This is a genomic window from Nodularia sp. LEGE 04288 (genome assembly GCF_963896525.1).
Lineage (GTDB): Bacteria > Cyanobacteriota > Cyanobacteriia > Cyanobacteriales > Nostocaceae > Nodularia.
Genome location: NZ_CAWQOY010000088.1, coordinates 1 through 88,654, shown reverse-complemented (window position 1 = coordinate 88,654; position 88,654 = coordinate 1). Strand labels below are relative to the sequence as shown.

Here is an 88,654-nt window from a genome sequence, read left to right as displayed (position 1 = left end):
GTAAGAATATCACCATCCACATCACTGAAACCTGCTAATAAATCCGCCTGATTAATAATAATGGCAGTATCTTCGGGGGTGTTGCTGAGAGTTGCTGTGGGTGAACCTACAGGAGCATCATTAACAGAAGTGACAGCAAAGGTGTTGCTTTGTCCAGTCAAACTGGTTGTACCATCAGTGACATCGTAGGTGAGGGTGACAGAACCATTAAAGTCGGCGTTGGGAGTGAAGGTATAAGTCCCATTATTGTTGTTAACCAATGTGCCATTATTAGCAGTTAAGTTAGTCACAGCTAGGGGATCTCCATCCACATCACTGAAACCTGCTAATAAATCAGTCTGATTAATAATGATGGCAGTATCTTCGGCGATGTTGCTGAGAGTTGCTGTGGGTGAACCTACAGGGGGTTGGTTGGAGAAATCATCATTAGTGATGGTTCCAGTAACTGCGGTGGCGGTACCAACTGTGTAACCTGTGCCAGAAGTTAAGGTTAAAGCAACAGTTTCATCACTTTCAATGATGGCATCTGCTGTGGGGTCAATGGTAAGAGTTGCCGTAGCAGAATTAGCAGCAAAGGTAATAGTTCCAGTCGTATCTGTGAAAGTGGCTGCACCAATTTGGCTGTAGTCGTTATTGAAGGTGGCTGTACCAGCAACGCTATAATTCACAGTTAAAGCATTGGTGGTGCTTTCTGTACGAGTGAAGGTATAAACTAGGTTGGTTGTGCCATCTTCGTTGACGCTACCTGGAGATAGTGTTAGGGTAATTACAGGAGTAATATTAGCGACAATGTTACCACTGATAGTGTACTGCCCCAAACTGCCGTAATCTGTATAACCATTAACCAGAGGATCTCCTTTACCTACACCATCAATTTCGAGGTAATAGGTTCCAGCTGCTACATTTGTGTCGATATTTGCGAATAGGAAGTCTGTGGGATTGGAGGATACAATGAATGTCCCAAGGGAATCGAATAGCCTCGCTTGAATGTCTAGGTTTGGTCCGCGAGTGAAGGGATTCACGGTTAAGCTAATTGCACCAGCACCGGTGAAAAAACTATAGTAATCGATATCTGTACGACGTTCGATGATGCCATGACCACTCAATGTTGTACCAGAAACATCTAATGCCTTGGCTGTAGCAATTGTATTACCAGTATCATCTGTGCGGTAGCCGAACCCATTTTGGGTCGTAATAACGTTCAATTCATCTTCTTTAATCAATACTGGTTCTGGATTGCCACCTTCATAATAAGCATAATTAGCATACTCGCTGTTGCTCCACTGGCTTAAGTTCTTGGCTTCTCCTCCCCCCATAATTGGTGCCCAGCCAGTATCACCGCTACCTTGTCCTTCGTAATAATTATTCCCTGGTTGTTGGCTTGTTCCATCATGCTCTAGTCCTAGAGTGTGACCTACTTCATGGGAGATAGTCTCAGTCGTAAGTATCTCTTCGCCATCTGTACTCTCACTAAAAATAAAGGCGGGAGTATCACGATAGTCATTGAAAGAGCTAGAGTAGGCGACTCCTATCGTCCCTGCTGATCCGTACCAGTCCAAGCTGCTACCACCAATAACAGCACGTACACCCCAGCGAGTATCGTTAGCATCACTCTTAATCAGATCGTTAATATCTGTTGGGGCTTGGGTTGTGACATTCACATTAAAGGGGCTAAAATCTTCGGCGACACGCTGCCAAATATACTGGATTCTTTCCAGTTCAGCTGGGCTGAATAATGGATCGTTGTCTAGGCTGAAGGAAGGGGTAATAATATCAGCCCCATTATGAAACTGCTCATTCCACTGAGTCCCAGAGGTGGTATGCCCGTTGAAATCTAAATAAATTGTGTGGTTGGCTCCTGCTAGGCTGTTGAGGAGGAAAGTTTGGGATAAATCTAAAGCTCCTGAGACAGGTGCTATTGACTGTTGGGGTGGATTATTGATTCGATTTAGATCAACATCTACACCTTCGTTGATATTCGGCTGCACAGATGTGATTTCTGGTTCAGTTACGTTATTCCCTAGTGCCAACTTAGAACTAGGTGTATCTGTCTGATTCACTTCTGGGAATGCAGCACTTTCGGCTTCTGGTGTGGCAGTTGTCACAAAACGATCTGATAAATTAATTTTATTAGTGCTGGTGGGGTTGCCGATTAGACCGACATAAGCGATGCGATCGCTTGTGCTATCTCTGGTATTCAGACTGCTGTTGCTGTTATGCAGAAGAATCGACTCAACGTTCCAAGTTCTGGTTAGTGATTGATAATTCTGTAAATTATCCAAACTCAGTTGCGTATTACCTAAGTACAAATATTCTGGGGAACCGTGAGAAACGATATGTAACCTGGTAATTTGGGAATTTTGTTGTAAAACTTCCGTAATTTCCTCAATGCCATCTCGATTTGGCGAAAGAACAAATGTTTTTACTCCCTCAAGAACTCCGTTTTGTAGGCTTTTGTAGTTGGGAACGGAGGAATCAATAAAAACAACCGTATCTGTTTTAGAGAACAAAGAGTCATTTAACATTTTTATGATTTTTTCACCTGGTAATAGAATCGAATGTCTTGTTGCATTGAGGCTAGTTTTTACTAGTTCTGATGCAGACAAGTTTAAGCACGACTAACATAGTGACATATTTTACATATAGTTACTACAGTGTTTTCTCGGTTATGAGATTGATGAGCTTCTGAAGCAAGTTTGGTTTCGGGAATTCGGTTGGGTGCGATCGCAATTAGCCCCAACTCTCCTCCCAACTAGCTCAAACACAAATCTTCAATTTCTCAACTAACTGTTCCTGATGCTTTTTCCTCTTCTTCTCAAATGCGCTAAATCAATAAACCAATAAGTTTTCTCCCTAAGAGCCATTTACTGACACTCCGTAAAGCCGACAACATAGCTGCGCTGATCGCGTAGCATTGTACACGAAAGTATTAGTAAATGACTATTAGTTTCCATGAGGAAATAAGATGCCTTTGCCTTGGGCATTCTGCCTGCCTTTTTAGGTAGGTTTAAGTAAAATTTAAAAAGCAGGTTTATTCGCGATCGCTATAATTGTCTGTAGAGGAACTTCGGCAAAATAATTTTGCTGGAATTGTTCTTCGCTGATGGCGGCTAAAAATTTCTCTCCAGCTGTATCAGTAATGCCTTCTGAGTTGGTGCTGGGATTCCAACTAATGTGAAAATCACGGTCTTGTCTTGTGACTGTGAACCCCAAATCTTTTAAAGCTTCAAATCCCCAAAGTAAAGTTTGGTCACGGATGCCGAGTTTTGCTAAAAGTTGCCCGCGGGTAACTGATTGATTTGTCCGACTTAGATATTTAGCAATACCGACCAAAGTCAGCCAAATTTGCTGGGGTGGTTGATGCTGGGGTTTAGACCAGGCGATCGCTAATTGTTGATTATTATAGAGACATCGCCTTAACCATGCACGTAAATCATCCCAGTTGGTAGGACAATCAGCCATTAAAACAGCCGAATGCTGATTAATCAGTTCTGAATATTCTTGATTTCGCCAATCTAATATAATCTGAGTAGAGACGTGATTCATCGCGTCCGAATTACCCACAGCACGAACAGCAATTAATCTAATTTCATAGCGTTTTTTGAAAGTATTGTAATCTAGTTCGGCAATGCAATCACACCTACCTAGAGGCAATTCATCTTTATAGTGTCCCCACCAAATTCCAGGAAACGCGCTTTTAGTAGAATCATCCCGAATATCAAAATCGGTTTTAATGTACTGCACCTTTTTGCCTTTCCAATCCTGCTGATTCCGATGCCAAGAATTTTCAAACCAGCAGTTTTGAATTAACAGTTTTGGCACAGGGTTTCCCATTCCACAAGGTTCCAGCAGTTTGAGTTCCAAAAATAACTCTTTGCCTAAATCTGCAACAGTTACTGTTAAGTCAGCTTGTACAGTGGGCATGAGATTTGTTCCACCCAAAGATTGCCGCAACTGTTGATTAATTGCATCTGTAAATAAAGGGATATTTTCTACTAATAAGCTCAACCCGGCGGCAAAGGGATGTCCACCAAAGCTATGTAACAAATGTGCTTGCTGTTTTACTAATTGGTATAAATCGACAGAATTGACAGAACGGGCAGAACCACGGGCTAAGGAGGGAGTAGGGGTAGTATCTTGTGTTCGTTCTTCTGTACTCAATAAAATAGTGGGACGGCCTGTTTCTTGGGCTATTTGTCCAGCGACTAAACCCAATACTCCAGCTGGCCATTGGGTATCTTCTAAGACGATAACGCTGGTGGTTGATAAGTCTAGCTGAGAAAGTTTTTGTGTAACTTGTGCTTGGACATCTTTTTGTAAAGACTTGCGGCGGGTGTTAGCTAGTTCTGTCACTTCGGCTAGTTGATGACAATGTTTCAGATCCCGGCTAGTTAATAACTCGACGCAGAAACTAGCATCGCCTTGAATGCGACTCACAGCGTTAATCCGTGGCCCTAGACCGAAGGAAATATCTGTGGGGCGATCGCCATTTTTCTGACATAATTCTAATAATCGCCCTACCCCTGGCCGTCGTCTGGTTGTGACTGGCTGCTGAAAGTCGGCTTGCAATCTTTGAATACCTAATTGCGCTAAATACCGACAGTCTCCACTTAACTGCACCAAATCGGCTATTAATCCCACTGCGACTAAATCTAATAAATCGGCTAAGGGATTTTGGGGGACATTCGGTAGGGTTTGATAAAGAGCTTCAATTAATTTAAAAGCTACCGCTACCCCAGAAAGATGAAATAACTGATGTTCCTTTGGTAAATAGCGGGGGTTGATAATGGCTGTAACTGGTGGGCGTTGTTCAGGTAAGGTATGGTGGTCTGTAACTATGACATCTATACCTAACTGTTGGGCATAAACAATTTCATTAATATTTGTACTGCCTGTGTCGCAAGTTACTATTAATTTACAACCTTGTTTTTGTAAATTATCAATTCCTGGATAATTGAGTCCGTGGGATTCTTTGAGGCGATTGGGGATGTAGTAAGTTAACTGGGAATCTTGGTTGAAAAACTGTCCTAAACCATCCCATAAAACAGCCGTGGAGGTAATTCCATCAGCGTCGAAGTCTCCCCAAATGGCGATTTTATCATTGTTATTTCGTGCTTGTTGCAATCTTTCCATCGCTAGCTGCATTTCTTCGCCAAATTCAAAGGGGCTGGCTGGTTGATATGTTTTATAGTCGGTAAAGGCTGCTAATTGTTGTTCGTTTTTAATTCCTCTTTGCCATAATAATTGGGCTGCATACAATCCGCTTGATGCTGGTGTATGCTGTTTGACTATTTGGATGAACCAGTCTGGTGGTTTTTCGGGTGTTGCTATAATCCATTTCATGGAGTTTTTTAAAGCTTAGAAAGGAGGTTGGTTTTGGATTATCGAACCGCCAAGTCGCCAAGTGCGCCAAGAGAGGAGGACGTTTACTATATTTTTTTTATTAGTATTTATTGATCATTTATCTGAATTTCATTTACTAGGGGATTGAGAATTATTTCATTAGCCATTCCTTCAGGTTTACGGGTGCGAATTGCTGGACGGGTTCGCCTGTAACCGGCTCTTTCGGCTTTTTGATGTTCGTAATCAATCAGTCTGCCATAATGTTCATGTTTGCTTAAATTCATTGACAGGAAAATATGCTGGCGGATATTACCAAATCCTTTCCGGTTAAAGAATTTGACGGCTGGATTGTTGGTAGGATCTGTGTCTACTAGCATGAATCGCGCCCCGTCTTCAATCATCCGCGCGATCGCTTTATCAACTAATTTATCTGCTACTCCTCGACGCTGAAATTTCGGATTCACAGCTAGCCATAATATATAACCGTAAGTCCAGGATGCTTTGGTAATAATGGTTCCTAAAATAAACCCTGCTAATTCTCCGTCTGTTTCTGCAACCAGACAATATTCTGGATCTGTATTGTACAGTCCAATTACTTCCCATTCGTCCCAGGTGCGATATAAATAAGGATATAAATCGCTAGTAAATAGCTGTTCACCTAAGTGGTAAACTGGTGAAATATCGTCTATCCCTAATTCACGAACATAAATCAAATCAGTTTCATCAAAGCTTTTCATATAATTCTCTAGAATTCAGAGAGCTACTTCTTGAATATTGGCAAGATTTGGTAAATAATTCTGCTGATTTTCTGTGCTGGATTGCGTGCGATTGCAACGTGTGGCAAAATGACAATAATTACAATCTTGACTATTTTCCGGAACTTGAGGAAATCGTTGATCTATTTGGTAGTCTTCCAACCAGTTCGTTAATTTATTCAACAGTTGATTAAGTTTCTTAGCTGTTTGCTGATGCTGGGTAGAATTGTAATTAAATGTAATATTTTGCGGTTGACCTTCAGACTGGACAAACCAGTAAGTCATAGAAATATTTTTGGGCAAATAGTCGCTAGTTTCAGCTAATACATACAAATAAAGACGTGTTTGCCAATTCTGTTCTAACTTGCGTTTATTTTGGGGTTTAGGATAAGTTTTCCAGTCGAGAATTTGGGCTTTTTGACTATCTCCTATGAATAAATCATAAACAACTGTCAGCAAATAGTCTTGAACTTGCAGGATGCGGTAATGTTCGCTTTCACGGAAAGTTTGGGAGTCGATTGGCGTTAAAATCTCTGGTGCTGCATTGGTAAAACCTGACATCCAGCTTTGCAGTTGAGTATCCACTTCCAGAAAACTACCAATTGGTAAACCCATTTCTCGCTGTTGCATTAGCAAGTGAAACTGACTACCCAAAGTCTGGTGTTCTTCGTGTTCGGGATTTAAAGGCGTGTTGAGTTGCTCTAAGTAGGTGTGTTGGAATTTACGCGGACAAGCTTCTAGTAAGTTGAGATGTCCCTGAGATAGGCGTAATAGTGGAGTTGTTTCTGACAGCATTCTTTTATTTTAGAAGCGATCGCTCACGGAAGAAGCAGGGGAGCAGGGAGCAGGGAGCATGGGGGATTTGGAACTCCCCAGATCAAAGGGTTTCAAGGCTCTAAATTTATTTATGCGTCTGCTGTTCGCCTGACTACCTAAAGGTAAAAAATAAAAGGCGGAAGGATGAATTTTGCCTTTTCCTTCATCCCTCTACCTTTTTATATACCTGATGCTTATTTAATGTTAGCCCGTGCATCCCTGACTGCGGCAAAGAAAAATAATCCTGTGAGGGGAATGCTCAATCCGAGGATAATTGCAGTCACCTGAACGCCCAAATCTGGTTGTCCAGAAGTAAGTTCAAATACTGAACCGACGGCGGCGATCGCTGTTACGCAAGAACCACCCAGAAATAAACCGCTTTTTGGAGTTAAATACACTATTAGTTCCCTATGCTACTGGTTTCACGGCTTGATACGAGAAGCCATTTTTAGATAACTCCTGAGCCAAGGTCAAGGAATTATCCACACGATCTACAAATACCACGCCTTTGAGGTGATCCATTTCGTGCTGAATGCAGCGCGCGAGTAAGTCGTTAGCTTTGAGGGATTTGGGACGGCCGTATTCATCTTTATAGGCAATTTCTACGCCTTCGGGACGCTTTACGTCTAAATAAACGTTGGGAATGCTCAAACACCCTTCTTGGGCAACGCAGACTTCCTTACTCACCTGTTTAATGGTGGGGTTAATCAATACCAGTGGCGGATGATCTGGGTTATCTGGTTCGCAATCGATCACAATCAGTTGTTTATGAATTCCCACTTGAGGCGCAGCCAAACCAATGCCATCGCTACTGTACATAGTTTGCAGCATTTCCCGTGCCAATTGACGGATTTCATCGTCTATTTTAGTAATCCGCTTGGCATCTTGACGCAACACGCGATCGCCTAGATAGTGAAGTGTCAAGGGCGGATTTTTTAACTTTTTTTTCTCGACAGCAATTTCAGAGGGCATGATGATCAATGACTAAGTTGTGAAAATTCCTACTATTTCAATTCTATCAATCTCCCATAGACCCCTGTTGAGATGCAAAAATTCACCTGAGATATATTTTTTCATGGAGAAATAGATCACGATTATTAGGAAAATTTAGATTTTGGGGTGGTGTGTGTTTAAATTTCTGACAAAACTTGACTATCTGCTCAAAGAAACTTTCCTCGGTTTGCTGCGAGGCGGTTGGATGAATTGGGCGGCTATCAGTACCGTCACAGTGTTACTATTTCTATTTGGCTTGAGTCTGCAAACTTCTTGGCAAGTAGAAAAACTGCTGAATCAGTTCGGTAGCCAGTTAGAAGTTTCAGTTTATCTCGATCCAGATACACCAGCCCGCAGTATTGAGACATTTATAGCGCAAATGCCCGATGTAGTAGGGTTGCAAACTATTACTAAAGAACAAGCTTGGAAGAAGTTAGTCCAGGAATTAGGCATTTCCAATATTGATGGTGCTACCCAAGAGTTAGGGGATAATCCTCTGGTGGATGAGATTAAGGTCAAAGCTCGGAATTCGGAAGCTGTCCCCAATTTAGCTACCGAACTGGTTAAAATACAGGGTGTGGAAACTGTGCAGTATATAGATGAAGCAGTTAAACGCATTGCCCAGTTGCACCGGGGTTTAAACTGGATTACTTTAACAATTACTATTATTCTGACTTTAACGGCGATCGCAGTCACTACTACCACCATTCGCCTGATTGTCATGGCGCGACGGCGAGAAATTGAAATTATGCAACTGGTAGGTGCGACATCTGCTTGGATTTATCTGCCGTTTATTTTACAGGGAATTACCTTCGGTTTAGTTGGTGGTGCGATCGCTTGGAGTTTCATTTCTTTAATCCAACAGTTTATCAGCCGGACTTTAGCGAATCAACCAGATTTTATCCAATTTATTACCAACGGTTTACAACTTAGTACCGCACAGCTTTTACTATTGCCTTTAATTCTGTTAAGTTTTGGTGCAGTGGTAGGATTAATGGGCAGCTTGTTTGCTGTGCGGCGGTTTGCGAAGAATTAAAATTACAGCAATCAGGACTGGATTTATGGCAACTCAGTGGGAATCTTTACTACAAAATCTCGGTGAATGGCAAGGTTCATTTACCCGATTCTCACCCCAAGGCGCACTTTTAGAAGATATCAAAAGTGTGGTGTCTTTGTCAGGGTTAAATAATAATCAGACTATCCGCCAAATTGTCAGCCGCCAAGGGCAAGAAGATTTAGTCTTAGAATACAGTTCTCTGGCGAAGACTACGCTGTTTTTTGCCAATGGTGCTTTTTCCCAAGGTTCAATTCAGTTAGCACCGTTTACAGAATTTGGGGCGGAACTCGGTTTGATTCATGAAAATCGCCGCTTACGTCTGGTGCAACTATTTGATAAAACTGGTCAGTTAGATAAAATAACTCTGATTCGGGAATATTTAGCTGGGACTGAACCAGTAGAACGCCCATCGTTACAGATAGATGAATTATTGGGAGAATGGCAAGGTGAAGCTGTAACGATATATCCAGATTGGCGATCGCCAGATCATTACTCTACCAATTTAAAATTACAATTAGATAATACTGGGCGATTAATTCAAAGTTTAACTTTTGGCGATCGCACAATTACGTCAACTGGTACTATCCAAGGTTCTACTATTAACTTTGATCAAAATCCTCAAAAACAGGTACAAGTATTACTCCTCCCTGATGGCGCTTCTGTCACATCTCCGTTACAGGTGCAGTTGCGTCAACCTTTATTTTTAGAAGTCGGTTGGTTAATTCAGCCTAACCTGCGCCAACGCATGATTCGCAGCTACAACGATAAAGGCGAATGGGTGAGTTTGACATTAGTTACAGAAGAAAAAGTGGGCGTTGCTGATTGAAAATATGAATTAGGCTCACGCAAAGGCGCAAAGGCGCAAAGGTAGGAATAAAAATTAAGGTAATTTTGGCATTTCATACTTTAGTTCAGCAACGCCAAAAAGTGTAACTTATAGCTTCTCTAAGTCGTCTAAAGTTAGTGGTGCTTGGGCGCTATGGCGCACGTACAAAATATAAACTGTCGTATCTCGAATCGTAAACAACAATCGGTAGATGTTTTTGGATTTTCCGTACAGAAGCTGGCGGACTTCCTCTGGAAAAATCTCGTTTTCAACTGCTAAGTTACAGCGTCGCGGTTTCTCTTGTAGGGTAGCAATAGCATTCATCAATGCTCGAAACCAATGATCAGCAAATTCAGGATTACGCTCTCGATACCAGCCATAGGCTTGCTCAATCTGAGCTTCTGCAATGAAAGTAATCTCAACCTGAAATGTCATACTTTTGCTGCATTTCTTGAACAAAATCTCCAATGGGGCGAGTTTGACCAGCGTTGAGTTCCTCAAAACCTTGCTGAATACCCGCAATTGTCTCCAACTGATCAATCAATTGACGTAGTTTGCTAGAATCAATTTTACTAGGATCAAGAAAGGTAACGAGAACTTGAGTGCGATCGCTCAAGTCTTGGGGTAACTCAGTAAGTTGAATTTGCCCATTTTGATAAATGCCTTCGATGGTTTTTAGCATGAGTTGTTATGGGGTTGCTAATTCTCTCCATTCTAGTTGCTGCAAGAATTTATTCACCAGCGCTGCTAATCGCCACGGATTTCAACTAATGGTTCGCTTGTTTGCAAAATTTCTAGTGCTGCTTTGAGATCATCTGCCTCAAGATCAGGCATTTCTTCCAGTATCTGTTCGGCACTCAGTCCAGCCGCAAACAAGTCGATTACATCTGACACCCGAATTCTCATCCCCCGGATACAGGGACGACCACCACATTGATTGGGACTAACTGTAATTCTTTCAAGTAAGTTTGACATCCGGTTTTGCTGTTAATAGACTTCATCGTGTGTTCCAATGTCAAGCAGAACAATCACTTCACTATTTGTTTCCGTATCTTGTTCAATAGAGAAGACAATACGACAATCATAGCCGCAAGAGCAGGACTGAAAAGCATCAAGCTTCCCGCTCAATTTATGAGTGCCTAGTTTTGGAGCAAATACATCTGCCTCCATTTGTTGAAGAGTTTCTTCAATGCGTTGCTGGAGGTCAGCATTTCGCTTCACAAACTTGCGGAATGCCCTTTTGAATTTTGGGGTCAAAACCAACGCTCTCATGCGTCTGGCTCTTGCAAAGAATGGCGTAATGCAGTAACCACATCCTCTGCTGACTGGGGTTGAAATTTGTCTGCATGGAAATCAGCCAAGGTTTGTTGAGCATCAGCAGCAATTTCTGCCCGACGACTTTCATGGTGGCGGTTTTGCAGAATTTTGATCAGCATTTCCTGCTGTTCGTAGGGTAATTGTAAAGCGGTTTCTAGCACTTGGTCGAGGGTATTCATCTGATTTGCCTATGACCTCTGAAATAGAAAAAGATTAAGAATTTAAGTAAATTGTATCGCTATCATTAAGTTCAAGGAAAATCTCAATCTTTACATTAAATTACAACTACGTTGCAACGCTTTTTGAAGTAAAGCTTGATACTCTTCATCCCTAATACCATAAGCGCCAAATCTTTCTAAATGGGGATTCATCATTTGAGCATCAAACAGTACAAATTGCTTTTGGCGTAATCTTTCCACCAACTTAACCATAGCTACCTTTGAGCCTTCAGTAATGCGGTAAAACATCGACTCACCAATGAACGCACCGCCAATTACCAGCCCTAAAATCCCCCCAGCCAGTTCATCACCCTGCCAAGTTTCAAAACTATAAGCGTAACCATTCTGGTAAAGTAACCAGTAAATCTCTTGTAATTCTCGTGAAATCCAAGTAGTTTCGCGATTAGCACATCCAGCCACCACACCCTGAAAGTCACGATTAATCGCCACAGTAAAACGCTCTTGATTGAGAACACGCTGTAACGACTTCGGGTAGTGAAATCGCTCATCCAAAGGAATTAAAGTGCGATCGCGACTTCCGTACCATCCCAGGCCTGTATGATCATCAGCCATGAGAAAATAACCTTGAGCATAACCCCGAATAATAGCAGCGACATCATATTGCATAATTCAGCAAAATCCCAAAACCCTGAGAAAAACATCCTCAGCGTACCTTTGCGTTTCCCTCAGCGTACCTTTGCGTTTAAAAAAAGATGACCGAAGCAATTCCACCCATCACCTTACCACCCTCCAACAACCCTGATCTAGAAGGACAATGGTTGCAAGACCGATTATTACGGTGGCTAGACACAGAATTTTTACCCGAAATAGTCAATCAAAAAATCGCCCAACGTGCGGCGCAAATATTTGTCCGACAACGCATGGAAGGAGAAAACGACCTGGGATCTCTAGTTATAGCCATTGTCACAGAGATGCAGGCATTTGATTTTTCTAAAAGTTTTTATGGAGAGTTTGCGATCGCCAACGCCGTCAGCGATCTACTCTTAGACAGTCTAGGCATAGACCGTTGCTGTGGAGAATAGCTTTGCTGTGGTCATTAGTTCTTTGTCCAAACTAATGACCAACGACTACCAGCTAGACTTAACCACGCCAGGTAAAAGACCTTGATGCGCCCATTCCCGTAGCACGTTCCGAGATAGCCCAAAGTCACTGTAGACACCTCTAGGACGACCAGTTACCCAGCAGCGATTGCGGTGACGAGTCGGCGCACTATTGCGGGGTAGCTGTTGAATTTTCCGGTGAACTTCCAACTTATCCAAGGGAGATACAGCGTTTTTGAATTCTTCCAACAGCGCTTCTCGCTTGTCAGCATACTTTTCTACTAACTTGGCGCGTTTTTTTTCGCGCTCAATCATACTCTTTTTTGCCATAAACTCTCTAACAGATTTAAAGACAGCATTTTCTATCTTACCGTGTCGCCATCAATTATAGGGATATTTTATTTCCCTTGTCCTGCTCACAATGTTTTCCCAGCCGTGGGGCATAAATCACTCAGATCACAAGCCTCACAGACAGGAGAACGAGCCTTACAAACAGCACGGCCGTGATAAATCAACCGAATTGACCAATTTTCCCAATCTGGTTGGGGTAACAACTTGATTAAATCTTTCTCAATCCGAATTGGATCAGGAAATTTAGTTAAACCCAAGCGTTGGCTCAAACGCTTAACGTGAGTATCTACCGTCACCCCAGCATTAATACCATAAGCATGAGCTAGAACGACATTGCCAGTTTTGCGCGCCACACCTGGAAGCAGCAACAATTGCTCCATTTGGTTGGGAACTACAGAGTCAAAATCGCTGACAATCATCCGACAAGCCCCTTGAATATTCTTCGCCTTATTGCGATAAAAACCCGTAGAACGCACCAAATTTTCTAACTCTTCTAAGTCAGCATTAGCTAAACTAGCCGCATCAGGAAACCGCTCAAATAAAGCTGGTGTGACTTTATTGACTCGCTCATCTGTACACTGGGCGGAGAGAATAGTTGCTACGAGCAATTGGACTGGCGTTGAGTAATTCAAAGAGCAAGTTGCATCTGGATAAAGACTCTGCAAACGGGCGAGAATTTCTAAAGCCCGTTGCTTCTGAGAGGACGATTTTCGGATCACACTCACTGGAATAATTTTTGCACCCAATCTAACTGAGAAGTTAACTGACTCGTTTCTTTGACAATCAGAAAAATGCCTAGTCCTAAAAGTAGCACTAAGCCAGTTTGCATCACACCTTCTTGAATCCGGTTAGGTAATGGTTTACCACGGACAGCTTCAATCAACAGAAATGCCAGTTGTCCGCCGTCTAAAGCTGGTAAAGGCAAGATATTGATAATTGCCAAGTTAATGCTAATTAAAGCGGCAAAGAAGAACAGACCACCTGTATCATTTTGGGCAATATTGGAACCAATTTGCACAATTTTAATCGGTCCGGCTACCTGACTCGCAGTTTCGCCGAAATTAGTGATTAATTGCCCAAACCCTTTAAATGTTAGGGTGACAAGTCGCTGAAATTCGGTAGCCCCAATATTAAAGGCTGTTCCCAGATTATTCACAGGACGGCGGACAACTTCACCATTGGGAGCAAGTCCGATACCAATACTACCTCCACCTGCTTTCTCTTCAGGAATTACATTGACTGACAGCCTTTGGTCGCCACGGGCAATTTCTAGTTGCACAGACTGACCTGGACTATTTTTAATGATGTCTCTGAAAGCTTCAATTTCTTGCAGTGCTGTACCAAATTCTCTTTGATCAGCTGATAAGATGACATCTCCTGGTTTTATTCCTGCTTCGGTAGCTACAGAACTAACTTCTGGTGCTAGCTGTTGAATTAAAACTCCTGGTGCGCTGGCTTGTCCTATACCGATGAGACTCACCTGAGTTACCAAGAGGAAATAGGCAAAGATTAAGTTTGCAATGACTCCGGCGCTGATCACGATCGCCCGGTCGAAAATGGGACGGTTACGCAGCAAATTTGGGTCATTGGGGGGAATATCGCTATCTGGGTCATCATCGGGAAAGCCGACAAAACCGCCCAACGGAAAGGCGCGGATAGCATATTCGGTTTGTGGTCCTTGGTATTTCCAAAGAACTGGGCCGAATCCTAAAGAAAAGCGGTTAACGAGAATACCTTGTGAACGAGCTGCGGTGAAGTGTCCCAACTCGTGTACCAAGATCAGAACAGCCAAGACTGCGATCGCTGCTAAAATTGACATAGAGCAAATTAGTCAAAAAATTCGGATATTATTCTTATTGTAATAGTTAAGGAATGGCTAAAGAGTCTTAACCTATGCGCCGGGTTCAGGCAATAGCTGGATTGAGTCAAGCGATCGCTACGACGAGCAACACCTAAGCACTATCCGTTTCCTGTTTGCAATTCAGCTATTTTTCAGCAACAAACTCATCTACTGTCAATCCAGCAGTACGAATTAGACTACGCAAAGTTCCTTTTGCCACTTCATGATGGTCTGGAACCGAAAGTGTTACAGCCTCTCCATCTTTAACCATAATGATATGACTGCCAGTTTGACGAACAACCTGCCAACCAAAGGATTCAAAGACACGCACAACCTCACGCCCACTTAAAACTGGAATAGCAGATCCCATAACTATGCCACTACTTCAATTTGATGAGTCTCTATGGTGAGTGGCATACCTCGTTCTGCACGAACTTGAAGACAAGCGGCGATCGCATCCTCAATGTTGTTCAAGGCTTCTTCCCGCGTTTGACCTTGACTGACACACCCAGGAATACTTGGACATTCTACAATCCAAATACCGTCTTCATCTCGATCAAGTGTGACATTAAACTTCATGGTTAGGCTGGAGGGATATGATATTTAATCATACTTTACTTCAGACATTCCCACTCTTCTTCGTTAACAATAGGACTGATAATATCGCCCAAGGTTTTGCCCTTACCAGCAATAGAGGCTGGGGGAGTTCGTCGTTTTGTCGATGGGAAAGTTTCTTCTAGAATAGTGACAATCACACGAGCAGCATTAACTTGGGGCTGTTCCGATACCCATGTTACTTGACCGTTTTCATAAATAGCTTCATAACTTTTTAGCATGGTAATCCAGGTGTCATTTACCTTTGCGCTCTCTCATTATAATTTAGGAGAACTGACAAATTAGCATTTGTGCAATGTCTACGACGAGCAACACCTAAGCACTAACCCACTACTCGAATTTCTATTCCCACACTCAGGCTACCCCATAAGCGATCAGTGGTGAGAACAGGTTGGTTAAGAAAAATACCTAATGCCAGACAAGCGCGATCGCCAAATGAAAGTCCGATTGATTTAGTAGCTGGACGCATCATTCCAGCCTTCAATGCTTGTTCTTCATTAAAAGGAATAACTTCAAGATTTAGATTGCCAAGAATTTGCCTAATATCTTCTGCCGGGATTCCTGCTTCTGCTAACTTGGCTATAACCTCGGATAAGTGGACAGCACTAATAGCTGCATTGCCAATGAACTGCGAAATTTCTTCGCTACCAGTTTCTTGATTGAGCAAAGCTAAAACAGCAGATGCATCCATGACAACCTCACTCACTCAAAGCCTCCAATCTTCGCTCCTGAATCAACTCTTCAGAAAGTTTTTTATTAGCAGGAATATATTGCCTGAAAAGATTTTGAGCATTTTTGACAGATATTTGAACTCGCTCATCGATTGGTTTTTCCTCTAGCACAAGCACAGCATTATATTCACCCACTGGCATATCTACTGGAGAATTGACTAACAATTTGCCATCGCTGGTTATGGTGACAATTATTTCTAATGTTTTCATAGTGAACTTATCTAGTTAGTCAGCCTAATAATTATATAAAAAATACCATGCCGCCTCAAGTTCTGTGCTTTAGCGATCGCACTATCCCAGAGAAAATCCCAACTCACCACTCTAACACTGGATCACACTCCTCAATCGGCGTTCCTTGTTAAGGAATGGCTAAAGAGTCTTAACCCATGCGCCGCTAGTTTCACTTGAAGGGAATATACTCAACGGCATTGATCCATTCCTCAATATCTGAAGCCTTTGCTATCAATTCTAAATCTTTAACGAATTGACCAATTGTGCCACCCAGTTGATGTCCAAAAATTAATCCTGAAAACTGTTTTCCTGCTATTTGCCAAGTTTCAGCTAAGACCCGAAAACGGATGTCTTGGGTAAATAGGACTAGTTTAAGTTCAGTCACTCTCTCTAATAATTTATCATCAGGGAGTTCTTGCGTATCATCGTCCAAAGCGGTTAAAACATCTATACCCCGACGACGCAATTGTGATGTGATAGCTTCAGGGACATGAACATCCATATATAGAGAAATAGGCACTTACAGCAGTCCTTTTGCTTTCATTCTGCTGTAAAAAGGGGATTGTACTGATGGGTTCTTGGTTTCTTGAACTTGTTCCCATTCTTCCCTAATTTCTTGGTCAACCTCTTCTTGGTGGTCAAAATAATAACCCATAGCCGCATGAGCTTCAGCGTGGCTTAAATAAGGATGTTGGCGACACATTTCTTCTACTGACCAACCATAGGCAAGATAGTCCATAACGATTTGCGCTACTCTAATCCGAGGAAAACGCTGTAATCTTGCCGGCTGATGCTCATTTTTTTCGATATGTGGATAACTCAGAGCTAACATATTATTTCATCTAGCTAAGTTGCCATATTTTTATAGTATAGGCTTGACTGCCTAAATCTCGTAATTTTTTAGCATGGTAATCCAGGTGTCATTTACCTTTGCGTTCTCTCATTATAGTTTGGCAGGACTAACAAGTTAGCACTGGTGCGATCGCTACGACTGGCTACGCACTGCTCCATCTACTCTATATAGTCCAATTTTCTGTTACTAAACCTGGAATTTTGCCGAAGTCACCAATATTTCGGGTCAATAATACTAAATTACGAGATATAGCGATCGCGGCAATTCTTAAATCCATCGTAGCAATTCTAACTTTTTGTTCTCGCAATTCCTCAAATACTGCGATCGCCCCAGCATCAAATGGTAAGATGGGAGCAGTTGCAAAACTTTCTAGAATCTCTAATAAAAGTGTATATCCGCGAGTAATATCCCGATTTGTCTGGGAACGATTGATGAAATTATGAGCACCAAGGACTTGCTCATGAAAACTAACCACCGATAAAGCAAAATCAGTGATTGGGTGTTGAGCCATCCTCAAGGTTAATCGACTAAACTCTGAACTAGAACGACGCTGTAAAAAACTGATGTGATCGGTATCAAGCAGATATTTCACCCTTAATCGTCATCCTCATTAACAGGTTTATCAGACTGACGAAAAGCACGTCCATATTCTAAAGCTTCCAGAAAAGCCTCCTCATCAGATACAGAACCAATGAGTTTTTCTAGCCAGTTCTCAGATATAGGCTTACTTTCAAGTTTATGCTGGAGGTCAAAAACCGCTTGTTCAAGAGTATTTAAACGTCGTTCAAGAGTTGCTTCGTCTAACATGGCTTCTCCTTTAATACATTGGTAATCCAGGTGTCATTTACCTTTACGCTCTCTCATTATAGTTTTGCAGGAGTAACAAGTTAGCACTGGTGCGATCGCTACGACTGTCTACACCTACGCACTTTCAATGTCTGGTAGTTTGTGACCGTATTTCTCGGCTGTTTCCAACCATAATTTTCTCGCAATTATCAATTTTTGTAACGTTTCTTCTAAAGTTTCACCTTGTGTTAAACATCCGCGTAAAGCTGGAATTTCAGCCACAAAACCACCTTCATCACAATTAAATATTCAGATGCTTTCATTATTTTAGCAATGTCATTTTTGGGATTATTTAATCCGAGATGAACAAGATTTTATGGTACAGTGTGATTACATCCATTATCATCCTTTCAAACATTGATTATCTGTAAATCCGCAAGATTGGCAGTTTTCAAGTATTCATAGATTTATTGAATAGGGAGTTTATCCTCCGAATTATGGAGTTGATGTAATTCTCGATATACAATCAAGCGATTTGTACGATTTCTAAATTCGTAGGGTGTGTTAGCGATAGCGTAACGCACCGATTAAATATCAATAAAAGATGGTGCGTTACATTTCATTAACGCACCCTACAAGATGAGCTTCATGAATTTTTTGTTTTTCTTCTAGATACATACCATATCCGAAACCTATACTCAGCATGATATAACTCAACTGCAAACAAGAACCAAATTAAAAACATAGCACTTATAATATCTGATGCTTCATAACCTTTTTTCATCAAAGTGCCTATAATTAATTCACTCTTGGGAATTAGTGCAAGAAATGGTACATACGTTATTGCAGCAGGTAAAGTAGCGAATACAGAAATAACAAAACCTAAAATAATTGTTTGCCAATTTCTAAACTTAAGCCATTGAGGAGGATTACTCCAAAATATTTTCAGCAATAGTAAATATAATCCTATCAAACTTAGATATATAACTAAAGATAATAATAAAAATAATAAAACAGGAAATAGAAGAAAGTAAGAGTCTGGAACTTGATTAACTAAAAGTTTTAAATATAAAAATAGAAAGTGATATATTTCAACAATTCCTACAATGGCTCCCATAAATGTTGGGATAGAAAGACCTAAAGCTCTCCAAATACATATTCCAATAATTTTAAGCTCACGACCAAAAAATATCCAGTAACTAATATAAAATACTGCAATTACAATCAGGTTTATAATAGACATTTAGTTACTCCTGTATATACTTTTTTAAAAATTAAGTATTGATAAAAGTAGCTATGTCAGTCAATTACAGCTTCATCAATAATTAATTTATCATACATACTATAAATTCAGTATGCTTTAAGTAAATTTACTGTAGAGACGCACCCTAAACGCCTCTACAAAAATCTAAACTACAAAACCTCCCTATCCAAATAAGGTTGCAACACCTCCGGTATTTTAACCGTCCCATCTGGTTGCTGATAATTCTCCAAAATCGCCGCCATAGTTCTGCCCACAGCTAAACCAGAACCGTTTAAAGTATGGACAAACTGCGTCCCCTTCTTACCAGCTTCCTTAAAGCGAATATCCGCCCGACGTGCTTGGAAATCAACACAATTAGAACAACTGGAAATTTCTCGATACTTCCCAGAAGAAGGCAACCATACTTCTAAATCATAAGTTTTCGTTGCCCCAAAACCTAAATCAGCAGTACATAAATTAATTACCCGATAAGGTAACTTTAAAGCTTGTAAAATTGCTTCGGCATTGACTACCAATTTTTCTAATTCATCAAAAGAAGAACTGGGATGAACAACTTTCACCAACTCAACTTTATTGAATTGATGCAGACGAATTAAACCCCGCATATCTCGCCCATAACTTCCCGCTTCTCGACGAAAACAGGGAGTATAAGCACAGTGATAAATTGGTAACTCTTCCGCAGCTAAAATTTCTCCCCGGTAAAGGTTAGTTACGGGAACTTCTGCTGTGGGTATCAACCACAATTCATCATCAGCACATTTAAAACTTTCTTCCGCAAACTTCGGTAACTGACCGGTTCCGGTTAAAGCATCAGTATTGACTAACAAAGGCGGACTAACTTCTACATAGCCGGCTTCGGTTTGCGTCTTCAGCATAAACTGAATTAATGCCCTTTCTAAAGCCGCACCCGCACCAACGAGAGTCACAAATCGACTTTGGGCAACTTTCACAGCTCGCTCAAAGTTGAGAATCCCCATTTTTTCGCCGATTTCCCAATGGGGAATAATCTTCGGGTTTTGCGGGAGATATTCATCACCCCAGCGTCGCACCTCTTGATTATCATTTTCACTTGTGCCTAGAGGTGTGAACTCACTGGGTAAATTAGGAAGTGCTAACACCAGGTGCTCAATTTCGGCTTTGATGATTTTTTCTTGGGGTTCCAGTTCACTTAATTCAGCTTTAACAGAGTTACCTTCGTCCCGCAAGGCTTGAATTTCTGGAGATTGAGAATCAGTACCAGATTTAATCTTTTGTCCTACAAGCTTACCAATTTCGTTACTGCGGGCTTGAAGTTTACTGCGTGTCCCTTCTAGTTCTCGTTGCTGCTTGTCTAACTGTAAAATCGGTTCAATGTCGTATTTACCACTACGACTGTTCAAGCGTTCTTGGATTAATTGGGGATTTTCCCGTATTTGCTTAATATCCAGCACAGATTTTTCTCGGTTTTTTGCCTAGGGTCTTCTTGCCAAAACATCAGCATATCCTGATTTTGGCTTGCTATAACAGGTATTGCCAATACAAAAATTTCGCTCTGCCAATCTTGTCAAAGCTACAAAATTCCATATTAATTCTACTTCTGACGAAACCTTTCAAGTCCGGGTAATGCGATTAAGCAGCCAAATGGACACTACAAGCCCTGCAAAGTGGGCTGAGACAGTATTGATATTTGCCTGTACGACAAGCATATCTAGACCGCTAATAATCCGCGTGGGGTCAAATAATTGAGTAGTTGCTGCTTGGGGAGATATAGACCTGGCTACCAATGTCCCCACGATCGCTTGTGAACCCAATAAGGTCACGAGCATTCCGACTAAATTAATCCACAGTCCCAGGCGTAGTACTTGCAAGCTCTCACTTTTTCGAGGGCGGTTACTGGGATTTGAGGATTGCAATTGGTTACCAATTCTGGTATATCGAAAAGCTATATAAATGCCGCCACCTAAAATCAGAATTCCGCAAACTGCTAAAAATACGCCAAACCCACTCCCAGGATTATTGCCTGTGCTATTTCGTTGCTGACTAAAGATGGCAAATAGCAGCACAATAATGGCAGAAACAACACCGAGGACTAATTGAATCCAAAAGCTAATCCAACCTGTCATCCGAAAGGTTTGGGCGATCGCGCGGAGAGTAGATGAAGACGATGGGCTGTCGGGGTTTTGTGACATACTGATCACCAATGTGCTAAGGACTTGTTAAATTTAATATCACACTTACAGATGGGATATGAGGATCTCAAGTCCAGATAGTCAGTGTTCAATGCTGATTTGATTGTGTCTACAAGCATATAGGTTTTCATCCCGACTTTTCACATGGCTGAATTTCTCAGGTTTTTTACTGGGATAATCACCGTAAAACAAAGTGTTTATTAACTTTTGCAGACAAAACGGCATTTTGCTTGTAGAATTTCTTCGATGGCATTTTATGCTTAGGCAGTTCTAAGCAGTTTGGCATCACTTGACACCTGGAAGGTGTCCAGGCGATCGCGCTTCGCGCAGTGCCGGGCAATCGCGTTAATTGCTCCTCTCCACAATACCTATAACTTGGGTAGGAGCGTAATTTTTGGCGCTCCACTGGCACATTAGTCCTGCGACTTTAGCCGTGTGGGTAATTTTTGTCATGTTTACCCTGGAAAAACCCTGCCAAAGTAGCCAGAGATAACTGCTTATTTTCTAGTAGCACTATATACTGTCTACCAGGATTGTAGATACCACTATTATCAGGCATTTTTTAGCCATTCACTAAACCATGAAACTTGAGGATATATATCAATTCTTTGAGAATCCTCCGCCAACTTATCTCTGTCAGGAACTAGCAGTTTGCTACATTTTGGATATTTTATTACAAGGTGAATCCTACGGAACTGAGTTGATCCAGCGATTGGAAACTGAATACCCTACCTATCGGCTTTCGGATACTGTACTTTATAGTGCGATCAAATTTCTCGAAGACGAAAGGGCGATTACTGGGTATTGGAAGAAACTCGAAGGGCGAGGTCGCCCCAGGCGGATGTACCAAGTTTCTCCAGAATGGCAAGAACGATCACAAAGTTTGGCCCATCTTTGGCATGATTACAGCAAGGGGAGAACAAATTAATGAATAATTGATCATAAATAAGTCTACTCCCATGAAAACAATAATAATTTAGTTATGGATACTGCAATTGTGCCATCTACATTGCTGCTCACCTTGTTGTTATCAGTTGGGCTGTTTTTCTTTATTCGGGCTTCCACCAAAGACCGCACAACAAAAGCACAACTTGTCTCTGAACAAGACGAAAATGCTTTAATGTCGAAGGTTAAGGAGTATTTTCGCTCACGTTCTTACCAAGTAGCAGCAATTGACCGAGAAAAAAATCAAGTCATTTTTGAAGGTTTTGTGCAACCTAGCTGGTTTTTAGCTGTGTTTTTAACACTGCTGGCATCTGCGGGTATGGCCTGTCTGGCATTGGTTTTATCGCTGCTGTTTCCTAATTTCGGTACTTGGTTTCTCGCATTGGTACTACTTTCACCTTTGAGCGGTCTGTTTTATTGGCAAAAAGCTGGAAGATTTGAGAAGGTATCGTTCCAGATAGAAAAAGCAACCCAAGGTGAACTTAGTTCTCCTAGTAAAATTACTATAATTGCCCATCGAGATGAACTGATGGAGTTACAGAGGGCTTTACAATTAAAATCTGCTGATTGACCAATAGTTCTTTAATGGTACAAACCCCCAGAATTATCTGTGGGTCGAACCAAGATCCAAAATCCAAAATCTAAAATCTAAAATCTAAAATTGTTTGACATGAGGGAGGAGGACAAGGTTTGCAGCTACATAAGTTTTCCCTACGACATGGCATCGCAGGGAAAAGATTATATATGCTTACAGAGCCTCTTGGGCAATCCATTGGAGGAGAGCGCAACTCAACTCTCACTTGCGGATGCATTTTGCTCTATCTGACTCCCCTCTGCATCATTTGACTAGAGATCAATTCACACAAACCAACGTGGTTTGAAAAGAAGTTGATTTTCCCATTAAGTCCCATTAATTGGACTGTATATGTTGGCAAATCAGTCACAAACTTAAAAAAAACCAAAACTTTGCATAAACTGAGCAACTTTACTAGTTAAATGATTGTCAGAAGCCACATTCACTCACTTTAAGATCACCATTTATGCTTTAGCGGCTAGCCATAGCTACTGGTTCCATACCTGCTGGAGATTCTAATGTCCGCAGGCTGGGAAACAAGAAATGGTTTTCTTCTACGTATTGAGCGCCAAACAGTCCCTTTTCTGCCCAGAAATAACGGTCTGTAGTGTGTTCATTTCGCTTTACAAGTAGCAATGCTGGTGGCGCGATCCCTTCAGCTTGAATGAATTTTCTCGCTGCTGTTACCGGTTTTTCTTCGCCACTTTCGATGCTATATTGAGGCACGTGTTCTAGAATGCGTCGCCCTTCTTGGCGACGACGACTTTTCCGCTTACGTCTTCTTGCCAACCTATTTTCCTCCTCTTTCAAGCTATAGATTGTAGTTATAGCTACAAAATCCGTCGCAATTATATAAGTTCTAGTTCAAAATATCAAGTGTTCTTAAACTTTTGATACAGAAAAATAACATTTGAAATTGGTAAAGCATATAATCCCCCGGTGCAAACCATTACTGCAAAGATTTAGTTAAGCTTTATTCAAAGAGTGAGAAAAAATAAAGCAACTTTCTTCTATCTTCCCTCAAATTCTGTGATCCTGAGCAAAAGCTAAAAAATGTTAATGTCTGCCAGTTCAGATTTTGTTGCTCTATGCCGAGAGCAAATAGCACTGCTAACCCAAGGGCTGGGCGCATCTTTAAGTGTTGTTTACTTAACACAAGAATTGGTAGATGCTCCTGCTAGTGAGGCCAAACTAATTCCTGTGGTGGTTTTCCCGGAGACAGCAGTATTACGATTAGGGGAAGAAATAGCTGAGTCCACTGTTGCGGATGTTTTGGTACTACCTCAGCAACAGAGTAAGTTATTGACAGCTGGGACGGGATCACCTATTTCATCACAGGAGACAACGAAACCAGATGCTGAACAACCGGATTTAAAAGCGGAATCTCGGCTGAGTGAACACCAAATTGTGTTGCCTCTAATTCATGAGGGTGTGATGATGGGGCTATTGGTGACGGGTAGAGAAGATAGGGATTGGAATGAAAAAGAGCAAAGCGAAATTCAGAAAATAGTCCAGACGCTAGCGATCGCCTGTATTCTAGATCAACGTCGCGCCTGGTTACAGCATCAGCTACATCAACAACAAATTCTCCAAGAACAGCAGCGAGATTTACTCGATAACCTCCTGCACCAGTTTCGTAACCCTTTAACGGCATTACGTACCTTTGGCAAACTGCTATTAAAACGGCTGCGACCAGGTGATCCCAACCATGATGTCGGAGCGAATATCGTCCGGGAAAGCGATCGCCTGGAAGAATTGCTGCGACAATTTGATCAAGTAATTGACTGGACAGAGGCAGATTTCGCGCCGTTGTCATTGCCTGAACAGGAAGTATTTGTAGAAGCAACTGTGGAAAGAGAACCTAAACCAGCACTATTATTGCCGGGAACGGGAGAAAAAGAAACTGATTGCTTTGTAGTGGATTTATTAACACCATTATTAGTGTCAGCGAAAGCCATAGCACAGGATCGCCATCTACAACTGAAAACAGAAATCCCGCGGAATTTGCCCCTGGTACAGGCTAATGTCAAAGCCTTACAAGAAGTATTGAGCAATATCATTGATAATGCTCTAAAATACACTCCACCGGGCGGTAAGATTGTCATTCAGGTAGGGCAAGAAAAAGCTCATTTTCAAGGAATTGCTATTAGTAATACTGGGTCTGGGATTCCACTAGAAGATTTAGCACATTTGGGAGAACGCCATTATCGGGGAGTACAAGCGCAAACTGAAATTCCTGGTAGTGGTTTGGGGCTAGCGATCGCCAAGCAATTAATCACACAAATGCAGGGCGAAATTGAAATTTTCAGCCCTGCAATTAATTCAACTATGTCTTCAACCGATGCACCCGGAACTACTTTTATAATTTGGTTACCTATGAGGAAGCAGGGGAGCAGGGCGCAGGGGAGCAGGGAGCAGGGAGCAGGGGGGAAAGATTATGAATTCCCAATGACCAATGACCAATGACCAATACCCAATACCCAATACCCAACACCCAATGACTATTTAACTGAAACTAGGAACTGTTGATTGATTGTCATTTGTAAATCGGTATTTGGTGCGATGGTGATTAAGTCAACGCTGTTTCTACCAAAGAACAGACCAATCAAACCACCGATAGCCGCACCACCCAGGACTTCTTCTGTAGCGACTGCGCGATCGCCTGTGACAGCAGACACCGCAGCCGCAGCACCAGCACCTAATACAGTATTCTTGATAATTCCACTGGTGCTAGTACCCTTTCTAATGGTTTCAGTTTTAGTAATTACTTCTGAAGAAGCGTTAATCGGATACTCTTCACCTGTGGTCAAAATGAGTTTTTCCGCCACGAATTGAGAACCGCCTTGAGCTGGTTGGAGTTTACCAACAACTCGACTACCAGCCGGAATAACTACAGTTCCTTCTTGGGTCACTACACTTTGGTCTACTGTCAAAGTCAAAGGTGCTGTTTCATCTTTGGTCACCAGAATTTTTTCTGCCTGATCATACTTCACAGGAATAGCAGTTCCTTGGGGAATGGTCACAGATACAGGTGTGGGTGTGGTAGGTTGCAGAGCGACGATATAGGGAGAATTAATTGCTGAGGCTTGACCAGAACGGACTAAAGCCTGATAGATAAAAGCTGCTACCTGTGCGCGTGTGGCTGTTGCAGTGGGATTCAGGAACTGAACGTTAGGATAGTTCACTACCATTCCCTGTTCAGTGGCGGCGGCGACGGGACTACGCGCCCAGTCAGCAATATTAAAGTTATCACTGAAAGTTTGCAGCGTGGTTTGGGTATTAGCAGTGGGCGAATAATCGAGACCGTTGGCTAAAGCCACCAAAACCTGTTGGCGGGGAATAGCTTGATTAGGCTCAAAGCGATTACCGGGATATCCTGATAAGAAGCCGATGGTATAGGATTGTCGAATCGCATTAGATGCCCAAAAATTACTGGGGACATCCACAAAATTAATTGCTTGCCGTTCTGCTGCTTTTGAGAAAGCGTTGTTAATCATTGCCGCAAATTGAGCGCGGGTTACTGCTTGTTCGGGACGGAAACTACCATCAGGAAAACCAGCAATTACTCCTCTTTGTGACAATTGTGCAATGAACGGTGCTGCCCAATAGTTAGACTGAACATCAGAAAAGCTGGTTTGAGCGGTTTGAGCTAAAGATGGTGCAGCTGTGATCAAGGGTGCTACAGTGCCTGCTGTGACGCTCAAAGCCATAAGTGCAGCAGTTCCAGATTTCCAACCATTTAAATGTAACATTGTGTTTTACTCCAGTAAATTTAAGTTTTTTTTCTCTTACCTATTTTGACAAGTTACGTGATTAAAAGTTCCGCATTTTTTCTTTTTAATCTGTAACCTAGCAACCTTTAATAATTTGTAAATTTCGTATTTCTACTATTAATAATTAATAGCTATACCATTCCTGGATGACAATTATCCTAATTAACCTAAGTTGGCATAATTTGGTTGTCAGCTTGTGGCACTTCATCTTGTGGTCTAATCAAAAGCAGGCTGGGAGAACTCGATTGAGCGCTTAGTCCACAGTGATCACAGAGAATTGGTATTGATATTAATGTTTTACAAATTGCAATTGGATTGCCCGCTCAAGTGCGTTTTAACTTGGGTTTGATAGTTGGTTAATCATTCAATGAGTGATTACGAACAACAGCAAGCTCAAACGAACTTATATATTTACTGAGACGCGACAGCAATAAAAATAGTTGCAATTGCTATGAAATATTTTTGACTCTTTCTCTATGAGGATTCAACTAGCTCTGATGTCTGTCTTTTGGTATAGACAGGGACAAACATTCTAAAACCCCGGCTTTCTAGATAAACTGGGGTTCGGAAGTATGGACAGGCTCACAAATGACGAGAAAAACGTTGCTGAATTAATGTATGAATCGTTAAGCAATAGCACTCCTCTCAGCCCCCTAAATCCCCCAAAATTGGGGGACTTTGAAGGTTTGGTTCCCCCCAGAATTGGCGGGCTAGGGGGGCAAATCATACTCCTATTCAGCAACGCCGCAAAAATGAAGCGATCGCCTACTCGATTTACAGTAGCGATCGCTTATGGGAGATAATTAAAATCACGGCGGTAATAGAGTCAAGCTTAATAACGCTCTATGACTAAATTAGAATTAAGTGCCAGTCGCAAATCTTGTTCTGGTCTTAAGACGAATACCTCAGCTTGTTCTTTCCGTAGCAGGACACTGGCTAAAGCACCAGCCGCCGCACCACCCACAGGTTCTAAAATTTCAATTCTGCGGTTACCTGTAATTAATGAAATTGCCGTAGCAGCACCAGCACCAATAGCCGCATCTGTCAATATTTTGCCGCTATTATTGCGGCTAACTTTTTCGGTTCTGGTCACTATCCCAGAAGAAGCATTAATTGGCTGGCGACGGCCAGAGGGAAAGACTAATTCCCGTGCTACGAATTGCACACCTCTGATATTGTCATTATTTCTGTTTGTACCATTGAAATAGACAGGTTCTAGCCGTCCTACAACTTCAGTCTCTCTAGGAATTAAGACATTTCTCTGACTATCGGTGATGTCGCTGGAAATTTTCAATGTCAGGTCTAATGATTCCCCACGAGTCACAACCACTTGCTCTTTGTCGGATCTCACAGGAAAACTGACGTTGGCGTTAGCAGGAATTGTGACTGTTCTCGATTGTTGCCCAATTGATCTCGGTTGCCCAATATTATACTGAGCATGAGCAGGAGCAAAGGCCATCATGGGAGCAACGGCAGTGGTAGTAATTGCCATTGTCATGAGTGCGGCGGTTTTAGATTTCCATTGATGCAGGGTAGTCATAATGATACTTGCACTTTATGTCTGTAATGTATGATCTGACGAGGATTTACGGTAATTGTTTCTAATTTTGTTGAACCGTGACTATAGTCATAGGTCAATGAAAATTTTTTCCGAGATCAGCAAAATCATTTGCCTAATATGAAAAAGGTAGTGATCATATTGTTAATTTTCGTAAAATTACTGACTTCAAGACTAGAATAGTGATAATCACATAGCTAAACTATCAAAGAGTGCATCTGTACTGCTAGTTTGTAAAACATTAGATGTGGCGCTATAGCCTCAATGATTCCAGTACAACTTATCCTCAAAAATTTCCTCAGTTACCGTGATGCAACTTTAGATTTTCGCGGTTTGCATACGGCTTGTATTTGTGGTTCTAATGGTGCTGGTAAATCTTCTCTTTTAGAAGCAATCACCTGGGCAATTTGGGGTGAAAGCCGTGCCGGTGTTGAAGATGATGTGATTCATTCAGGTGCGAAAGAAGTTCGAGTTGATTATATTTTCCAATGTAATCAGCAAAAATATCGGGTAATTCGTACACGAGTTCGCGGGGCTAGTGGTGTCCTAGAATTTCAAATAGAAACTGCTTCTGGGTTTCGCGCCTTGACTGGGAAAGGAGTCAGAGCTACACAGGATGTGATTTTAGAACACATCAAACTTGATTACGATACTTTTATTAATTCTGCTTACTTGCGTCAAGGTCGTGCTGATGAGTTCATGATCAAGCGTCCCAGTGAACGCAAGGAAATTTTAGCAGAGTTATTAAAACTCAATCAATATGATCAACTGGAAGAACGGGCAAAAGAGACATACCGCCAGTTTAAAGCCAGGGCGGAAGAATTAGAGCGTTCTTTGGAGTCGAGCCAAGTTCAACTGCAACAACGGGAAACAACACAAGCCCAAAAAGCCGAGTTAGAAACTGAACTCAACCAACTGCAACAAGTCCAAGCCTTTGAGAATATTCAATTACAAAGTTTGCAAGTTGTCCAGCACCAGCGCCAAAATTGGCAACAACAACTGGATTTTGTCAGGCAACAACATCAAAATTTAACTCAAGATGGCGATCGCTTGCAACAAGAACAGTCAGCAGTTCAAAGTCAGTTATCAGATTTAGAAGCCATCTTAAATCAGGAAACGGAAATTAAAACTGGCTTTACAGACTATCAAACTCTGCAAGCTCAAGAAGAAGCTTTTGCCACTAAATTTCAAGAATACACCCGTGCAACGGCATTACTGCAACAAAAGCAACAGCAACTAACTAGCCAAATTCACGAACTAGAAAGGCAACTGCAACAAGTTCAAGGACAATTAGTTGCATTAGAACAACAAGAGCCAGAAATTCAGCACACTCTCAATAAATCGGCGGATGTCGAAGCGGCTTTAACCCAACTTACCGCAGCTCGTCGCCGGGTGACTGATTTAGATGAACTGCAAATGCAAGTTTCTCCTTTGTTGCAGCAACGGCAAAACCTCCAAAGTCAACTGGATAGAGTTCATGCAGGTTTAGTAGCACGTCTAGAACAGTTACAAGCTACAGAAAACCAACTGCAACGCTCTTCACAACGTCAACCGCAACTGCAACAAGCGGCGAGAGACTTGGGAATCCAAATTGAGCAAATGGAGAAAGACAAAGTTTATCTGCAACGAGTCCAGGAAAAAGGGCAGGAAAGACGGCATTTTATGGAACGTCTGCAAGCTCAACAACGGGAATATGAAAGATTATTGGGTGAATTGGAGCAAAAACTGCAAATGCTTCGCACCCCGGATGCAATTTGTCCTCTGTGTGAGCGTCCTTTAGATGAACATCATTGGAATCGCGTTGTAGATAAAACTAAAGATGAGTACAAGGATACTGAGGGGCAATTGTGGGTATTCCGGGAACAATTAGCAGTTTCAGACCGAGAAATTCAGGTACTGAGGCAGGAATATCGGGAAATCTTCCAAAAGTTATCACCTTATGACTCTTTACGAGAACAAAGAGGTCAATTAGCTGCACAACTGCAATCTACCAGTGATGCTGACCAACAATTACAACAACTAGCTGCGGAAAAAGAACATTTAGAGCGATCGCTGCAAGTGGGTGATTACGCCCCTGACAAACAAGCAGAATTGCGACAATTAGAAGCATATTTACAACAACTGAATTATAATGAGCAAGACCATGCTTTGGCTAGAAGTGAAGTAGAGCGCTGGCGATGGGCAGAAATTAAACAAGGGCAAATTAAAGACGCAGCCAAGCGACAAGCTCAAATAGCCGCCCGCAAACCAGAATTACAAGCAACGATTTCCCAATTACAGACTCAAATCCAGCAGGATCAGACTGATTCTGACTGCGCTCAAGAAATTACTCAACTTCAGCGTCAGATTGTCGAAATCGGTTACAGTTCAGAGCAACACAACAGCCTGCGCGTAGCTGTACGCCAAGCCCAATCTTGGCAATTACGTTATCAACAACTTTTATCAGCGCAGCAGCAGTTTCCCCAACTCCAGAAACGATGGCAGGATTTAGAGGCTTCGAGAAGCGAGAGATTACAAGAGCGGCAAAAACTGGTTACTCAAATTGAAAGTATTACTCAAGAGTTAGCCCAATCAGCTAATCCCACTGAGCAAATCAACGCTTTAGAGCAGCAAATTCAAAGCCGCCGACGGCAACTTGATGAGAAAATCGCGAGTTTGGGGCGTTTAGAACAGTTGATGCTGCAATTATCAACGCTGCAAAATCAGTATGAACAACAGCAGCAGCAATTACAATCTTGTAAGCAGGAACAACGAGTTTATCAGGAATTGGCGCAGGCGTTTGGTAAAAATGGCATCCAAGCACTGATGATTGAAAATGTGTTGCCTCAACTGGAAGCTGAGACGAATCAACTGTTATCGCGGTTGAGTGCTAATCAATTGCACGTACAATTTATTACTCAAAAATCTGGGCGCAGTAGTAAGGCGAAGAAGAAAAATGCTAAGTTGATTGATACTTTAGATATTTTAATCGCTGATTCTAGGGGGACGCGAGCTTATGAGACTTATTCTGGTGGGGAAGCATTTAGAATTAACTTTGCCATCCGTTTAGCCCTGGCGAAATTATTGGCTCAAAGGGCGGGTGCGGCGTTGCAATTACTAATTATAGATGAAGGCTTTGGGACACAGGATGCCGAAGGATGCGATCGCTTGATTGCTTCCATAAATGCGATCGCTTGTGACTTCGCTTGTATACTGACTGTAACCCATATGCCCCACCTCAAAGAAGCCTTTCAAGCCCGCATCGAAGTTCATAAAACCCAAGAAGGTTCCCAGGTAAGTTTATCAATATAGGAATCCGGTTTGATTTATGAAAAAATAAGTCCTGTAGTAGCGTGGCAAGCTTAAAATGAAGCAAAAAATTGTAGGAAACCTAACATCATGATGATCTGAAGTCTTCCCATACAAAAGCGGAAAAAACAGTTTTGGGGGGATTGACAACTGATTTTATATTTGTCATAACAAAATCGATAAGGAAGAACTATCTTAAAATAAAAAATAATTTGTAGAAATCTGAGAACTGCGGTCATATGAAAATGCCGCAGTTAACTTAAATCACTGCTTGTGCAACCCGATAGCTTACGAGTTTTTTGCCAGTGAATGGTATAAAACAGCCGACCGGATCAAGCACCGAAGAGAAAACCAAAACTATTTAATCACTCTGAGAACCATCAGGAATTATTCTTCAACCCGTTGAATATTACCTATTTTTATCCAACCTTCTTGTTCCCCTTGTGTGCGAATCTTTTGCCAACTTTTATCCTGACTTTCTTCCAGTACAATCAGTTCTTCATTAATAGCAACTCCAGCAATCCGTTCAGCATCCATGCTTGGTTGAGATCGCACACTCAATCCTTCCGGCCATGTCACAAGTCCTCGGTAAGCTCCCGGTGGTAATGTGTCCGTGGGAGTTGGGGTAGGTGTCGGTGCTGGGGTAGGTGTCGGTTTAGGTGTCGGTGTCGATGTAGTTTTTACCTCAGTCCCTTCAGGCGCTTGGGCTTGCAACGAAGGACTATCATTTGCAAACAAAGGTTTAGCTGGGGGGATGAAAGTTCGATTAATGAAATAGAGGGCAACTGCAACACCGCTACCCGTTAAAATGGCGATCGCTAAAACAAAGCCGAGTATAAATTTTAGGACATTAAAAAACATCTTTAAAACCTCATCACCAATGGTCAATAGTCAATAGTAATGCTTATATATTAACTATTGACATATCAATGATTAATTACCTAATTATTGCAGCTGTTGTGGAATGCGTTAACGTAACTTACCGAAGGTATCACTCAAAGGAGTGTGTTTCGAGGCTAAACGCGCTCTTCCAGATGCAGCCCATTCTTGTAGTTGTTGAATTTGTTCCACAGCCGTGCGCGCTAGGGGTATGATCTGGCTGGCAGCTTCGAGAATATCGTCATTAGTAAAATCGCGATTTTGACTAAATCCAATGTGCATCGCTTCAATCAAGGTTTGCTCAATCTCAGCCCCAGAAAAATCGGGCGTTTCATAAGCTAGTCTTTCAATATCATAACCTTTCAAGTTATGGGGGCGCAGTCGGGATAAATGAACGTTAAAAATTGCTTTTCTCTCGTCTTGGGTAGGTAAACCCACAAAGAAAATTTCATCAAATCGCCCTTTGCGGAGCATTTCCGGTGGTAGGGCTTGGATATCGTTAGCGGTGGCAACCACAAACACCGGGGAGGTTTTTTCGGCTAACCAAGTAATAAAAGTCCCAAATACCCGGCTAGCAGTACCTGCATCACCTTTACTACCAAGTCCCGAAAAGCCTTTATCTATTTCATCAATCCACAATACACAGGGCGCGAGGGCTTCGGCGACTTGAATCATTTGGCGAGTGCGGGATTCTGATTCACCGACTAAACCACCAAATAAGCGTCCGACATCGAGGCGTAGTAGGGGTAAATGCCAATGATGTGCGATCGCTTTTGCTGTTAAAGATTTCCCAGTGCCTTGAATACCTAATAACATTAAACCACGGGGGTGTGGTAATCCGTACTGGCGGGCTTTATCACTAAATGAGCCTCCCCGACGCAGTAACCAATCTTTGAGGTTATCCAGTCCCCCTATATCGGAAATTTGCTCAGTGGCGGGGTAAAAGTCGAGGATTTGGGTTTGGCGGATGGTTTGGCGCTTTTCCTCCAAAACCAAGTCTACATCCTCTGGTTGCAGTTCTCCGTGGGATGCGATCGCTCTGGCTAAAACCCGCCGAATCCGTTCCATCGACAGCCCTTGACAAGAGCGCACCAAGTCATCCAAAATTTTGCCAGAAAGTGAGTTGCTACCAGTGCTTTGTAGTAAGCGTTCCACCTCAGTTTTAATTTCTGGGGCGGCGGGTAAAGGGAACTCAACCACTGTGAGAACTTCGGTTAAATCGTCAGGAATGGCGATACGTGGTGACAACAAGACCAGATTTTTGGGTTGGGATTTGAGGAGTCTGGCTAAATTGCGAAGTTTGCGTGCGATCGCTACATCATCCAAAAACCGATGATAATCGCGTAAAATCAAGACAGCAGGTGCAGAGGCTGGTAACTTTTCCACAAATTCCAAAGCTTGCAACGGGTTACGCTTGCCAAAACCCGCATCATTGGGGTTTCCCTGGTAGCCATCCACAAAATCCCAAGTATATACAGGGCGATTACCTTGGTTTGCGGCTTCTTCCCGAATCGCCGTTTCTACCCGTTCCTCCTCATAAGTGGGAATATAAATCAAAGGGTAGCGGGCGCGTAGCAGCAATTTAAATTCTTCACGAAAATTCATCTACTAACTCCTATGGATAATTCATAATTTATAATTAAGAATCAGATATTAAATTTAATTATCCTGCCTGACTTGAATATGATAATTTAATTATTCTAAAATATATGGACATGGAAGAAAAAGTTTTGTTAGAAAAGTTTCGCCAAGCATATAGATCATTAGACCTATTTCCCCTGATCAATTACCAACAAGTTGAAAAGTTTCGAGTTGATTTTGCTAATCATACAATCGCTCGTTTAGAGCAAGCAGTAGAAGACGCACCTGCTAATGGCAAACTTATATTTGCTGGACATCGAGGTTGTGGTAAGTCTACGCTATTAGCCAAGTTTTCTACACAAATGATGGAACAGGGATATGTAGTTACCTTATTCTCTGTAGCTGACATGATTGAAATGTCAGATATTAATCATGTGAATATTTTGTATGCTATTACCCTAACTCTGTTAAACAAACTTCAAGAACTAAAAATTAATATTTCTCCTGACACCGAAAAGTCTTTAAGAGAATGGTTTACTACCACACAAACAGAAACAGTTACCAAAGACTTAAAATCTGAAGTAGGTCTAGGTGGCGATTTTTTCAAATTAATCACCGCGAAACTTAAAAATGAAGCGACATTTCGAGAAGAAATTAAAAAAACCTATGAACGAAAAGTTTCGGAACTAGCGAAAAAAGCTGATGAAATTGCTGCCCTGATTCAAGCACATACTCAAAAACAAGTTTTAGTAATAATTGATGATTTAGATAAACTCGATTTAAGTTTAGTAGAAGAAATTTATAAAAATAATATCAATTCTTTATTTCTACCCAAATTTAGAATCATTTACACAATTCCCATTGCGGTAATTCGTAATAATGATTTACTGGCGACATTACAATCAGTTACACCACGCGTATATTTGATGGCAGTTTGTAAGTTCTTTAAGCAAGGAGATAGCCATAAACCTGACGGAGTACCAAAGGAAGAATTAATAAACTTGTTTCTGCAAATCCTCAAAAAGCGGATTCCTGAAGAATTAATGGAACCAGATACTGCAAGGCAAATTGTCTTAAAAAGTGGTGGTGTAGTCAGAGAATTGGTGAGAATAGCTAGAGAATGTTGCTCTCAGTGTTTGCTATTAATTCGTTCTGAACCACAGCGAACCGATATCAAAATTAATGATGAAATTCTGCAATTAGCAATCAAAGATTTGCGAAATGATTTTGCTCGTCCGTTGGGCGATAAATTATATAGCATATTAGTAACAACCTACAATCATCTGACACCTCCAGACGCAAAAAGTGAAGAATTTCTTTCTTTACTACATGGATTGTCTGTACTGGAATATGAAAATGATGATTTATGGTATGACGTGCATCCCATTGTGGCAGATTTACTCAAACGTAAAAAGTTGATTTAATAATGTTAACAGATGATGTTAAAGCGGAAAATCAACGAAATTATCAGAAATTAATTGTATCCCTGGAAGCCAGCCAAGGAATTTTAAACTTGCTGATTGCGGTTTGTGATGACTCCAATTTACGAGCAAAGTTAATTCAGCAGTACGAAACTGAACTCAAACAGCAGGATTTTTTGACCTATCGCGTGAGGGTACGCAGGCAAGATCCTAGTTTACGTTATGCCTTAGCACATTTGGTAGAAACAGAGCCAGATTTACAACAAAGTGAGGCTGCTGTAATTACAGTTTTGGGAGTAGATGAACTGCTATCTGTGAAGCTAGACTCACCTAAATCAGAGCAGGATAGGTTTTTTGGCTATTTACAATGGACAAGAGAAGCACTACGAGAATTTACTTTTCCCGTTGTGTTGTGGGTAACTGAGTCAGTCTTGATTCGTTTAGCAGAACGCGCACCAGATTTTTGGAGTTGGCGGGGTGGGGTGTTTTGCTTTACACGCGAGTCTGTGACTGTAGAAAGTAGAGGAATTTCAGAATCAAATCACATATTCCAGTCTGCACCAGAGGACATTGGTGGTTTACCTCTAGAAGAAATATTACAACTGATTGCACAAATTGAGGCAGAAGGAAAGGAAGCACCTTTACTGGCGACTTTATATGAAAGTCTGGCAAAAGCCTATGAACAAAGATATGAAAATCATCAAAATCGTCAATTAGCAATTCAAGCCTATCAAAAAGCCATTGCTTTACAAACCAAGTTGGGGTTAAAGGCTGATTTAGCTGATAGTTTGAAGAATTTGGGAAATCTTTATTTTGAACTCAAAAATGAGGTCAAATTAGCTGAGGATTATTATGAACAGGCTCAGAAAATTTACCGCGATATTGGCGATCTCTTGGGGGAAGCATATACATTAAAAGCCATCGGCGATGTTTTACAGTTTCTCAACCGACACAGCGAAGCTTTAGAAAAATACGAACAAGCATTGGCATTCTACCGCGATGTTGGCGATCGCTTGGGAGAAGCATATACATTAAAAGCCATCGGCGATGTTTTGCAGTTCCTCAACCGCAGTAGCGAAGCCTTAGAAAAATACGAACAAGCATTGGCATTCTACCGCGATGTTAGCGATCGCTTGGGAGAACCTAATACATTAAGAGCCATCGGGGATGTTTTCCAGTTCCTCGACCGCACCAGCGAAGCTTTAGAAAAATACGAACAAGCATTAGCATTCTATCGCGATATTGGTGATCGCTTGGGGGAAGCTAATACATTACAAGCCATCGGCGATGTTTTTCAGTTCCTTAAATGCAGCAGCGAAGCCTTAGAAAAATACGAACAAGCATTAGCATTCTACCGCGATGTTGGTTCTCGCTTGGGAGAAGCTAATACATTAAGAGCCATCGGCGATGTTTTGCAGTTCCTCAAACGCAGCAGCGAAGCTTTAGAAAAATACGAACAAGCATTGGCATTCTACCGCGATATTGGCGATCGCTTGGGGGAAGCTAATACATTACAAGCCATCGGCGATGTTTTGCAGTTCCTCAACCGCAGCAGCGAAGCTTTAGAAAAATACGAACAAGCATTGGCATTCTATCGCAATGTTGGTTCTCGTTTGGGGGAAGCTAATACATTAAGAGCCATCGGCGATGTTTTGCAGTTCCTCAACCGCAGCAGCGAAGCTTTAGAAAAATACGAACAAGCATTAGGATTCTATCGCGATGTTGGCGATCGCTTGGGGGAAGCAAATACATTACAAGCCATCGGCGATGTTTTGCAGTTCCTTAAACGCAACAGCGAAGCCTTAGAAAAATACGAACAAGCATTAACATTCTATCGCGATGTTGGCGATCGCTTGGGGGAAGCAAATACATTACAAGCCATCGGCGATGTTTTGCAGTTCCTTAAACGCAACAGCGAAGCCTTAGAAAAATACGAACAAGCATTAGGATTCTATCGCGATATTGGTTCTCGCTTGGGGGAAGCTAACGTGCTGCAAGAGTTTGGTAAATTACAAGATAACCCAGCACAAGCTCTAGAATATCTCCAACAAGCCCAAAGCCTCTATAATCCAATTGGCAATATTTATAGCCAAAGCCGCAACCTGTTATTGATTGCCGATATGCAATTTAAAATGGGACAGACAGAAGCTGCAATTAATTCTTTAACCGAGGCGGCTGAACTCGCTGATGCTATTAATTACGAACCCTTTCAAAAATACGCCCAAGAAATATTAACCCAAATTAAAAATAATCCCAAAAACTTGTAGAGACGCGATGAATTTAGACGCAATTCATCGCGTCCCCTTTAGATCATCCCGGAAGCTGCTTTTTCAATGCTTCCAAAGAAGCCCAACGACTATCCCCCGGATTTTTAGAACCATCAGCATCAACGTTCAAAATACCCGGACAATCGAGGTTACAAAGCTGACGCTGAGGTAATGCTAAACACATCTGCTCGTATAACCATTCACTGGGATAAAAATAACCTTTAGGTGACAGAGTTTCCACTAAATCTTCCAGCACCACTTCCCGTTCTAAAGGCAAGTCCTCTATTTGAGCAGCAGCTTCATCTAACCAAATAACTTCTTTGGTATTCAGCGTCAAACGTTGATTATATTGCTGCAAACAACGGTTACAAGTACAAGTAATAATTGTTTCTGCCTGACTGGACACTTCCAAGTAATTGCCTTGATGCTGCACCCGCAAGCGACCGCGAACAGGTGTCAAGCTTTCCAGACCAGGTAGAAACTCTTGAACTTGAATTTCCTCTGTCCGCTCCGGGGCTTTGGTGAGCTGCGGAATAAAAATTGCGTCCATAGGATTTCGATATAAACACGAAAATTTAAGTTTTACTATCAGCAATTCTGCTAACAATACAACTCTATTTTAACTTCCATTATTCGCCGTCGCTGGACAAACTACCAAATGACGGTGCGGTTCTCTACCACGACTGAAGGTTTGCAAATCTGCAAATTCTTTCAAGAAAGAGTGGATTTGCCGCCTTTCGGCTGAACTGAGAGATTTTATTTCTACTTCTCCACCAGAAGCCCGGACTTCATCAGCTGCGGCTTCTGCCATTGCGTGAATTTCCGCTTGTCTTTTGACGCGGTAGCCGTTCAATTCAATGGTATAAGAAGCTTGTGAATCTTCGGCTAGTCCGAGGTTTAGCACCGAATTAGCTAAATATTGAATCGCATCTATAACCGAACCATCAGCGCCAATTAAAACGCGGATTTCTTCGGTTGTCAGATTCGTTTGATCAATGGTCAACCAGTAGCTATCTAGCTCTGGGGAATCGCCAAATTGAGGCGGGTCAATTTCTAAATTCCCCTTAATCTCTGCCGGTATTCCTGTTAGTTGCAGCAGCGTTGTTAACCACTGCTGCCCTCTTTGCATGGGACTTTCAAGCATCATCAACCCGTAGTCTTTTTCTTAGAACTTTTTGGCTCAAATGGTAAAGTTCTCTGTTCTGCTGCTGTTTCTTTCTCTTGGGTGGCTACGATTTCTTGTAGTCCCTCTGGTAGAGGTTCACGTGAGAGAATATAAGTTTGGGCAGTTTGGAAAATATTACCAATTACCATATACATCAACACCCCAGCTGGTAGGGGGAAGAACAAAAACATTCCAGAAAATATAACTGGTGTGATTTTGTTAACTGTCTCTTGTTGCGGGTTACCACCACTGGAATTCTGCCCGGAAATCATTTGGCTGACATAAAGACTCACCCCGAAAAACAGGATCATTGAGACGATATCCCAATTAATTTGTCCGTCAGGATTTGTAGCGCCAACTCTACCTAAAGCTTGAATAAACAAAAATCCTTTCTCTGCTGCTAGTCCAGGAATTGAGCCTTGAATTGTCACATCTCCTGGTTCTAAGGCTTCTATATTGCCTTCAGCATCTATTTTTACCCTCTCTTCCCCTTTCATGACTTTCCATTCAGGAACCAGATTACTTTCTGGATGTTCTGCTAAAAGCGCCTGAAATGGTTTGCCTTCCACAGTCTGATATTGGATCTTAGTTTTTTCTCCTACGGCTAATTTGTTACCCGCAGGCAGAATAGCTGTGACACGAGTCCTTTCCCCATCAGCAATGTAGATGTTTTGGGGAGCAGTGGCAAAAGCTTGGGGTTGAATTCGTTCAATTTGTTCAGAGGGAAAAATTTGCAGGTTAACGCTATAGTTAGCTCCAGCAAACGGTGAACCCCGCAATGTGGCAAACAGCGCTAATAATACTGGCATTTGCAGCACTAGGGGCAGACATCCTGCCAATGGGTTGCCAAATTCTTTTTGGACATTGACCATTTCCTCTTGCTGCTTTTGCGGATTATCCTTGTGCTTCTCTTTAATTTCTGCCATCCGCTTCTGCATCAGAGGTTGTACAATTCGCATTTTCCGCATATTACGAATTGAACCAGCACTCAGGGGATAGAGCGCGAAGCGGATTATCAATGTCAAGGCAACGATCGCCAATCCGTAACTAGGCACAATTCCATAGAAAAAATCTATGATTGGCAGCATCACGTTGTTTGAAAGAAACCCGATACCAAAATCCATTATTCTGAATTTAACCTGAGCTACTGTAAACTGAACTGAATCTAATTTATCTAAATCATGATTCCTATATGACTATCCTACGCTACGGATAGCCGAATGGGGAAGAAGCAGGGGGGCAGGGGGCAGGGTGCAGGGGAGAAGAGAATAGGACTTTAAGTAGAGTGAATAAGTGCTATTTTTTTTAACTTCTCCCTGGATCTGCTGTTTCCTACTCCCCACTTCCTATTCCCTATCACTTCTTAGCAGCACCGCTATATAGGGGATTTTTAGCTGTAACTCTTTCGTTGATGTACTCATAAGTCTCCCGGAAATTGGGAACAGCCCGCATTTCTAGGCGACTACCATTTCTGAGGGTTAGTACCATATCGCCCCAAAAGCCGATGCCACGGGGAACTTTAACGATCTTGACAACTTCTGAATAGATGATATCAGTGCGATCGCGTCCTCTCCAACCTCCCGTCACAGAAATCCGGCGATCGCTGATCCGGAAGCGGAGCCATAAAGCTCTCACGATGGCTCCAACTGCCAATGGTAACCCGACAACAGTTAGTCCAATCAAGCAATTGAGAATTAAGTCCCCGATGTGGGGGCCACCTTCATAATAAACTTCTTCACGAATGCCCATCAAATACCTCTGCTTTTACCAACAACTGCTCTAATTCTTGCAGAAATTGTTGGCTTACGCACTTAGATTCTGCTGCTGTTGGTTTGACAACGACGACAACCCGCCAGCCTGGGGACAATTTTGGCAATAACTGATGCAAAGCAGCTGTGATCTGGCGTTTAATCCGGTTACGAATTACTGCTCTTTTGCTGACTTTTGTGCTAATGGAAACGCCAAATTGTGTACTGGACAGTGGTTTTTCACTGGTAGCAGTATCCAAGGAAGGTGCTTTTGAACCTTTTGGTCGTAAAGCTCTCAATGTGAAATGAGAACTGTGACGGCGAATGCCTTCCCGGAAAACTGCCTGGAAATCTTTTCGAGATTTTAATCGATTTGCTTTGGGCAAAGCCACATCTACTCTTTTTGCTGGAAATTTCCTAAACGCTTAGACGATGACGACCCCTTTTTCTCCTCGCCCGGATCACGTTTCTTCCTGTTGGTGTCTGCATCCTGGCACGAAAACCAGAGGTTCTTTTTCTCTTACGGCAGGTGCCGCCCATGGTTCTCTTCATACCGTTCTCCTCTTAGGCGATTTTTATAAAAAGTTACAATCCATAACTATATCACTTCAAGAACCAAAAATCATAAATAATTGCTTAATTTGTGGTCAACGGTTGATTGATCTGAGAATGAGCAATTAACAACTGACCACTTACAAATGTTTAAGAGATACTTAAAAGCCAGGTTCCCACATACCGCAGCATTGGGACATCCCCAGGAGAGAGAATTTGGCAGTTAAAATGATACATCCCGCCAAAGGCCGGGGTTCGCATATCAGAGATGACTAACTCAACCTCTTGTCCTGCTGGTACTGGCTCTTCCGGAAAAATTTCCAGTAGGCGAGCTTCTTTGTTCCACTTCACTTCAGTCAGGGGAACTTTTTTGCCTCCAACTTTTACCTCAATCTTGTTGGGGTTGAAAGTGCCTTTGTAATAATCTGGATAGCTAACGGCAAACTGAGCTGCTGCTAAATTCATCTTCTTAGCTGATATTCTGAGTCTGACTCGATCCCAGCTATTAGCATTGCCACCAAAATCGAAGCTGTAGGATAGCCTATTTTCGCTATTGACACCGCCAAATAGTACGAGTCCCTCTGAGCTTTGCGCTTCATTGATCACTGGAAAACCAGCCAGCACAAAGCTAGTTAAGGCTAAAGCCGAAAGCAGTCTCAGAGGCAATTTGCCCTTAAAACCTGGAAATTGTAAATTTTGCATAGTCTTAGGCTTCCTCCACCAGAAAATAGGCTTGTTATGTAAATGACTGAAACTTAGTCTTTGTACTTAAACTTTACTACTGACACCCTGAAAATTGACGTTGAATTGAAACAAAAAGTGCCATCAGCCCTATAACCTTGAGTGACGGTAAAATCAAACCGTAATATATTTAACTTTTGCTTACGTAAACATTTTGACTACCGAGTTGGTAAAATTTACACTAAACAGAAATATACTTGGAATGTGATTTTGTTTCTAAATATGTATAGATGTATCTTAATATAAAACTTTTGTGATAATAATTGATCTGTCTAGTCAGCGATCGCCGATCAACTTGGGATAGATTGATCAAAAGAACCTGGAATTAAAGCACCCATCATCAAAAAATAACTGAAAAATTATCAAAATTCAAAAATATACGCAAGGAATCCTAAAACAAGCTAAAGACAAAGATGCAAATTTGGTAATTAACTTAGGATTTGCAATATGTAAACCTATTTGTAACTATCAGCAAGTATGACATCTGCAAGGGGCAAAGTCAGGCTGAAACTGGAGAACCAAGATTAGTCAAGGCCAAATTCAAGGTACAATCTCCCAGAAAAAGCCATCGCAGACAGTTACCGCCCTAAAAGTTGAGTGAGGGGAAAATTACAGAAGAGGCAGAGGGGAAGAGGGCAGGGAGCAGGGGGGAACAAGCCCGAACCCTCTGCGCCAAGCATTGCGGAGCATGGGTACTCTTAAGCGCCCTTTTAGAGCGCTTGAACTGGGGCGGAGTACAAGCGACCTCTGGGTCTTCTCCCTTCCTCCCTGCTCCCTGCTCCCCTGCTTCTTTTGACAGATTCCCCCAAAAAAAGGTATTTATCTCCAGGAGATTTCATGAAAATAGCGGTTGCTAAAGAAATTGAAGTTTGTGAACGACGGGTAGCATTAAACCCTGACACTGTTGCCAAATTAATCAAACAGGGTTTGGAAGTATCGGTGGAAACAGGTGCGGGAGAACGCTCTTATTTTAGTGATTCTGCCTACGAAGCAGCAGGAGCCACAATTATCAGTGATACTGCTAAATTATGGGGTGAAGCAGATATTCTCTTAAAAGTTAGCCCACCGCAAGAGCGCGAAAATGGTGGTTCAGAAGTGGAATTACTGCGGGAAGGGGCGGTATTAATCAGCTTCCTCAATCCTTTGGCAAATCCCGCAGTGGCGCAAGAATTGGCAAATCGCCAAATTACAGCTTTTAGTATGGAGATGATCCCCCGTACTACGAGGGCGCAAAGTATGGATGCTTTGTCTTCCCAAGCTTCACTAGCAGGTTACAAGGCAGTATTAATCGCCGCAGCTGCATTGCCGAAGTATTTCCCGATGCTGACCACAGCCGCCGGCACGATCGCCCCAGCTAAAGTATTTATTATGGGTGCTGGTGTGGCCGGATTACAAGCGATCGCCACAGCCAGACGCTTGGGTGCAGTAGTCGAAGCCTTTGATATTCGTCCCGCCGTGAAAGAAGAAGTCCAAAGTCTGGGGGCTAAATTCGTCGAAGTCAAACTCGAAGAAGAAACCACCGCAGCTGGTGGCTATGCGAAAGAAATTTCTGAAGCTAGTAAACAACGGACTCAGGAAGTTGTCGCCGAACACGTCAAAAATGCCGATGTGGTGATTACTACCGCCCAAGTACCTGGAAGAAAAGCGCCAAGGCTGGTTACAGAGGAAATGGTGGCACAAATGAAACCGGGTTCGGTGATAGTGGATTTAGCCGCAGATCAGGGTGGTAACTGCGCCTGCACGGAAGCTGGTAAAGATATTGTCTGGAATGGGGTCACAATTATTGGCCCGATCAATTTGCCCTCGTCAATGCCAATTCACGCGAGTCAGTTGTATTCTAAGAACCTGACATCTTTGGTGCAATTATTAGTCAAGGACAAAGCTTTACAGATAGACTTTGCTGACGACATCGTAAATGCAGCTTGTATTACCCACGCTGGGGAAATTCGCAATCAACGGGTGCGGGATGCGCTACAGGCTTTGAGTCCTCAGATTGGTACACATTAATTAACCGCCAATAACCGCCGATAAGAGTTTATCTGTGGGGATTTGTGGTTCTAAACAGGAGTTTTTATTTCATGACAGAGGCATTACTTGCTGCTTTGTTTGTATTTGTTCTGGCATCTTTTATTGGCTTTGAAGTCATCAACAAAATCCCACCGACTTTACACACGCCTTTAATGTCCGGCTCAAATGCCATTTCTGGGATTGCGGTATTGGGGGCAATTGTGGCTGCTGGGGAGAAAAATACCAGTGTGTCTGTGATTCTCGGTTTAATTGCTGTGGTACTGGCGACAATTAACGTTGTCGGTGGTTTTCTCGTCACAGATCGGATGTTGCAAATGTTCAAGAAAAAGGAAGTTAAGGCGTGAGCGATTTTCTACCAACTGGGATTCAGCTGACGTACTTAGTCGCTGCATCGTTATTTATTCTGGGTTTGAAAAAACTCGGTTCTCCAGCTACAGCGCGCAATGGTAACGTCATCGCTGCTGTGGGAATGCTGCTGGCGATTGTCGCCACACTGTTAGATCAGCAGGTGTTGAACTATGAGATGATTTTGTTGGGCTTGGCGATTGGTTCCGGAATTGGTGCGATCGCAGCTTACAAAGTCCAAATGACAGAAATGCCCCAAATGGTGGGTTTACTCAATGGTTTAGGTGGTGCAGCTTCTGCACTGATCGCCGTTGCTGAATTTTGGCGGTTGCTCGCAGCTTCTGAACCCATTCCTTTGGATGTGAACATTTCCATTTTGCTGGACGTGTTAATCGGTGGTGTTACCTTAACCGGTAGTTTTGTCGCCTTTGCCAAATTGCAAGGTTTAATCAGTGGTTCACCGATTAAATTACCTTTCCAGCAACCATTTAACCTCTTACTTCTAGTTGGTTATATAGTCGGCAGTGCCTATTTAATCATCACACCCGATAGCTTACCCATATTCTTCGGAGTAGTGGGAGTTTCTTTAGTCTTGGGTGTCATGTTCGTTCTCCCCATTGGTGGGGGCGATATGCCTGTGGTAATTTCGCTGTTAAACTCCTTATCGGGGATAGCCGCCGCCGCAGCTGGTTTTGTGGTAATGAACAATATGTTGATTATCGCTGGCGCACTGGTGGGGGCTTCTGGCTTAATTCTCACCCAGATTATGTGTAAGGCGATGAATCGTTCTCTGTTCAGCGTGCTATTTGGTGCGTTTGGTGGGGCGGTTGCTGGCGGTGCTGGCGGTGCTACAGGTGCTACAGGCGATCAAACTGTTCGCAGCATCGATGCGGAAGAAGGCGCGATGATGTTGGGTTATGCCCGTAGCGTCGTAATTGTACCTGGTTATGGTATGGCTGTTGCTCAAGCGCAGCACACTGTGCGGGAATTGGCAGATCAATTAGAACGCATGGGTGTTGATGTTAAGTATGCCATTCACCCTGTAGCGGGAAGAATGCCAGGACACATGAATGTGTTATTGGCTGAGGCGAATGTCGCTTATACCCAGTTGTATGACATGGATGATATCAATCCTCAATTAGAAGCTGCGGATGTGGCTTTGGTAATTGGGGCCAATGATGTGGTAAATCCGGCGGCGCGTAGTGATGTGAATAGTCCAATTTATGGGATGCCTATTTTGGAAGTTGATCGCGCAAAACAGACAATTGTAATTAAGCGCGGGATGAGTACTGGTTTTGCCGGTGTAGATAATGAATTATTCTACAAGGAAAAAACAACGATGCTTTTTGGTGGCGCGAAGGATATGGTTTCTAAGTTGGTTTCGGAAGTGAAACAGCTTTAACAAACCGCAGAGACGCGGAGAACACAGAGAAATCCAGATCCCCGACTTCTTGAAGAAGTCGGGGATCTTTTTGTTGGTAACTGTGGGAAAACCTTAGAGATTAAATACCCATATATTTTTTCTATTAACTGACTCTTATCTGTATAAAAAATTTTAAATCTCAAAATTTGAAAATTTTATACAAATAGGTTAAAGTAATTTATCCTAAATAATTGTGTTAAATATGACTTTATCAATGGACAGGAATACACAAAAGGAAGAATTTAGTTATGCGTATATACAAGCAGTTGCTTCGGTTGCGGGATATACGGTTGAACTCAAGCGAAGAGCTATGGATAATGCTGGAGTGGATGTAACTATTGAAGTACCTGGCGAAATCGGTGAAACATTATTTCCTAAATTTGATGCACAAGTAAAATGTACTGCTTCACAAAATATTTTTCATAGTAGCTATATTAAGTTTCCTCTAGAAATTAAAAATTATCAAAAATTAAGGCATGAAAACCCATTAACTCCCCAGTTATTAATTGTTGTTTTAGTCCCTGCTGATGTGAATGGCTGGATGAACATATCAGAAGAAGAAACTTTAATGAAAAAATGTGGATACTGGATTTCTCTTAAAGGAAGACCCATTACTAATAATACTACTACTATCACAATAGATATACCACGCACAAATTTATTTACGCCCTCTGCTCTTTCATTAATTATGAGTAAAATAGACCTGCGAGAAGATTTATGAATTTACCTAAAGAATATTTGGCTACATTAGAGTCCATAGAACCTATCTCTGTCGTTGAATATCTTGCTAATAATGGCTGGATAGAAGAGACAAAAATTGATAGCAGAGCATCTATTTGGACAAAAACAAAAAATCATAAAAAATTTTCTATTTTACTTCCGTTAGATACAAATCTTCCAGATTTTGATGACCGTATATATGAAGTTTTTAAGACTCTTGAATTTTTTGAACAAAGGCCATTGTCAGAAATAATTAATGTAGTCAGAAATGTTAAAGATATAGCCATAGAAAAACAACGAGAAATATTAATTTTGAAATTTAAATTTTTGTATGAAGAAAGTAAGAAACAAATACCAGCAAAAAAAATAGGTACTGTTTTAACATCTCTCCAAGAATTATTCGATGCTGTTGGTCAATCTGAATCAGGTATAATTTCCGAAAATGGAAGAATTAAAAAAGAAATTACTGAAAAAACGGAAATTTCCGTATTTGAAACCTTTCAAGGTTCTTTTGGTATAAAGCTAGCGTTAGCTCCACATCCACAACAATTAAATTTACTTGAACCACCACTAGCAGAAAGAGTTACCGAAACTTTTATTCAACTTATAAAGTTTAGTAATACTGTTGACAAAGGAATGTTGAAAGAATATTTAAATAGGCTTAAAAAAAGATCAGCCTCTAGATATAGGAAGTTTTTGATGTCTTTAATAAACTCAGAAGCTAATTTATATTTTAATTGGGGTTCAGTTAATCCACAAAAAGGTGATAGGGCAGTGTTAGATTTTGAAAATGTAATCGCAACTATAGATTTTATAAATAAAATGGAAGTTGAGGAGCCTTCTGAATACACGATAAATGGGCAATTAATTGCAGCTAATAAGAATACAAATAATCTTGAGATAGAAGCTTTTGAAGACCAGAAAAGATATATTGGTAAGGCTAATAGTAATATAGTAAATAACAAAGATGTAGAATTAACTATAGGAAGATTATACAGCGCCACAATTCAAGAAATATCTTCGATAAATCCTGCAACAGGAGAGGAAAAAACTGAATATACAATAATTGATTTATTATACTGGCATCGATGATTGAAATTCTTCTTCTCTCCGTGTTCTCTGTGCCTCTCTGGTGCGTTAAAAAAGCGTTAGCATAGCTAACCGCAGGTATCGCCTGACTTTCCTTAACGAACTGACTGTTTTATGGGAATTTCTAGCCAGAACTCACAACCGTTACCATATTCGGAAACACACTCGATTTTACCACCGTGTTTTTCTACAACAATTTGATAACTAATAGATAGCCCTAAGCCCGTACCTTTACCAGGTTGCTTGGTAGTAAAGAAAGGTTCAAAAATGTGCGATCGCACATTTTCAGGAACACCACAACCATTATCGAAAATCCTAATTAAAATCCTCTTCTGGGCGATCACTTCTGTACAAATACAAATTTGAGGCGGTGCAGTTACTGTGCCATTTGCTACTGCATCTTCCAAGGAATCTATCGCATTATTTATGATATTCATAAATACCTGATTCATCTGGGCTGCATAACATAGCACTGGCGGTAAATCACCATATTCTTTAACTACTTCCACAGCAAACGAATTACCCGGTGGTTGCAGGCGATGTTTTAAAATTAAGAGCGTGCTATCAATGCCTTCATGAATATCAACAGGCTTCATTTCTGATTCATCGAGGCGAGAAAAACTCCGCAAAGACACAACTAATTGAGAAATCCGATTTGTTCCCATAATCATGGAATTCAGAATTTTCGGCAAGTCATCAACAATGAAATTTAAATCTAAATCTGCGGCTTTTTTTTGAATTTCGCCTGTGGCTTCGGGATACTGTTGCTCGTAAAGATTCAGTAATTGCAATAAATTTTTAGTATGTTCATTAACATAATTTACGTTACCGTAAATGAAGGTAATGGGATTATTAATTTCATGTGCTATCCCAGCCACTAACTGTCCTAAGCCTGCCATTTTCTCACTTTGAATTAACTGGCTTTGAGCTTTTTTCAATTCTTTGAGAGTTTGTGCGATCGCTGCTTTTTGCCGTTGAGTCTGTTCCAGTAATTCTGCTTGCTGAATACCTACCCCTAATTGATTACCAATCTGTACTAGCAAATTTTTCTCTTCCTCTTGCCAGTTACGAGGTTTGATGTTATATGCAGCTAACAATCCCCAAAGTTGATCGCCTTGAAAAATTGGCACTATCATCAATGCTCTGACTAATATGGGCGTAGTTAGGGGAATCTGACTGATAGTATGATTGATCTGCTCAATATCTGGAATCACTAACACTTTACCATTAGCAAAGTCTGACCCTTGGGTTGATTGCAAATAGTCATCTGCAATCATCGGCAAAATCCCTGGCACTGATGTTAAACTAGGCGCTAATGATTCAGCGACAAATTCGCCACTCCAATCTGAATTGAAGCGATAGATGGTGACGCGATCAACTTCTAATAGCCGTTGAACTTCTTGAGTAGCAGCTTTAAAGATGGTGTCAATCTCCAACGACTGACGAATTTTTTCCACCGTTACAGCTAAAGCCTTTTCTCTTTGTGCTGCTTTGCGTTCTTTTTTGGCAGCTTTAGCCAGTTTTTCGGCTTGCTTTTTTACCTGTTGTAAAGACTCGGCTTGCTGTAATGCTACCCCCAGTTGTACACCAACTTGTGCCAGCAAATTGATTTCTTCATCTTGCCAATAACGGGGCTGGGAGTTTTGATAAGCTACTAACAATCCCCAAAGTTCCTCGCCTTGAGAAATGGGGACAAAAACTTCATGGTGCGGGGACTTCTTTCCTTGGTTATTGAAGAAAAGAACACTTTCGGTTAAAGGTTGGATCTGAATTTTTGGGGTCTGACCATCAACAATGGAATCAGCGACAAATTCACCATTCCGGTCAGGGTAAAACCGATAAATCGCGACTCGTTCTACTTCTAATAACCGCAGAACTTCTTGAGTTGTGGTTTGAAAGATGGTGTTAATATCCAGAGATTGGCGGATTTTTTCGATCGTGTTCGCCAGCGCCTTTTGCCTTTCCGCAGTTTTGCTGATTTGTGCAGCTTGGGTTTGCATTTGTTGCAAAAATTCTGCTTGCTGCAAAGCTACACCGAGTTGAGTCCCAACTTGGGTGAGCAAATAGACTTCATCTTCTTGCCAATAACGAGTTCCTGTGTTTTGGTAGACTGCTAACAAGCCCCAGAGTTTTTGACCTTGGTAAATAGCCATGATCACATAAGCTTTTGCCTGATAACTCTCTAAGACTTGAATGTAACAGTCGCTAAAACCTGCATTGTAAATATCATTACAAATACGATAGACTACACCTCTAGTAAAGTTACCACCTGCTGTATCTTGTAAGTAAGTATCTATTTCTGGAATTTTAGTTAAATTTTTGACGCTACATTCACTAATATTTTCATTTAATTTTGGTTGCAGTAATTGCTCATCCATCAGGGAAGACCAGCCTTCTCCCACAGATTCAAAGGCAAATTCACCACTCCAATCTGGATGGAAGCGATAGATGGCTACACGGTCAGCATTTAACAACCGCCGTAATTCGGCTGTACTGGTGTGGAAAATACTTTTCAGGTCAAGAGTTTGACGAATTTTTTCGATGGTGATGGCGATGGTTTTCTGCCATTCTGCGGCTTTTTCTCTGGCTTTTGCTTCTGCTAGTTGTGCTGATTGGATTTTTACTTGTTCTAAGTAATCTGCTTGCTGCAAAGCCACGCCCAGATGTTCTGCAATCAGTTGGACAAACTCGATTTCTGATGTGTTCCATTGCCGAGGTCCACTACACTGATGAATACACAGCAATCCCCATAAATTTGGACCCTTGATCAAAGGAGATGCTATGTTGGCACGTACTTGAAAGGCTTCTAGCATCTGGATATGGCAATCACTCATACCAGTTTCATAGATATCAGCCATGACTTTAATTCGACCTTGCTGATACAGTCGAGCAAACTCCGCCGGAAAGCAGTGGTCATGGACTTTAGTCGTTAATGCCGAAGTCCATCCTTGAGCCACATCCTCATAGATTAATTCCCCTTCCCATCCCAACTCTGGATAAAAACGAATTACCCCCACTCGGTCAGTATTTAAAAGTTGGCGGACTTCAGTGACTGTGGTTTTAAAAATGGTATCTATATCCAGAGACTCACGAATGCGGGAAATGACTCCAGATAGGGCTTTCTGCTTGTCGCTGTGAGATAGAGGCAATGTCATGTCAGACTTCTTCTGTTGTTGTCTAAGATTCGGTCGTATTGGCTGTATCTGAGCTTTTCCATACTCAGTGCTATTTTAACCAGTAAAATTTTTATCTTGTAGCTTTGTAGGAACATGATAATATCACGTCCCTACAAAAACATTTTTCAACTGTGAGTAAATTATCGGCGTTTGGGAGAGCTGCGTCGGATTTCGCGTTTTTCGTCTTCTCGGCGACGGCGATCGCGCCAATCTGCCAACGTCAAATAACCAACGCCGCCAGTGACGGATACTAGCAGCAATAAGGCTAGTAAAGCCAAAATATTCAGGAATGGATTTTCCACGGTTCCCCTATAGTCCGTTACGTCCCCAAACTACCATTGCAATTGACCAAGTAAACACAACCAAGAGTGATACCCAACCCAGTGTCAAAGTTGCCATAGTCTTACTTTCTAAATAATTACAAAACGTCTCTAATACCCATCATAATGGGAAAGAGCGGTTGATTCTTCAAGGATGGTTTTAATTTATTATACCCATTCTCCGTGAGGCTGCTTTTTATTCGCCCACATTCAGCAATGCTACAGCCTGACTCATAAAGCTGTATTGGCTGGCTAATTAGGCGTATTTTTAGCAATAAATGGTGTTCCGCATAGATCCAAAGTGAACGAAACGACAGAGATTCAATTGATGACGGAACGGCTAGAATCCCTCAAGGCGGGAATAATGGGGGGTTTGTCTGTGTCTCTGGCTTTCCTGATGACCAGTTTGGTGAATAGTCTGGTGTTGGCAAAGTATTTTCCCAGACTCGCCAGTCTGCAAATGGAGATGAATTGGCATTGGTGGCTGAGTGGGGGAATTGCGGGTTTTTCTGGCTTGTTATTTGGTGTCACCTATCGCTATGTCATCCGCACTGATCAAAATCCTCAACTCAAATCAGGGGGTGTATTGGCTTTTGGGTTAGTGCGCGGCTTAACCCAGATAGATTGTGGTAGTGCCATGTTAGCTGATTTGGTGCTGGCTGGGGAGAGTGTTTTGTGGTTTGCAATGGGGGCGATCGCACTCGATACCGCAATCCAAATTGGCTGGATCAAACCTTTTGCATCTCGAAACTGAAGTTGAGCCAAAGGAGTGATTAAGCTGGTAAATGAGAACAGATAGACTGAAATAGTAACAATTTCGGGAGCAAAATTCTCATGGTGGCACCCAATCCTCTGAAAACGCCCTCTTTTCTCCAGCAGTTACAGTGGGTGGCTAATCCTGTAAGCTACATGGAAAAAGCAGCCCAACAATATCCTGACATTTTCATAACTCGTGTGGTTGGTTTTGGTAAGGAATTGGTATTTGTGAACCATCCCCAGGCGGTGCAAGAAATTTTAACCAATGATCGTAAGACGTTTTTTGCTGCTGGTAAAGAGAATAAACTTTTGCACCCCTTAGTGGGAAACTATTCAACTTTTATGCTAGATGGCGATCGCCACAGAAAACGGCGACAATTAGTCATGCCATCTTTTCATGGCGATCGGATGCGAAGTTATGGTGAGTTAATTACTCAGATTACAGAAACGGTCTGGAGTCAATTACCCACAGATCAACCCTTCTCTACTCGCAACGCTACACAAGACATTTCCTTGCAAGTGATCTTACAGACTGTTTTCGGTGTGTTTGAGGGAGAACGCAGCCAACAACTGAGAACACAACTGCTATTGATAGCGGATCTATTTCGCTCACCTTTTACTTCTAGTTTTTTATTTTTTCCCTTCCTGCAAAAGGATTTAGGCGCTTGGAGTCCTTGGGGCAAGTTTTTAAGAGATAGACAGAAACTCGATCAGATAATTTACGCTGAAATTGCGGAACGCCGCCAGCAGAACCCTGAAAATCGAATTGATATCCTTTCCTTACTCATGTCAGCAGAAGATGAAGCCGGTAACCCCATGACAGATCAGGAGTTACGTGATGAGTTGATGACTCTGTTGTTGGCTGGATATGAAACCACAGCTACAGCAATAGCTTGGGGATTATATTTGATTCAAAAACACCCCGAAGTCCGAGAAAAACTGCTGCAAGAACTGGATACCCTTGGGGATTCACCAGACCCCATGAGTATTTTCCGGTTACCTTATCTGACAGCTGTTTGTAATGAAACTTTGCGGATTTATCCCGTGGCTATGTTGACGTTTCCGAGAATAGTAGAAGAACCTGTGGAACTCTTAGGATATTCTTTAGAACCGGGTACAGCAGTAGCTGGCTGTATCTATCTGATTCACCACCGTGAAGATTTATACCCAGAACCTCAGCAGTTTAAACCAGAGCGTTTTCTCGAACGTCAATTTTCTGCCTATGAATTTATCCCCTTTGGTGGCGGTGTGCGTCGCTGTATGGGCGAGGCTTTAGCGATATTTGAAATGAAGCTTGTATTGGCAACCATCTTGTCAAAGTATCAACTCGCATTGGCTGATGAGCAACCAGAAGTCCCCCGCCGTCGAGGTATTACCCTGGCACCTGGTCGTGGCGTGAATATGGTAATCACAGGTAAGCGACCTCAAAAATCTCCTCTGAGTATGGTCACGAATTAGACTCAGAAAAGGAGCAAATAACCAATTTGTGATAGGATAATCACCAAAATATCCTAATTTTCTATGAAATCCCTAACCTCCCGTATGCAGGCGGTACAGTCGCCAATCATTCCTGTGGTTGGGGAATTAATTAAAAATTCTCCCGGCACGATTTCTTTAGGACAGGGTGTTGTTTCATACAACCCACCGCCAGAAGCCATTGAACTTCTACCCCAATTCTTAGCGGAATCTTCTAATAATTTATACAAAGCTGTTGAGGGAATTCCCCCATTATTGGCAGCGCTGGCGGCAAAGTTGCAAACCTTCAACGGGATTGTGATTAATCAAGATAACTGCATTGTGGTGACTGCGGGAAGCAATATGGCGTTTATGAATGCTATTTTGGCGATTACTTCCCCAGGTGATGAAATTATCCTGAATACACCTTACTATTTCAATCATGAAATGGCGATCGCTATGGCGAGTTGTCGTGCAGTATTGGTAGCAACCGATGAAAATTATCAACTGCGTCCACAAGCGATCGCCCAAGCAATTACCCCAAAAACACGGGCTATAGTCACCATTTCCCCCAATAATCCCACCGGTGTTGTCTATTCCGCAGCGGCATTACAACAGGTAAATCAAATCTGTGGAACTCATGGCATTTACCACATTAGCGATGAAGCCTATGAATACTTTACCTACAACGGGGTCAAACACATTTCCCCTGGGGCATTCAGTGGTAGTAGAGAGTACACTATTTCCCTTTATAGCCTTTCCAAAGCCTATGGTTTTGCTAGTTGGCGGATTGGCTATATGGTAATTCCGCAACACTTGTTTATCGCCGTCAAAAAAATTCAAGATACAATTTTGATTTGTCCGCCAGTTGTTTCTCAGTATGCAGCGTTAGGAGCATTACAAGCCAAGCCAGAATATTTACAGGAAAATATAGGTGCAATTGCTCAAGTCCGAGAAATAGTCATCGATTCCCTAAAACGCCTCAAAGGTTTATGTAGCATAGCCCCTGCCAATGGCGCATTTTATTTTTTCCTCAAAGTTCAAACTCAGATGGATGCCTTTGAATTAGTTAAAAGGTTGATTCAGGAACATCAAGTAGCAGTCATTCCGGGTACAACCTTTGGGATGAAAGATGGATGTTATCTGCGGGTTGCCTATGGTGCGCTGCAAAAAGATACAGCCAAAGCAGGTATAGAAAGATTAGTACAAGGCTTACAGGTTCTAGTGGAAAATGAGGAGTAGGGAGTGGGGAAAGAAGTTTCTCTGTGTTCTCTGTGTCTCTGTGGTTCGTTAAATCCCTAAGAAAAAATTCCCCCAATACCCCATACCCGATTAATCTAAGCTAAATTCTACAAACTCTGGTTCCCCAGCCAACATATTTTTGTCTACTGCGGACAAGATTTTATTGTGAGAACGCTGAGAATTTAAACAGCTACAAACTAACTGGGCGACATCTGTCCGATGAATAGTGCCAACAATTCGGGGATCTTCAGTTAAAATCCCATTACCTGTTGCTGCTGCCGATTTCAATCCACCAGGACGAATAATTGTATAAATGAGTCCACTAGCAATTAAGTGTTGTTCAGCCTTGTCTTTTTCAATTAACACAGGCCCCAGTGTTGCTAAAGCTTGAGGAGGTAAAGCCCCCGCACTATTTCCAGTACCAATGGAAGAAACCAAAATAAACCTTTGGACTCCAGCTTTAACTGCGGCATCAATGAGATTTTTGTTACCGAGGTAATCAGCCCTTTCACCTTCTGAAGGTAAACCGCCAATGGTACTAATAACTGTATGGATAGACTCATCTACAAGTATTGCACGTTCGACATCGCTGACATTTAAAGCATCTCCCATTACAGGTTGAATGCCTATTGATTCTAATTCACTCACAGCAGCTTCGCTTCTCAGCAGTGCTTTGACCTGGAGTTTTTCTGTGGTTAAACATTTAGCAATTTCTCGACCAACACCACGACTTGCGCCTGCGAGAAAAATGTAAGATGCACTTGTCATAGAAATTTTGAGTGATCAATTAATTACTTTAGCTTAAATGAATTGATGAGAAAATGAGTTGTATTCCGCAATTTTTCCAGTTTTAGGTGCAAACTGCTGTAAAACTGTTTCTAGGAAAACAGGCTCTTGTTTTTCGGGTTATATCTTGAGTAAGGGAACACCAAAAAATAAATTACCCAAAAATTGTAGGGTGGGTTAGCGCAGCGTAACCCACCATAAACTTAAGGATAATGGTGGGTTACGGACTAATGTCCTAACCCACCCTACTATTGCTAGGAAAACAGGCTCTTGTTTTTCTGGTTATATCTTGAGTAACTGCGTTGGTATAGCTTACCCTAAGTATGCAATATTATTGTGCCACACCGAATGCAAATGGATTGGATTAGCTTACTAAAAGCTCAACAAGCTGACTTTCTTCAACGTGTGAAAAAACCTAAAACTTACGATTTAACTTTGCTGGAAAGTCAAGTTAAAGGATGCCACAGTGAGAGAATAGTATTCTCAGGTGAGGAATTACTGAAATTAATCGAAATTTCCCGTCAAAAAGCCGAAATAGTCGCTAAAAATCCGCCGCCTATACCACCTGAATATCCAGAACCGCCTGACTGGGTGACTCCTTTTCCTCAATACTTTCAGCAGCAAGCAGAAGATTATCTTTTGCGAGAGCAAATTGTGAGTTTGGTAATGACTGAATGTCTGGGTAAGTTAGTCAAACACTTTTCAAAAGACACCGTAGAAAATATGGTGTTAGATGATGAAGGAAATTTACGCGGACAGAGCAAATTTACTTACTTGCTGGCTGATAATCCCAAGTTGAATATTCAAGTTTACGCAGTTGATGGAGAAAGTGTTAACAGTATTAAGAAAAATAAAATTAAGTGGTTAGTTAGTCAAGATGATTTAAAAAATTATCAAGTGTTAGTTTTTCTGTGTTTACTTCATCCATTCAGCAGTGGAAACTGTTACCAAAAGCACGCTATAATTTCTGGATTTTTACCAACAAACCAAATTGAATTTACAGAATCAAAATTGGATTTTTATCCCAGCAATTTGTTGTATGCAGGGGGATTAAGTTGGTATTTAGAATCATTAATTACTAAAAAAGAGCCACAGCTATTAGTTGATCAAAAGAGGATGGCAGAAACAATTCAAACTTTGCCACCAGAACATCCCCAAAAGGAAGTCATTGGTGATTGGGAATGCTGGCAAACATTGAAAGGCCACACTAGAGGAATTAATTGTTTAGCTTTTAGTTCTAGGTCTAACAATGGCAAAAATTCGCCTATCTTGGCTAGTGGTAGTCGTGGGGAAACGAAGCTATGGGATTTAAGCAAGGGTGAATTAATCGAGACTTTATCAGAGTATCCTTGGGTGATGTCTGGGCAGATAGATGAAGTAAATTCTTTAGCTTTTAGTTCAGATGGACAAACTTTAGTTAGTGGTGGCGCAGATTCGACAATTAAGCTTTGGCACGTAGGCGCACTGGATTTGATTGATATCCTGCACAAGCATAATGGTACGGTTAGGTGTGTGGCTTTTACACCAGATGGACTGATGTTGGCAACGGCTGGAGATGATCGAAGAGTTTTGTTTTGGGATTTGATGCAACGTCAGGTAGCGATCGCATTATCCTTAGATGATACAGCAGCTCATTCCTTAGTTCTGAGTCCAGATAGCGACACTGTGGTTGTCGGTTGCTATCGCAAAATCAAAGTTTGGCGGACTTTACAACCCACCCAGGGGAAACTTCTCCCAGATTCAGAACCATTACACACTCTCACCGGACATTCTCACATCGTGTCTTCTCTGGCGATCAGTGCCGATGGTAAACTGCTAGTCAGTGGTAGCTGGGATCAAACGATTAAAATTTGGCACTTAGAAACAGGGAAATTAATTCGTACCCTGAAAGGCCATAGAGATAAAGTATATGCGATCGCCCTGAGTCCTGACGAACAAATTATTGCTAGTGCTAGTGCCGATCAAACCATCAAATTGTGGTATCTAGAAACAGGTGAGTTGCTGGCTACTTTTACTGGTCATAGCCATACAGTTACAGCCCTAGCCTTTACAGATTCCGGTGAAATGTTAGTTTCTGCCAGTTTGGATAAAACCATTAAAATTTGGCAGAGAAGCTGATTAGAGAATTTTGGATTTTGGATTTTGGATTTTGGATTTTGAATTTTGAATTTTGAATTTTGAATTCGGAAGTCTTGTTTTCCCGGTCAGGTGAAAGCATTTCAGTTTTGATGTATATGAAATCACAAAAATTTTGATACTTAAGATACATCCGTAGGTAGAGAATGAGAGATAGCGATCGCCAATAGCCTAGATACAACCAACTAATAGAGGTTAAGTTATGGCAGTCTCAGCAGTTGATATTTCCAGAAGCCTCAGTGGCATAGATTTTCCGGCAAACAAAGAAGATTTAGTCAACCATGCCAGAGAAAAAAAAGCTAACAAAGAGATTATCGACATCCTCCAACAAATGCCAGACCAGGAATATAACAACATGGCAGATGTAGAACACGCCTTTGGTCAAGTTAAATAATTCCTGAATTAGTAGGCAAGACTATAAACTTTAAAAAAGCGATCGCTCTGAAAATGGGCGATCGCTAATCAATTTCATCTAAAATTGTTACACCAGCAGTGATTGCATCAATGGTTTATCCTCCGATAACTGACCAGTCCGTAACCACTCATCCAGTTCATTTGGTGCTTGCACTTGGTTGAGACATTCGCGCAACTTAGCACCTTCGAGAATTTCTTTCTCCAACAATGCTTGTGCAGTTTCCTCTAGCAACTCGCGGTTATAATGCAAAATACTCAAAGCTATGTGATGAGCATTATCCAGCGTCAGCTTCACTTCCCGGTCAATTTCCTCAGCCACCTTGGGACTAATACTGCGGCGAGGATTTGTGTAACCTTCGAGAAAATGCTGTTGAATCTTCTCAAAAGCCACAGTCCCCAACTTTTCGCTCATTCCATAAATGGTAATCGCTCGTTCTGCCAAATCAGTCGCCTTCTGGATATCATCAGCCGCACCAGTGGAAACCTTGCCAAAAACAATTTCTTCCGCAGAACGTCCACCCAATAAAGTCGCAATCCGGCCGCGAATTTCGTCTTCTATCATCAAGAAACGGTCTTCTTCTGGCATCTGAATTGTATAACCCAAAGCACCCACACCACGAGGGACAACAGAGATTTTTTCCACCTTACCAGCCCCAGGCATTAACGCACCGATGATTGCGTGACCAACTTCGTGATAAGCTACAGTCTTCTTTTCCAGTTCATTCAACACACGAGAGCGTTTTTCTAAACCAGCCACCAAGCGCTCAATAGCTTCATTAAAATCTGCCATAATCACAGCTTGCCGATTTTGTCGAGCTGCCAATAATGCCGCTTCATTCACCAAGTTAGCTAAATCTGCACCCGCAAAACCCGGAGTTCTCGCCGCAATCGTTGACAAATTAACATCTTGAGCTAATTTGACATTTTTAGCATGGACATTGAGAATAGCTTCACGACCGCTTTTATCAGGGCGGTCTACCACAACTTGACGGTCAAATCGTCCAGGACGACTTAAAGCCGGGTCAATGACTTCAGGACGGTTAGTAGCGGCGATAATTATCACCCCTGTGTTAGCGTCAAAACCATCCATTTCGCTGAGTAGCTGGTTGAGAGTTTGTTCGCGTTCATCGTTACCGCCCATCATCGGCCCAGCACCACCGCGAGACTTACCCAGTGCATCTAATTCGTCAATAAAGACAATACAGGGAGCTTGCTGTTTGGCTTGGTCAAACAAGTCTCGAACTCGTGAAGCACCTACACCCACGAATAACTCAATAAATTCTGAACCAGAAATGCTGAAAAAGGGAACACCAGCTTCACCCGCTACAGCTTTAGCCAGCATGGTTTTACCCGTTCCTGGCGGTCCTACTAGCAAGACACCTTTGGGAATTTTTGCCCCCAGTCTGGTGTATTTACCCGCATTTTTGAGAAAATCAATGATTTCTTCGAGTTCGGCTTTAGCTTCATCGACACCAGCCACATCACTAAATTTTACACCCGTAATGCCTTCAGAATAGATGCGGGCTTTGCTTTTACCTACAGTGAGCGCCGCCGGTCCACCACCTTGACGATTGATTAAAAAGCCCCAAATAGTAAAGAAAATTAACGGTGGGATAACCCAGCTAAGTAAAGTAGCAATCCAAGCATTTTCCGATGGAGGTGGTGCAGTAAACTGGACATCATGCTCACGGAGAATTTTGGGCAAATCTAAATCTAGAGCTACTGGCGTAGTGGTAAACACTTGTTTCACCGTTTCGCCTTCAGGAGTTTGGGTTTTGATGGTATATTGAATGCGATCGCTACCCACAACCGCTTGCTCAACTTGATTATTTTGTACCTGAGTAATAAAGTCACTGTAGGGGACTTGGGCTTGTCGCTGCCCAAACAAACTGGGAACAACCAAATTCAGCAGTAATAAAAAACTTAACAGAATCAGTAAACCACCGCCAAACTGCCTAGTTTGCGGCGATTTGTTGGGTTTTTTGGGATAATTATTAGTTTCTACAGGCATTTAAATATACCCTCCAAATTAGTCAATTATCAGTTTTCATCTGTATTCATCTGTAGTTAATTATCTTTTGAAGTACTACACTCACTAGCAAAGTGCCGTATCAGTTCCTAAATTTTCCCTCATCCCCAGGCATATAGAAGTGGCAAATTAAGCAGGTGCGGGGAATTGAGATCATTCTTCTCAGCACTGGACGCAACAAAAAACTTAACAAAGTAGCGAATTTAGCAGTATCGATCTCAAAGTTTGTGTCTGTATAGGTCTATTCTAGAAACTAAAGTCAGTAGCCTAAGATCGGGTATACCCCACAGAAAAATGTGTATTGCCGTACTGTGATGAAAAATAATTTAGGATTTGTAGTGAAATTGCTTGTGCTTTCGGGTCTGCTGTCTGTATTGATTAAGTATGTAGGGCCGATGTTATCCATAGCCGCAACAGATGCTAATGCGCTAATTATAGTTTTGTTACCGAATGTCATTGTCGCGATCGCTTTATTTTGGAGATTTCAGTCAGCACAGAAACAAAATTAGTATAAATTGCTAAAATCAGCTAACCTAATCTCAATTACACAGCTGGGGGGCAGCCTGTGAACCTTGGTCAATGGATCGGCTTAATCGCCATAGTTCTTTCTTTATATATCTTATGGCAAATTCGACAGGTATTGTTGCTAATATTTGCCGCAGTTGTCTTAGCTTCCACCTTAAATCGGCTCGCCAAACGAATTCAACGCTTAGGCGTAAAACGTGGCTTCGCTGTTGTCCTGTCGGTGGTTCTTTTCTTCGCAGGTATAGTATGTTTTTTCTGGCTGATTGTGCCGCCTTTTGCACAGCAGTTTCAAGAACTAACTTATCGAGTTCCCCAAGGATTTGATCGCTTTAATACTTGGTTATTACACTTAGAAACTCTAGTTCCTGTATCTTTGCGTCCTTACATTCCTAATGTTAATAACCTGATTTCAGAAGCCAAACCTTTTCTGAACCAGATAGTAGAAAACTCTTTTGCCTTTGTTTCAGGCTCTTTAGAAGTTTTACTCAAGATTTTACTAGTCCTGGTATTAACAGGGATGTTTTTAGCCGATCCTCAAGCTTATCGCCGATTATTTATTCGACTGTTCCCCTCATTTTATCGCACAAGAATCAATGGAATTTTAGATCAATGCGAACTTTCATTGGAGGGATGGATCACAGGTGCGTTCATTGCTACGAGTGTAGTGGGAATATCTAGTGTGATTGGCTTATCATTTTTGGGTGTGAAAGCCGCCCTAGCTTTAGGAATTTTAGCCGGCTTTCTCAACTTAATACCTAACTTAGGACCGACATTGAGTCTAATACCAGCAATGGCGATCGCCTTATTGGATAGCCCCTGGAAACCTCTGCTTGTCTTACTGCTCTATTTTGTGATTCAACAGATTGATGCCAATTTAGTGACTCCCACTATCATGGCAAATCGAGTTTCACTCCTACCTGCTGTAACCTTAATTTGCCAACTATTTTTCGTTACCTTCTTTGGCTTTTTAGGATTATTCTTAGCCCTCCCCTTAACAGTGGTTGCTAAGATTTGGCTGCAAGAAGTATTGATTAAAGATGTTCTAGATGAATGGGGAAAAATCCCCCCCCAAGAAACTGAGTTAGTCATAATTTCTCAATCTTCCATCTCAGATAATGATTGGAAGACAGAAACTCCAGATGACGAGCAACAGCCAAACATTGATGATATTTTGCCACAACAAGAATAATTACTCATTTATTTCTCTTTTTGCTTTTTTTGGCAGACTTATACCAACTTAATATAAAGATGCATAAATAGAATTTAACCAAAAATCCAGTTCCCCTCCTCGCTTGCACCGGAGGGATTAGGGGTAGGGTCGAAATAATATGCAGCCTCACAAATAATTGGTATTAGGCGTTAATTTACAGCAGTTTTCATGTATTTAGACCACATATAGCAGGTTGCAGATAAATGAAGTACGAATTTTATATTAAAGCTCTTGTGGGGTGGGCATCTTGCCCGCCCTAGTGTACTTTTCTCAAATGAAATATGCTGTATTTGCTTCTGAATTGCGCCTCTGCGTGAAATTCAAAATCACTCAAGTCAAGTTTTTGAAGACAATTTTTAGTAACTCAACACGTGTAAAAGGTTTCGTCAAATATCCAGTGGCTCCGACTAATCTCGCTTTTACCCTATCAATAATTCCCTTATAACCCGTGACAAAAATAACCGGAGTATTTTGAAATATCGGATTATTTCGGATAAGTCGGCACAACTCATAACCGTCAATTCCAGCCATATTCAGATCCAGTAAAATCAAATCTGGTTGGTGTCGAATAATCGACATTACAGCTTTTAGTGGATTATTAATTGCGACGACAAAAAAAGTTTCCCCTTCTAAAAAACGGCTAATTTCCTTGAGAATTGTGGGACTATCATCCACAGAAACAATTTTATAAACTTTTTTGGGGGTTATGGTAGCAGCCATTACTCTTTCAGCCGGAGGATTTATGTTATTTGATATTGTTAAGCCCTGAATATTTTCTCTTGCATGATCAGAAATATCCGGGAATTGCTCTACAGAATTGTCCGCGTAAGATTCAATTGTATTATTACTTGTCTCTACTGGTATAGCTACTAAATTTGTTTGCAGTAATTCTCTGGAATAACTAGAAGATAATGACAACTTTTCCACATTTCTCGGTAATTGATCAAAAGGTGGATCTGGTTCATGTAATATAACTTCGCCTTTAATAATGTAAGGGTATAGTGTTTTAGCTAGTTCAATTTCATCTTGATTCATCATCATCGCCAGATGACGTAGACTGAACCCCTTCATCCAGTTAATTAGATTTGCCTGGAGAGATGTAAAAGTTTGATTGTGGACTATGTTATTAATCAACAGATATGGACGTTGATAAGGTGAAGAGATATAAGGTGTTAAAATTCGCCAATTATCTAATTGGATTTGACAACGTTCTATAACTTTTCCGACATCCAGTCTGCATACTTCTGATACTTTTGGCTGGGAATGGCTTAATGCAAAATGACCAGATTTAATTAACAAAAATGATTCGACTACTTCTGTAACTAATTCTTGAAGCAGCAATGTTGCTTGTTGCGTATTCAAATAGCCTTGATTAATCAGCCAGTGAATAGCTTGATAATCAGCAGGTTGATGATTGAGATCACTATCATCTTCTATGAACTGATTGTGTAAGTCTGGTTCAAAAATTAAGCGTAATTGGACACGAATTTCACTAGTAAGCGGTGGAATTTGATCGCTAAGGCGATGCAGATGGCGTTCTAGCCGATCAAACGGCTCTACGGAATGAGTAGCGTAAATTATCTTACCTTGATTTAAGTAAATTGCCCAGGTAACTAATTTACTAAAAGCTTGTAAACTTGTAGTATCATAGCAACTAGATAAGTGTCTTAACAGACTCTGAGGACTTAGGGTTCTGAAAGTGCCAAAAGTATTCATATTTGGGAGTATTTTTGAGACATTATACAGAATATAGCTAAAATTCAACTCTCATTAAATCAAATATTTTAATGTTGATTTAATTAAGATATTATCAATCAGGGTGTATTTATATAAGAAAAACCAAAATATTTATAATTTAAATATTTTGTTAAACTTTGTCATGGCTACTGTGGAAAAATATTTTTTAGGCAACTTTAGGCACAAAATATTATGCTTACACCAGTTGAATTTTCTGCTCTCGATGTAAATTGTCTTTATCGGAAAAAATGACTTTTAACATTAAGATTTCCTGAAATAAATCTAGAATTCAATTATCTTTGAAGTTGCGATTTATTCGTCCATAGAAATGAACGCTACAGGCTCATAAACCCAGCCTTGATTATCAAGCTAATTAGGCACGTCTTCATTCAAAAATGCTATATATAGATAATTTAGTCAAAACTATCTGTTTCATAAAGATTGCACTAATTAGCGCTAAACATTTATGTTTAGTGTTGTAGACTCCGGAAAGTCAACTATATACTTTGAAAAAAGGAAAATAAAGCCTTGGACTATAACATAACGAAAAAAGTTATGCACGATACCTTAAAACTCGATGAAATAGTTGAATTTGCTGAAAATCCTGAACCACGTTGCCCTTGTGTGCTGTTGCTGGACACATCTGGCTCAATGCAAGGAGATCCCATAGAGGCTTTAAATCAGGGCTTGCTGAGTTTAAAGGATGAATTAGTGAAAAATTCCTTGGCAGCCAGAAGGGTGGAAGTGGCGATCATCACTTTTGATAGTAATGTCAACATAGTCCAAGACTTTGTGACAGCCGATCAATTTAACCCGCCAATCTTGACAGCACAGGGATTAACGACAATGGGGGCGGGAATTCATAAAGCATTAGACATGGTGCAAGAGCGTAAATCCCTATATCGAGCCAATGGTATTGCTTACTATCGTCCTTGGGTATTCATGATTACAGATGGAGAACCACAGGGTGAATTAGATGATCTCATAGAGCAAGCAGCGCAACGACTGCAAGGAGATGAAGCCAATAAACGAGTCGCATTCTTCACAGTCGGGGTAGAAAACGCTAACATGATGCGCTTAAATCAATTAGCTGTGCGGACTCCGCTCAAACTCAAAGGACTTAACTTTATTGAGATGTTTGTTTGGTTGTCAGCTAGTATGTCAGCAGTTTCCCATTCCCAGGTAGATGAACAGGTAGCACTACCACCCATTGGCTGGGGGACTCTTTAAGAGCTTGAGCGCGGCTTAAACTCACAAAGCTAGCGGACTTGAAAAAATCTATGAACACAACATCAAAACAGATATCTCATTGGCGAGTAGTCGCCGCCTCTGTATGTGGTACCAGCCACATCAGAAACAAGCAACTGTGTCAAGACGCTCACCACTGGCAGCTATTACCAGGTAATGTGTTGGTGACTGCGGCGGCTGATGGTGCAGGTTCTGCCAGCCAGGGAAAAATCGGAGCAATGGTAGCTGTAGAAACAGCAATAGAAACCCTTTCTATTCAAGAAATTACTCCAGACTGCCTTGGAGATGATGCCATTGTACAATCACTATTGAATCAGGCCTTGCTATCTGCGAAAAAAGCCGTAGAGGATGAAGCGGTAGCTTGTAGCAAACAGCCACAAGATTTAGCAACTACCTTAATTATTATGGTTGCCACACCAGATATGGTAGCAGTTGTACAAATTGGTGATGGTTTAGCAGTAGCTAAGGATGATCAGGGTAACTTACTGGCACTGACAATACCTGACAATGGCGAATACATTAACCAGACGACTTTTTTAACTTCCCCTCATGCTTTAGATACAGCACAAATGAGATTATGGCGTGAAACCATAGTTAATGTTGGTGTCCTCACCGATGGACTGCAAATGCTGGCTTTAAACATGGTGGTTGGTGAACCTCACAAACCATTCTTTTTTCCCTTATTCGACTTTGTGGAAAATGCCGAAGATCAGACATTAGCCAAAGAGCAGTTAGTGAGGTTTTTAGGTTCTGAGCGGATTACCCAACGTACTGATGATGATTTGACGCTGATTTTAGCTAGCCTCATCTAGAGTCGTGATTCATTGCGTCTGAATAAGTGAGTGCTTTGAAGCTGGCGATCGCTCACGATCTTTTATCTCAGCAATGTTGTGGTGATCTTGCGATATTAGTCTTTTACATAACCCCATTCACCGTAATTTTATCATGCAGGTCTTACGTTGTCTTCCCAAACCAGAAATTATCAACCTCAGCGTTAGTTTGGGGCGTGGCGGTGAAGCTTGTATCTATGCAGTGCCGTCCTGTGGTGATTTAGTCGCCAAGGTTTATCACAAGCCAACAGTTGCTCACGCCCACAAACTTCAGGCGATGCTGGCCAACCCTCCAGAAAACCCGACGGCTAGCTTGGGGCATATTTCCATTGCTTGGCCGCAGGATTTATTACGGGCGACAGATCAAAGCAATGAAATCATTGGCTTTTTGATGCCCCATATTCGGGGGATGCGCCCCATTATCGACTTTTACAATCCGAGAACCCGTCGCGAACATTGTCCCTTATTCAATTATCAGTATCTGCTTCGCACGGCTCGCAATTTAGCAGCAGCTTTTGCCGCTTTGCATAGTAGTGGATATTGCGTTGGTGACGTGAATGAGTCAAATATTCTGGTCAGCGATACAGCACTGGTGACTTTGGTAGATACTGACTCTTTCCAAGTGTACGATCCTGATCAAAATATTGTTTATCGCTGTTCAGTGGGTAAACCTGAGTTTACTCCACCGGAACTACAAAATAAAACTTTTGCTCAACACGATCGCAAAATTACCCATGACTCCTTTGGCTTGGCGGTGTTGATTTTTCAACTTTTAATGGAAGGTACTCACCCCTTTTCGGGAATCTTTCAAGGTATTCCAGAGCCACCACCCTACGAAGCCCGCATTGCGGCGGGACATTTCACTTACAGTCAAAAGCACCAAGTCCCTTATCGCCCCACCCCCATCGCACCTGCTTGGGAAGTGCTTCATCCCAAGTTGCAAGAATTGTTTTTACGTTGTTTTGAGGATGGTCACCATGACCCAGAACTGCGCCCCAGCGCCCAAACTTGGCTATCAGTTTTAGCTGAAGCCGAAGATAGCCTGATTACTTGTACGACTAATCCCCAGCATCGCTACAATAACCATTTAGATAGTTGTCCTTGGTGTGAACGGACTTTGCGCTTAGGTGGACGTGACCCATTTCCATCACCTAGAGCGGTAGAAAATCGCGAACATCTGCGCCCGCGAGTCGTACCTAAAAGGCGTTACGCCCAGCGTCCACGTTCTCCACAACCAGTTAGTCCGCAGTACCAAGTCAATTATTGGCATCCAGTGGCTATCCCTAGCTATTTTCCGGCTCAAAATCGCAAGAAGACCAAGTTTTATCCTGCTATCTTCTGTTTAATGGGCTTTGGTCTATTGGGCTATCTGGACGTAGCGATTAAATTGACTCGTCCTTATGTTTCTCAAAATGCCTTGACTCAACAAACGGTGATGGCTCGTTCTCAGAAATTAGAGGCAGAAACTCTGACTTTCGCAGATTACTATACCCAGGGTCATGCTGCTTACCAAATTCGAGATTATGAGCAAGCAGTCAAAAAGTTTAGCCAAGCCCTAGAGCAGGAACCGGCAAATGCCAGAGCTTTTGTTAACCGGGGCAATGCTCGCTACAATTTGAGAGATTATGAAGGCGCTCTGCAAGACTATAACAAAGCTTTGGAGATTAACCCTGAAGAAGTCAAAGCTTTTGTCAACCGCGGCAATGCCCGTTATATGATGGCTGAACATAGCCACGATCCTGATCGAGAATATCACATGGCGATCGCAGATTTTAATCAAGCTCTGGGAATCAACGATCAAGAAGCTGAAGCCTATATTAGAAGAGGTATTGTTCGTTCTCAAATAGCTAAATATAGCAGCGAATCTGTACAAGAATATCAACAAGCAATTGTGGATTTTAGCCAGGCGATTCGACTCAATGCATCCAGAGCAGAAGCTTATTTTCAGCGCGGTGAAGTGCGCTATAAAATGGCACAATTTAGCAGCAACTTTCTTCCAGAATATCAACAGGTAATAGCTGACTTTAACCAAGCACTGAAAATAAATGGCAACCTGGCGAAAGTTTATCTCAAGCGAGGGATGATTCGCTACGAACTTACACAATATACTGGAAAAGACTCTGACCCAAATAATCTCAAGGCTATTGAAGATTTAGAAACAGCCGCCAAACTTTCCTTAGAACAAGAGGATACAGAAAGCTACCAGCAAGCACTGAGCAGTATCTGTGTAATCATAGAAAGCCAATGTACTGCGTTATTACAAAGCTCTGCTATGTTGAAATATACAGGTAAAAATTAATTAGAAAGCTAGTAGTCTGAAACCTAGTTTTTGCCTAAATCGTTTTTCTTTTTTGAAATAAAATTTTCATGATAAGGGCTAGCATGAGACTACTCTTATCATGTTTGACTATTTTTACTATATGTAATCGACACAATTATCATTATCCAAATATTCATCTGTATTTTATATATAAAACAAAATCATTTACGGCTTCTTCATCAATTTGTCAAAAATAATAGTTATATTATGTACGGAAAGAAAGACATTAACCAGGCAATTTTTTCTGATCCACGTGCATCCTCTTCATCCCGAAAAATTTAAATAATAATCTGCCTACAAATCTCCAAAAAGGTAATTGTATGAAAGCAGTCATTCTGGCTGGAGGACTCGGTACACGCCTCAGTGAAGAAACGAGTATCAGACCTAAGCCAATGGTGGAAATTGGTGGTAAACCAATTCTTTGGCACATCATGAAGACTTACTCTGCCCACGGTATTAATGATTTTATCATTTGTTGTGGATATAAAGGTTACATCATTAAAGAGTATTTTGCTAATTACTTTTTACATATGTCAGATGTTACCTTTGATATGCGATTCAACCAAATGAATGTGCATTCTGGCTATGCCGAACCCTGGCGCGTCACCTTAGTAAATACGGGTGATTACACAATGACAGGTGGACGCTTAAAACGCATCAGTGATCATGTTGGTAATAGCACATTTTGCTTCACATATGGCGATGGTGTAAGTAACATCAATATTACAGAGTTAATTAAATTTCATCAAGAACAAAAAACCTTAGCGACACTGAGTGCAGTGCAACCCGCAGGACGCTTTGGTGCTATTTCTTTAGGACATGAGCAAACTAAAATCAACAGCTTTCAGGAAAAACCTGAAGGTGATGGCGCATGGATTAATGGCGGTTACTTTGTCTTAGAACCAGAAGCAATTAACTTGATTTCTGATGACTCTACAGTTTGGGAAAAAGAACCATTAGAAAAACTGGCACAGATGGATCAGTTATCTGCTTTTAAACATAATGGTTTTTGGCAGCCGATGGATACTTTACGCGATAAAAACCACCTAGAAGAACTGTGGAAAAGTGGTGATGCTCCTTGGAAAGTGTGGTAACTCTGAATTGCCATATCTGAAGGTGTCATTGATTGGGAATAGGTGGTTGATTTACGCCGTGCTGCATGAGGAGAATTTATCCAATGAAATCAAATTTTTGGGCGGGAAAAAAAGTTTTTGTCACCGGACATACAGGCTTTAAAGGTAGTTGGTTATCTCTGTGGTTACAAATGTTAGGGGCTGAGGTCTGTGGTTACGCTTTAACTCCTCCCACACCTGTGAATTTGTTTGAGTTAGCTCACATTGGTGATGGCATGACATCGGTGGTAGGAGACATCAGAGATTTAGATTTTCTCCAGCAAGTGATGCAAACCTACCAGCCAGATATTGTGATGCATCTGGCCGCTCAGGCGTTGGTGCGGGAATCTTACTACAACCCAGTAGACACCTATGCTGTGAATATCATGGGAACAGTCAACTTATTGGAAGCAGTCAGGAATGTACCCAGCGTCAGAGCAGTAGTTTCAGTCACCTCTGATAAATGTTATGAAAATCGGGAATGGGTTTGGGGCTACCGGGAAACTGATGCTATGGGGGGATATGACCCTTACAGCAGTAGTAAAGGATGTGCTGAATTAGTCACTACAGCTTATCGTCAATCATTTTTCAATCCGGCTGATTACGCACAACATGGGGTAGCTGTAGCCAGTGTTCGAGCTGGAAATGTGATTGGCGGTGGAGATTGGGCTAAAGACCGACTGGTTCCAGATATTCTCAACGCTTGGCTTGCAGGGAAAGAAGTTGTGATTAGAAATCCCCAAGCAGTGCGCCCTTGGCAACACGTTCTGGAACCTCTGAATGGTTACTTAATGCTGGCTGAAAAACTATTTACTCAGGGTTCACTTTATTGTGGAGGCTGGAATTTTGGGCCGAATGAGTCAGGAGTGAAAACTGTAGCTTGGGTAGTTGACCAACTTCAGCAGTTTTGGGGTGATGATGCTCATTGGATTCAGGATGCTGGAGTTCAACCCCATGAAGCCAATTTATTAACCTTGGATTGTGCTAAAGCCCGGACTCAAATTCACTGGAAACCACGATTAGATTTACCCACAGCTTTAGCTTGGATTGTGGATTGGACTAAAGCTTGGCAACAAGGCTGTGATATGCGGCAAAAGAGTCAATCTCAAATTCAGCAGTTTATGCAACTTGCACATTTACAGCAACGAGAAATTTCTTGGCTGGGAGTTGAAGCCGGGGAAAATGTGCCTCAAGTCGCTGAATCAAGAACTTAAAAATAACTGACATACACAATTCAAAACTTAGTTATATATACCATGTTTACTACTCTTGGAGATAAGTTTTTTTCTCTGCAATCAGAGCTAAGTTACAGATCATTATGTTGGCAACATGGAAAAAAATTGCCTGTACTAGCAGCAAGCGATCGCGTAATTCTTGACTCGATTAAACGTGACGGAATTCACATCACAAACCTGACAGAATTAGGATTAACTTCTACCTCAAAACTGTTGAGTTCTGCTTACCGTTTACTGCCAAGTATGGGAACAGCTAACTACAGCAGTTCAACCCAAAATCCGCCAGAAATTTTCATAGTTACGGATTTACCATCATTTTATAACTGGGGAAAGGAACAAAGGCTGTTCAACATTATTGAAAATTACATCGGTCTTCCGGTGGCTTATCATGGTGTACATTTACGTAAAGACTTTGCCAACACAGAGCAGTTTCAGACACTGCTATGGCATAAAGATATAGAAGACCGCCGAATTCTCAAAATTATTATCTACTTAACTGATGTGGAAGAAAAACATGGACCTTTTGAATATGTGCCAATATCTTTAATTTCCAGAGCAAAAGCTTATCGAATTCAACGCAAAATTAAAAACTTAGGCGGAATTGATGATCAAACTCTAAATAAAATTGTCCCAAAATCCGCTTGGAAATCTTGCCCTGGAAAGGCAGGTACAGTTATTTTTGCTGATACAAGACGAATTTTACATCATGGCACTCTCCGCACCGAAGAACGGTCAACGCTATTTTTTGCCTATACTGCCAACCCCGCAAAGCGTCCAGAACTGTGTACTCATTACTGGGATAATACCTATCCCAGACCAACTGTAAACAGAGAATTTGATGAAGATCAACTAGAAACTCTAGAAAAAGTACCAGTAACAACACAATTAAATTAAGTAGATCGGCGTAAATAAAGTTAACTGGCTAGGGTCGTCATTTGTCCTTTGTCATTGGTCATTGGTGAAGGTTTCAGGATGTAATATAGTTTGGTTTATTCCTGCTTACCTACTTAGTTATAACTTCATCTGGTTAAACACTGATAATTTTTTATGATTTTTACCACAACTGCACTCAAAGACGCATTCATTGTTGATGTAGAAAAAAAGCCGGATCATCGGGGATTTTTTGCCCGTGGTTTCTGCGCCCAAGAATTTATGGCTCATGGTTTAAAGCCTACAGTTTCCCAATGTAATATATCTTTTAACTACAAGCAGGGTACTGTACGGGGAATGCATTATCAAGTTTCTCCAGCCGCAGAAACAAAATTGGTGCGTTGTACTAAAGGCGCTATCTATGACGTAATTATTGATATGCGTCCGGAATCGCCAAGTTTTTTATCATATATTGGTGTAGAATTGACCGCAGAAAATCACCGGGCTTTGTATGTCCCAGAAATGTTTGCTCACGGTTATCAAACTCTCACAGATGAGGCTGAGGTCGTTTATCAAGTGGGTGAGTTTTATACACCAGGTTATGAACGAGGATTACTCTATAATGACCCATTTTTTAATATTGAATGGCCTCTAGAAGTAAGTGAAATTTCTGAGAAAGACTTAAGTTGGACTTTGCTGGAAATGATTCCGGTTGGTAGTGCAGATCCTAGATAAACAGTTATCAGTTATCAGTCTATTTACTGTTTTAAAGTTTACTTTGAGCAAATAATTAAGAGAGGAATTTAGCTAATGATTATTATTGATCGTGCCTTAGAAGCCCGCGCCGCAGCCGGAAATCCGGTGAAAGTGGGGATGATTGGTGCTGGTTTTATGGGTCGGGGAATTGCTAATCAAATTATCAATTCAGTTCCGGGAATGGAGTTGGTGGCGATTTTTAGCCGTCAGGTTGATGCAGCTAAACGAGCTTATACAGAAGCGGGACTAGAAAATATTCAAGTTGTAACGAGTGTCACTGAATTAGAAGAGGCGATCGCTCAGGATAAATATGCAGTTACGGAAGATGCTGGATTACTCTGTCAAGCTGAGGGCATTGATGCCATTATTGAAGTCACTGGTGCAGTAGAATTTGGCGCTAGGATCGTCATGGAAGCGATCGCTCATGGCAAACACGTAATTATGATGAATGCCGAACTTGACGCGACTATCGGCCCCATCCTCAATGTGTACGCCAACAAAGCCAAAGTCATTCTCAGCGCCTGTGATGGTGATCAGCCAGGGGTAGAAATGAATCTCTACCGATTTGTCAAAAGTATTGGTCTGACTCCGTTATTGTGCGGTAACATTAAAGGACTTCAAGACCCTTATCGTAATCCTACGACTCAAGAAGGATTTGCTAAACGTTGGGGTCAAAAAGCCCACATGGTGACTAGTTTTGCCGATGGAACCAAAATTTCCTTCGAGCAGGCGATCGTTGCCAACGCCACAGGAATGAAAGTCGCCCAGCGGGGAATGCTCGGCTACAACTTCAGTGGTCATGTTGATCAAATGACCAAAATGTACGACGTTGATCAACTTAAAGAACTCGGTGGTATCGTTGATTATGTAGTTGGCGCTCAACCTAGCCCTGGTGTATTTGTATTTGCCACTCACGACGACCCCAAACAACGCCACTATCTCGATTTGTACAAGTTAGGTGAAGGCCCTTTATATAGCTTCTACACTCCTTATCACCTCTGTCATTTTGAAGTTCCATTATCTGTAGCCCGTGCTGTCCTGTTTCAAGATGCTGTCTTATCTCCACTAGCAGGCCCCGTGGTCGATGTGATCACCACTGCCAAAATTAATCTCAAAGCCGGCGAAACCCTAGATGGTATTGGCTACTATATGACCTACGGTCAATGTGAAAATTCTTCTATTGTGCAAGAGCAAAAATTACTACCAATCGGTTTAGCAGAAGGTTGTCGACTCAAACGAGATATTCCCCAGGATCAAGTCCTGACTTACGATGATGTCGAATTGCCTCAAGGCAGACTTTGCGACCAACTACGCGCTGAACAAAACGTTTATTTTGCATCAGAAAAAGTTCTGGCTACCGTGGGATAAAATCAGTAATTTATATATCACTAGCTTCAATTAAAGCTGTGATCCCCTCAAGCTTCCTGATCAGTAGTTTGAGGGCATCTTCTACAGATACATCAGCTAACTAAACTAGAGAAATAAACCTTTGTAGTCAGGAGTTTAGTCCTAGCAACCGTGATCATCAGCGCTAAAGCACTGACTATAAACACATTTGTAAAATCATTCTTTGTCGCCGATAATTCTGAGCAAATGCTCACGTTTAGCCCCAATAGAAATTCATGTTGTTTAATCATATAGTATTAAAGCTAAACACCTGGATTTAGTGATAAAATTCAATAACAAAGTAAATCAACGCGCTTTTTCTACATTGTCTGGATTGGTAACTAGAGGTAAAAGATATGAGAATGGGCATTTATCGTTCTGAAACCTAAAGTTGTTCAAAGCAACTTGCTGGCAAGTTTTCCGCCAAACTTATGAATAAAATTAGATAAAACTATGAAAATTGCTCTAGTTCATGATTATTTAACCCAGCGCGGTGGAGCAGAGCGCGTATTTGAATTACTTTGTAAGCGTTACCCCGAAGCGGATGTTTTCACTTCTTTGTACAATCCGCAAAAGACTATTGATATGGGTGATCGGATAGTCAAAACTACTTTTTTGCAAAAAATTCCCGGCGCAGCCAAGTATTTTAGATTGATGGCTCCTTTGTATTTTCCTGCCTTTCGGGCGTTGGATCTACAAGATTACGATTTGATTATTAGTAGTAGTACTAGCTTTGCCAAAGCAGTACGCAAACGTCCAGATGCAAAACATATTTGTTTTTGTCATAATGTTACCCGTTTCTTGTGGGATACGGAAACTTATTTAAGGGAGTATGGGGACTATCGATATTTTGCGCCGTTAATTGAACAGATTTTTCAATTGATGCGAAATGTAGATTTAAAATATGCTCAGGAACCTGACCTTTATATTGCTAACTCTAGTGTAGTCGCCCGTCGTATTCAAAAAATTTACCACAAACAAGCAATTGCCATTAACTATCCAATTGATACAAATAATTTTTTGTTTTCAGATATAAAAGATGAATACTATCTGGCTTCGGCGCGGATGATCAGCTATAAGCGGCTAGATATAATCATCGAAGCCTTTAATTGGCTAGGTTGGCAATTATTAATCTCAGGTGATGGGCCAGAACAAGAACGACTCAAAGCCAAAGCCTTAGATAATATTAAGTTTTTAGGACACGTCAGTGATGCTCAACGTAAAGAATTATTTTCTAAAGCCAAGTCTGTGATTGTGGCCGCCTTAGAAGACTATGGATTAGTTCCCGTAGAGGCTAATGCTAGTGGCACACCAGTGATTGCCTACGGAGCCGGTGGAGTATTAGATACACAGATCCACGGTAAAACAGGGGTATTGTTTAACAGACAAACACCAGAATCCATACAATCTGCATTATTAGAGTCCGGAGGAATCACTTGGAATTATGAAAATATTCGTAATCATGCAGTAAACAATTTCTCGGAACCAGTATTTTTTAGCAAGGTTGAGCAACTTATTGAACAAACTTGTAGTATCAATTAATCATTTTTGCCCAGAAGGTGACATTGATCAACCTGGAAACCAAGATGGAGTTTGACTTTTTTAATTACGAATTAGAATTACGTAAAGTCTCTAGCTACGCCACACTATATGAGGATGGCGGTGCGGTAGCTCTAGGGCTATTACGAATTGGTATTAACTCTTTTATCCCCCAGGGGGAAGTCAGCTACGCGTAGCGTCTCGCAGATAAGGATAATAAACATGAATCAAGCTCGTCTTAATCCCGGTATAAATCAGGTTAATAACTCTAATACAGAACCAAGCTACGGACAGCTGTTTAAAATATTTATTCGCAGATTTCCTTGGTTTTTAGCAGTCTTTATGACTTCAGTCACCCTGGCGGCTGTGGTAACTTCTAGGACAAAACCTACCTACAGAAGCTCGATGCAGCTGCTTGTAGAACCTAACTATCAAGGTAGGCAAGAAGGCGCTGGCACAGACAGTCAATTCATCGAGCCTAATATTCAGATAGATACAGCAACCCAGCTAAATCTGATGCAAAGTTCAGGACTCATCCAACAGGCAGTTGACAAACTCCAATCGGATTATCCTGATATCACTGTCAACGAAATTAAAGCATCTTTAGTTCTGAATCAACTCAGATCCCAAGAAGATAATCTGGCTACAAAAATTTTCCAAGTAGACTATACTGCCCAAGATCCAAAAAAAACACAAAATGTTCTAGCGACAATTCAGCAAGTTTATGTGGAATACAACAAACAGCAACAGGATTCGCGGTTACAAAAAGGTTTACAAGTTATTCGGGAACAGTTAAGTAAAGCCAGCGAGGAAGTGAATGCTTCGGAGACTAACCTACAACGATTTCGCCGCAACCAAAATTTAATCGATCCTGAGTCACAAGCTAAAGCCTTAGAAGATTCTTTAAACACTATTGAACAAGAGCGTCGGACTACCCGTTCTCAGTATCAAGAAGCTGTAGCCCGTCAAAAATCTCTGCAAGAACAACTGAAGCGTTCTCCACAAAATGCTCTGGTTGCTTCTCGTCTGAGTCAGTCTACTCGCTACCAAGGTTTACTCAACGAAATTCAAAAAACCGAACTAGCATTAGCTCAAGAACGTTTGCGTTTTACGGATGAAACTCCGAATGTGCAAAAACTCCAAGAACAATTGGAAAGCCAGAAGCAATTATTGCAACAAGAGGTGGGCAGAACTTTAGGCGTACAGTCTAGTGGTGCAACTACTTCCCAAGAACCTCTGTTGGAACAAGGACAATTCGGTGAAATTGACCTCAATCTGGCTAGTCAGCTTGTGGAGACGCAAACAACTATAGTTGCTTTAAGCGCCCGCGATCAAACTTTGGCGGAGAAAGAAAATCAATTGCGTTTTGAAATCAAACGCTTTCCGCCGCTGTTGGCTTATTACAATCGAATTATGCCACAGCTGCAATTTAGCCGTGAAAGGTTAGAGGAGCTATTGCGAGCCGAACAGAAATTGCGCCAAGAACTTGCCAAGGGTGGGTTTAATTGGGAAGTTGTGGAGGAACCACAATTAGGGATGCAATTGGGACCCAATCTCCGGCAGAATCTGTTGTTGGGTGGAGTTGTGGGGTTGATGTTGGGAGGTATTGCTACTTTTATTCGAGAAGCGTCTGATGATGCTGTTCATACTACTGCTGAATTGGAAAAGCAGGTTTCTTTGCCGTTGTTGGGAACTACTCCCAAACTGCCAACTACCAAGAACAGAGAATCAATTATCAAGTTGCCTTTTGGTAAACCAGAAGTTCTTTCTCCCTGGACAATTCAAGTGTTGCAGTCCCCACCACGTTGGGAATCATTGGATTTAATTTTCAAAAATATTGAACTTTTAAATTCTGTTGCCAATTTGAAGTCTCTGATGATTACCTCGGCTTTGCGAGATGAGAGTAAGTCAGCTTTGGCTTTGGGTTTGGCGATGAGTGCGGCTCGTTTACACAAACGGGTACTATTGATTGATGCCAATTTACGAGAACCTAGTCTTCACGAACAGCTGAATCTTCCCAATGAGCAAGGGCTATCTACTCTCCTGGCTAGTGATGTCACTATCCCCAAGCAAATTGGAGTTCCCACTTTAGGTTCAGCGTACATCGATATTTTAACGGCTGGGCCGATACCTGCTGATCCGGCAAATCTGTTGAGTTCACCACGGATGATGCAATTGATGTCGGTATTTGAGGATAATTATGATTTGGTACTCATAGATGCTCCGCCAGTTCTCGGTTTGGTGGATGCTATGCTGACAGCTTCATCTTGTCGGAGTGTGGTGCTGGCGGCAAGTATGAGTAAGGTAACTCGCAGCCAATTAGCCCAAGCTACAGCTATGTTGAGCAGGTTAAACTTGATTGGGGTGGTGGCGAATGGAGTCTCCAACTCTGGCAGTACCTATGTACAGTATCCCAAGCCGTCTCAGTCGTCTCAATTGGCGCTGAAACAGGCGGTAGAAAAATAGCGGATATTTTGGGCGATGCATGGCGGACAAGGGAATAGTCAGCTTCTACTTGTCTCTGTGTGCAAATTTACTAATTGAAAGGTTTTATCTGATGTGCGATCGCCGTGTTTGGTATGCGATCGCACATATGTTTTTTGGAGCCTTTGTTGATCATCTTCAACCGCGATCGCTGGAATTTGAAAACATTCTAGATTCCCCTAAATCCCCGCCTGTTGCTTATGGGGAAATCCCCTAACAGGAGAAGACCGCACTGGCTCCCCTGAAAAAGCCGGGCTGTTTTATTCCCTAATTAAGCAGAATTATGTGGATCAATAAGTGCCTAAAATTACAATTCGCCACTTTTAAAATAACCTCGCATCTCAATTTTTTCGTATATTACTATTACTTCAAACTAAGTATATTTATAACAGCTTTATATTTAACTGGAAAAATGACTGCCTGTTTAAAGACTAAATAAAGAATCTATCGCAGCATATAGTCATTACCCCAAACTCTTATATCCTAGAGATTAAAGCCCCTTCTCAACAGCTAAAAGACAAAGGTAAACTAGATTTTGTAAGATTGATAAAAAATAGGTAGTCGTAACTAAACTTATATCTGAAGTTATCAGACACTTGAGAAATAGGGGAATTTTTTTCTACACTTCCCCATCGTCCCTTAGTTATTCAAGAGAAACCCCCGTTTCACCATCAGCTTTCTCAGTGTCTTTACTGCTACTTGTCTGCTTAGTATCTTTCTTGTTTGTACATCTTTACACCAGCAGAATTTACCCAGATTTGGACTTATCTGGAGTGCAAGTTAAAAGAGCATACTTTTGCACGCAATCACCTACATATTTTTGGAGCAAAACAAAATTCTGTTCGGAGTCTTTGGCATTGATAGCCGTAAATATTAACTCAGCAATTCACTATTGTATAGATCCAAAGACATATGACAATTTCATTAATTACTGCTCTTCATAATTCCTCTGGTGACATCCAGAAACACCACAATAATAACTTTTCCTACTGTACACTCCAATGGCGGCGGGGTCAATTATTGGTGAAATCTTCCCCACAAACTAAACAGCTTCATCTGCCTTCTTTGCATGACGAGCAATTATTAGTAAATTGCTTAAAAAAAACTCTAGTAAATTTGGTGAGTATAGATCCAAATGTTGGTGAAGATTATCTAAAACTTTGGGTTGAAGCCTGTGAACAAGCTCGTAAGCCGATATTTATTCGCCTACCCTCTAGCGAGAAACCAGCCAAACCAGGTAGTGCTGGGCAAAAACTAATTGACTGGATGGCTGCTTTATTTTTGCTACTACTCATGAGTCCAGTGATGCTGGCATTATTTGTGATTTTACAGATTGACTCACCAGGAGCAGTTTTTACCAGTGAGTGGCAGGTTGGAGAACGAGGTAAAGTTTTTCGGGCGATCAAGTTTTGTACAACCGCAAAAGATCATATTACACCTTTAGGTCGTTGGATGCGTAAATACGATTTAGATCATCTACCCCAGTTGTGGAATGTGCTGCGCGGTGAAATGACTTTGATGGGATCTCGTAGTTGCACTTTAGAAAATGCGGTGCGGCTAACTTTGGCGGGAAAACAGCAAATGAATCCACCATCACAGATGACGGATTCATGGGAAGAATCTAGTGTATTACATTTGGATAGCCAAACACTGTGATGTTTTTGGTAACTAAATTCAGTCGCTAAGGTGCGTTAGGTAAAGTGCTATAACGCACCCGGAGAAAGAGCAGGAATTTCTGATATTACCTTAAATAAAAGGGTTATTGAGCATCTCTATGACTTATCTAATTGACCACATTTTTTTTAGAGAAAACTCATGTATACTCAAGCTTCTCAAATAATAGGCGATCGCTTCAAGGCTACTAAATTTTGGCAAAGCAATTATTTAATCATCCGAGAATTTAAATATTTCCCCAAACTGGCAATTTTAGCTTTAGTATTTTCCTTTCTAGCTGCCAGCTTTGAAGGTGTTAGTATTGGGTTTTTGCTTTCATTTCTGCAAAATTTAACTACTCCTGATGCGGCACCAATGCAAACGGGAATTGCCTGGTTTGACACCTGGATTTTAGCGGCTCAGGCTTCGGCAATTAATAGACTATATCGCATCTCTTTACTGATTTTATTGAGTACATGGATTCGGGCTTGTTTCAATTATCTGTCACACGTCTACATAGAAATAACTCAATTATTTCTAGCTGACAGGTTGCGAAAACAAATTTTTGAGCAGTTGCAAGGTTTACCGTTAAGTTACTATGCTAAAACTCGCTCTGGTGAACTAGTTAATACGATTACTACTGAAATTGAAAGGATGAAACAGTGGTTTAGTGGAGCATCATTTTTGATGACCAGAGCCATCACTGCTTTTGTCTACTTTATCTCGATGTGTTTATTATCGTGGCAACTGACTATTATTTCTTTTTTCTTGTTCACCTTGGTAGGAGTAGGATTATCAACACTCAATGCTCGCGCTAGAGAAACCAGTTTTAGTACTTCCATTGCTAATGGAAACTTTACTTCCATAGCGATTGAATTTATTAATGCCATTCGCACAGTTCAGGCATTTTCAACTCAAGAGTTTGAGCGCGCGCGTTTCTATAATGCGAGCAATCAAGTAGTTAGCACTTCCACGAAAGTTATATTAACTTGGGCCCTGGTTAGACCGCTAGCTGAAGCTATAGCTAGTACGATTCTGATTGGGATGATTATTTTTGCCTTTACTGTTTTTGTTGTGAATGGCACTCTACAAGTTGCTTCTCTGCTGACATTTTTCTTTGTGCTTTTCCGGGTTGTGCCAATTGTACAAGATATTAATGGTACTAGAGCGCATCTCAGCACACTCCAAGGAGCGGCAGATAATATTAAGGAACTGATTAGAACTGACAATAAAACCTATTTGCAAAATGGCTATGTCAAATTTACGGGGCTACAATATTCAATTGATTTAGTTTCGGCTGATTTTGGCTATGATGCTCATACTTTAGTGCTAAATAATATTACTCTGAGCATTGAAAAGGGTAAAACTACAGCGTTAGTTGGCGGAACTGGTGCTGGTAAAAGTACATTGATTGATTTAATTCCGCGATTTTATGATCCCATAGAAGGAGATGTTTTGATTGATGGCATGAATATCCGCCAATTTGAGATTAGCTCTTTACGGGAGAAAATCGCTGTTGTCAGTCAGGATACGTTTATTTTCAATACTTCTGTGGGGAATAATATTTCCTACGGTACAGAAGGCGCGACTGATGCTGAAATTCGCCAAGTTGCTCGACTAGCGAATGCACTGGAATTTATTGACGAAATGCCTGAAGGCTTGAATACTCAATTGGGGGATCGGGGTGTGCGATTATCTGGAGGACAACGCCAACGAATTGCGATCGCTCGTGCTTTGCTACGTGACCCCGAAATTCTGATTTTGGACGAAGCCACCAGCGCCCTAGACTCCATGACTGAACGCTTGATTCAGGAATCTATCGAAAAGCTATCTGTAGGTAGAACAGTGATTGCGATCGCTCACCGTCTTTCAACTATCGCCCAAGCTGATAAGGTTGTGGTCTTAGAACAAGGACGCATCGTTGAGCAAGGTAATTATCAAGAATTACTCCAACTTAAAGGCAAACTTTGGGAATATCACAAGACTCAATATGAAATGGGTCAAGCTTGATCAGTTTAGAGATTTTATTGCCTAAATCTTCTCTAAAAACTTTCCGGATTTAATTGTTGTACTTTGCAAACTTAATTGACGGTGAAAAATTAACTTTCTTACCACTTAAAACAATGGTAAATATTAGCTATCATACTGCTCGCTTTCAAGGAAAATTTAACCGCTATTTCTATAAATCAAAAATCGCTCAAACGGTTAAACTGCCCATTAGTACAACTCGAAAAGTTCCTATTAGCGTTTATGCTTTATCTTGTGAACGCGATTTGGCTGAACAAGTGGCAAGTGTTCACTCATTTCTTTGTAATGTTGGTATCCCTGATAAATTTACTATCATTTCTGATGGTAGCTACACTGATTTGAGTTGTCAGTTACTATGCTGCATTCATCCCTGTGTTGAGGTGATACCCATCCACAAATTTCTCAGAAAGGATTTACCTCAATGTGTCTCTGATTATGCTCAAGTGCATCCAATGGGTAAAAAATTATCCGCGTTGATGTCAATTCCTGTTAATGGTGCAACTATCTATACAGACTCAGATATTTTATTCTTCCCAGGGGGTATTGACTTAGTTGAGTTAGCTAATTTAGATAGTCAAGTCTGTCATTATTTACCAGATTGCTCAAATTCACTCGATGGCAGAATCCTTGATGAAGATGGCGAAAAAATCAATCCGGTGAATGCGGGATTTATTTTCTTTAAAAATGAACTAAATTGGGATTTTGCGATCAAACGGTTAGCAAAATTAACGGGAATACCCAGTTATTTTACTGAACAAACAATTGTACATTTGACAATTCACCAGAATCATGGTGTTCCACTATGCTCAGAAAAATATGTGATGAATGTCACTGATCAATTTATTTATCCAGATAAATTTGCTAGTAACAAAATTGCTTTACGCCATTATGTTAGTGATATTCGACACAAGTTTTGGATGAATATCATGAAACCACAGATCAACACCAATAAATCGCCAATTTATCCAATTTATCAGCGCAGACCATCCGGGGTTTAACTACAAATAAGCAAAATCAATATGAGTTATGCGTTGGTTGATAGTAAAATAATTTATCACTGCTCCCGTGCTGATATCACAGGTGGTGGTGGAATTGAAACTTATTTAGCATCTTTGGTAAATTCTCAAATTCCTGGGGTGAGCGATCGCCCGATTGCTTCTTTGGTAAATGTGGAGCAAAAACATTTTAAATTGCTGCACGTTCACGATTTAGATATGCTCGGCGAACTGCGAGAAGAATGTCCGGCAATTTTTACTCTGCATAATAACTCTAGCTACTGTCCTAGTGGCACAAAATATTTAGCAGATCGGGGCAAAGTGTGCGATCGCACGATGAACCCCCTGGGATGTACTTGGGGACATTTGGTAGACGGTTGTGGTAGTCGTCGCCCGGAAAATATTTTGCAGGACTGGAGGAACGCGAATCATCCGCTAGAAATCCTCAAAAAGCTGAAAATTCCGGTGATTGCTAACAGTGATTATGTCCGTCAGCAAATCGTTAGTAATGGTTTATCACCTGAACGAGTGGTGACATTACGGTGTGGTGTACAACCGCCTCAAGGTGACAATGCGCCTCTAAATCGGGAAACCCATCAAAATCAGCGGATTTTGTTCGCTGGTCGGATTGTTCCTTATAAAGGCGTGGAATGGCTGATTAAAGCTTTGGCACTCTGCGATCAAGGCATTCATCTTGACATTGCCGGTGATGGTTGGAATCAGCCCACTATGGAAAAATTAGCACAGAAGATGGGGTTAAGCGATCGCATTACTTGGCATGGCTGGTGTAGTGGCGAAAAACTCGAAGAACTTTATCAACAGTGCTTTGCGGTGGTTTTTCCCAGTCTTTGGCCTGAACCTGCGGGTCTTGTCACTCTCGAAGCCTATGGTCACTATCGACCAATCATTGCTAGTGCAGTGGGAGGTATTCCCGAACACGTCCGACATGGCGAAACAGGTATTTTGGTTCCACCTCACAATATTAAACAATTAGCTACTGCCATCAATGAACTAGGAAGCAACTTTTCCCAAAGCAAATTAATGGGTGAACAAGGTCAGGATTGGTTCCAGCAAGAGTTCACTATTGATGTTCATATTCAGCGTTTAAAAATAATTTACGAAAAAACTATTGCTAAATTTCATGCCAGAGATTGACGCAATTCATAGTAAAATTTCCTGCAATATCCATTCTTTAAACCTCAAAAATCACAATGGAATATCAAAAACCAAAGATTGTAGTAATTACGCCTGTAAAAAATGAAGCTTGGATTTTAGATCGCTTTTTATCCGTCACTAGTGAATTTGCCGACCACATAATTATTGCCGACCAAAATTCCATTGATGGCAGCCAGGATATTTGTCAGAATTATCCCAAAGTTACATTAATTGAAAACAAATCAGAAAAATTCAACGAATCAGATCGGCAGTTATTATTGATTCAGGCAGCTAGAGATTTAGTCCCAGAACATAAAATTATCTTGGCTTTGGATGCTGATGAAATCCTAGCAGCTAATGCCATCCATACTCAAAGCTGGCAAGCAATGCTCAAAGCCAAGCCAGGAACAGTATTATTTTTTGAAAAGCCAGATTTATTTGTCACCACTCATCAATGTCTTAGAACTGGTATTTTGACACCCTTGGGTTATGTCGATGATGGCGCAGAACATCAGCCACAAAAAATTCATAGTGTCAGGATTCCTATGCCTGAATATGCTACCAGATTACATATTCATGACATCAAGGTAATCCACTATGCTGTGACTCGTTTGGATGCACACGCCTCGAAGTTACGTCTGTATAGTGTAATTGAAAATGTATTAGAAGTTGGTCATCCTATAGGCAGGCGATCGCGCTATCCTTCAAAACCCGATTACTTGAGTCTGGGCAAATTAGACACTGCCGCTCAGGAGTGGTTTACAGGCTGGGAAGAACGAGGAATTGATATGCATACAATTATCAAACAAAAGTATTATCACTACGATTTTGAAGTGCTGCGTTATTTTCATAAATACGGCATTCAACGCTTTTGGATGGAAGACATTTGGCAATACGATTGGGAAGCTTGCCGTCAATATGCTCAATCCATAGGGATGAGTAATATCCCTGAGAACAAAATACCCAAACCATCTAAAAGTTTAGATTTCATGAAAATTATCGATGTCACCATGTCGATGAGTACTCATTCTTATAGATATGTTTCTGCCGTTCTCAAACCCGCAATGAAGTTGGGTTAAAACATTAATTGCATACTCATCCCCACAGATAAATATTTGAATATGAATAACAACAATACTGGTGAATTAAAAAACGAGCCTCTGGTGAGTGTGATTATCCCGACTTATAATCGACCGGAATATTTAAAACAGGCGATCGCTAGTGCTGTTAGCCAGACTTATCGAAATATCGAAATTATTGTTTCCGATAACTGTAGTCCAGAAAATCCCCAATCACTTGTCGAATCTTTTGAAGATCCGCGCATTCGCTTTTGGCGACAACCGCAAAATCTAGGGATGATCGCCAATCAGATGCACGGCTTCAAAATGGCAGGTGGTAAATATGTTGCTAGCCTCCACGATGATGATATGTGGAATCGGGACTTTTTAGCCAAACTTGTACCACCCTTAGAAGCAAATGCTGATTTAATTCTGGCTTTCTGTGACCAATATATTATCGATGCAGATAGCAAAATTCAAGATGATAGAACCGAATTAAATACACGCAGTTACAAGCGAGATCAACTTGCAGCAGGAGTTCACCAAACATTTGACAAAATTGGGTTAATAGATAAAAGTATCCCCACTGCTGCCGCTTGTGTAATTCGCAATCATGTGATTAATTGGGATAGTATTCCCGCAGAAATAGGCGGTATGTGGGATTTATATTTAACCTACCTCTGTTGTATATCCGGTTATGGTGCTTATTATCATCCAGAAAAACTCACACTATATCGAGAGCATGAATTGACCGACACGAAGCTTAGTGGGAGTAAAAATGTGCAGACAAAAATCCGCAAAGCCAAAAGTGAAATGTGCTGTTACAAAATCTTTATAGAAGATCCTCGTATACAGGAATTCCAAAGCCACTTTCAAAAAAAATGGTTAGAATCTCATACAACTTTAGGCATTGGTTTACTGCGAAATCAACAGGTAGAATCAGCTCGTTCTTATCTTTGGCAAGCACTGAAGCAGCAAAAATTTAATCTACGAACCATCGTAGCTCTGACTCTCAGCTTTACCCCGAAAATATTAGCTAATCCAGTATTAAGAATCCCAAAATCGAACTAGCTTAGTTTATCAAAAATTAGGCAAATACTCAGATTTATCCGCTTTATTTACACTGCAACATAGCTCATTTAACCAATCTTTTCCTTCTCCTTCTTCATTCTCTGAGTTCTCTGTGCCTCTGCGGTTCGTTCTTCCTAAATTCCCAAACTAATAATTAACAATAGAGGTAATAAATGAAAATTTGCATTGTTACCCACACCGTACAAAAAGGCGATGGTCAAGGTAGAGTTAATTACGAAGTAGCCCAAGAAGCAATTCGTCGCGGTTATCACCTGACATTATTAGCCAGTCATGTAGCATTAGAATTACAACACCACCCCCAAATTAACTGGGTTCCTATCTCTGTTAAAAGATATCCCACCGAATTTATTCGCAACATGATATTTGCCAATAAAAGCACAAATTGGTTGCGGAAACATCGCCCAGAAATTGACATAGTGAAAGTTAATGGGGCAATTACCAATGCCCCTGGAGATGTGAATGCAGTGCATTTTGTGCATAATTCTTGGCTGAAATTCACCTCTAGAAAAACTCAACCGCAGTCACAGAAATTTATATATAACTTTTATCAGTGGTTATACACAACTTTCAATGCACATTGGGAAAAACAAGCTTTTCGTAAAGCGCAAATAGTAGTAGCAGTTTCTGATAAAGTCGCCCAGGATTTACGAGAAATAGGTGTACCGCCAGAATCCATCAAAGTAGTTTTAAACGGCGTTGATTTAGAGGAGTTTTCCCCAGGAGTGAGCCAACGCCAAAAATGGCAACTACCTGAAAGCGTACCCCTAGCACTGTTTGCCGGGGATATTAGACTAGCTCGCAAAAACTTAGATACCGTCTTACAAGCCTTAGTGCAAGTTCCGGAGTTACATCTAGCGGTAGCCGGAAATACTCAAGGAAGTCCCTATCTTCAGCTAGCAGCATCATTGGGATTGCGTGAACGAGTCCATTTTTTGGGACAGAGGTCTGATGTCCCAGAACTGATGAAAGCGGTAGATTTCTTAGTTTTTCCCTCACGTTACGAGCCATTTGGCTTAGTGGTGATTGAAGCGATGGCTTCTGGTTTACCTGTAATTACAGCTAGTTCCACCGGTGCAGCCGATTTGGTCACGCCAGAATCTGGAATAGTTTTGTCGGACTCAGATGATGCTGAAGCTTTGACACAGGCGTTGCGGTTACTAAGTAGCGATCGCACTTTGCGCCAAAACATGGGAAAAGCCGCCCGTTCCATCGCCGAACAACATAGCTGGACGAAAATGGCGCAAACTTATCTGGATCTATTTGAGGAGTTAATTAATCATGAGGAATACAGTTCTCATCCCCACTTATCGCCGTCCTCTGGATCTATCACGTTGCCTTTTGGCACTCCAAGCCCAAACTAAACCGGTTGATCAAGTAATTTTGGTGGTTCGGGATACAGATACAGAAACTTGGGAATTCCTCGCTCAATTCCATCCCCAAAACTTACCACTGCAAACTGTCAAGGTTACAGAAACAGGAGTAGTCGCCGCACTCAATGCCGGATTAGCAGCAGTAGAAGGAGACATTTTTTCGATTACTGATGATGATGCTGCACCCCATCCTGATTGGTTAGAAAGAATCAACGCTCACTTTATTAGTGATAGTAGCATTGGCGGTGTCGGTGGTCGTGATTGGGTACACTACGGCGACAAAATCGCAGACGCTCAAGAGTTGATAGTGGGTAAATTGCAGTGGTTTGGGCGGGTAATTGGCAACCATCATCTCGGAGTAGGAGAAGCCCGCGAAGTTGATGTTCTCAAAGGCGTAAACATGAGTTTTCGGACTCAAGCCATCGGGGAATTACAATTTGATTCACGGATGCGTGGGACGGGAGCGCAGGTACATTTTGAAATGGCATTTACTCTGACTTTAAAGCGGGCTGGTTGGAAGATGATTTATGATCCACAGGTGGCGGTAGATCACTATCCCGCTCAACGTTTTGATGAAGACCAACGCCACAATTTTAATGAAATTGCTTTGATTAATTTAGTTCATAATGAAACTTTGGTTTTATTAGAACATTTGCCGCCATCGCGGCATTTTGTGTTTTGGCTGTGGGCAGTATTCGTGGGAACAAGAGAGAGTTTAGGCTTTATACAATGGCTGCGACTTTTACCCAGTCAAGGTAAAATTGCCGGACAAAAATTAATCGTATCTTGGCGTGGACGTTGGCAAGCACGTAAACAATTCGTAGTTCGTAATTCGTAATTCGTAATTAAGAAAATCTTGTTTTCGGATATCTCATTTAAAATATAGAGTTGGTAGATTTATAGTGATTTCCAAACAAATACATTTCAATGGGTTTTCAGAATCACATTTTTTTCCCGAAGAGCGATCGCTACAAGGTTGGCTGGCTATTTTGGGCTTTGTGCTACTGAATGTAGTTTGTTATTTTGCCGGTGCTGCTGGTTTGTTGCGCTTAGTTTATCCCGTGACAGCTTTGGCGGTAGCGGTATTTTTATACTTACGCCATCCCATTCTCTATATCGGCTTTACTTGGTGGATATGGTTCCTGACACCCTTAGCGGCTCGCTTAGTTGACTATCGAATTGGCTGGGACCCCACCCGTCAGATGCTCGTCGCCCCTTACTTAGTCGTGTTTGTGACTATAGGGACTTTTTTGCGGCACTCTCCTCGCGCTTCAACTCAGGGAGGAATGCCGTTTATTTTGGCGTTTATTGGGGTGTTCTATGGTTTTTTAATGGGTCTGGTATATAATTCACCGGTTCCTGTTGCACGGGGCTTTTTAGATTGGCTGAGTCCCATTATTTTTGCTTTTCACTTGTTTATCAACTGGCGAGATTATCCCAGCTACCGCCAGAATGCTCAACGTATATTTCTCTGGGCTGTGTTAATTTTAGGCATTTATGGTATCTATCAATTTGTGGTCGCACCTGAGTGGGATCGATACTGGCTGATAGAATCCAAAATGTTTACGAGTTCGGGAGATCCTGAACCTTTTGGAATGCGCGTGTGGAGTACTTTACACTCACCGGGACCCTTTGCTTATGTGATGCAAACAGGTCTATTATTATTATTCACCAGTTCGGGAACCTTAATTTTTCCAGCTTCAGCCGTTGGTTATGTGTCGTTTTTGTTGGCACAAGTACGCACCAGTTGGTTGGGTTGGTTGCTAGGAGTCGTAATGATTTTTGGCTCGGTAAAGGCCGGTATTCAAATGCGCTTAATTACCATCATTTTAGTCATGGTGATGTGTGTTGTGCCATTGGCGAATATTGAGCCTATTTCTGGTGTAATTACAGAGCGTTTGGAAAGTTTTTCTAATTTGGAAGACGATACTAGCTTTAAAGATAGATCGGGAAGCTATGACAGAAATTTAAGTTTAGCTCTTTCTAATGTTTTAGGTAATGGGTTAGGAAATATCTGGAAGGTCAATGAAAAGACTGGTCAATTAGAAGTTTTTGTGCTTGACAGTGGGATTTTAGATATGTTTTTTACTCTGGGCTGGTTGGGTGCAATACCTTATCTTGGTGGGTTAATCTTGATCATTTTCAGTGTATTGAAATATGGCGAAGCCCATTTTGATAGTTTTGTCAGCGCCGCTAGGGCTATTGGTTTGAGTACTTGTGTGCAGTTAGTTGGCAATAGTGCAATGCTGAGTATCCCAGGTATGATTCTTTGGGGATTTTTAGCTATGGCTATGGCCGCCCACAAGTACTATCAGCATCAAGGAATCAATAGGTTGAATAGGTGATAAATGTTTGGTGTTCATGCACAAATTTGCCTCTAAATCAGGGAGAATTTAGATATAAGAACCCCACCCC

At 41.4% G+C, this 88,654-nt stretch carries 90 protein-coding genes; 43 read left to right on the top strand and 47 right to left on the bottom strand.

What is annotated here, in order from left to right; translation table 11 throughout:
• The 6 genes from AACX33_RS06310 to def all read right to left on the bottom strand — a co-directional run.
• Positions 1-2,525 (bottom strand): cadherin-like domain-containing protein (locus AACX33_RS06310; protein WP_227788883.1); only part of this gene is annotated, 2,525 nt, incomplete at its 3' end.
• Between the two features lie 493 nt (positions 2,526-3,018).
• Positions 3,019-5,343 (bottom strand): single-stranded-DNA-specific exonuclease RecJ, encoded by a 2,325-nt coding sequence (gene recJ, locus AACX33_RS06305; protein WP_193997025.1) that lies wholly within the window; start codon positions 5,341-5,343, stop codon positions 3,019-3,021.
• 107 nt (positions 5,344-5,450) lie between these two features.
• The gene (locus AACX33_RS06300; protein ID WP_193997026.1) at positions 5,451-6,080 is read right to left on the bottom strand and encodes a GNAT family N-acetyltransferase; all 630 of its coding nucleotides are present in this window, start codon (positions 6,078-6,080) and stop codon (positions 5,451-5,453) included.
• A 15-nt stretch (positions 6,081-6,095) separates the two neighbouring features.
• Positions 6,096-6,893, bottom strand: coding sequence for a PD-(D/E)XK nuclease family protein (locus AACX33_RS06295; RefSeq protein ID WP_193997027.1), 798 nt, complete (start codon positions 6,891-6,893; stop codon positions 6,096-6,098).
• A gap of 215 nt (positions 6,894-7,108) precedes the next feature.
• On the bottom strand, positions 7,109-7,312 hold the full coding sequence (locus tag AACX33_RS06290) for a hypothetical protein (RefSeq protein WP_193997028.1): 204 nt from the start codon (positions 7,310-7,312) through the stop codon (positions 7,109-7,111).
• A gap of 10 nt (positions 7,313-7,322) precedes the next feature.
• Positions 7,323-7,886: a peptide deformylase gene (def, locus tag AACX33_RS06285; RefSeq protein ID WP_193997029.1), complete on the bottom strand. Its 564-nt coding sequence runs from the start codon at positions 7,884-7,886 to the stop codon at positions 7,323-7,325.
• A 154-nt stretch (positions 7,887-8,040) separates the two neighbouring features.
• Here def and AACX33_RS06280 point away from each other — a divergent pair, with 154 nt between their 5' ends.
• Together AACX33_RS06280 and AACX33_RS06275 are read left to right on the top strand one after the other, a co-directional pair.
• Positions 8,041-8,943 carry a permease-like cell division protein FtsX gene (locus tag AACX33_RS06280; RefSeq protein WP_193997030.1) on the top strand — a complete coding sequence of 301 codons (903 nt, stop codon included), beginning with the start codon at positions 8,041-8,043 and terminating at the stop codon, positions 8,941-8,943.
• 25 nt (positions 8,944-8,968) lie between these two features.
• Positions 8,969-9,790: a DUF3598 family protein gene (locus AACX33_RS06275; RefSeq protein ID WP_193997031.1), complete on the top strand. Its 822-nt coding sequence runs from the start codon at positions 8,969-8,971 to the stop codon at positions 9,788-9,790.
• Between the two features lie 108 nt (positions 9,791-9,898).
• On the opposite strand, the gene AACX33_RS06270 is transcribed toward AACX33_RS06275, so the two are convergent.
• From AACX33_RS06270 to aat, 6 genes are all read right to left on the bottom strand, one after another.
• Entirely contained in the window at positions 9,899-10,225 is a 327-nt protein-coding gene (locus tag AACX33_RS06270) for a type II toxin-antitoxin system RelE/ParE family toxin (protein ID WP_193997032.1), read from the bottom strand.
• Positions 10,209-10,472, bottom strand: a complete 264-nt coding sequence (locus AACX33_RS06265; protein WP_193997033.1) for a hypothetical protein — start codon at positions 10,470-10,472, stop codon at positions 10,209-10,211. The genes AACX33_RS06270 and AACX33_RS06265 overlap by 17 nt, the downstream gene beginning before the upstream one ends.
• 65 nt (positions 10,473-10,537) lie before the next feature.
• Complete coding sequence (locus tag AACX33_RS06260) at positions 10,538-10,765, bottom strand: DUF433 domain-containing protein (protein ID WP_193997034.1); 228 nt, start codon at positions 10,763-10,765, stop codon at positions 10,538-10,540.
• 12 nt (positions 10,766-10,777) lie between these two features.
• Positions 10,778-11,062 (bottom strand): type II toxin-antitoxin system RelE/ParE family toxin, encoded by a 285-nt coding sequence (locus tag AACX33_RS06255; protein WP_193997035.1) that lies wholly within the window; start codon positions 11,060-11,062, stop codon positions 10,778-10,780.
• Positions 11,059-11,286 carry a hypothetical protein gene (locus AACX33_RS06250; RefSeq protein WP_193997036.1) on the bottom strand — a complete coding sequence of 76 codons (228 nt, stop codon included), beginning with the start codon at positions 11,284-11,286 and terminating at the stop codon, positions 11,059-11,061. Before AACX33_RS06250 ends, AACX33_RS06255 begins: the two co-directional genes overlap by 4 nt.
• 90 nt (positions 11,287-11,376) lie before the next feature.
• Complete coding sequence (aat, locus tag AACX33_RS06245) at positions 11,377-11,952, bottom strand: leucyl/phenylalanyl-tRNA--protein transferase (protein WP_193997037.1); 576 nt, start codon at positions 11,950-11,952, stop codon at positions 11,377-11,379.
• A gap of 86 nt (positions 11,953-12,038) precedes the next feature.
• On the opposite strand from aat, the gene AACX33_RS06240 reads away from it, so the two are divergent.
• Positions 12,039-12,368, top strand: a complete 330-nt coding sequence (locus AACX33_RS06240) for a hypothetical protein (RefSeq protein WP_089091199.1) — start codon at positions 12,039-12,041, stop codon at positions 12,366-12,368.
• Between the two features lie 45 nt (positions 12,369-12,413).
• Here AACX33_RS06240 and rpsN read toward each other — a convergent pair whose 3' ends face one another.
• From rpsN to AACX33_RS06155, 17 genes are all read right to left on the bottom strand, one after another.
• A complete protein-coding gene (rpsN, locus tag AACX33_RS06235; RefSeq protein ID WP_193997038.1) occupies positions 12,414-12,716 on the bottom strand; it encodes a 30S ribosomal protein S14 in 303 nt (100 codons plus the stop codon).
• A gap of 86 nt (positions 12,717-12,802) precedes the next feature.
• The gene (gene nth, locus AACX33_RS06230) at positions 12,803-13,483 is read right to left on the bottom strand and encodes an endonuclease III (protein WP_193997039.1); all 681 of its coding nucleotides are present in this window, start codon (positions 13,481-13,483) and stop codon (positions 12,803-12,805) included.
• Positions 13,459-14,556 (bottom strand): RIP metalloprotease RseP, encoded by a 1,098-nt coding sequence (rseP, locus tag AACX33_RS06225; protein ID WP_193997040.1) that lies wholly within the window; start codon positions 14,554-14,556, stop codon positions 13,459-13,461. The genes nth and rseP overlap by 25 nt, the downstream gene beginning before the upstream one ends.
• 166 nt (positions 14,557-14,722) lie before the next feature.
• Entirely contained in the window at positions 14,723-14,947 is a 225-nt protein-coding gene (locus AACX33_RS06220) for a type II toxin-antitoxin system HicA family toxin (RefSeq protein ID WP_193997041.1), read from the bottom strand.
• 2 nt (positions 14,948-14,949) lie between these two features.
• Complete coding sequence (locus AACX33_RS06215) at positions 14,950-15,156, bottom strand: type II toxin-antitoxin system HicB family antitoxin (protein ID WP_193997042.1); 207 nt, start codon at positions 15,154-15,156, stop codon at positions 14,950-14,952.
• A 35-nt stretch (positions 15,157-15,191) separates the two neighbouring features.
• A complete protein-coding gene (locus AACX33_RS06210; RefSeq protein ID WP_089091194.1) occupies positions 15,192-15,413 on the bottom strand; it encodes a hypothetical protein in 222 nt (73 codons plus the stop codon).
• A gap of 101 nt (positions 15,414-15,514) precedes the next feature.
• On the bottom strand, positions 15,515-15,898 hold the full coding sequence (locus AACX33_RS06205) for a PIN domain-containing protein (RefSeq protein WP_193997043.1): 384 nt from the start codon (positions 15,896-15,898) through the stop codon (positions 15,515-15,517).
• Positions 15,891-16,133, bottom strand: coding sequence for a hypothetical protein (locus AACX33_RS06200; RefSeq protein ID WP_193997044.1), 243 nt, complete (start codon positions 16,131-16,133; stop codon positions 15,891-15,893). Before AACX33_RS06200 ends, AACX33_RS06205 begins: the two co-directional genes overlap by 8 nt.
• Positions 16,134-16,323: 190 nt before the next feature.
• Positions 16,324-16,674 (bottom strand): DUF5615 family PIN-like protein, encoded by a 351-nt coding sequence (locus AACX33_RS06195; protein ID WP_193997045.1) that lies wholly within the window; start codon positions 16,672-16,674, stop codon positions 16,324-16,326.
• Complete coding sequence (locus AACX33_RS06190) at positions 16,675-16,986, bottom strand: DUF433 domain-containing protein (protein WP_193997046.1); 312 nt, start codon at positions 16,984-16,986, stop codon at positions 16,675-16,677.
• A gap of 184 nt (positions 16,987-17,170) precedes the next feature.
• Positions 17,171-17,599 carry a PIN domain-containing protein gene (locus AACX33_RS06185; protein ID WP_193997047.1) on the bottom strand — a complete coding sequence of 143 codons (429 nt, stop codon included), beginning with the start codon at positions 17,597-17,599 and terminating at the stop codon, positions 17,171-17,173.
• Between the two features lie 2 nt (positions 17,600-17,601).
• Complete coding sequence (locus AACX33_RS06180; RefSeq protein WP_193997048.1) at positions 17,602-17,814, bottom strand: transferase hexapeptide repeat containing protein; 213 nt, start codon at positions 17,812-17,814, stop codon at positions 17,602-17,604.
• A gap of 114 nt (positions 17,815-17,928) precedes the next feature.
• A complete protein-coding gene (locus tag AACX33_RS06175; protein WP_193997524.1) occupies positions 17,929-18,102 on the bottom strand; it encodes a type II toxin-antitoxin system HicB family antitoxin in 174 nt (57 codons plus the stop codon).
• 337 nt (positions 18,103-18,439) lie between these two features.
• Positions 18,440-19,036: a hypothetical protein gene (locus AACX33_RS06170; protein ID WP_193997049.1), complete on the bottom strand. Its 597-nt coding sequence runs from the start codon at positions 19,034-19,036 to the stop codon at positions 18,440-18,442.
• 170 nt (positions 19,037-19,206) lie between these two features.
• Positions 19,207-20,487: a serine--tRNA ligase gene (gene serS / locus AACX33_RS06165; protein WP_193997050.1), complete on the bottom strand. Its 1,281-nt coding sequence runs from the start codon at positions 20,485-20,487 to the stop codon at positions 19,207-19,209.
• Between the two features lie 159 nt (positions 20,488-20,646).
• Complete coding sequence (locus tag AACX33_RS06160; protein ID WP_193997051.1) at positions 20,647-21,225, bottom strand: DUF3611 family protein; 579 nt, start codon at positions 21,223-21,225, stop codon at positions 20,647-20,649.
• Positions 21,226-21,652: 427 nt separating this feature from the next.
• Entirely contained in the window at positions 21,653-21,784 is a 132-nt protein-coding gene (locus AACX33_RS06155; RefSeq protein ID WP_265338630.1) for a hypothetical protein, read from the bottom strand.
• 21 nt (positions 21,785-21,805) lie between these two features.
• Here AACX33_RS06155 and AACX33_RS06150 point away from each other — a divergent pair, with 21 nt between their 5' ends.
• Positions 21,806-22,153, top strand: coding sequence for a PadR family transcriptional regulator (locus AACX33_RS06150; RefSeq protein ID WP_193997052.1), 348 nt, complete (start codon positions 21,806-21,808; stop codon positions 22,151-22,153).
• 54 nt (positions 22,154-22,207) lie between these two features.
• Positions 22,208-22,741: a cofactor assembly of complex C subunit B gene (locus AACX33_RS06145; RefSeq protein ID WP_193997053.1), complete on the top strand. Its 534-nt coding sequence runs from the start codon at positions 22,208-22,210 to the stop codon at positions 22,739-22,741.
• A 474-nt stretch (positions 22,742-23,215) separates the two neighbouring features.
• Here the strand turns inward: AACX33_RS06145 and AACX33_RS06140 are convergent, their stop codons facing one another.
• Positions 23,216-23,533, bottom strand: a complete 318-nt coding sequence (locus AACX33_RS06140; protein ID WP_089091181.1) for a DUF3155 domain-containing protein — start codon at positions 23,531-23,533, stop codon at positions 23,216-23,218.
• Between the two features lie 264 nt (positions 23,534-23,797).
• On the opposite strand from AACX33_RS06140, the gene AACX33_RS06135 reads away from it, so the two are divergent.
• Positions 23,798-25,210, top strand: coding sequence for a sensor histidine kinase (locus tag AACX33_RS06135; protein ID WP_193997054.1), 1,413 nt, complete (start codon positions 23,798-23,800; stop codon positions 25,208-25,210).
• Positions 25,211-25,245: 35 nt separating this feature from the next.
• On the opposite strand, the gene AACX33_RS06130 is transcribed toward AACX33_RS06135, so the two are convergent.
• A complete protein-coding gene (locus tag AACX33_RS06130) occupies positions 25,246-26,496 on the bottom strand; it encodes an S-layer homology domain-containing protein (RefSeq protein WP_193997055.1) in 1,251 nt (416 codons plus the stop codon).
• 593 nt (positions 26,497-27,089) lie between these two features.
• Between AACX33_RS06130 and AACX33_RS06125 the strand changes: the two genes are divergently transcribed.
• Positions 27,090-27,320, top strand: coding sequence for a hypothetical protein (locus AACX33_RS06125; protein WP_193997056.1), 231 nt, complete (start codon positions 27,090-27,092; stop codon positions 27,318-27,320).
• Between the two features lie 29 nt (positions 27,321-27,349).
• Here AACX33_RS06125 and AACX33_RS06120 read toward each other — a convergent pair whose 3' ends face one another.
• On the bottom strand, positions 27,350-28,057 hold the full coding sequence (locus AACX33_RS06120) for a conjugal transfer protein TrbI (RefSeq protein WP_193997057.1): 708 nt from the start codon (positions 28,055-28,057) through the stop codon (positions 27,350-27,352).
• 282 nt (positions 28,058-28,339) lie between these two features.
• Between AACX33_RS06120 and sbcC the strand changes: the two genes are divergently transcribed.
• Positions 28,340-31,366, top strand: coding sequence for an exonuclease subunit SbcC (sbcC, locus tag AACX33_RS06115; RefSeq protein ID WP_193997058.1), 3,027 nt, complete (start codon positions 28,340-28,342; stop codon positions 31,364-31,366).
• A 384-nt stretch (positions 31,367-31,750) separates the two neighbouring features.
• Here the strand turns inward: sbcC and AACX33_RS06110 are convergent, their stop codons facing one another.
• Both AACX33_RS06110 and AACX33_RS06105 read right to left on the bottom strand, forming a co-directional pair.
• Positions 31,751-32,224, bottom strand: a complete 474-nt coding sequence (locus AACX33_RS06110) for an SH3 domain-containing protein (protein ID WP_193997059.1) — start codon at positions 32,222-32,224, stop codon at positions 31,751-31,753.
• A 108-nt stretch (positions 32,225-32,332) separates the two neighbouring features.
• Entirely contained in the window at positions 32,333-33,847 is a 1,515-nt protein-coding gene (locus tag AACX33_RS06105) for an AAA family ATPase (protein WP_193997060.1), read from the bottom strand.
• A 110-nt stretch (positions 33,848-33,957) separates the two neighbouring features.
• Here AACX33_RS06105 and AACX33_RS06100 point away from each other — a divergent pair, with 110 nt between their 5' ends.
• Both AACX33_RS06100 and AACX33_RS06095 read left to right on the top strand, forming a co-directional pair.
• Positions 33,958-35,247 (top strand): P-loop NTPase fold protein, encoded by a 1,290-nt coding sequence (locus AACX33_RS06100; RefSeq protein ID WP_193997061.1) that lies wholly within the window; start codon positions 33,958-33,960, stop codon positions 35,245-35,247.
• A 2-nt stretch (positions 35,248-35,249) separates the two neighbouring features.
• Positions 35,250-37,511, top strand: coding sequence for a tetratricopeptide repeat protein (locus AACX33_RS06095; RefSeq protein WP_227788879.1), 2,262 nt, complete (start codon positions 35,250-35,252; stop codon positions 37,509-37,511).
• A gap of 43 nt (positions 37,512-37,554) precedes the next feature.
• On the opposite strand, the gene AACX33_RS06090 is transcribed toward AACX33_RS06095, so the two are convergent.
• The 7 genes from AACX33_RS06090 to AACX33_RS06060 all read right to left on the bottom strand — a co-directional run bounded on the left by AACX33_RS06090 (position 37,555) and on the right by AACX33_RS06060 (position 41,678).
• Positions 37,555-38,061, bottom strand: coding sequence for a YceD family protein (locus tag AACX33_RS06090; RefSeq protein ID WP_193997063.1), 507 nt, complete (start codon positions 38,059-38,061; stop codon positions 37,555-37,557).
• A 69-nt stretch (positions 38,062-38,130) separates the two neighbouring features.
• Positions 38,131-38,658 (bottom strand): Jag family protein, encoded by a 528-nt coding sequence (locus tag AACX33_RS06085; RefSeq protein WP_193997064.1) that lies wholly within the window; start codon positions 38,656-38,658, stop codon positions 38,131-38,133.
• Positions 38,658-39,800, bottom strand: a complete 1,143-nt coding sequence (yidC, locus tag AACX33_RS06080) for a membrane protein insertase YidC (protein ID WP_193997065.1) — start codon at positions 39,798-39,800, stop codon at positions 38,658-38,660. The genes AACX33_RS06085 and yidC overlap by 1 nt, the downstream gene beginning before the upstream one ends.
• A gap of 232 nt (positions 39,801-40,032) precedes the next feature.
• The gene (locus AACX33_RS06075) at positions 40,033-40,425 is read right to left on the bottom strand and encodes a PH domain-containing protein (RefSeq protein WP_193997066.1); all 393 of its coding nucleotides are present in this window, start codon (positions 40,423-40,425) and stop codon (positions 40,033-40,035) included.
• Positions 40,412-40,816, bottom strand: a complete 405-nt coding sequence (gene rnpA, locus AACX33_RS06070; RefSeq protein ID WP_193997067.1) for a ribonuclease P protein component — start codon at positions 40,814-40,816, stop codon at positions 40,412-40,414. The genes AACX33_RS06075 and rnpA overlap by 14 nt, the downstream gene beginning before the upstream one ends.
• Positions 40,817-40,841: 25 nt before the next feature.
• Complete coding sequence (gene rpmH / locus AACX33_RS06065; protein WP_193997068.1) at positions 40,842-40,976, bottom strand: 50S ribosomal protein L34; 135 nt, start codon at positions 40,974-40,976, stop codon at positions 40,842-40,844.
• 150 nt (positions 40,977-41,126) lie between these two features.
• Positions 41,127-41,678, bottom strand: coding sequence for a DUF2808 domain-containing protein (locus AACX33_RS06060; RefSeq protein WP_193997069.1), 552 nt, complete (start codon positions 41,676-41,678; stop codon positions 41,127-41,129).
• An 876-nt stretch (positions 41,679-42,554) separates the two neighbouring features.
• Between AACX33_RS06060 and AACX33_RS06055 the strand changes: the two genes are divergently transcribed.
• The 5 genes from AACX33_RS06055 to AACX33_RS06035 all read left to right on the top strand — a co-directional run bounded on the left by AACX33_RS06055 (position 42,555) and on the right by AACX33_RS06035 (position 47,325).
• Positions 42,555-43,724 (top strand): Re/Si-specific NAD(P)(+) transhydrogenase subunit alpha, encoded by a 1,170-nt coding sequence (locus AACX33_RS06055; RefSeq protein ID WP_193997070.1) that lies wholly within the window; start codon positions 42,555-42,557, stop codon positions 43,722-43,724.
• A 71-nt stretch (positions 43,725-43,795) separates the two neighbouring features.
• Positions 43,796-44,089, top strand: a complete 294-nt coding sequence (locus AACX33_RS06050) for an NAD(P) transhydrogenase subunit alpha (RefSeq protein ID WP_193997071.1) — start codon at positions 43,796-43,798, stop codon at positions 44,087-44,089.
• Complete coding sequence (locus AACX33_RS06045) at positions 44,086-45,492, top strand: NAD(P)(+) transhydrogenase (Re/Si-specific) subunit beta (protein WP_193997072.1); 1,407 nt, start codon at positions 44,086-44,088, stop codon at positions 45,490-45,492. The genes AACX33_RS06050 and AACX33_RS06045 overlap by 4 nt, the downstream gene beginning before the upstream one ends.
• Positions 45,493-45,715: 223 nt before the next feature.
• A complete protein-coding gene (locus AACX33_RS06040; protein WP_227788878.1) occupies positions 45,716-46,234 on the top strand; it encodes a DUF4365 domain-containing protein in 519 nt (172 codons plus the stop codon).
• Complete coding sequence (locus tag AACX33_RS06035) at positions 46,231-47,325, top strand: hypothetical protein (protein ID WP_193997073.1); 1,095 nt, start codon at positions 46,231-46,233, stop codon at positions 47,323-47,325. Before AACX33_RS06040 ends, AACX33_RS06035 begins: the two co-directional genes overlap by 4 nt.
• A 92-nt stretch (positions 47,326-47,417) precedes the next feature.
• Here AACX33_RS06035 and AACX33_RS06030 read toward each other — a convergent pair whose 3' ends face one another.
• From AACX33_RS06030 to petN, 3 genes are all read right to left on the bottom strand, one after another.
• Positions 47,418-50,477, bottom strand: coding sequence for a GAF domain-containing protein (locus AACX33_RS06030; protein WP_193997074.1), 3,060 nt, complete (start codon positions 50,475-50,477; stop codon positions 47,418-47,420).
• Positions 50,478-50,638: 161 nt separating this feature from the next.
• Positions 50,639-50,800, bottom strand: coding sequence for a hypothetical protein (locus AACX33_RS06025; RefSeq protein ID WP_193997075.1), 162 nt, complete (start codon positions 50,798-50,800; stop codon positions 50,639-50,641).
• Between the two features lie 7 nt (positions 50,801-50,807).
• Positions 50,808-50,897: a cytochrome b6-f complex subunit PetN gene (gene petN / locus AACX33_RS06020; RefSeq protein ID WP_006195543.1), complete on the bottom strand. Its 90-nt coding sequence runs from the start codon at positions 50,895-50,897 to the stop codon at positions 50,808-50,810.
• A 249-nt stretch (positions 50,898-51,146) separates the two neighbouring features.
• On the opposite strand from petN, the gene AACX33_RS06015 reads away from it, so the two are divergent.
• The 3 genes from AACX33_RS06015 to AACX33_RS06005 all read left to right on the top strand — a co-directional run bounded on the left by AACX33_RS06015 (position 51,147) and on the right by AACX33_RS06005 (position 54,271).
• Entirely contained in the window at positions 51,147-51,572 is a 426-nt protein-coding gene (locus AACX33_RS06015; protein WP_193997526.1) for a hypothetical protein, read from the top strand.
• Between the two features lie 80 nt (positions 51,573-51,652).
• Positions 51,653-53,032, top strand: coding sequence for a cytochrome P450 (locus tag AACX33_RS06010; protein ID WP_193997076.1), 1,380 nt, complete (start codon positions 51,653-51,655; stop codon positions 53,030-53,032).
• 63 nt (positions 53,033-53,095) lie between these two features.
• The gene (locus AACX33_RS06005; protein ID WP_193997077.1) at positions 53,096-54,271 is read left to right on the top strand and encodes a pyridoxal phosphate-dependent aminotransferase; all 1,176 of its coding nucleotides are present in this window, start codon (positions 53,096-53,098) and stop codon (positions 54,269-54,271) included.
• Between the two features lie 90 nt (positions 54,272-54,361).
• Here the strand turns inward: AACX33_RS06005 and AACX33_RS06000 are convergent, their stop codons facing one another.
• Positions 54,362-55,039, bottom strand: coding sequence for an SDR family oxidoreductase (locus AACX33_RS06000; RefSeq protein WP_193997078.1), 678 nt, complete (start codon positions 55,037-55,039; stop codon positions 54,362-54,364).
• A gap of 372 nt (positions 55,040-55,411) precedes the next feature.
• Between AACX33_RS06000 and AACX33_RS05995 the strand changes: the two genes are divergently transcribed.
• Complete coding sequence (locus AACX33_RS05995) at positions 55,412-57,175, top strand: WD40 repeat domain-containing protein (RefSeq protein WP_193997079.1); 1,764 nt, start codon at positions 55,412-55,414, stop codon at positions 57,173-57,175.
• 220 nt (positions 57,176-57,395) lie between these two features.
• Entirely contained in the window at positions 57,396-57,587 is a 192-nt protein-coding gene (locus AACX33_RS05990) for a DUF2795 domain-containing protein (RefSeq protein ID WP_193997080.1), read from the top strand.
• Positions 57,588-57,674: 87 nt separating this feature from the next.
• Here the strand turns inward: AACX33_RS05990 and ftsH are convergent, their stop codons facing one another.
• Positions 57,675-59,618 (bottom strand): ATP-dependent zinc metalloprotease FtsH, encoded by a 1,944-nt coding sequence (gene ftsH / locus AACX33_RS05985; protein WP_193997081.1) that lies wholly within the window; start codon positions 59,616-59,618, stop codon positions 57,675-57,677.
• Between the two features lie 332 nt (positions 59,619-59,950).
• Here ftsH and AACX33_RS05980 point away from each other — a divergent pair, with 332 nt between their 5' ends.
• Both AACX33_RS05980 and AACX33_RS05975 read left to right on the top strand, forming a co-directional pair.
• Entirely contained in the window at positions 59,951-60,145 is a 195-nt protein-coding gene (locus AACX33_RS05980) for a hypothetical protein (protein ID WP_193997082.1), read from the top strand.
• Between the two features lie 56 nt (positions 60,146-60,201).
• Positions 60,202-61,350, top strand: a complete 1,149-nt coding sequence (locus AACX33_RS05975) for an AI-2E family transporter (protein ID WP_193997083.1) — start codon at positions 60,202-60,204, stop codon at positions 61,348-61,350.
• A 351-nt stretch (positions 61,351-61,701) separates the two neighbouring features.
• Here the strand turns inward: AACX33_RS05975 and AACX33_RS05970 are convergent, their stop codons facing one another.
• Positions 61,702-63,087: a response regulator gene (locus tag AACX33_RS05970; RefSeq protein ID WP_193997084.1), complete on the bottom strand. Its 1,386-nt coding sequence runs from the start codon at positions 63,085-63,087 to the stop codon at positions 61,702-61,704.
• A 576-nt stretch (positions 63,088-63,663) separates the two neighbouring features.
• Between AACX33_RS05970 and AACX33_RS05965 the strand changes: the two genes are divergently transcribed.
• From AACX33_RS05965 to AACX33_RS05865, 21 genes are all read left to right on the top strand, one after another.
• The gene (locus AACX33_RS05965) at positions 63,664-64,338 is read left to right on the top strand and encodes a vWA domain-containing protein (protein WP_193997085.1); all 675 of its coding nucleotides are present in this window, start codon (positions 63,664-63,666) and stop codon (positions 64,336-64,338) included.
• 50 nt (positions 64,339-64,388) lie between these two features.
• Positions 64,389-65,168: a PP2C family serine/threonine-protein phosphatase gene (locus tag AACX33_RS05960; RefSeq protein ID WP_193997086.1), complete on the top strand. Its 780-nt coding sequence runs from the start codon at positions 64,389-64,391 to the stop codon at positions 65,166-65,168.
• A 133-nt stretch (positions 65,169-65,301) separates the two neighbouring features.
• On the top strand, positions 65,302-67,485 hold the full coding sequence (locus tag AACX33_RS05955) for a tetratricopeptide repeat protein (RefSeq protein WP_193997087.1): 2,184 nt from the start codon (positions 65,302-65,304) through the stop codon (positions 67,483-67,485).
• Positions 67,486-67,826: 341 nt separating this feature from the next.
• Positions 67,827-68,600 carry a glucose-1-phosphate cytidylyltransferase gene (gene rfbF, locus AACX33_RS05950; protein ID WP_193997088.1) on the top strand — a complete coding sequence of 258 codons (774 nt, stop codon included), beginning with the start codon at positions 67,827-67,829 and terminating at the stop codon, positions 68,598-68,600.
• An 83-nt stretch (positions 68,601-68,683) separates the two neighbouring features.
• Positions 68,684-69,832: a CDP-glucose 4,6-dehydratase gene (gene rfbG / locus AACX33_RS05945; protein WP_193997089.1), complete on the top strand. Its 1,149-nt coding sequence runs from the start codon at positions 68,684-68,686 to the stop codon at positions 69,830-69,832.
• A gap of 42 nt (positions 69,833-69,874) precedes the next feature.
• Entirely contained in the window at positions 69,875-70,747 is an 873-nt protein-coding gene (locus AACX33_RS05940; RefSeq protein ID WP_193997090.1) for a phytanoyl-CoA dioxygenase, read from the top strand.
• A 153-nt stretch (positions 70,748-70,900) separates the two neighbouring features.
• On the top strand, positions 70,901-71,458 hold the full coding sequence (rfbC, locus tag AACX33_RS05935) for a dTDP-4-dehydrorhamnose 3,5-epimerase (RefSeq protein WP_193997091.1): 558 nt from the start codon (positions 70,901-70,903) through the stop codon (positions 71,456-71,458).
• Positions 71,459-71,533: 75 nt separating this feature from the next.
• Positions 71,534-72,847 carry an NAD(P)H-dependent oxidoreductase gene (locus tag AACX33_RS05930; protein WP_193997092.1) on the top strand — a complete coding sequence of 438 codons (1,314 nt, stop codon included), beginning with the start codon at positions 71,534-71,536 and terminating at the stop codon, positions 72,845-72,847.
• A gap of 471 nt (positions 72,848-73,318) precedes the next feature.
• Positions 73,319-74,407 carry a glycosyltransferase gene (locus AACX33_RS05925; protein ID WP_193997093.1) on the top strand — a complete coding sequence of 363 codons (1,089 nt, stop codon included), beginning with the start codon at positions 73,319-73,321 and terminating at the stop codon, positions 74,405-74,407.
• Between the two features lie 17 nt (positions 74,408-74,424).
• Positions 74,425-74,601, top strand: coding sequence for a hypothetical protein (locus AACX33_RS05920; RefSeq protein WP_339406195.1), 177 nt, complete (start codon positions 74,425-74,427; stop codon positions 74,599-74,601).
• 25 nt (positions 74,602-74,626) lie between these two features.
• Entirely contained in the window at positions 74,627-76,870 is a 2,244-nt protein-coding gene (locus tag AACX33_RS05915) for a GumC family protein (protein ID WP_193997095.1), read from the top strand.
• Between the two features lie 19 nt (positions 76,871-76,889).
• Positions 76,890-77,105, top strand: coding sequence for a hypothetical protein (locus tag AACX33_RS05910; RefSeq protein ID WP_193997096.1), 216 nt, complete (start codon positions 76,890-76,892; stop codon positions 77,103-77,105).
• Between the two features lie 695 nt (positions 77,106-77,800).
• Positions 77,801-78,544, top strand: a complete 744-nt coding sequence (hepC, locus tag AACX33_RS05905; RefSeq protein WP_193997097.1) for a heterocyst development glycosyltransferase HepC — start codon at positions 77,801-77,803, stop codon at positions 78,542-78,544.
• A 159-nt stretch (positions 78,545-78,703) separates the two neighbouring features.
• Positions 78,704-80,551 carry a heterocyst formation ABC transporter subunit HepA gene (gene hepA / locus AACX33_RS05900; RefSeq protein WP_193997098.1) on the top strand — a complete coding sequence of 616 codons (1,848 nt, stop codon included), beginning with the start codon at positions 78,704-78,706 and terminating at the stop codon, positions 80,549-80,551.
• A 56-nt stretch (positions 80,552-80,607) separates the two neighbouring features.
• Positions 80,608-81,567, top strand: coding sequence for a hypothetical protein (locus AACX33_RS05895; protein ID WP_339406192.1), 960 nt, complete (start codon positions 80,608-80,610; stop codon positions 81,565-81,567).
• Between the two features lie 21 nt (positions 81,568-81,588).
• On the top strand, positions 81,589-82,719 hold the full coding sequence (locus AACX33_RS05890; RefSeq protein WP_193997099.1) for a glycosyltransferase family 4 protein: 1,131 nt from the start codon (positions 81,589-81,591) through the stop codon (positions 82,717-82,719).
• Between the two features lie 56 nt (positions 82,720-82,775).
• The gene (locus AACX33_RS05885; protein ID WP_193997100.1) at positions 82,776-83,798 is read left to right on the top strand and encodes a glycosyltransferase family 2 protein; all 1,023 of its coding nucleotides are present in this window, start codon (positions 82,776-82,778) and stop codon (positions 83,796-83,798) included.
• Positions 83,799-83,840: 42 nt separating this feature from the next.
• Complete coding sequence (locus tag AACX33_RS05880) at positions 83,841-84,848, top strand: glycosyltransferase family 2 protein (RefSeq protein ID WP_193997101.1); 1,008 nt, start codon at positions 83,841-83,843, stop codon at positions 84,846-84,848.
• Between the two features lie 173 nt (positions 84,849-85,021).
• The gene (locus AACX33_RS05875; protein ID WP_193997102.1) at positions 85,022-86,230 is read left to right on the top strand and encodes a glycosyltransferase family 4 protein; all 1,209 of its coding nucleotides are present in this window, start codon (positions 85,022-85,024) and stop codon (positions 86,228-86,230) included.
• Entirely contained in the window at positions 86,148-87,077 is a 930-nt protein-coding gene (locus AACX33_RS05870; protein ID WP_193997103.1) for a glycosyltransferase family 2 protein, read from the top strand. The genes AACX33_RS05875 and AACX33_RS05870 overlap by 83 nt, the downstream gene beginning before the upstream one ends.
• A 64-nt stretch (positions 87,078-87,141) precedes the next feature.
• Positions 87,142-88,584, top strand: coding sequence for an O-antigen ligase domain-containing protein (locus AACX33_RS05865; protein ID WP_193997104.1), 1,443 nt, complete (start codon positions 87,142-87,144; stop codon positions 88,582-88,584).
• The last annotated feature ends 70 nt before the right edge of the window (positions 88,585-88,654 follow it).

What these genes read in the sequence shown, in the direction of transcription:
- recJ (WP_193997025.1), bottom strand. Translation starts at nt 5,343, where the DNA reads ATGAAATGGATTATAGCAACACCCGAAAAACCACCAGACTGGTTCATC.
- AACX33_RS06300 (WP_193997026.1), bottom strand. Translation starts at nt 6,080, where the DNA reads ATGAAAAGCTTTGATGAAACTGATTTGATTTATGTTCGTGAATTAGGG.
- AACX33_RS06295 (WP_193997027.1), bottom strand. Translation starts at nt 6,893, where the DNA reads ATGCTGTCAGAAACAACTCCACTATTACGCCTATCTCAGGGACATCTC.
- def (WP_193997029.1), bottom strand. Translation starts at nt 7,886, where the DNA reads ATGCCCTCTGAAATTGCTGTCGAGAAAAAAAAGTTAAAAAATCCGCCC.
- AACX33_RS06275 (WP_193997031.1), top strand. Translation starts at nt 8,969, where the DNA reads ATGGCAACTCAGTGGGAATCTTTACTACAAAATCTCGGTGAATGGCAA.
- AACX33_RS06270 (WP_193997032.1), bottom strand. Translation starts at nt 10,225, where the DNA reads ATGACATTTCAGGTTGAGATTACTTTCATTGCAGAAGCTCAGATTGAG.
- AACX33_RS06265 (WP_193997033.1), bottom strand. Translation starts at nt 10,472, where the DNA reads ATGCTAAAAACCATCGAAGGCATTTATCAAAATGGGCAAATTCAACTT.
- AACX33_RS06260 (WP_193997034.1), bottom strand. Translation starts at nt 10,765, where the DNA reads ATGTCAAACTTACTTGAAAGAATTACAGTTAGTCCCAATCAATGTGGT.
- AACX33_RS06255 (WP_193997035.1), bottom strand. Translation starts at nt 11,062, where the DNA reads ATGAGAGCGTTGGTTTTGACCCCAAAATTCAAAAGGGCATTCCGCAAG.
- AACX33_RS06250 (WP_193997036.1), bottom strand. Translation starts at nt 11,286, where the DNA reads ATGAATACCCTCGACCAAGTGCTAGAAACCGCTTTACAATTACCCTAC.
- aat (WP_193997037.1), bottom strand. Translation starts at nt 11,952, where the DNA reads ATGCAATATGATGTCGCTGCTATTATTCGGGGTTATGCTCAAGGTTAT.
- AACX33_RS06240 (WP_089091199.1), top strand. Translation starts at nt 12,039, where the DNA reads ATGACCGAAGCAATTCCACCCATCACCTTACCACCCTCCAACAACCCT.
- rpsN (WP_193997038.1), bottom strand. Translation starts at nt 12,716, where the DNA reads ATGGCAAAAAAGAGTATGATTGAGCGCGAAAAAAAACGCGCCAAGTTA.
- rseP (WP_193997040.1), bottom strand. Translation starts at nt 14,556, where the DNA reads ATGTCAATTTTAGCAGCGATCGCAGTCTTGGCTGTTCTGATCTTGGTA.
- AACX33_RS06220 (WP_193997041.1), bottom strand. Translation starts at nt 14,947, where the DNA reads ATGGGATCTGCTATTCCAGTTTTAAGTGGGCGTGAGGTTGTGCGTGTC.
- AACX33_RS06215 (WP_193997042.1), bottom strand. Translation starts at nt 15,156, where the DNA reads ATGAAGTTTAATGTCACACTTGATCGAGATGAAGACGGTATTTGGATT.
- AACX33_RS06210 (WP_089091194.1), bottom strand. Translation starts at nt 15,413, where the DNA reads ATGCTAAAAAGTTATGAAGCTATTTATGAAAACGGTCAAGTAACATGG.
- AACX33_RS06200 (WP_193997044.1), bottom strand. Translation starts at nt 16,133, where the DNA reads ATGAAAACATTAGAAATAATTGTCACCATAACCAGCGATGGCAAATTG.
- AACX33_RS06190 (WP_193997046.1), bottom strand. Translation starts at nt 16,986, where the DNA reads ATGTTAGCTCTGAGTTATCCACATATCGAAAAAAATGAGCATCAGCCG.
- AACX33_RS06180 (WP_193997048.1), bottom strand. Translation starts at nt 17,814, where the DNA reads ATGTTAGACGAAGCAACTCTTGAACGACGTTTAAATACTCTTGAACAA.
- AACX33_RS06170 (WP_193997049.1), bottom strand. Translation starts at nt 19,036, where the DNA reads ATGTCTATTATAAACCTGATTGTAATTGCAGTATTTTATATTAGTTAC.
- AACX33_RS06160 (WP_193997051.1), bottom strand. Translation starts at nt 21,225, where the DNA reads ATGTCACAAAACCCCGACAGCCCATCGTCTTCATCTACTCTCCGCGCG.
- AACX33_RS06155 (WP_265338630.1), bottom strand. Translation starts at nt 21,784, where the DNA reads ATGCCTGATAATAGTGGTATCTACAATCCTGGTAGACAGTATATAGTG.
- AACX33_RS06150 (WP_193997052.1), top strand. Translation starts at nt 21,806, where the DNA reads ATGAAACTTGAGGATATATATCAATTCTTTGAGAATCCTCCGCCAACT.
- AACX33_RS06145 (WP_193997053.1), top strand. Translation starts at nt 22,208, where the DNA reads ATGGATACTGCAATTGTGCCATCTACATTGCTGCTCACCTTGTTGTTA.
- AACX33_RS06135 (WP_193997054.1), top strand. Translation starts at nt 23,798, where the DNA reads ATGTTAATGTCTGCCAGTTCAGATTTTGTTGCTCTATGCCGAGAGCAA.
- AACX33_RS06130 (WP_193997055.1), bottom strand. Translation starts at nt 26,496, where the DNA reads ATGTTACATTTAAATGGTTGGAAATCTGGAACTGCTGCACTTATGGCT.
- AACX33_RS06125 (WP_193997056.1), top strand. Translation starts at nt 27,090, where the DNA reads ATGGACAGGCTCACAAATGACGAGAAAAACGTTGCTGAATTAATGTAT.
- AACX33_RS06120 (WP_193997057.1), bottom strand. Translation starts at nt 28,057, where the DNA reads ATGACTACCCTGCATCAATGGAAATCTAAAACCGCCGCACTCATGACA.
- sbcC (WP_193997058.1), top strand. Translation starts at nt 28,340, where the DNA reads ATGATTCCAGTACAACTTATCCTCAAAAATTTCCTCAGTTACCGTGAT.
- AACX33_RS06110 (WP_193997059.1), bottom strand. Translation starts at nt 32,224, where the DNA reads ATGTTTTTTAATGTCCTAAAATTTATACTCGGCTTTGTTTTAGCGATC.
- AACX33_RS06105 (WP_193997060.1), bottom strand. Translation starts at nt 33,847, where the DNA reads ATGAATTTTCGTGAAGAATTTAAATTGCTGCTACGCGCCCGCTACCCT.
- AACX33_RS06100 (WP_193997061.1), top strand. Translation starts at nt 33,958, where the DNA reads ATGGAAGAAAAAGTTTTGTTAGAAAAGTTTCGCCAAGCATATAGATCA.
- AACX33_RS06095 (WP_227788879.1), top strand. Translation starts at nt 35,250, where the DNA reads ATGTTAACAGATGATGTTAAAGCGGAAAATCAACGAAATTATCAGAAA.
- AACX33_RS06090 (WP_193997063.1), bottom strand. Translation starts at nt 38,061, where the DNA reads ATGGACGCAATTTTTATTCCGCAGCTCACCAAAGCCCCGGAGCGGACA.
- AACX33_RS06085 (WP_193997064.1), bottom strand. Translation starts at nt 38,658, where the DNA reads ATGATGCTTGAAAGTCCCATGCAAAGAGGGCAGCAGTGGTTAACAACG.
- yidC (WP_193997065.1), bottom strand. Translation starts at nt 39,800, where the DNA reads ATGGATTTTGGTATCGGGTTTCTTTCAAACAACGTGATGCTGCCAATC.
- AACX33_RS06075 (WP_193997066.1), bottom strand. Translation starts at nt 40,425, where the DNA reads ATGGGCATTCGTGAAGAAGTTTATTATGAAGGTGGCCCCCACATCGGG.
- rpmH (WP_193997068.1), bottom strand. Translation starts at nt 40,976, where the DNA reads ATGAAGAGAACCATGGGCGGCACCTGCCGTAAGAGAAAAAGAACCTCT.
- AACX33_RS06060 (WP_193997069.1), bottom strand. Translation starts at nt 41,678, where the DNA reads ATGCAAAATTTACAATTTCCAGGTTTTAAGGGCAAATTGCCTCTGAGA.
- AACX33_RS06055 (WP_193997070.1), top strand. Translation starts at nt 42,555, where the DNA reads ATGAAAATAGCGGTTGCTAAAGAAATTGAAGTTTGTGAACGACGGGTA.
- AACX33_RS06050 (WP_193997071.1), top strand. Translation starts at nt 43,796, where the DNA reads ATGACAGAGGCATTACTTGCTGCTTTGTTTGTATTTGTTCTGGCATCT.
- AACX33_RS06040 (WP_227788878.1), top strand. Translation starts at nt 45,716, where the DNA reads ATGACTTTATCAATGGACAGGAATACACAAAAGGAAGAATTTAGTTAT.
- AACX33_RS06035 (WP_193997073.1), top strand. Translation starts at nt 46,231, where the DNA reads ATGAATTTACCTAAAGAATATTTGGCTACATTAGAGTCCATAGAACCT.
- AACX33_RS06030 (WP_193997074.1), bottom strand. Translation starts at nt 50,477, where the DNA reads ATGACATTGCCTCTATCTCACAGCGACAAGCAGAAAGCCCTATCTGGA.
- petN (WP_006195543.1), bottom strand. Translation starts at nt 50,897, where the DNA reads ATGGCAACTTTGACACTGGGTTGGGTATCACTCTTGGTTGTGTTTACT.
- AACX33_RS06015 (WP_193997526.1), top strand. Translation starts at nt 51,147, where the DNA reads ATGACGGAACGGCTAGAATCCCTCAAGGCGGGAATAATGGGGGGTTTG.
- AACX33_RS06010 (WP_193997076.1), top strand. Translation starts at nt 51,653, where the DNA reads ATGGTGGCACCCAATCCTCTGAAAACGCCCTCTTTTCTCCAGCAGTTA.
- AACX33_RS06005 (WP_193997077.1), top strand. Translation starts at nt 53,096, where the DNA reads ATGAAATCCCTAACCTCCCGTATGCAGGCGGTACAGTCGCCAATCATT.
- AACX33_RS06000 (WP_193997078.1), bottom strand. Translation starts at nt 55,039, where the DNA reads ATGACAAGTGCATCTTACATTTTTCTCGCAGGCGCAAGTCGTGGTGTT.
- AACX33_RS05995 (WP_193997079.1), top strand. Translation starts at nt 55,412, where the DNA reads ATGGATTGGATTAGCTTACTAAAAGCTCAACAAGCTGACTTTCTTCAA.
- AACX33_RS05990 (WP_193997080.1), top strand. Translation starts at nt 57,396, where the DNA reads ATGGCAGTCTCAGCAGTTGATATTTCCAGAAGCCTCAGTGGCATAGAT.
- ftsH (WP_193997081.1), bottom strand. Translation starts at nt 59,618, where the DNA reads ATGCCTGTAGAAACTAATAATTATCCCAAAAAACCCAACAAATCGCCG.
- AACX33_RS05980 (WP_193997082.1), top strand. Translation starts at nt 59,951, where the DNA reads ATGAAAAATAATTTAGGATTTGTAGTGAAATTGCTTGTGCTTTCGGGT.
- AACX33_RS05970 (WP_193997084.1), bottom strand. Translation starts at nt 63,087, where the DNA reads ATGAATACTTTTGGCACTTTCAGAACCCTAAGTCCTCAGAGTCTGTTA.
- AACX33_RS05965 (WP_193997085.1), top strand. Translation starts at nt 63,664, where the DNA reads ATGCACGATACCTTAAAACTCGATGAAATAGTTGAATTTGCTGAAAAT.
- AACX33_RS05960 (WP_193997086.1), top strand. Translation starts at nt 64,389, where the DNA reads ATGAACACAACATCAAAACAGATATCTCATTGGCGAGTAGTCGCCGCC.
- AACX33_RS05955 (WP_193997087.1), top strand. Translation starts at nt 65,302, where the DNA reads ATGCAGGTCTTACGTTGTCTTCCCAAACCAGAAATTATCAACCTCAGC.
- rfbF (WP_193997088.1), top strand. Translation starts at nt 67,827, where the DNA reads ATGAAAGCAGTCATTCTGGCTGGAGGACTCGGTACACGCCTCAGTGAA.
- rfbG (WP_193997089.1), top strand. Translation starts at nt 68,684, where the DNA reads ATGAAATCAAATTTTTGGGCGGGAAAAAAAGTTTTTGTCACCGGACAT.
- AACX33_RS05940 (WP_193997090.1), top strand. Translation starts at nt 69,875, where the DNA reads ATGTTTACTACTCTTGGAGATAAGTTTTTTTCTCTGCAATCAGAGCTA.
- rfbC (WP_193997091.1), top strand. Translation starts at nt 70,901, where the DNA reads ATGATTTTTACCACAACTGCACTCAAAGACGCATTCATTGTTGATGTA.
- AACX33_RS05930 (WP_193997092.1), top strand. Translation starts at nt 71,534, where the DNA reads ATGATTATTATTGATCGTGCCTTAGAAGCCCGCGCCGCAGCCGGAAAT.
- AACX33_RS05925 (WP_193997093.1), top strand. Translation starts at nt 73,319, where the DNA reads ATGAAAATTGCTCTAGTTCATGATTATTTAACCCAGCGCGGTGGAGCA.
- AACX33_RS05915 (WP_193997095.1), top strand. Translation starts at nt 74,627, where the DNA reads ATGAATCAAGCTCGTCTTAATCCCGGTATAAATCAGGTTAATAACTCT.
- AACX33_RS05910 (WP_193997096.1), top strand. Translation starts at nt 76,890, where the DNA reads ATGGCGGACAAGGGAATAGTCAGCTTCTACTTGTCTCTGTGTGCAAAT.
- hepC (WP_193997097.1), top strand. Translation starts at nt 77,801, where the DNA reads ATGACAATTTCATTAATTACTGCTCTTCATAATTCCTCTGGTGACATC.
- hepA (WP_193997098.1), top strand. Translation starts at nt 78,704, where the DNA reads ATGTATACTCAAGCTTCTCAAATAATAGGCGATCGCTTCAAGGCTACT.
- AACX33_RS05890 (WP_193997099.1), top strand. Translation starts at nt 81,589, where the DNA reads ATGAGTTATGCGTTGGTTGATAGTAAAATAATTTATCACTGCTCCCGT.
- AACX33_RS05885 (WP_193997100.1), top strand. Translation starts at nt 82,776, where the DNA reads ATGGAATATCAAAAACCAAAGATTGTAGTAATTACGCCTGTAAAAAAT.
- AACX33_RS05880 (WP_193997101.1), top strand. Translation starts at nt 83,841, where the DNA reads ATGAATAACAACAATACTGGTGAATTAAAAAACGAGCCTCTGGTGAGT.
- AACX33_RS05875 (WP_193997102.1), top strand. Translation starts at nt 85,022, where the DNA reads ATGAAAATTTGCATTGTTACCCACACCGTACAAAAAGGCGATGGTCAA.
- AACX33_RS05870 (WP_193997103.1), top strand. Translation starts at nt 86,148, where the DNA reads ATGAGGAATACAGTTCTCATCCCCACTTATCGCCGTCCTCTGGATCTA.